Genomic DNA, 114,923 nt, shown 5'->3' on the forward strand with positions numbered 1-114,923 from the left:
ATCGTTTGCATTGCTGCAGCGTTTTCTAGCGCAAGGGAAGTTGCCGCAGGAGCGATCAGCATCTCCTTGCCATTGTCCGACATGGTTGATAAAGACTTCTACACCGGAAAAATTTTGGAGTATTCCACAAAAATTTCACAGTTGCTCGGTCACTTTTGATCCGTTCCGATCTGAGGCCGACACGGCAGTAACTCCCCACGAACCGCATGATACATGCGTTTGTGGGGAGTTTTTTGTATATTCTGTTGTTTTTTTATGGAGCCATTCAAGGGTACGCCACAAATTTTTCACAATTGGCCGCTCATTTTTATATTTCTGATGGAATTTCGTTGACATAAAAGATGGTAAATTCTATAATGAACTCGAGTTATGATACTGAGTTCCACAATGCGAAACCATGAATGGAGGATGACAAATGAGCGTCAAGAGAGATACCCTGGCTCAATTACAAGAGAATTACCTGTTTGCAGTCGTGCGCGGAGCTTCCGAAGAGGCAGGTTATGAAATTTCAAAAGCAGCTTATCAAGGAGGCATCAAGAACATCGAGGTGACATTTTCGACACCGGGTGCTGAAAATGTTATGCGCAAGCTGTCTGATGAATTCGCAGGAACGGATATGGTTGTAGGTGCAGGTACGGTATTGGATGAAGTCGCTGCGAGAATTTCAATCATGAACGGAGCGAAATTTATCGTAAGCCCTTCCTTTAATGAAAAGATTTCAAGAATGTGCAACCTATACACTGTTCCATATTTGCCTGGATGCGGTTCTGTTACAGAAATTCAAATGGCTTTGGAAACTGGCTGCGAAGTGGTCAAGCTTTTCCCGGGTGGTTTGTTGGGTCCGGGATTCATCAAAGACGTTCATGGTCCTATTCCTTGGGTTGACGTGATGCCATCAGGTGGCGTAAGTATTGAGAACATGGACAAATGGATCGCAAACGGAGCTTGGTCGGTCGGTGTCGGCAGTGCCTTGACACGGAACCTTAAAGAAGGCGGCTACGCGAGTGTAGCGGCTGCAGCTAAAGAATTTGCCGATCGATTGGCAGAAATCAAAGCACAATAATCAGTAGTATTTCAAAATAAAGCTCGGAAGGGGATTTCTTCACATGTCATTTATTCATGACGACTTTATGTTACAGTCCGAAACTGCCAAAAAACTCTACCACGAATATGCGGAAAACATGCCTATCTTCGATTACCACTGCCATTTGGTCCCACAACAAATTGCTGAAGACTATGAATTCGAAAACATCACGGAATTATGGCTGGGCGGAGATCATTACAAATGGCGCGCGATGCGTGCGATGGGAATTCCGGAAGAAAAAATCACCGGCAATGCTTCTCCTGAAGAAAAATTTGAAGCTTGGGCCTACACTGCTGAAAATGCAGTAGGGAATCCTTTGTTCCATTGGACAGCCTTGGAATTGAAAAAGTATTTCCATATAGAAGAAACACTTACCAGTGCCAACTGGAGGGAAATCTATGCGGAATGCAACCGCGTGTTGAAAGAAGAAAAGCTGACAGCGCGTACGTTGATCAAGAATTCCAACGTCACCTTCATTTGCACGACAGACAACCCTACGGATACTTTGGAATGGCACAAAGCAATCGCTGAAGACGAGACATTTGATGTGGCAGTCGTTCCTGGTTTCCGTCCGGATGAAGCTTTCGCTATCCAAGACGCAGCTAAATTTGCTGGTTTCATCGGAAAAATGCAAGAAACGACAGGCAAGAGAATGGCGACATTCGCTGAGTTGCTGGAAGGAATGGAAGAGCGGATCCAATATTTTGCGGATCATGGTTCGAACGTTTCCGACCACGGCTTATCCCAAATCTACTATACTGAAGCCACGGATGAAGAGATTGAAGCCATCTACGCCAAAGCGATCGCAGGAGACAGCATTTCGGAAGCGGAATATGCAAAATACCAAACACGCTTGTTGGTGGAACTAGGCAAAATCTATGCTGCCAAAGACTTCGTGATGCAATTGCACTTCGGCGCCATCCGCAACAACAACAAGCGCATGTTTGCTGAATTAGGCGCGGATGCGGGCTTCGATTCCATCCAGGATCAACCGAACGTGTCCTACGCTTTGAACAATCTTCTTGGTGCAATGGACCTGACGAATGAACTGCCTAAATTCATCGCCTATAACCTTGACCCTACTTATTTCGACTTAGTGGGAACGGCAATCACGAACTTCCAAGTGAACGATAAAGGCATCAAGAGCAAAGTCCAGATGGGTTCCGGTTGGTGGTTCAACGACACCAAGTACGGCATGCTGAAACAATTGAAATCCTTATCCGAAGCAGGGTTGTTGATGAATTTTGTCGGCATGCTGACGGATTCAAGAAGCTTCATCTCTTATACGCGTCATGAGTATTTCCGCCGCATCCTTTGTGATTTCATCGGTGATCTCGTGGAACGTGGAGAAATACCGAATGATGCCAAGTTACTTGAAAAGCTGATCACGAACATATGCTACAACAACGCTGTAGCATACTTTGATTTTAAAAAATAAAAAAAATAAAAAAAGAAGAGGAAGTGTATTGCAATGGAAATGTCATTCAGATGGTACGGTCATGAGGACCCTGTTACACTGAAAAATATCCGTCAAATCCCTGGTATGAAAGGAATCGTTACTGCAGTTTACGATATCCCGGTTGGTCAATCTTGGCCATTGGAAAGAATCGAAAAATTGAAAGCGGACGTTGAAGCTGAAGGCCTATACATCTCTGTTATTGAATCTGTTCCGGTTCACGAATCCATCAAATTGGGTCGTCCAGACCGTGATCAATACATCGATGCATACAAAGAAACCTTACGTAACTTAGGCAAAGCGGGAATTCCTGTTGTATGTTATAACTTTATGCCAATCTTTGACTGGACTCGTTCCAACTTGGCATACGAGTTACCGGATGGTTCAAATGCGTTGATCTTCGATGAAGAAGAAGTAAACAAAATGGACCCACGTACGCTTTCTCTTCCAGGTTGGGACGAAAGCTACACTTCTGAAGAATTGAACGCTTTAATGGATGAATACAAAGAAGTTGACGAAGAAAAACTATGGGAAAACCTAGAATACTTCATCAAAGCAATCATGCCTACAGCTGAGGCAGCCGGCGTGAAGATGGCTATTCACCCTGATGATCCTCCATACAGCATCTTCGGATTGCCGCGTATCATCACTGGCGGAGAAGCATTGAACCGTTTCATCAAATTGTACGACAGCGAATACAACGGCGTTACCCTTTGCGTAGGTTCATTCGCTTCAGATCCTAAAAACGATGCAGTGGCTATCCTGAAAGATATGCTTGCTAAAAAACGTGTGAACTTCGTGCATGCACGTAACGTGAAATTGGTCGGCGGACGTTCATTCCAAGAATCTGCTCACTTGTCCGAAATGGGATCCATTGATATGTATGAAGTAGTAAAAGCTTGTGTGGAAGGCGGCTTTGAAGGTGCAATCCGTCCTGACCATGGCCGTATGATCTGGGGAGAAACTGGTAAACCAGGTTATGGTTTGTATGACCGTGCGCTAGGTGCAACTTACCTGAATGGTTTGGAAGAAGCAGTGAAGAAAAACTTAAAAGCTCAAAAACAACAATAAGAAAGAAGGAACATCACCATGACAAGCCCATTCGTACATGATTTTACCGATAAAGTAGTAGTAGTAACAGGTGCAGGCGGCGTTTTATGCTCTTACTTCGCGAAAGAATTCGCCAGAGCAGGCGCTAAAGTAGCCCTTTTGGACTTAAACTTGGATAACGCACAAGCATACGCTGACGAAATCGTAGCTGCAGGCGGCATCGCTAAAGCATTCAAAGCCAACGTATTGGAATTGCCAAGTCTGCAAGCAGCTAAAGAAGCTGTCGTAGCCGAATTAGGCGAAGTGGATATCTTGGTCAACGGAGCAGGCGGCAACAACGCGCGCGCAACAACCGACAACGAGTACCATGAAACTGATCTGCCTGAAGGAACAAAAACATTCTTCGACTTGGAACAAAGCGGCATCGAATTCGTCTTCAACTTGAACTTCTTGGGTACTGTATTGCCTACACAAGTTTTTGCTAAAGACATGGTTGGCCGTCCAGGCGCTAACATCATCAACATCTCAAGCATGAACGGTTTCACACCATTGACCAAAATCGTTGCTTATTCAGGCGCTAAAGCTGCTATCTCCAACTTGACTGAATGGTTGGCTGTCCACTTTGCGCACGTAGGTATCCGCGTCAATGCGATTGCTCCTGGTTTCTTGGTTTCAAAACAAAACCAAGCGCTACTGTTCAATGAAGATGGCACACCGACTCCTCGTACAGGCAAAATCCTGAACGGCACACCAATGGGCCGTTTTGGCGAACCGCATGAATTGATCGGCGGCTTGCTGTTCTTGGCTGACGATAAAGCTGCAAGCTTTGTGAACGGCGTTGTATTGCCAATCGATGGCGGCTTCAACGCATATTCAGGCGTATAATTTTAGGTAATTGAATAGGGCAGATAGAACGAAATGTGTTGCACAGTTCTTCTCTATCTGTCTTTTTTTCACGTTGATATCAAGTTAGGAGAGAAAAATATGTCTACACACCCAACACAATTCACGAAACAAAAAAAATTCCTAGTCTGCGTCGACTCCGACGGTTGCGCGATGGATACGATGAATGTGAAGCATGAACGTTTCTTCGGTCCATTGGCAGCAGATGAGTATGGCATCAAAGATCGCGAAACTTTCTTGGCTGACTGGAACCGCATCAACCTGTTTTCCAGCACACGCGGTATCAATCGCTTCAAAGCATTGGTATTGACGTTGATTGAAGCGCAGGAAAAAGGCGAAGACATCGGCGATATTACGGCACTGACCGATTGGGCAAACAATGCGCCATCCTTATCGAATGCTTCCCTTGAAGCGGAGATCGCGAAAGCGACTTCTGCTGATTTGGAAAAAGCTTTGGTATGGAGCAAGAAAGTCAATGAAGGCATCGAAACCGAATTGGCGGGCGAAGACAAGCCTTTCCCTGGCGTTCTCGAAGGATTGACAAAAATCCATGGCCTGACGGATGTCGCAATCGTGAGCTCAGCCAACAGCGAAGCTTTGAACAGCGAATGGAATAGACACAATCTGATGCCGCAAGTTGACGTAGTCTACGGACAGGAAGTCGGCAGCAAAGCGGACGCAATCGCTGATCTGTTGACGAAAGGTTATGCAGCGGACGAAATTTTGATGGTCGGCGACGCACCTGGAGATGAACAAGCGGCAGCGGTGAATGGCGTATTCTATTATCCGATTCTTTTCGGAAAAGAAGAATTCTCTTGGGAACGCCTGAGCAATGAAGCGATCGAGAAATTCCTGAACAAAGAGTATGCAGGAGCATACCAGGGAAAAGTTCTTGGGGAATTCCATGCCTTATTGGCTCAATTCGATTAACAGCCATTCCAAGATTTGCAAGTTAGGAACATTACGTTAACAGGAGGAAAAAAAGTGCCAAAATTAGTTGATTTAAAAGCAAAACCGTACAATCTGAACGACAAACAGGTCGGTTGGGTAAACGAAACGATCGCTGGTATGACGGATGAGGAAAAAGTGGGACAACTGTTCACGAATCTTTTCTTCTTCGGTAACGATGCCTTCTCAGGGAACGACTTCACAAACAAAGAAATCATCGAAAAATTCCATATCGGAGCTGCACGCTATCACGGCAATTCAAAAGAAGATATCCAAGATTTATTGAATGATTTGCAATCCATGTCCAAAATCCCTCTATTGGTGGCTGCCAACTGCGATGCAGGCGGAAACGGTGCTTGTGGTGAGGGTACGTACATCGCTTCTGGCGCACAGTGTGAAGCTGCAGGCGACCCGCAAGTTTCTTATCATGCAGGCTTGGTTTCTGCCCGTGAAGAAAAAGCTTTAGGCGTCAACGTCAACTTCGACCCATGTGTGGACATCCTTTACAACTGGAGAAACACAATTGTCAATACACGTGCTTATGGTACGGATGCAGAAACAGTCATCAAATACACAAATGCGTATTTGGATGGATTGACTGCTGAGAATGGCGAAAACATGGAAGACGGCGTTATCCAATGCATCAAGCACTTCCCAGGAGACGGAACAGAAGAACGCGACCAACATCTGGTATTGGGAATCAATGAATTGAGCCCTGAAGAATGGCGCGCTTCATTCGGTAAAGTTTACCAAAACCACATCGATCGCGGTGTTGAAATGATCATGGCTGGACACATTGCAGTCCCTGCTTTGCAAAAAGAATTGAACCCTGCTTTGGAAGACAAAGACATTATGCCGGCAACGTTAGCGGAAGAATTGATCCAAGATGAATTGAAGGGCGAACTGAACTTCAATGGCCTTGTCATCACCGATGCAACGCACATGCTGGGCATGACATCGGCTATGCGCCGCGAAGACTACGTTCCAAAAGCAATCGCTGCTGGTTGCGATATGTTCCTGTTCTTCAACAACATCGAAGAGGACTTCGGTTTCATGTTGAAAGGCTACCAAAACGGCGTCATCACGGAAGAACGTTTGACTGATGCTTTGCGTCGTATCTTGGGCTTGAAAGCTAAATTGCATTTGCCTGAAAAACAAGCAAACGGCACATTGTTGCGTACGCGCGAAGACTTGAACGTCATCGGCTGTGAAGAACATCTGCAATGGAGAGCGGAAGCGGCTGATAAAGGGATTTCTTTGATCAAAGATACCCAAAACAACTTGCCGATCAACCCTGTTGATCACAAACGCATCCGCTTGTACATTTTGGAAGGCGAAAAGGGCGGAATCAACGATGCCGGTTCAGCAACGCAACAACTTTTCGTTGATGAATTGACAAACCGAGGCTATGAAGTGACCGTCAACGAACGCGGCTCCCGCGTAAAAGGCGCCACTTTGAAATACCGTGATGAAGTGGATTTCGCTTTGGAAGTTTCTGACATCGTCGGCTACGGCGCTCAAAACAACTACCGTATCCAATGGAGCACGGCCATGGCCAACGAAGTTCCTTGGTTTGTTTGGGAAGTTCCGCATGCATTCGTATCATTGAATTTCACGACACATCTGCATGATGCGACAATGGTGAAAACATTCATCAATGCTTATCACAATAACCAAGAAACAATCAAACAAGTCGTGGACAAACTAGAAGGCAAATCCGAATTCAAAGGCGCCCACAACGACCTGGTTTGGACAGATAAATGGCAAGCAAAATTATAGGAGGATACGATGAATCCCGGGTAGAAACCGAGCACTAAGAGGACAACCACAAAGCGGACGTTTTTTGTCCGTGTGTGGTTGTCAGCTTAGGCGCAGGTTTCTGGGATTCAGAGTTCAACTAAAACAGAGTGTGATGATTCGCGTTTAGATACCCGGAAGTTGGAGTGAACAGTGGATGTCCACCTCTCTTGTGGACATCCACTGTTTGCGAAACGGGAGCGGTATCTGCGAATCAGAACCGTTCTACAGGATACGATGATTCGCATTCAGTGACTATCCAACCAATGTGCCATTTTGTTCACAAATCACCCAAAACACTGCTGCACCAAGTGAAGTCGAGAAAATTTTTTCTCGACTTTGTTTTTTCGAACAACAATAAGCACTCGCAGTCAATTATTTTAAAAATGTAAGCATTTCAGGACATTGAATTGTAACCGCTATTATTTTATACTCTAAAGTGTCAAAGAGAGGGAGGTGACACGTATCATTGAAAAATTGTTGATCGGATATCACGTCAAAGGACAAGCCTATGCCCTTGACTTCCATACACATCCGCAATATGAAATTTTCCTGTTCCACGGCGGAAATTGCCGATTCCTGGTCGGTAATAAAATCTATTACCTTCAGCCCGGCGACTTGCTGATGATGGATGGGATGACGGTTCACCGTGCCTACGTAATCGGCGACAAGGATGCCTATGAACGCAGCATTGTCCATTTCGATGCCGATTGGATTGCACCTTTACTGAATGACCTGAACATTGACTATCTTTTGCGATTCTTTACTGAAAATCGCAATGGTCTCATTCGGACTTTCCGAAAGAAGGATGAACTCCTATTGGAAAATGCTATCCGGGAAATGAATCATTTGCAGCAGTTGGACCAATCCTATGCAAATGAAGCGAAACGCAAACTGGCTTTAATCCAGTTGCTTCTGATGATAGATTCTTCAACGGATAAGATTGTAGAAAAAGGACAAGCCTATGTCGATGAAAAGACACAGATAGCGGAAAAGGTTTCGGAATACATTTTCAGGCATTACCGTGATTCGTTCAATATCGATGATATCGCCCAAGCCCTTAATTTGAGCAAATCCTATTTGTCCCATGCTTTCAAAGAAATCACAGGAAACACAATCATGGCTTATGCGATGGGATATCGGCTATCACAAGCGTGCACGGCATTATTGATGGAGCCATCCAAATCCATCAAAACGATTTCCGGCGAATGCGGTTTTGAAAGCGATGCCCATTTCAGCAGATATTTCAAACAGAACATCGGCAGTACACCCAGTAATTACAGAAAAAACAATAGAATCAGCATACAAAAAGGAGAATGATGAGAATGACAGAAAAAGTGAAATTAGGAATTATTGGTTATGGTGCAGAAGGTGGCATGTACGCAGGGTTCTTCAAGAACAACGATGAGCGACTGAACGACAACATCGAGTTGGCAGCAATCTGCGACAACGATCCGGCTAAAAAAGCGAAAATCGCCGAAGATTTCCCTGGACTGCCTTTCTTCGACAACTACCTGGATCTTTTGGAATCGGGTATTGTAAACGCAATCGTAACGACAGTCCCGCACTATGACCACTGCATGATGGGCATCGCGGCACTTGAACGCGGCATCCACTTGTTGGGCGAAAAGCCGGCAGGTGTTTATACGAAAGATGTGGAACGATTGATCGAAACATCGAAGCAATACCCAGAAACAACTTTTGCGATCTTCTTCAACCAACGCACAAACCCGCTTTACCGCAGAGTGAAACAATTGATGGATGAAAAAGCGATCGGCGAGTTGCAGCGCGCCACTTGGATCATCACAACTTGGTGGAGACCGCAAGGTTACTACAATCAGAGCGCATGGCGTGCAACTTGGGGCGGAGAAGGCGGTGGCGTTCTGGTGAACCAAGCTCCTCACCAATTGGACCTGCTGCAATGGATCTGCGGAAAGCCTGAAAAAGTATACGCGAAACTGCAATATGGCGCAGGCCGTAACATCGTCGTCGAAAATGAAGTGAACGCACTCTTGGACTTCGGCAACGGCGCTACCGGTTCATTCATCACCTGCACAAACGACATTGTCGGGACGGACCGCTTCGAAATCTTTGGAACGAAAGGGAAAATCATCGTCGAAGATTCGAAAAAACTGATCGTGAAACAATTGACTGCTCCTGAAGCTGAACTATCCGAAAACATGGATATGCAGGATGTCATGAGACTCTTCATGGGACAGATCAATATGGAAGATTACGTTAAGGTCACCGAAGAAGAGTTTGTTACTCCACAAGGTCTGCAGCACATTTCTGTGTTGAATAATTTTGCCGATCATATCGTAAAAGGGGAGCCTTTATTGGCCAACGGCGAAGAAGGTATCAATGGTGTTACTCTGGCGAATGCGATGCACCTGTCCTCTTGGTTGGATAAAGAAGTGGACTACAATGTGGACGGCGACCTGTATTTGGCAGAGCTGAACAAACGCATCGCTGAAGAAGGAAAATTCGAAACAAGAAAATAAGAAAGTGACGTGATCAGATATGTTAAGAGCGGCAATAATCGGATTAGGGGATGTATCGCCTGTCCACAAATATGCTATCGATGCCAGCGACAACGGTGAATTGGTTGCGGTCTGCGACGTAAATGAAGCCTTGAAGAGCAAATATCCTGATGTGCCTTTTTACACAGACGTAGAAACGATGTTGGAAAAAGAGGGATTGGATGTTGTACATATCTGCCTGCCGCACTATCTGCATTATCCGATCACGAAACTCTGTATTGAAAAAGACGTGCACGTTTTCCAGGAAAAGCCCTTAGCCTTGGATTATGAAGAAGGCTTGAAGACGCTCGCCTTGGCAGATGGAAGCAACAAGAAAATCGGCGTGTGTTTCCAGAATCGCTACAACGAAACGTTTTTGGAACTGGGGAAATTGCTCGCGGACGAGAACGTCGGGGCAGTGACAGCGGTGAAAGGACTGGTGGCATGGCATCGGCCTGAAACCTATTACACCACCAAACCATGGCGCGGTCAGATGGAATTTGCCGGCGGTGGATCGATCATCAATCAGGCCATCCACACGCTTGATCTGATGCAGGTCCTGGGCGGGGAAATCGACCGCTGCAAAGCCAGCCTGTCGAACATCACGGACTATGACATCGAAGTTGAGGACACTGCCGTCGCGAATTTCACATTCAAAAACGGCGCCCGCGGTTTCTATATGTCGACCAATGCCTATGTCGAGAATTCCAGCGTAGAATTGCAGGTCATCACCGAAAAGGCAAAATTCACGATCAAGGACAACTGTTTGTATCGTTCGAACAGTTCCGGAGAAAAAGAACTGCACCTGCAGGACACGCCGTTGCAAGGGACGAAATTTTACTACGGTCCGAGCCATTCTGCCCTGATCCAGCGTTTCTACAACGCGATCGAAGCGGACACGGATGATTATGTGACGGTCCGGGATGCCTTGCCGGCCATGCTGATGATCGATGCGATGAAATTATCATCAAAAGAAAAGCGTACAATCGAAATGGAGGAAATCATACATGTCTAAAGTTAAGATAGGTGTACAAGCGTCAACAATCAAGAAAAGTTTTGAAGAAGTAGGGCCTTACGAAACGTTGAAGAAATTGCATGAAATCGGATACAACTCGATCGAAATCTCTCAGGTGGCGACAACGCCCGAGAATATCGCCCAAATCCAAAAAGCGACGGCCGATTTTGGAATGGAAATAGCATCGATGACTGCTGCTTTGAAGCCGCAGATGCCGGGCGGCGAATCTTTGACGACCGACTACGACAAAATTGTGGCTGACTGCAAAGCGGTCGGTACGGATCTGTTGCGCATCGGCATCTTGCCTTTCGATGCGATGGCCAGCTTGGACAAAGTGCTGGAATTCTGCAAGGATGCGAACGAAGTGACCCACAAGCTGAAAGAAGATGGCATCACTTTGTACTACCATAATCATCACATCGAATTCCGCAAATACGACGGCAAATTCCTGTTGGACATCATCCGCGAAAAAGCGCCGTTGTTAGGCTTTGAATTGGATGTCCACTGGGTGCAGCGCGGCGGAGCCAATCCGCTTGAAGTCATTAAGGACTACAAAGGCAAAGTGGAACTGATCCATCTGAAGGACTACCGCATTGCAGCGATTCCGGATGAAGCTTTTGATGCGCTATACAAAGGCGAGCATGCGAAATTCATGGCTGCTTTCACGGATGTCATCCAATTCGCTGAATTGGGGACAGGCAGTCTGCCTTTGAAGGACATCATCGAAGAAAGCATCGCTTCCGGCGTGCGCTACCTTTTGGTCGAACAGGATGACACGTACGGTGTGGATCCGTTCGAAAGCCTGAAAATATCCCGTGATTATCTGTTGGAATTGGGTTACGGAAACCTGTTCTGATCAATCGGATGAAGAAGTTCGGAGGAAATTCTCTTCGGACTTCTTCCTATATAAATGAAAACTATGGAGGTCTTGCGAGTGGGAAATAAAGATGGAATGAATTATGCCCCGAAAGGGAAAGTCAATCGGGTAGTGGAACCGGGAGCATTCAATGTCGGCGTAACGGCATTGGACCACGGGCACATCAATGGCATGACGAACGGCCTGATCGAAGCCGGCGCCACAATCAAATATGTGTACGATTCGGATGCGGGAAAGGTAGCGAATTACTTGGAATCTTTCCCGGATGTTGCGGTCGCCGATTCATTGGAGCAGATCCTGGAAGATCCGGAAATCCAATTGGTCGCGGCGGCGGCAGTGCCTAATTTGCGTAGTGCTTTAGGAAACCGCGTCATGCGGGCAGGAAAAGACTACTTCACGGACAAGACAGGCTTCACGACACTTGAACAACTGGAAGAGACCAAAAAAGTCGTAGCAGAGACCGGGAAAAAATATTGGGTCTACTTCAGCGAACGCCTGCACGTGGAAGGAGCTGTATTTGCCGGCCAACTGATCGAAGAGGGCAGGATCGGCCGCGTCATCCAAGTGACCGGATTCGGACCGCACCGCTTGGACAAGGAAAAGCGTCCGGATTGGTTCTTCAAAAAAGAACAATACGGCGGCATTTTGGCCGACATCGGTAGCCATCAGATCGAACAGTTCCTTCACTATACGGGTAATACCGATGCGAAAGTGCTCCACAGCAAAGTCGGGAACTACAACAATCCGGCTACGCCTGAATTGGAGGACTACGGTGATGCTACGCTCATCGGCGATAATGGCGCAACCTTCATCTTCAAAGTCGATTGGTTCACGCCGGATGGCCTCGGGACATGGGGAGATGGCCGCACATTCATCACCGGGACGGAAGGGACGATTGAAATCCGCAAATATATCAACGTGGCGACCGAACAGACTGGTGATCACCTCTTCCTGGTGACGAAGGATGGCGAGGAGCATTACTCATTGGCGGGCGAAGTCGGGTTCCCGTTCTTCGGCGAAATGATCTTGGACTGCATCAACCGCACCGAAAATGCGATGACGCAGGAACATATCTTCAAGGCGCAGGAATTATGCCTGAAGGCGCAGGACCAAGCACTGATCATTACCGCAAACCTATAATACAATATCCCTTCCTTTGCATCCGGATTAAGCGGATGGTGAGGGAAGGGATTTTTGTTGGTTTTGGACAGGATGAGCGTGCAACTTGAACTCTGGCCGGCAGCTTGTTATGATTCGGATGAAGAACTATTGAGTGAATGAGGTGAAAGGATGCAAACAGTGATCATAGTCAGCCACCCGACGCTGGCTGATTCCAACGCGCAAAGGTTTCTGTGGGAAAGTCTTCCGGCTGAAGGGGTGACTTGGCACCATCTCGAATCGGTTTATCCGGATGGACAGATCGATCGGGAGGCCGAGCAACAGCAATTGCTCCAGTATGACCGTATCATCTTCCAATTCCCGTTCTATTGGTATAGCTCGCCTGCTTTGTTGAAGCAATGGCAGGATGTCGTCCTGACTGAAGGTTTCGCCTACGGAGCTGACGGAAGCAGGCTGTCGGGGAAAGAATTCGGCCTCGTTCTGGCCCTTGGTGTGAATGAACGCGAATACCAAGCGGGGGGCAGGGAAGGCTTCACGATTTCGGAACTGACCCGGCCGTTTCAGGCGATGGCAAGGAAATGCGGCATGGTGTACTTGCCGACGCTCGTCGTTTCGAAGTTCGATTATCTGAGCGACAGCAAGAAGAAAGAATTGCTGATCGCTTATCAGCAATACCTGACCAAAGACAATGACGCTAGTCTCAAGACTTCAGAAAATTGGTTCAAACTCCAACTGCAGTCGCTCGGGAAAGCGGGACTTTCCGAAGCGGATCAGCAACTGGTGGAGCATCTGCTTACCGTTTTGGAGGACAACCGCGGGCACTTGGATGATCTGGCGTGGACGTTGGCGCAGATGGAAGGCAATCAGCTGGGATAAAGGCAAAGGCAAAGCGAGGGGCGACAATGGAGACTGAAAATTGGGTGCAGAAACAACTGGACCATTTAGTGGAAGCAAGCAAGGATTACCGGCAAAAAGCGCTTTTTCAGGAAACGAAGAAGCTTTTCCAGGAGCAGCATCAACGGATGGAACAGATGGAAGGCGAACTGGACGGGCGGATGTGGAGCCCGAAAGAGTGGTCGAATTAGGAAGCGCAAAAAAATAGAGGACAGCTGAGGAAATGTTCAGCTGTCCTCTATTTGTGTTGTCTATCGTTTTGGTGCGAGGGGATATTGGTAGACGTAGTCATCCATCACGAAGCCGCCTCCGATGGGGGCAACGATGGATTCCGTGCGCACAAAACCGTATTTTTCATAGAAAGCGATCGAACCTTCATTGTATTTGTTGACGGTAAGCTCCAGGACTTTTTTCTGTTCCCTGATGGCCAGATCGACCATTTTCTGCAGGATCTGATAGGCGTAGCCTTGTCCGCGGGCTTCCTGTAGCAGGTAGAGCTTGCTGATGAACAGCTTGTCGTCCTGTAATTGGATAGCCAAGTAACCGGCGGATTGGCCCTCGCTTTTGATGAGGAAATAATCCAATTTGCCTGTTTCGATATCCTCTTCCAGGTTTGCTCTGGATTGGATGTTCTCCAACATATAGGTTACCTGCGCTGGTCCCAGGATCGGCAGATAGTACTCATGCCAGATGATGTCAGCCAAGCGGGACAGTTCGTTGATTTGCTCCATGTTCTCGACCGGTTCCAACCGGAGTGCGACTTCGCGCGAAAAGAGTTGTGGGGTTGTCATATCAAGCCACCAATTTAACCAGGAAATATTTCTTTTTGCCGCGGCGTACTAAGATGAAGCGGCCTTCGAAAGAATTTTCGGCAGTGATGACGAATGCCAGATCCGTGACTTTGTCGCCGTTGATGGAGATGGCGCCGTTTTGGATGTCTTCGCGTGATTGACGGCGTGATGGTTCGATGCCGAGGTCGACCAGCCAAGTGACCAATTCCTGTTCCTTCAGGTCGGATTCGAAAGTCGGCATATTTTTGAAGCCTTCAGCGATTTCATCGGCAGTCAATTCCTTCACTTCGCCGGTAAACAGGGCTTCGGTGATTTTGAGAGCGTCCGCCAAGGCTTGTTCGCTGTGGACGAAGCGCGTCATTTCCGATGCCAATACTTTTTGGGCTTCGCGTTTGTGCGGCTCTGTTTCCACTTTTTCAGTCAGGGCATCGATTTCTTCCTTCAAAAGGAAAGTGAAGTATTTTAAGTATTTGATGACATCGCGATCGTCCTGGTTCACCCAGAATTGGTAGAATTCGTAAGGTGTTGTTTTCTTCGGGTCCAACCAGACAGCACCGCCGGCAGTCTTGCCGAATTTCGTTCCGTCCGCCTTCAGCATCAACGGAATCGTCAAACCGAAAGCTTTTGCTTCCGCGCCTTCTTTTTTGCGGATCAGATCCAAACCGGCAGTGATGTTGCCCCATTGATCCTGGCCGCCGATCTGAAGGTTGACGCCTTCATTCTGGAAAAGGTGCAGGAAGTCCATGGATTGCAGAATTTGGTATGTGAATTCCGTGAAGGAAATGCCGGTGTCCAGACGGCTCGCTACGATATCTTTGGCCAACATCGTATTGATGTTGAAGTTCTTGCCGAAATCGCGCAGGAAATCCAGCAGAGTCAAATCTTTGGTCCAATCGTAGTTATTGACTAGACGGATGTCAGCTGAACTGTCGGACAAGAATAGTTTCTTCATTTGAGAGGTCAAAGCATTTGCATTCTCGACGACCTGATCCATCGATTGCAGGACACGCTCTTCGCTCTTTCCGCTTGGGTCTCCGATCGATCCGGTCGCTCCGCCGATCAGGATGACTGGCCTGTGTCCGGCCAATTGGAATCTCTTCAATACGATGAAGGGAATCAGATGTCCGATATGCAGGCTATCACCGGTAGGGTCAACGCCGCAATAGAGGCCAATCTGCTCATCCTCCGTTAATTTACGTAGACCTGCTGCATCCGTTTGTTGGTTGATGGCGCCGCGCCATTCTAATTCATCGATGATATTCATGTGCTTCATTCCTTTTCTCATAAATTTATATGCAAAAAAATCCCTGTCCAGACAAGAAAATACTTGTTTGAACAGGGACGATAGTTACCGTGTTACCACCCAGCTTGCAGAATCATCCCGAAATCGGAAAGACTTTGCCACTCTGACATGTATCGTATGCCGACCGCTTATGCGCATAAGAAAGCTCCAAAGTGTAATTCGAATCCAGGCTTGCATCAGCTTCCACCAACCGCTGACTCTCTGAAGGACAAAATCCCGATTCTACTGTCTTTTTCATCGCTTTTTATTGTATTGGTTAATTGCCGTAAGTATAGCGCAGTAAAACTTTAAATGTCAACAGTGACAATGAAAAAAGTAATGTTGCTGAAATGTTACAAAAGGGGGAGGTGCATGAAATATTACTGATGGCGCTGATTTGGACACATTAGGGGAATCGTTTTACAGAATTGTTACAGTTAGGATACAACTTGACGAAACCGAGTTAAACGAAAAAAAACTATGTTATGATTCATTATGTTGATGAATCTTAAGGGAAACTATAAAAAGTTAAAAGATATATAAGAATTATAACTAACTACAATCGAATGTAAGTGGAGGAATTAGACTTGAAGAAGAAATTAGTGGCTATCGCATTAGCAGGTACGATCCTTGCAACAAGTATAGTAACGCCTTTTACAGCGCAAGCAGATGAAATCTTAACAAAAATCCAACAGCAAGAAACTAAAATTTCTGAATTGGACAGCAAACAAAGTACGGTAGAAGAAAACTTGTCTGCAATCACTGCAGAAGTTGATGCAGCCGAAAAAAGAGCAGAGACTTTATTGGCAAACCGCGTAAAGACACAAGATGAGATTGTTACTTTACAAGAAGATATTGCCGAATTGCAAGTTGTCATCGCGCAACGCGAAGAGCAATTGGATGAACAAGCAAGATCTGTTCAAGTGAACGGTTCAAACGAAAACTACTTGAACTTCATCGTATCATCAGAATCCTTCACTGATTTAGTATCCCGCATCGATGTTGTATCAAAAATGGTTTCTGCCAATAAAGAATTGGTAGAACAGCAAGTTGCGGATCAAAAAGCTGTTGAAGACAAGAAAAATAAAACAGAAGATAACTTAAACGAAATCAATGCAATGGCCATGGAGTTGGAACAACTTAAAGGCGATCTGCAAGTGAAGAGAATCGAACAAGAAAGCGCAGTTGCCGCTTTGGCTGCTGAAAAAGCAACAGCTGAATCCGACCGTGAAATGTTCTTGGCACAAAAAGAAGAAGCTGATCAACGTGCTGCCGCAGAGGCTGCTTCCATTGCCGCCGCTGAAGCTGCCGCAGCTACTGTAGCTGCAACAGTCGCACAAGCAAGTTCAGAAGAATCTTCTGCTGCTGCTTCATCCGTCGACATTGCATCAAGCACGGTTGCAAGTTCCGAGTCAGCAACAACTGCTAGCTCAGCTCCTGCTCAAACAGTTGCCGCTGCACCAGTTGTTGAGAGTGCACCAGTTGTGTCTGCTCCTGCAGCAGCTGCACCAGTCGTCAGCGCACCCGTTGTGGCTGCGCCAGTCGTGACTGCACCGGCATTATCAGCACCAACAGGCGATGTTGTTTCCATTGCTGCACAATACATCGGGGTTCCTTATGTATGGGGTGGAAAAACACCATCAGGCTTTGACTGCTCAGGCTTCACTTCTTATGTTTTCAGACAGGCATACGGCATCGAAATCGGTGGCTACACAGTTCCTCAAGAAAACTCAGGTACGCAGATCGCTGTATCAGCCGCACAAGCGGGAGATTTGATTTTCTGGGGTTCAAGAGGCGCGACTTATCACGTAGCTATCTACGTAGGCGGCGGACAATACATCCACGCTCCAGCACCAGGCCAAACCGTTACTTATTCTTCTTACAACCTTTCCGGCGCATCATTTGCCGTACGTGTTGCAAGATAATCCGAAATTCACGACAGTCCTCCGGGGCTGTCTTTTTTTGCATAATGTAGGAAAGAATAAAATTTCTGTACTCAAAAGTGCATCACCATAGGTATTTCACAGGATTGCAAAATGTTTCATGCGTCCCAAATTGTTGGCTAGCTTCACGGGTTAGCCCTTCGGAAAGGGTAAAGGAACCTCTTGTCTCTGCGAGCCAAGACATACTGTTCGACTAACCTGCTGACGCAGGAAGTCTCTCAGCAATTGCGCTCTGCGATGCTCATTTGCATGGGACTCTTAGGGGTTCATCCCTTAGAGTCCCAGTATAAGGTGACCGTAGGGAACGTTGCGCGGCCAAATTTCCTAAATTTCTTTCAGGGCTGAACGGACCCGTTCAGCTTTTCTTGTACAGGAATCTGTTGACCTTGACGCAACGTCAAGGTGTATGATGAAATCATCGGAGGGGATAGGTATGGAATACACGATCCAAAAATTGAGCCGGCTGGCCGGCGTAAGCACGCGGACGCTGCGCTTCTATGATGAAATCGGCCTGCTGAAGCCCAAACGCACCAGTTCCTCGGGCTACCGTATCTACGGTGAAGTGGAGGTAGACAGACTCCAGCAAATTTTGTTTTTCAAACAACTATCCTTTTCGCTTGATGAGATCAAAGCAGCGATGGATGACCCAGCCTATGACGCGGAACGATCGTTGGTCGCGCATAAACAGGCGTTGTTGGAGAAAAAGGCAGAAATCGAATTGCTGATCAAAACGGTCGAGGCTACGCTGGATGAAAAAAGAGGAGGCAAAAAGATGAGCGACAAAGAAAAATTTGAAGGCTTGAAAAGGGAACTGCTCGACGAGAACGAAAGCCGCTATGGGCAGGAGATCCGCGAAAAATACGGTGAAAAGACCATTAAGGCTTCAAACAAAAAATTTGCGGGAATGAGCGAAGCGGATTTTGACGCGATGCAGGAGCTGGCCGTGCGCTTGCAGGAGCTGCTGATCGAAGCGATGGCTACGGGGGATGCCGGCGGAGAGGCTGCCCTTGCGGTTGCTGCGCTGCATAAACAGTGGCTGAGCTACACTTGGCCGACGTACTCCACGGAAGCGCACCGCGGGCTGGCCCAGATGTATGTCGATGACGAACGGTTCACGGCATACTACGACAAAGCATCGGGCGAAGGGGCCGCCGCCTTTTTGCGGGATGCGATCCACAACTATACTGAAAAAGCTGAATGACGCTGGAAAGGCCGGGAGCGGAACGTTGCTTTCGGCTTTTTTGTGCGTGGATCCGGAGTTGTAGGCGATGGCGGGAGGTTGCCGCTTGTTTCGAATTTCGCGCCCCAACCCTTGACTTTTGTGGTAGAATGGTACGGTAAGTTGCGTACATTCGCAAATAACTTAGAATTCAGGGAGGCGCACTCATTCGTGGCTAAAGAAAAAAATACATTTTATATCACTACTCCAATCTATTATCCGAGCGGTAAGCTCCACATCGGAAATGCGTATTCTACTATCGCATGCGATGTAATGGCGCGCTATAAAAAATTGATGGGATTCGATGTGTTCTACCTGACCGGTTCAGATGAGCATGGGCAAAAAATCGAGAACAAAGCTGCAGAATTGGGCATCACACCGAAAGAATATGTCGACGGCATGGCCCAAGATATGCAGGATCTGTGGAAACGTCTGGACATTTCCAACAACAAGTTCATCCGCACGACTGATGATGATCATGTGCAGGCCGTTCAGCAGATCTTCGAACAATTATTGGCACAAGGTGACATCTATCTTGGCGAATACGAAGGCTGGTATTCCGTTTCCGACGAAGAGTTCTTCACGGAAACCCAATTGGCTGAAGTTTACCGCGATGCCGACGGAAAAATCATCGGCGGGGTTGCTCCGAGCGGCCATGAAGTCGAATTGGTGAAAGAGGAGTCCTACTTCTTCCGCATGAGCAAATACGCGGATCGCCTGTTGGCTTATTACGATGCGCATCCTGATTTCATCCAACCGGAATCACGCAAAAACGAGATGGTCAACAATTTCATCAAACCAGGCCTTGAGGATCTGGCTGTATCACGGACGACCTTTACCTGGGGGATTCCCGTAAAGAGCAATCCGAAGCACGTGGTCTATGTTTGGATTGATGCATTGGCGAACTACATCACTGCCTTGGGTTATGGTTCGGCTGATGACTCGCTTTACCAAAAATATTGGCCGGCTGATGTGCACATGGTCGGAAAAGAAATCGTCCGCTTCCACACCATCTATTGGCCGATTATGCTGATGGCACTGGATCTACCGCTTCCGAAGAAAATTTTCGGACACGGTTGGTTGTTGATGAAGGAAGGCAAAATGTCCAAATCCAAAGGCAATGTTGTGTATCCGGATATGTTGGTGGACCGCTTCGGGTTGGATGCTTTGCGCTACTATCTGATGCGCGAAGTGACCTTCGGCAGCGACGGCATCTTCACGCCGGAAGACTACGTGAACCGGATCAACTATGATCTGGCGAACGACCTGGGCAACTTGCTGAACAGAACAATCGCCATGATCAATAAATATTTCGGAGGGAACATCCCAGCGGCGCTTGCAGCGGAAACGGCATTTGATGCGGAGCTCAAAGCGATGGCGGCGGAAGTGACCGAGAATTACCAGAAGGAAATGGACAACATGCAGTTCAGTTCTGCCTTGTCCGAAACATGGCGCCTCATTTCACGCGCGAACAAATACATCGATGAGACGGCTCCGTGGGTCTTGGCGAAGGACGAGTCCAAGCAAGCGGAGTTGGGAAGCGTCATGTCGCATTTGGCGGAAACGTTGCGCGTCGTCGGCATTCTCCTGTCTCCTTTCATGACGCAAGCACCTTTCAGGATGTATGAACAACTTGGATTGGACTTCGAAAAACAAGGCGCTTGGGAAAATGTAGCCTTCGGAACATTCCCGGCGGACGTGAAGGTAGTCGAAAAAGGCACACCGATCTTCCCTCGTCTCGTTACGGAAGAAGAAGTCGCCTACATCAAGGAACAAATGGGCGGAACAACCCCAGTGGAAGAGGAAACAGTCGCGGCCGAGTGGGATCCGACGACTACCGTACTGACTTCTGAAAAAGAAAAACAGATCAAATATGAAGACTTCGATAAAGTCGAGCTGAAGGTTGCTGAAGTCATCGATTGCCAGAAGGTCGAAGGCGCGGACAAATTGCTGAAATTCCGTCTGGATGCGGGTGACGAAGGTCATCGCCAAATCCTGTCCGGTATTGCACAATGGTATCCGGATCCTGCGTATTTCATCGGCAAAAAAGTCATCATCGTCGCTAACCTGAAAGCGCGCAAGATGAAGGGTGAAATCAGCCAAGGAATGATCCTTTCTGCTGAAAAGGATGGCGTGCTTCAAGTCATACTTGCACCAGAATCGGCAGCGAATGGTTCGACAGTGGCATAAAGGTTTTTGTGATTCAAGGAGCCTGGGACAGTTGTCCTGGACTCCTTTGTCCATTTTAGATGCAGAAGAATCAGGGCAGGCAACGGCCTTCCCGCAGGAACCGGAAAGGAATCTATGGATAAACTATTATTTGATACACACACGCATCTGAATGTGGACGCTTTTGCGGATGATGCGGACGCGGCCATCGAAAGGGCCCATGAAGCCGGTGTCGGAAGATTTGCGGTCGTGGGATTCGATGCGGACACAATAAAAAAATCGCTCGAATTGAGCGCAAAATATCCCGAAATCTACAGCATCATCGGCTGGCACCCCACTGAAGCAGCGACCTATACTGCGGCAGTGGAAGACAGCCTGATGGTCTTGCTTGAAGAGAAAAAAGTTGTTGCCATGGGCGAAATGGGCCTGGACTATCACTGGGACACTGCGCCGCACGATGTCCAAGCGAAAGTGTTCAGAAGGCAAATCGCGATCGCGAAAGAATTGGAACTGCCGATCAGCATCCATATGCGTGATGCCATCGAAGACACGTACCGCATTTTGAAGGAAGAGGATGTGCGCGACATAGGCGGCATCATGCACAGCTTCAGCGGTGACGTGGACTACATGAAGAAGTTTTTGGATTTGGGCATGCACATTTCAATCAGCGGCGTCGTCACCTTCAAAAAGGCGACGGAAGTCCATGAAGTGGCCAAAGCTGTGCCAATCGAGAGACTTTTGGTCGAAACCGATGCGCCTTACCTGGCTCCCGTTCCTTTCCGCGGAAAGCGAAATGAGCCGGCCTATGTACGCTATGTAGCCGAAAAGATTGCTGAAATACGCGGCCAGACATTCGAACAGATCGCGCTGCAGACAACCAAGAACGCAAATACATTGTTTGGGTTGGATGACAGATGAAAATAGAAGAGATCATAGTGGTTGAGGGGAAAGACGATACGAGACGGATCAAGCTGGCGGTTGAGGCTGATACGATCGAAACGAACGGATCGGCAATCAACGAAGAAACCTTGCAGCTGATTGCCCACGCGCAAGCGACACGCGGCGTCATCGTCTTCACCGATCCGGATTATCCGGGTGGGAAGATCCGGGCAACAATTGTGGAACGGATCCCTGGTGTCAAGCATGCGTTCTTGCGCAAGGATGATGCGCAATCCCCGAAAGGCGGAAGCCTTGGAATCGAGCATGCTTCTCCGGAAATCATCAGGGAAGCGCTGAAGAACATCTACACGCAAAGGCAAGCAGAAACGAGCGACATCGACAGGAAATTCCTGGATGAATGGCACCTGGTCGGACACGCTGACTCAGGCCGTTACCGGGAGTTGCTGGGGGATGCGCTTGGGATTGGCCATACGAACGGGAAACAGTTGTTGAAACGCCTGCGTATGTTCCAATTGGAAAAAGAAGCTGTTAACGCAGCGATGACGACCATTTTGAAAGAACTGGATGAAAAGGATAGCCTGACCGCTTTGCGGCAGGAGGAGGAAAATAAATGAGCGGATTAGAATACCATAAGGATATAGCAACACCGAGCAGAACGAACGCCATCTTAAAAAAATACCATTTGACCATGAAGAAAAGCTTGGGCCAAAACTTTTTGGTGGACCCGAATATATTGACGAAGATGGTTGCTGCAGCGGGCATAGATGAAAACACCAATGTCATCGAGATCGGGCCCGGTATCGGAGCCTTGACGGAACGACTTGCCAGAGAAGCCAAAAAAGTAGTGGCGTTTGAGGTGGACAGACGCTTGGCGCCGATCCTGAAGACGGAACTTGCGGAATACGATAATATCGAAATTATTTTTCAGGATATTCTGGAAGCAAATGTTCCGCAAGTCATCGAAGAGCATTTTGAACCGGCCGAACGATTAGTGGTGGCAGCGAATCTGCCTTACTATATCACGACGCCGATCATCATGAATTTCATAGAGACTGATTTGCCGATCGACACGTTTGTGATGATGATGCAAAAAGAGGTCGCGCAGCGTATGACAGCCAAACCTGGAACGAAAGCATTTGGTTCATTGACGATTGCGATCGACTACTATACCGAAGCCGAGATTGCCTTCATCGTTCCGAAAACCGTTTTTGTGCCGCAACCGAATGTCGATTCGGCAATTCTGAAGCTGCAGCGCAGAGCGGAACCTAAAGTCAAGGTTACGGATGAGGCGTTCTTCTTTGATTTGGTGCGCGCCGGGTTCAATCAACGCAGAAAAACACTCTGGAACAATCTGCAATCCCGCTACGGCAAAACGGATGAGGTCAAGGCAGCTTTGACAGCCGGACTTGAAGAAGCCGGCATCGAGCCTTCAAAACGGGGAGAAGCCCTGAGCATCGAACAATTTGCGGACTTGGCGAATGCCTTGGTCAAATATTTGGACGTTCAATAAACTATCAAAAGATGACCTGATATTTTCGCATCTTGAGGCACGATCGGTACGGAGGCATCACCTTCCGGATCCCGTTGCGATGGGAAGGTGATGCCTTCAAGCTGCAATTTTCCGATCAGCAGTTTTACTAAAAATAGGTAAAAAAAGTTGATAAGATTTCTTTAAAAATTTAATCGTTTCATAGTTGCGTGCATACGTCCTCTGTGATATACTTGTAAATTAAATTTATCTGTGTTATACTGTGACTCAGTGAGGTGAAACAGAATGCCGGATAATTTGAGTCAGATTAAGGAACAACTGGAATGTCACTTAGGGCAGAAAGTTATGCTGACTGCGCAAGCAGGACGCAAACGCAAGACAGAACGAAAAGGTATTTTACGGGAAACGTATCATGCTGTATTTGTGGTTGATCTAGACCAAAACGAAAATGCATTTGAACGTGTATCATACAGTTATGCAGATGTTTTAACCGAAGCTGTAGAGATCTTATTTTACGATGAAGAAAAATGCCTGTACGCTTAAATTATGTAAGAACTTATTCCAAATAAATCAAACAGACATCGAAATGTCTGTTTTTTTTTATGGAAAAATCGCTGATGCAGGCGAGAATGCTCATTCGGAAACTAATTCTTGTTTATTGACATATATTTCTTTTAAAAACAGCACGCTTAAGCTAGTATTGTAAGTATAAGAACAGTGGAGAGGAGCGTGGAGCGATGGAATGGATTGAACGTGCACCGGCAAAAATAAATTTGGCGTTAGATGTATTGTATAAGCGGGATGACCTTTATCATGAACTCGAAATGGTGATGGCTTCAGTCGACCTCGCGGACCATCTTACGTTTACTCCTCTCGAAAAAGATGAAATCAGAATCTACACGAACAAAGTGTTTTTGCCAGTGGATACGCGGAATCATGTCTATCAAGCAGTGAAGCTCCTCAAAGACCGTTGTGGGATAAAGAAGGGAATCAAAATCGAAATCGACAAGAAAATCCCTGTAGCTGCCGGATTGGGTGGCGGCAGCACAGATGCCGCTGCAGCTTTGCGTGCGCTGAACAAGATCTGGGACCTGCAACTTTCAGTTGAGGAGCTGATTGTGATCGGCAACCAAGTTGGCTCGGATGTTCCCTATAGCATAGTGGGCGGCACAGCCTTCGTATCAGGCCGAGGGGAAATCGTCCGCAAACTGCGGCCGATGCCATCCTGTTGGGTGATTTTGGCGAAACCGCGCCTGAGCGTCTCGACGAAAACCATTTTCCGACTGCTGGATGTCGAGCAACTACAGCACAAGCCGACTTCCCGCATCGTAGCGCAAGCCATCGAGGAGGGTGACTACGAGCGGATGTGCCAGAACGTAGGCAATGCTTTGGAACAAGTGACCTTCAATAAGCATCCGGAACTGCGCCAATTGAAGGACCGGATGGAGAAGTACGGCCTTGACGGCGTGACGATGAGCGGCAGCGGCCCCACCATCATCGGGTTCAGCAGAAACACCTCGCGCATCAAAAGAGCCTACAACAGTCTGCGCGGATTCTGCGAAGAAGTATACATGGTCCGGCTGCTGAATGAAGATTGAACAGAAAACCGTGAACCCCTCTGAAGGGTTTGCGGTTTTTGCTTGTGAAATGGAAGCGGAATGGTTGACGCGTTGCATCCAATTGTGATAAAGTGTCTATCGGGACTTAAACAGTAATCATTACGTTTTGGAGGAATAATAAATTATGCTAAATAGATTGAAACTGACAGGCATTTTGTCTGCAGCAGCAGCCCTTGTTCTGGTTGGTTGCGGAACGAGCGGAAGCAATGAATCGGCCGTTTCCGAGGATGGGATAAAGGTTGTCACAACCTTCTATCCGATGTACGACTTTGCGAAAAATGTGGTGGGCGACAATGGTGAAGTTTCCGTTTTGTTGGATGCCGGACAAGAATCGCATGGCTATGAGCCGACCCCGCAGGATATCGCGGCCATCGCTGACGCTGATGTGTTCGTCTACAACAGCGATGAAATGGAAACGTGGGTACCCAGTGTGCTGAAATCCATTGAATCGAGCGATGTGATCGTCGTCGAAGCTGCCGAGAATATCGCGCTTTTTGAATTGGAAGAGGCTGCGGCTGCCGAAGAAGAGCACAGTGATGAAGAAGGCGAAGCTGCCCACAGCGTCGATCCACATGTCTGGTTGGACCCGGTGTATGCACAAGAGGAAGTCAACACCATTTTGACCGGAGTCCTTGAAGCCGATGAAGCCAATAAAGAGAGTTACGAAGCAAATGCAACTGCCTTTAACGAAAAATTGGCGGAACTGGATGCGGCTTATCAGACTGCCTTTGAGGCTGCCGAAAACCGCACATTCGTCGTCCAGCACGCTGCGTTTGGCTATATCGCCCGTCGCTACGAACTGACTGAAGTGGCGGTCTCCGACGTGTCATCCGATGCGGAACCGAATCCTGCCAAACTGGCTGAACTACAGCAATTTATGATCGATAATCAAATCACTACCGTTTATTACTCGGACAGTGCATCCTCAAAAACAGCGCAGACCTTGGCTGAAGCAACAGGTGCCTCTCTGGAAGTGTTGAGCCCGCTTGAAGGGATAACCGATGAAGACCAGGCAGCGGGTAAAGATTACCTGAGTGTGATGGAAGAAAATTTGACAGCTTTGAAAAAAGTGATCCAATAAGAGAAGAGGGGAATTCAAGTGGACTATATCGATGTACAGCATCTGTCGTTCTATTACGATGATGAACCTGTCCTTCAGGATATCACATTCCAAGTGCACGAAGGGGAATTCGTCATCCTTACAGGCGAAAACGGCGCGGCGAAATCCACTTTATTGAAGAGCATCCTGGGACTATTGAATCCCCGTGAGGGCAGCGCGACGATTTCGAAGGTGAACCATCGTGGGGAAAAGCTTACGATCGGTTATGCACCGCAGCAAATTTCGTCGTTCAATATCGGCTTTCCGAGTAGGGTACTTGAGTTTGTGGAGTCGGGCAGGTACCAAAAAGGCAAATGGTTCAAAAAATTGGATGAAGAAGATAATACCCATGTAAAAAAAGCCTTAGAATCAGTGGGCATGTGGGAAATGCGCAACAAAAAAATCGGTGAACTTTCCGGTGGCCAAAAACAACGCATCGCTTTGGCCCGCATTTTTGCAACCGATCCGGACTTGTTTGTGCTCGATGAGCCGACAACCGGAATGGACAAGGAATCACGCGAGCGATTCTATCGCTTGCTGAAACACAATTCACAAGTCCACAACAAAGCAATCATCATGGTTACGCATGAGCACGAAGATATCAAAGAGTTCATGGATACCCATATTCAGTTGGTCAGAAAGGAGGATTCGCCGTGGAGATGTTTCTCTATGGATTTATGCAAAGAGCCTTCCAAGCATCAACATTAATCGCAATCATGGCACCCATTTTGGGGCTGCTGCTGATTTTGCGCCGGCAATCATTGATGGCGGACACGCTGTCGCATGTTTCCCTGGCCGGAGTTGCTTTAGGTATGCTTCTTAACATTAATCCGACGCTCACCACATTAGCAATCGTCATTTTGGCAGCAATCGGAATCGAATATTTGCGCGTCATCTTCAAAGGCTATTCGGAAATATCCATCGCGATTCTGATGGCTACGGGGATGGCGGTAGCATTGGTGCTGATGAGCTTCGTTTCCGGGAAGCAGAACGCCAGTGTTGAACAGTATCTGTTCGGATCGATCATCACGATAAATGACGAGCAGATCCTTATTTTGTTGGCTTTGGCAGTCATTGTTGTGCTGTTGTATCTTATTTTCCGTAAACCGTTATATGTGTTGACCTTTGATGAGGACACGGCTCATACAGCAGGCTTGCCGGTCCGAATGATGTCGCTGTTGGTTTCTGTCATCACAGGGGTCGCCATCAGTGTGGTGATGCCGATTACCGGGTCGCTGTTGGTTTCTTCGATCATGATTCTGCCGGCAGCTATCTCGATGAGGTTGGTGCATACCTTCAACGGTGTCATCCTGCTTGGGATAGGCATCGGTTTGACGGGAATGTACGGTGGACTGTTCGCATCCTATCAGTACGGGACGCCTCCCGGAGCCACTATCACATTGGTTTTCGTGGCCATGTTCATTTTGACGAGCATCTATAAGGTCATCGCCGAAAAGAAGTAGAATCTTAACAATAAGATATATGGACAAGAGCGGAACATTGCTCTTGTTTTTTTTGCTGAAATTCGATTAAAAACGAACGATCAGCAATTAAAAGCTTCCATTTTTCAGAAATCAACTATATAATAGGGAAAAGAACGCAATATGAGGAGAGATTTGGATTGAAAATAAAGCGCAGTGAACGGTTGGTCGATATGACCCGTTACTTACTAGAAAGACCACATCGGTTGATTTCATTGACCTATTTCGCTAAACGTTATGAATCAGCGAAATCATCCATCAGTGAAGACTTATCCATCATCAAGAAAACATTTGAAGATCGGGGAACAGGGATTGTCGAAACGCTTCCGGGTGCAGCAGGCGGCGTCAAATATATTCCGACAATCACCAAAGAAAATGCCCGCGAAATTATAGAAGAAATGTGCGAAATCATGAACAGTAAAGATCGTCTGCTGCCAGGGGGATACGTTTATCTTTCCGACATGCTTGGCAATCCGGAAATCCTGCAGAAAATCGGCCGTGTTATCGCGGCTCAATACGTCGACAAAAAAGTCGATGCAGTCATGACTGTCGCCACTAAGGGAGTTCCGATCGCGCAAGCAGTCGCCACTTATCTAAACGTGCCGTTCGTCATCGTGCGCCGTGATTCGAAAATTACCGAAGGCTCCACAGTGAGTATCAATTACGTTTCTGGTTCATCCGATCGTGTTGAAAAAATGGAACTGTCCAAGCGCAGTTTGCCGCGCGGTTCAAAAGTTCTCATCGTCGATGATTTCCTGAAAGGCGGCGGCACCATCAACGGTATGCGCAGCATGATTTCCGAATTCGAATCGGAGACAGTCGGCGTGACGGTATTCGCTGAAGCTGGCTACAATTCCAAGCGTGAAGTGTTCGATTATACGTCACTGATCCGCGTAAACAATATCGACCTGAAAGATCATTCCATCAGCGTGGGCTTGGGCAATTATTTCGATTCACGCACCGATTGATCCTAAGCATGAAAAAAGAGTTGGCCCCTAAACGCAAGTTTAGGGGCCGGCTCTTTGGTGTGTTGGCAAGAAAAAAGTACGAATCCCTAAGAGGGGTTGGGGTAGTTCAGACTTGTTCATTCCTGAAAGAATCCGCTGGAAGTTTTTTGTAGGCCAGTTTTTCCAGAATGTTGCTGCAAGCCGGATAGACTTTCAGCAACGCATCATGAGGCAGCAGTTCAAAATCACGGTAATCGAATCCTGGGGAAACCATGCAGCTCACGAGCGCGTAGTCTCCTGATGGTCCTTCGATACTGCTCCCGAAGATGACCCCTTTCGGAACCGTAAATTGGAAAAGTTCGCCTTTTTCGGGATGGCGACCCATTTTCACCGCCTCGTAGCGGCCGTCGGGATGCAACAGGTGGATCGTCAACGGGCTGCCTTCATGGAAATACCAAGCCTCATCGGATTTCAATCGGTGAAAATGGGAAGGGTTGTCTGCAGTCAGCAAGAAGAGGATATTGCTGTAGAGATAGCGTTCCCTCCGATCCTCGGTAACGATCAGTTCGGGGGAATGGCCGGTTTCACGAAAATAGCCGCCTTCCGCATGTGGCTGAAGCAACAGTTCGTGTATCCAAAATGATGCGGTCGGTTTTATCATTGAAATCAATCCTTTCGATGTGTCTTTCTGTCTACAAGTATATCCAAAATACCGGTCAATAAGAAAAAATGTATCCGTATTCTTCGTATTTCCATTAGAAAATGAAAAGAAGTCTGTATTTATGCACGACATCATATTGAAAAATGCACGTTTTTAGGCTAAGATAATTTAGTTGAAGGAATAAAATGAAAAGATAGGAGTTGCTTATGGCTAATCGTTTTGCAATCATACTTGCCGCTGGTCAAGGAACGCGCATGAAAAGTAAGCTTTATAAAGTACTACATGCAGTTTGCGGAAAACCAATGGTAGAGCACGTCGTGGATCAAGTAGAGGCTGCTGGAATTGAGAAGGTAGTGACAATTGTAGGGCACGGTGCGGATACTGTTAAAGGATGCTTGGGTAATCGTTCGGAATATGTATTGCAGGCGCAACAATTGGGAACAGGTCACGCTGTCCTGCAAGCGCAAGCTGTGCTGGAGAACGAAGAGGGCACTACGTTGGTCATCTGCGGAGATACGCCGCTCCTGACTGCAGACACGTTGGAATCCTTGCTGCAATACCATGAAGAGAAAAAAGCGAAAGCAACTATCCTGACAGCGCATGCTGCTGATCCAACAGGCTATGGCCGTATCATCAGAAATGCGTCAGATAATGTAGAAAAAATTGTGGAACAAAAAGACGCTTCTCCGGAAGAAGTGCAGGTGCAGGAAATCAATACCGGTACGTATGCTTTCGATAACAAGTTCTTGTTTGCCGCGCTGCAATCAGTAGGCAACAACAACGCGCAAGGTGAGTACTACTTACCGGATGTCATCGAAATCCTGAAGAACCAAGGCGAAATCGTGACGGCTTATCAGATGAGCGACATGGGAGAAGCTTTGGGTGTGAATGATCGTGTGGCGTTGTCGGAAGCTTCCGTATACATGAAGAGACGCATCAATGAAAAGCACATGCGCAATGGCGTTACCTTGATCGACCCGGATAGTACTTACATCGAATCTGATGTGATCATCGGAAGCGATACAGTCATTGAACCAAACGTGTTCCTGAAAGGGAAAACAATCATCGGTGAAGATTGTTTCATTGGATCAGGCTCAGAACTGAGCAATACAACAATTGGTGACCGTGTCCAGATCAGAAGTTCAAATCTTGAGGACTCTGTGATGGAATCGGACAGCAACATCGGCCCGTTCAGCCACTTGAGACCGAACAGCCACATCGGAAAACGCGTCCACATCGGAAATTTTGTGGAAGTGAAGAATGCGGTATTGAATGAGGACACAAAAGTCGGACACTTGACTTATGTGGGAGATGCGGATCTCGGTAAAAACATCAACGTCGGTTGTGGTACTGTATTCGTGAATTATGATGGCAAACACAAACACCGTTCCAGCATTGGTGACAATACGTTCATCGGCTGCAACGTGAACATTGTGGCGCCTGTCAACGTCGAGGCCAATACATTCCTGGCTGCAGGTTCGACCATCACAAAAGATGTACCTGAAGGCGCGATGGGCATCGCCCGCAGCCGCCAGGAGAACAAACCCGGCTATTGGGAAAAATTACCGCCAGCCAAAAAATAAAGCAAAACCTTATACATGTATGGTAGAATGATTTTGAAAATATAATATCAGTATGTGTTTAATTTGGTAAAAACAAAAGATTAACGGAGGATTATCATGACAGAACATTACAAAGATCCAAAACTTAAGATTTTTTCCTTAAGTTCAAATCGCCCTTTGGCTGAGAAAATTGCGGCTGACGTTGGTGTGGAGTTAGGGACCCTTTCTTCATCTCAATTCAGCGACGGTGAAATCAAAATCAACATCGACGAAAGTATCCGCGGTTGCCACGTTTACGTCATCCAATCGACAAGTTCTCCGGTAAACGACCACTTGATGGAACTTTTGATCATGATCGATGCTTTGAAGCGCGCAAGTGCCAAAACGATCAATATCGTATTGCCTTATTATGGCTATGCACGCCAAGACCGCAAAGCACAATCACGTGAGCCGATCACAGCGAAATTGGTGGCGAACATGATTACTAATGCCGGTGCTGACAGACTGTTGACACTTGATATGCATGCTCCTCAAATCCAAGGTTTCTTCGATATCCCGGTTGATCATTTGTTGGGAGCTCCGTTATTGGCAAGCTACTTCTTGGATCATGAAGTCTTGCGTGATGACGTGGTAGTTGTTTCGCCTGATCACGGTGGCGTGACAAGAGCCCGCAAACTGGCTGAATTCATCAAAGCGCCAATTGCCATCATCGACAAGAGAAGACCGAAAGCGAATGTTGCCGAAGTCATGAACATCATCGGTAATGTCGAAGGCAAAAAATGTATCTTGATTGACGACATGATCGATACTGCAGGCACAATCACATTGGCTGCCCAAGCATTGCAAGATGCCGGCGCATTGGATGTCTATGCTTGCTGCACACATGCTGTATTGTCAGGTCCAGCCATGGACCGCATTAACAACTCCGTAATCAAAGAATTGATCGTTACTGATTCGATCAATATCCCTGCTGACAAAGTCAGCGATAAGATTGTAGTGGTATCCGTATCACAATTGATTGCCGAAGCAATCAAACGTATCCACGAAAATCGCTCAGTAAGCCCATTGTTCCAAGAAAAATTTGTAATCATCGAATAAGAATCCTGAAACAAAAAAGTCCTCCTTTGGAGGGCTTTTTTGTTTTAGGATGAGGACTGGTATGACATGAAGAGGCATGATGCGGCCGGAAAAGATGAATAACTCAAAAGAATTCATGTTTTCGAGCCCCCAAACCCCCAAACCACAATACCGAAACCCGCAACAAACCAAAATAAAAAAAACACCCGTCAGCCCAAAAAGGGGCTGACGGGTGTTTGAAATCGGGTACGATTATTTTGCGTCTGCTTCCAGGCTGGCGAATCCTTCTTTCAACACTTTTTTCAATGTGTTAGCGGACAGATCCATTTTTTCCTGTTCTGCATCAGATAAAGGAATTTCTATGATGTTGCGGATACCGGTACGGTTGATGACTGCCGGCACGCCGATAAAGATATCTTTGTGGTTGTATTCTCCATCCAGATAGACGGATAAAGGCATGATCGCATTTTCGTCATTCAGAATCGCTTTTGTGATACGGGCTAAAGCTACAGCGATACCGTAGAAAGTCGCTCCTTTTTTCTCGATGATTTCATATGCAGCATCGCGCACTTTGAAGAAGACATCGACTAAAGCTTTTTCATCGACAGCGGAAGTTTGTTTCACCCATTCATAAATCTGCAGGCCACCAACGTTAGCGTGGGACCAGACAGGGAATTCGGTGTCGCCGTGTTCCCCTAAGATATAGGCATGAACATTACGTGTATCAACACCTACAAGCGCAGCGATGCTTTGGCGGAAGCGAGCGCTGTCCAGAGAAGTACCGGAACCGATGACGCGGTTAGCAGGAAGTCCTGAGAATTTCCAAGTTGCATAAGTGAGGACATCCACTGGATTGGATGCTACCAAGAAAATGCCGTCGAAACCGCTAGCCATGATTTCTCCGATGATTGACTTGAAGATACGCAAGTTCTTGCTTACTAGATCGAGACGTGTTTCACCAGGTTTTTGAGCAGCTCCTGCAGTTAATACAACGATATCAGCGTCGTGGCAATCTGCGTATGATGCTGCATAGATTTTTTTGGGTGAGGTATAAGCTAGAGCATGGGAAAGATCGATGGCGTCTCCCTCTGTTTTCGCTTTGTTGATATCAATGATACCCAACTCATGACCAATATTTTGTGTAACCAATGCAAACGCATAACTTGACCCTACAGCGCCGTCACCGACTAAAATAATTTTTTGTCCTGTATTTCCACTCAATTCTGCCATTATAATGCTCCTCTCGCTATTTGCTGATTCTATTATAACACTAAACAGAGGTGATTACTCTTTGGGCCTATCCCACTCGGCAAAGATTTTCAGAACCAGCGATGATTGCGCGAAAGTGATAGACAGTGAACAACCTGTGAAATATTATATAAATATATTATAAAATAAAACACTGCTGTTTTCAATGGGCAATTGCGATTTTGTTCACAATAATTTTAGCGGGCCCCAATTCGATTTCTTACGATTATCCGATGAATGTGGTATACTATTCAAAAGCAAACTGTGCGGATGACATCCGTGCGGCCTTTTTTGGCGTAAAAGAGAAGGAAAGCATGCGCTTCTCCTCTTGCGAACATAACTATGACTGGAAACAATAGGGGAATATAAATGAAAATGATCGTTGGATTAGGAAACCCAGGTCCTAAGTATACCGACACGAAGCACAATGTCGGCTTTATTGCATTGGATGAATGGGCTTTTCAGAATAAAGAGAAATACAATAAAAATAAATTTGAAGCGTTGTATATAGAAACGACCATAAATGGTGAAAAAGTTTTATTCGTCAAACCGCTGACTTTCATGAATGATTCGGGAAGAGCGGTAAGACCATTGATGGACTACTACAGCATCCCGATCGAAGATCTGGTTGTCGTGTACGATGACATGGATATGCCGGTAGGCAAAATAAGGCTTCGCCAAAAAGGTGGAGCTGGCGGACATAATGGCATCAAAAGTTTGATACAGCACTTAGGGACACAGGATTTCAACCGGATCCGCATCGGAGTCGGAAGGCCCCAACATAGTATGACGGTCATTCAGCATGTGCTGAGCCCTTTTCCGAAGGATGACCACGCCGAAATGTTGCATTCCGTAAAAGAAAGTGTGGATGCTATCGACCATTTCATCAAAGGGAACAATTTTTTGGAGACAATGAATCAATTCAATAAAAAAGGTTAGGTTCAGCTTTAGCTGGACCTCTTTTGTGTCTGCCGCACAGCCTGCATAGGTGAATCAAGATGAAAGCGATAACCGTTTTTCTGCAGAACATACCATGAACGAGGAGAATATTCATGAAAGAAATAGAAAAATATTTGAAAAATACGAAAAATATACAGACAGTGTTATCTGAAGTCAATTCAGAATTACCGCAATTGGTGGCTGGGCTTTCCGGATCAGGCCGCAACCTGTTGACGAATATCCTGTTCGAAGAATTGCAGAAGCCGGTCATCGTCTTGACCCCCAATCTGCTCCAAGCGACGCAAGTATATGAGGACATCAGTCAAATGGCGCCTGATGTCCCCATCCATATCTTCCCTGTGGAGGAATCGGTCGCGGCGGAACTGGCTTTTTCATCACCTGAATACCGCAGTCAAAGGGTCGAAACATTGGATTTTCTGAAGAACGGCAAAAAAGGGATCGTCGTGATCCCGGCTGCCGGATTTAAAAAAATCCTCTCTCCGGCTTCAATTTGGGAAGCGCATTGCCTTGATTTTACCATCGGCATGGAGTTGGATCTGGACAGCCTGCCTGAAAAATTGGTCGCAATGGGCTATACCCGTGAACGGATGGTTGCCAGCCCGGGCGAGTTCAGCATCCGCGGAGGCATCATCGACATCTATGCCCTGAACGAGGAGAACCCCTTGCGAATGGAACTGTTTGATACCGAAATCGATACATTGCGCTACTTTGATGCCTATACTCAAAAGTCCAGCGCATCCATCGAAACCGTCCGAATTTTGCCGGCGCATGACACGATCTTCACGAAAGAGGAGATAGCCAAGCAGGCCAGCGCGGTAGAGAAAAAGGCTGAAAAGGCCATCAAAGCCATAAAAAATCAAGAAGTAAAAGAAAGCCTGGAACGCGTATTCTCCGAGCTGACGGACAATATGAAGCGCGGCGAACTATCCAGGGATCCGCAACTGTACACGAGTTTGGTCTATCCGGAACAGCCTACGGTTTTGGACTATATCGCCGAAGACGCGCTGCTGATCGTGGACGATTACAGCCGCATCCTTGAGGTGGAAAGGACAATCGAAAGTGAATCTTCGGAATGGAAAATGGCCAAAGTGTCGGAAGGCGTGTGCCTGCCTTCGCAGGATTTCAGCGCCGATATCCGCGAAGTGATCAAAAAATCCAAACAGCACCGCATCTATTATGCGCTGTTCCACAGAGGCTTCGGAAATATGCGGTTCCACGGAGTTTATCCTTTCCAATACCGCACGCTGAACAACTTCTTCAGTCAGATGCCGCAAGTCAAGTTGGAAATGGAGCGTTGGCTCAAGCAGCATATGACGGTATTCGTCATGGTCCCTTCCCTGGAACGTGCTGAAAAGGTGCAGCGGATATTCGCGGATTTCGGCATCCATAGCTACATCAAAGGCAAGGAACCTTTTATCGAGAATAAGGTGAACATCCTTGTCGGCGGAATGGCGAACGGTTTTGAATTGCCGCAGGAAAAAGTCGTGTTCGTCACTGAAAAAGAACTTTTCAACAAAGTCACGAAGAAGCAACCACGCCGCCAGAAAATGACAAATGCGGAGAGATTAAAGAGCTATACAGAACTGAATCCTGGTGACTATGTTGTCCATGTGAATCACGGGATAGGCCTCTACACAGGCATGGAAACCATCGAAGTTGGCGGCGTCCACCAAGATTACATGTCGATCGCATACCAGGAAGGCGCTAAATTATTCATTCCTGTAACACAAATCCATTTGATTCAAAAATATGTGTCTTCCGATGCCAAAACGCCTAAAATGCACAAGTTGGGCGGAACGGAATGGGCGAAAACGAAAAAGAAAGTCGCCTCGAAAATCGAAGATATCGCCGATGAATTGATCGAACTGTACGCCAACAGGGAATCTGAAAAGGGATATGCCTATCAACCTGATACGCCGGAGCAGCTCGAATTCGAAAATGCCTTCCCTTATACCGAAACCGACGATCAGCTGCGCAGTGCCGCTGAAATCAAGGCGGACATGGAGAACATCAAACCGATGGATCGCTTGCTGGTCGGCGATGTCGGATACGGCAAAACGGAAGTGGCAATGCGTGCCATCTTCAAGGCGGTGCAGGAAGGAAAGCAAGCAGCATTCCTTGTCCCTACGACCATCTTGGCGCAACAGCATTATGAATCGTTGACGCAACGGTTTGAAGAGTACCCATTTGAGATCGGTTTGTTGAGCCGTTTCCGCACGAAAAAACAGCAAGAGGAAACATTGGCGGGCATCCGGAAAGGCACGGTCGATATCGTCATCGGCACGCATCGGATCTTATCGAAGGACGTTACGTTTGCTGACTTGGGATTGTTGGTGGTCGATGAAGAGCAACGTTTCGGTGTGAAGCACAAAGAACGTTTAAAACAGATGAAAGCCTCGGTGGATGTCTTGACGTTGACCGCAACGCCGATTCCGCGTACCCTGCATATGTCGATGCTGGGGGTCAGGGATCTCTCTGTCATCGAAACACCGCCGGCAAACCGCTATCCTGTTCAGACGTATGTCATGGAACAAAATAACGGGGCCGTACGGGATGCGATCGAAAGGGAAATGGCCCGCGGAGGTCAAGCCTTCTATCTCTATAATCGGGTGGAAACAATCGAGAAGAAAGCCGAAGAGATCCGCGAGCTCGTCCCTGATGTCCGTGTCGCAGTGGCGCATGGCCAGATGACCGAAGTCCAGCTCGAGAATGTCATCATGGATTTTATCGAAGGTCGCTACGATGTGCTTGTCACCACTACCATCATCGAGACGGGTGTGGATATCCCGAACGTCAACACTCTCTTCATAGAAAATGCCGATCAGATGGGATTATCGCAGCTCTACCAACTGCGCGGACGTGTCGGTAGGACGAATCGGATTGCCTACGCTTATTTGATGTATCAGCCGAATAAAATGCTGACCGAAGTCAGCGAGAAAAGACTGCAGTCCATCAAGGAATTTACGGAACTGGGTGCAGGATTCAAAATCGCCATGCGCGACTTGTCGATCCGTGGAGCGGGGAACCTTCTGGGTGCGCAGCAACACGGCTTCATCGACTCGGTCGGATTCGATCTGTACTCCGAGATGCTGGGAGAGGCAGTTGCGGCCAAACGAGGCCTGAAAGCGAAAACGAAGCGTTCCATCGTTGAAATCGACTTGAGCATCGACGCGTACATACCTGCCGATTATATAGAGGATGAGCGCCAGAAAATCGACTTCTACAAACGTATCCAACGCATCGACGGTGTGGAAGATCATGATGAAATCAATGGGGATCTGATCGACCGCTTCGGCGATTATCCGCAAGAAGTGTCCGATCTGTTGGAGGTCGGCCTGATCAAAAATTATGCCGAGAAGAGCCAGATTGAAACGATCAAACGCCAAGGCGAGACGGTCGTCATCACCTTCTCGCAGGAGGCGACAGTCCGCTTGCAAGGGCCGGCAGTGTTTGAAGCCCTCAGCAAAATACCGTTGAAGGCGCAGGTCAATCTGAATAATGCCAAATTGGTCGTCAGCCTGGTCATCGGGAACTTACCGAACCGCCAATGGCTGAACCATCTCAATGCATTCGTCAAAGCCTGCGTTGCCGAAACAGAAGAAACAGAAGAAACAGAAGAAACAGAAGAAACAGCGGGAGCGACAGATGGAAAATAATCGCTTGAAGCAGATGATGAAGGGTGCGTTGTTGCTGTCTCTGGCCGCTTTCATCAGCAAAGTTCTCAGCGCGGTGTACCGCGTTCCCTTTCAGAACATGGTGGGAAATACTGGCTTCTATGTCTATCAGCAAGTTTATCCTATCTATGGCATCGGCATGACGTTCGCGTTGTCAGGCTTTCCGGTATTCCTTTCCAAGATGATTGCGGAAACGCCGGACAGCGGGACCCGCAGGATGATGATGAAGCGCAGCCTGGTCATACTTGGCATTTTCGGCTTCATCCTCTTCCTGGGCATCTATGGCTTTTCCGGTCAACTGGCGAGGCTGATGGGGGATCCTGACTTGCAACCTATTTTGCAGTCGGTATCTTGGATGTTTTTGTGGATGCCGATACTGGCGACGTTGCGGGGGTACTTCCAAGGCAACTACCGCATGGAGCCGACTGCGATTTCGCAGGTGGCGGAGCAACTGGTGCGGGTTGGGGCAATCCTTTTCGCTGCTTATCTGTACACGAAAACAAAAGGGGACCTTTATGCGATGGGTGCAAATGCCATGAGCGGCGCGACTGTTGGTGCAGTGCTGGCCAGCCTGATTCTGTTGGTTGCTTATTACAAAGAAAGGCGGAATCATGATTCGCCAATCTTTGATGATCAGCAGGAAAACCAGGAGGCGCCCGCTGCACGATGGGGACGTCTGATTCGTCGCTATGCGACTGAAGGGGCGACGATTTGCCTGCTCAGCGCTATCCTGGTCCTGTTCCAGCTCATCGATTCGTTTACGCTTTACAACGGCTTGCTGGATGGCGGTACAACCAGCGAATTGGCAAAAAATGTCAAGGGGATCTATGACCGTGGTCAACCGCTTGTGCAACTGGGCATGGTTGTGGGGACCGGGTTTTCTGCCAGCTTCATTCCGATGATGAGCCAAGCGCATTCCCAAGGTCGCCAAGGCGAATTCACCCGATCCGCCGTGTCTTTGCTGCGGATGACAAGTGTCTTCTCCGCAGCATCGGTGACGGGTTTGCTGGCGATTCTGCCGAACGTCAACAACATGCTCTTCGGGGACCGGGAAGGCATCACGGTGTTGTCCGTGTATATTTTGGCCATTTTTGCGGCTTCTATCATGACCGCCTATCATTCCATCCTGCAAAGTCTGGGTCAATACAAGATTTCCTTGGTTGCCCTGGCAGCGGGTCTTGCGGTCAAGTTCTTCGGCAATCTGCTGTTGGTGGAACAGTTGGGGACGATGGGGGCAAGCATCGCCTTGATAGCCGGTCTGGCTGCTATGCTGTTGGTGCTTTGGCTGAACAGTGAGCGCGCCTTGCGGGAAGTGTGGTTCAGGGATCGCTTCTTCCTCAAACTTATGGCTGGCTGCGTTGTCCTCTTTGTTACGGTAGGGGCGTTGCGGGTCGGTCTGGAAAGGCATCTCTTCACGGATGGAGGCCGGCTGACGGATTCTGTGATAGCTGCAGTGACGGTTTGTGCTGGTGTGGGCGTATTCTTATGGTATATTCTAAAAGTGAGGCTCTTTACTTTGCGGGAGTGGCTAAGTATTCCGTTCGGAAAAAAACTGCTGCGCAAATTGCCGGATAAAACGAGCGACTTAAAATAGGAAAGATTTCCAGAAGGAGAAATATATGGGTAAAATTGAAATAATGGGGCTTGGAGCCGGTGATTTGGAACAACTGCCGTATGGCGTATACAGTCGCTTGCTGGCAGCTGAATTCGTTTATCTGCGGACCAAGGAGCACCCGGTCGTTGAGAATCTGAAGTCTGCAGGCGTGCAGTTTGAAAGTTTTGATAACATATATGAATCGAAGGAAAATTTTGATGACGTATACCGTCAAATCGCAGATCAGTTATTGGAAAAAGCAAAAACGCAAAATCTGATTTATGCCGTGCCGGGACATCCATTGGTTGCGGAGGATTCCGTCAAGCACCTGCTGCAGAACGAGGCGGGGATCGAAGTCGAAATCGTCGGCGGGAAGAGTTTTATCGACGATTTCTTTCAGGCGGTGGCCATCGATCCGATCGAGGGCTTCCAATTGTTGGATGGATTGACCTTCCACCAGGACCAGCTGAGCTTAGGCAATCACCTGATCATCATGCAGGTTTTCAATGAATTTGTCGCCAGCGATGTGAAATTGAAGCTGATGGAAAAATATCCGGATGAGCACCAAGTGGCATTGGTCGATGCGGCAGGAACCAAGATGCAGAAAGTGACTTGGTGCCCGTTGTACGAGATGGACAGGCTTGAGGGTGTGCATAACTTGCTTTCTTTGTATGTTCCACCGCTTGATACAGATGAACGTACGAAAAGCTTTGAATTGACCCAGGCCTACATGGATGCCATCGTAGAAAAAGATGTTTGGGTGCAATCACAGACGCACGAAAGCCTGTTGCCCTATCTGAAGGAAGAATGCGAAGAAGTGGCGGAAGCGATCCAGAACGATGATATCGATAATCTGATCGAAGAGTTGGGCGATGTTCTGCTCCAAGTTTTCTATCACGCCTCTTTTGGCGAACGGGAAGGCTTTTTCACGATGGAAGATATCCTGGAAACATTGAACAAAAAATTGCGCAGACGCCATCCGCATGTTTTTGATGGGGTGAAGGCTGATACGATTGAAGAAATCGATAAGATGTGGCAAGCAATAAAAGCAAAAGAAAAGGGGAATTCCGATGAGACTAGATAAATTTTTGAAAGTATCCCGCTTGATCAAACGCAGATCAGTAGCCAAAGAAGTGGCGGACAAGGGGCGCATCCTGATCAACGGCAAGCAAGCAAAATCGAGTTCGACTGTCAAAGCCGGAGATGAAATGACGCTGCAATTCGGGAACAAAACCGTCGTTGTGCGCGTCGACAAAATTGTGGAAACGACCAAAAAGGATGAAGCGCAGGAAATGTATACCCTCATCAGCGAAACAGTTGCACCCAGAACGGAAGAAAATCGCTTCTGATGATGCGAAAGGCCATGGACAATCCGCGCTGTTTCTTCTATACTTTTATATGAGTAAAACTATTCGGAGATAATGTGGATGTGGAAGTTTTCAAGGAGGCGATCGGGGTGAAGGAAAAGACGAAGAAAACGACAGCTGACAACGTTACCGTGATGCAAAATGATTTTACCAAGGCGCAGCACAGTCAGAAACGTATATTTCAGAGGGAAAAGAAAGCCCATATGAGAAGATTGTCCCTGATTTTTTTCTTCGGCGCTGCCCTGATTTTGCCTTGCCTGTGGAAAACAGTCGGAAACTGGCTGGAAATCCGTAATCTCGATGCTGCCATTGCTGCGGCCCAAACAGAGAAAAAGCAGGCTAAGGACGAAAATACGCAATTGACCTATGAAGTCAAATTGTTGCAGGATGATGAATACATCGCCAAATTGGCGCGCGGTAAATATTATTTGAGTAAAGATGGTGAAATCATCTTCAGTTTGCCTGAAGATAATCAGACAAAAATGGCCGAGAAACAAGAGAATGCGGCAGATTCGGATTCATGAATCCATTGATGAGTAAAGATTCTATTTTTTTCTGCAAAATCCGTGTTATAATTAGCTGAGCAAAAATGAAGGAGGAACTTTTTTTTTATGTCAATTGAAGTTGGGAATAAAGTATCAGGAAAAGTTACAGGGATTACAAATTTTGGTGCATTCATTGATTTAGGTAGCGGTAAGACAGGATTAGTTCATATTAGTGAAATTTCTGATACTTTTGTAAAGGAAATAAAGGATGTTTTGAAGGTTGGCGATGAAGTGATCGTAAAGGTTATGTCCATTGCCGATGATGGGAAGATTGGCCTATCCATCCGTAAAGCTGTGGACAAGCCAGCAGGGGAAGTTACCAGACCCCAACGAGAAAGTAGACCTTATCAAAAAAGTACAACTCCTCGTCCAGAAGGTTCTTTTTCCAAAGGCAGAAAAGATTTCTCAGCCCATCAGGATAAAGGTCTTAAAAACGACTTTGACTCGTTGATGAGCAGCTTCTTGAAGGACAGCGAAGACCGTCTGACTTCCATCAAGCGCAATACGGAAGGCAAACGTGGCGGCCGTGGCGGCAGACGTGGATAGAAAATAGTGATTTCTAGAGGATGGGCAAAAGGGAAACCGATTGTCGCACCCTCTTTTTTGCTTTACTAGGAAAGAGAGCAGGGATGTTATGCAGGAATATATTCTGCGTCTATGCAAAGAGCTGGAACGCCAGCAACTTTGGGATAAAGAAAGCCGTTTGCTTTTGGCTGTATCAGGCGGTGCGGATTCCATGGCATTGCTGGGGCTTGTCCAGCAACTGCCGTCGGAATGGCAACCGCAGTTCGCGGTCGTGCATGTCCATCATCATCTCAGGGAAGAGTCAGATGAGGAATTCCGGATGGTCCAAGACTATTGTCAAAATAAAGGGATACCATTTTTTTCGGAACACTGGTCCGAAAAAAGCCACCCGAGTTCGAACCTGGAAATGGCAGCAAGAGAATTCCGCTATGCCTTCTTTACTGATATGATGGAAAAATGGTCAGCGACTCACTTGGCGACAGCTCACCATGCCGATGATCAGTTGGAGACGATTCTGATGCGTCTGGTGAGGGGGAGTACGCTGCAGGGTATCTCCGGAATCTCAATGACGCGCACTTTTGGCCCTGGGCAACTCGTCCGCCCGCTGCTGGCGTTTCAAAAAGACGAACTCTATCAGATTTGCGGAATGGCTGGAATTCCTTATCGGGAAGATAGCACCAATTCAGAGCTGACTTTCACGCGGAACAGATACCGGAACAGCATCATTCCGCTGCTGAAGGCGGAAAACAACCAAGCACCCAAGCATTTCGGCGATTTTTCGGAAGATCTGCAGGATGTATTGACTGTCGTTCAACCTCTTGTAGTCCAGTCGTTTCGTTCATTGTTCACCAAGGTTGAAGCGGACTGGGTATTGGATCTGGTCGCATGGAAAATGTGTGACGTTTCCTTGCAACGGCTCGTGCTTAGTCATTTTGTGACGGAGCAGATGATACCGGCAGGATATGACTTCCGGAGGAGCCAACTGACTGCCATCATGGATCTTATCGAAAACCAATCTCCCCAAAAGCAAATATCTTTGGCAGGAGGGTGGCAGGCCAGAAAAAGGTATGATAAACTTACTTTCTTATCCCCTGATTCCGTCAGGATCGCTTTTTCCGATTTTTCTGAAGTATTGGAGCTAAATAAATGGGTAACCTTGCCTTCTCATGGTAGAATAGGATTATTTCATGGCGATAATGCGTTTTCAAAAGAAATGCCGAAGGATGCTCAGGTCGTTGGAATCAAGGACGATTTGGCACGGATGCCTTTTACGGTGCGTTCCCGGCATACGGGCGACAAGATAGTTTTGAACAAAAATCAGCCATTCACAAAAAAAGTGAGCCGGCTTTTTGTGGATAAGAAAATTCCGGATGAAGAAAGACGAAAAGCCTGTATCGTCACTGATGGCGAGGGACGTATTCTATGGGTGCCGGGCTATGCCCAGTCCGTCTGGTTGTCCGAGAATGACAAGGAACAAACGTGTTATAGATTGATTTACATTAAATAAAATTTTGAGGTGAAAGAAATGTTACATCCTGATATCAAGGAAGTATTATATAGTGAAGAAGAAATCAGCGCAGTAGTCAAAGACTTGGGCGCGCAATTGACGAAAGAATATGAAGGGAAAAATCCGTTGGTGATTGGCGTTCTGAAAGGTGCCGTCATGTTCATGACCGACTTATCTCGTGCGATGGCATGCGATCTGGAGTTGGATTTCATGGACGTTTCCAGTTACGGAGCCGGAATGGAATCAAGCGGAGACGTGAAGATTCTGAAAGATTTAGATACGACAGTGGACGGACGCGACCTGTTGATCGTGGAAGATATCATCGACACCGGACGGACGTTAAGTTACCTGATCGAAATCTTCAAATACCGTAAAGCGAAATCCATCAAAGTGGTCACTTTGATGGACAAAAAAGAACGCCGCGTCGTGGACTTGGAAGCGGATTACATTGGGATCAATGTCCCGAACGAGTTCGTAGTCGGATACGGATTGGACTTCAATGAAAAGTACCGGAACCTCCCTTATATCGGGATTTTAAAAACCGAAGTTTATGAGTAAAATCATTCGTTAAAATTGGTCAGATATGATATGATTAGTGAGATACCAGTATATTGAACAAACAAAAAAGATGAGACGTAAGATAAAGTCTGCGAAGAACGATATCTGACGAGGAGGTTCTAATGAAAAAAAATAATTTTCTTAAAAGCAGCGGCTTTTATGTGTTGATCTTCCTTGCGATCATTGCCGTGGTTTCAATGATTACAGGCGGTATGGAGACAGAAACGAGCCAAGAAATTTCAGCAAGCGAATTTATGGATGCCTTGAACTCGGAAGAGGTGGATAGTTTTACGATCCAACCGGGTGCAGGCGTTTATGAAATCAGCGGTGAATACCGCACCGAACAAGAACTGGAAGTTGCTGATTCATCCAGCGATCTACTGTTGTTTGATGATACGACCAGTACAACAACGAAGAATTTCACAACCAGGGTCTTACCGAATGATGAAACTCTGAAACAGATTACAGACATCGCCGAAACGACGGATACACAGATGGTGCCGTTGGAGGAAGATCAGTCCGGCGCATGGATCAGCATCCTGTTCAGTGTATTGCCGATCGTCATCTTCATCTTCTTCATGTACATGATGATGGGACAAGCTGGAGGAGGACAGGGCGGTAACCGCAATGTCATGAACTTCGGCAAAACGAAGTCAGAGGATGCCACCAAAAAACCCATGAAAGTGCGTTTTTCTGACGTCGCTGGTGCAGAGGAAGAAAAACAAGAGCTTGTTGAAGTTGTGGAATTCCTGAAGGATCCACGTCGTTTCACTGCACTTGGCGCAAGAATTCCGGCCGGTGTTTTGCTGGAAGGACCTCCAGGTACAGGTAAGACCTTATTGGCTAAAGCTGTTGCTGGTGAGGCCGGTGTGCCTTTCTTCTCGATTTCCGGTTCGGAATTCGTGGAAATGTTCGTCGGTGTCGGTGCCAGCCGTGTGCGTGATTTGTTCGAGCAAGCCAAAAAAGCCGCTCCTGCAATCATCTTCATTGATGAAATCGATGCTGTCGGACGTCAACGTGGCGCCGGTATGGGTGGCGGGCATGATGAACGCGAACAGACACTGAACCAATTGTTGGTTGAGATGGATGGTTTTTCCGGTAATGAAGGCATCATCGTAATTGCTGCTACCAACCGTTCGGACGTACTCGATCCGGCGTTGCTTCGTCCAGGCCGTTTTGACCGTCAAATTTTGGTGGGTAGACCGGATGTAAAAGGTCGTGAAGCCATACTGAAAGTACATTCCCGCAATAAACCGTTGGCAAGCAACGTCGATCTGAAAGTTGTCGCGCAACAGACACCTGGCTTCTCTGGAGCAGATCTGGAAAACCTGTTGAACGAAGCAGCCTTGGTCGCGGCAAGACGGAATAAAACAAAAATCGATGCACTTGATGTTGACGAAGCCCATGACCGTGTCATTGCCGGTCCAGCCAAGAGAGATCGTGTCATCAGCAAGCGTGAACGTGAAATGGTTGCTTTCCATGAAGCCGGTCATACAATAGTCGGTATGGTCCTGAGCGATGCGCGCATTGTCCACAAAGTTACGATCGTTCCACGCGGTCGCGCTGGAGGATACGCAATCATGCTTCCGAAAGAGGATCGATTCCTTATGACGAAGGATGAATTGTTGGAACAAGTGGTTGGCTTGCTTGGTGGACGTGTTGCGGAGGAAGTTGTCTTCAACGTCCAAACTACAGGCGCCAGCAACGACTTCGAACAAGCGACTGGCTTGATCAGAAGCATGGTTACCGAGTACGGTATGAGTGAGAAGTTGGGCACTGTGCAGTATGAGGGGAATCATCAAGTATTCGTCGGACGTGACTATGGCCAAACCAAAGCTTACTCTGAAGATATTGCTTACCAAATCGACTCGGAAGTCCGTCGTATGATGAGCGAAGCGCATGTCAGAGCGCGTCAGATCATCGAAGAACACCGTGAACAACTGAATTTAATCGCTGCAAAATTGTTGGAATTGGAAACATTAGACGAGAAAACAATCCGAAGCTTGTTCGAAACCGGCCAAATGCCTGCGGACTCGAGTTCAGAAGAATATCCAAGCGAAAAAGCGCAGTCTTTTGAAGAAGCCAAACGGGCCCTCGAAAAGAAAGAGGCTGAAAAAGTTCGTGAAGAAGAGCAGGCCCTTGCTGCTGACGAACCCGAAGATTCATCTGAAGTTTCATTGCCGTCTGCAGATACTGAAGCGGACAAAAATTCAGAAAAAGAATCGGAAAATGAAGCCACCGATACAGAAGAAAAATAAAAAAAATAGCGTTTAACAAAAAGTCTGGGATGAAAATCCCGGACTTTTTGTCATCAATCAACAACTTTGTAAAAGTAAGTAAGCAAAGTATGGTTGCTTTCGTTCCGACCTATAGTAGAATGATAGAGAAACAATTTAAGAATGTGATGGAGGATTATACATGAGTGACTATTTAATTAAAGCATTAGCTTATGAAGGACAATTCCGTGCGTATGCAATCGACGCAACAGCAGCGGTTGCGGAGGCCCAAAGAAGGCATGATACATGGAGCGCTTCTTCTGCAGCATTAGGCCGCACGATGGTAGGAACGTTATTGCTGGCTGCTGCTGGCTTGAAGAATGAGGAAAAAATGACTGTCATCGTGAATGGTGATGGCTTGGGAGGCCGCATACTCGCAGATGCGAACGGCAAGGGTGATATCAAAGCCTATATTGCAAACCCGAACGTCAATCTTGCATTGAACGACGCTGGGAAACTGGATGTGCGTGCAGTTGTGGGGACGGAAGGCAGCTTAACCGTCATAAAAGATTTAGGGATGAAAGAACCGTTTACAGGCCAAGTTTCTCTTGTCAGCGGTGAATTGGGCGAGGATTTCACCTACTACATGGCAAATTCTGAGCAAATACCTTCAGCCATCGGTTTGAGCGTGCTGGTGGACACCGATGATTCGATCAAAGCTGCTGGTGGCTTCATGATCCAAGTAATGCCTGACGCCAGCGATGAAGCCATCACAAAAGTGGAAAAGAACATCGCAGCCATTCCGTTGGTTTCCAGATTGATGGAAAACGGTGAAACGCCTGAACAGATTTTGACGCGCATATTGGGCGAAGAAAATGTGGAAGTGTTGGAGAAGATGCCTGTGCGTTTCCACTGCGATTGTTCCAGAGATCGGTTCAGCGAAGGGTTGAGTTCGATCGGCAAGACCGAGTTGCAGGAAATGATCGAAGAGGATCATGGCGCTGAGGTTGTCTGCCATTTCTGTGGCGAAAAATACCACTATTCGGAAGCGGATCTTCAGGAACTGGTAATGGCCATTGATGAAAAGCGCGCTGCCAACATCTGATGTCGCCGGCGTTTCGCTTGTAATGCGGTTTCACGTAACCTACAATGAAAGTAATCTATCCGTTTGACGGAACTGATCAGTAAAATTTATCTGAGCTGGAGGAATCGACATGGTAAAAGTAGTCTCTTCAATTGCGAGTTTGATCGGGGAAACTCCGATAATCAAACTGAATAAAGTGGTACCCGCGGGTGTAGCTGATGTTTACGTTAAGCTGGAAGCGTTCAACGCGGGCGGAAGTGTGAAAGACCGCATCGCGCTGAATATGATCGAAGTGGCGGAGGAAGAAGGCCTACTGAAACCCGGGTACACAATCGTTGAACCGACCAGTGGGAATACAGGCGTCGGCTTAGCTATGCTGGCTGCCGCAAAAGGCTACAAATCAATTTTTGTCATGCCCGATACGATGAGCATGGAAAGACGCTTATTGTTGGCAGCTTATGGCGCTGAACTGGTTTTGACTCCGGGAGCTGAAGGCATGAACGGTTCGATTGCGAAAGCAAGGGAAATCGCAGCGCAACCGGATCATTTTATGCCGATGCAATTCGATAATCCAGCCAATCCGGCTGTGCATGAAGCCATCACCGGTCCGGAAATCATTGAAGCGTTTGAAGGCAAGACGCCGGACGCCTTTATTGCCGGAGTCGGAACGGGCGGAACCGTGACGGGAGTCGGCAAAGCTTTGCGCAAAGTCAATCCCAATGTTGAAATATATGCACTGGAGCCGACCGATTCGGCTGTATTGAGCGGAAAACCGAAAGGACCGCACAAAATCCAGGGTATCGGGGCGGGCTTTATCCCGTCAGTCTTGGACACGACACTTTACAACGGTATCGTCCAAGTCTCCAATGAACAAGCCTTCGAAATGGCTCGCCGTGTCGCACAGGAAGAAGGCATTCTGGTGGGGATTTCAGGCGGGGCTGCCATCGCCGGTGCGATCGAAGTGGCCATCCGTTTAGGCAAAGGCAAGTCCGTCTTGACTGTGGCGCCGGATAACGGAGAACGCTACCTGTCCACGCCTCTGTTCAGCGTACAATAATAAATGGATAAGAAGGACAGGCCGATTGGATGGCTTGTCCTTTTTCTTATTTGTGATGCGTCATCTGCAATCAGGCAAGATATTTTTCTTTTCTTACTGATTGTAAGATGATAGAATGGTCCAAGAGTTTTTCGAGCATCCAGAAAATGGATGAGATCACCATAAATAAATAACAAAGGAAGTAAAAAATGTATAAAATTGGCAATATTGAAATCAATAATCCGGTCGCAGTCGCACCTATGGCCGGAATCAGCAACGCTGCCTTCCGTGTCACCGTCAAAGAGATGGGTGCAGGCTTGGTCGTCTGCGAGATGATCAGCGATAAGGGCATCCAATTCCGCAATGAGAAGACTTTGCGGATGCTGCACATCGAGCCGAATGAGTATCCGTTGAGCGTGCAGATCATGGGCGGCAACAAGGATACGCTGGTTGAAGCAGCAAAATATGTGGCGGAAAACACGGAAGCAGCCATCATCGACATCAACATGGGTTGCCCCGTCAGCAAAGTCATCAAGGCGGAAGCGGGAGCCAAGTGGTTGTTGGATCCGGGCAAAGTCTATGAAATGGTATCCGCTGTCGTGGATGCCGTTGATAAGCCTGTAACCGTGAAAATGCGGACCGGTTGGGATTCCGATCATCTGTTTGCCGTGGAGAATGCCTTGGCTGCAGAACGCGCTGGTGCAGCCGCTGTTGCGATGCACGGCCGCACACGCGTACAGATGTATGAAGGCAAAGCCGACTGGAACATTTTCAAGGAAGTCAAGCAAGCTTTGACGCGCATCCCATTGTTGGGGAACGGGGATGTGAAGACGCCTGAAGATGCGAAGCGGATGATGGACGAAACAGGCGTGGATGGTGTCATGATCGGGCGGGCTGCCTTGAGCAACCCTTGGATGATAAAACAAACAGTCCACTATCTGGAAACGGGAGAGATGTTGCCGCATTCCACCCCGCGTGAGAAGTTGGAAATCGCAAAACTGCACTTGGACCGATTGACCGATCTTAAGGGCGAAACAGTTGCTGTCAAAGAGTTCCGCAGCATCGCGGGTTATTACCTGAAAGGCATTCCGCGGGCTTCAAAAACAAAAGCTGCAGTCACATCTGCATCCAGACAACAAGAAGTTGTCGACTTGTTGGATCGGTTCATTTTTGAAATAGAAGAACGCGAAGCCACAAAAGAAGCGCCTACATCCGAAAAAATCGAAATAAATAGCTAAGACGGCTTGATTTTTCACTCTTTTATTGGCAATATTAAGAAGATTATGAAACAAGTAGATTTAAGAACGGAGTGACCTCATTGAGTCAAGAAAAACATTCAGAAGAAATGAATGACCAATTACTGATTCGCCGTGAAAAAATGCAGACTTTACGCGAAGAAGGAATTGAACCCTTTCAAAATGGTTTTGTAAGAACACATTTATCCGCAACTATCCATCAAGATTTCGATGCTTTTACGAAAGAGGAAATCGAAGCAAAAGATGAGACCATCGTTTCCGTAGCTGGCAGAATCATGACAAAACGCGGCAAAGGCAAGGTTGGCTTTGCGCATTTACAGGACAGCAAAGGCCAAATCCAGATTTACGTGCGCAAAGATGCTGTCGGGGAAGAGAATTATGCGATCTTTAAACAGGCCGATCTAGGGGACATCATTGGCGTTACTGGACCGATCATGAAAACCGATGCCGGTGAAGTTACCATAAAACCGACGCAGCTTGTGCATTTGACGAAAGCGTTGCGTCCGTTGCCTGACAAATATCATGGGTTGACGAACGTTGAACAAAAATATCGTCAACGCTATCTTGACTTGATCAGCAACAAAGAGAGCTTCAATAAGTTCGTGCAACGCAGCCAGATCATCAGCGAAATCAGAACGTACCTGAACGGCCTCGGCTACCTGGAAGTAGAAACGCCGACTTTGCACAACATGGCAGGCGGGGCTACCGCAAGACCTTTCATCACGCACCACAATGCATTGGATATGGAATTGTACATGCGCATCGCCTTGGAGTTGCACCTGAAACGCCTTGTGATCGGCGGTATGGAAAAGGTTTATGAAATCGGTCGCGTATTCCGTAATGAAGGAATCGATACCACCCACAATCCAGAATTCACGATGTTGGAAATGTATACAGCTTATACCGACTTCCACGATGTGATGGAAGTGGTCGAAGGCATCTTCGAAACGGTTACAACGAAGGTCAAAGGCTCCTCAACAGTGGTCTATGACGGTACCGAAATCAATTTGGCCGGACCATACCCGCGCATCCACATGGTTGACGCAGTCAAAGCCGTTACGGATGTCGATTTCTGGGCACCGATGACGGACGCAGAAGCACAAGCTTTGGCGGAAAAACATAATGTGCCGTTCACGAAGAACATGACGGTAGGACACATCATCAATGAATTTTTCGAGGCATTTGTGGAAGACACGCTGGTTCAGCCGACATTCATCTACGGTCATCCGCTGGCGATTTCGCCATTGGCACGTAAAAATGAAGAAGATCCGCGCTTTACGGACCGTTTTGAAATCTTTATCATGGGTAAGGAATACGGTAACGCCTTTACCGAGCTAACGGATCCAATCGATCAAAGAGAACGTTTCGAAGCGCAAGCTACGGAAAAAGAGCAAGGCAATGACGAAGCGCATGGCGTTGATGAAGACTTCATCGAAGCTTTGGAATACGGTATGCCTCCGACAGGCGGATTGGGCATCGGCATCGACAGATTCGTGATGATGTTGACCGACAGTCAATCCATCAGGGACGTCCTGCTGTTCCCGACGATGAGAAATCTAGAGATTTAACTTAAATGTGAGGGGTTGCCGCGATTTCGCGGTAACCTTTTTATATATTTAGGAAATAGTGTGCTCCAGGCGCTTCCGGAATCGGATGAATGAAATGAAAAAAAATAAAAAAACTTCCAAATAAAACAAGACAAACGGTTGACGGTCAGAAATATACATGTTATGATTCATAAGGTGATTTTATACACAGATTCCTGAACAATATCTTTCAGTCGTGCTGACTGGTGTATGATTGTCACAGAAAGAATAGTAAGTCGAAATATTCGATTTATTTATTTTTTTAACTAAAAAGGAACCACCTGGATGTGTGGACCTAGTTATCCCATCGAGGAAGGAGGAAAATCAATGCCTACAATCAATCAATTAGTGCGTAAACCTCGCAAATCTGCTATTGAAAAATCAACTGCTCCTGCTTTAGGAAAAGGTTACAATAGCTTCAAGAAATCTCAAACAAATACAAACTCACCTCAAAAACGTGGTGTTTGTACTCGTGTGGGTACAATGACTCCGAAAAAACCTAACTCAGCGTTACGTAAGTACGCTCGTGTACGTTTGTCTAACTTATTAGAAGTTACAGCTTACATTCCTGGTATCGGACATAACCTACAAGAACATAGCGTGGTGCTAATCCGTGGCGGACGAGTAAAAGACTTGCCAGGGGTACGTTATCATGTCATTCGTGGCGCTCTTGATACAGCTGGTGTAACCAACCGTATGCAAAGCCGTTCTAAATACGGAGCTAAGAGACCTAAGAAAAAATAATTAAACAATAAACGAAAAAACAAAAGTTAAGGAAGGAGGAATTTGAATGCCTCGTAAAGGTCCAGTAACAAAACGTGAAGTAATGCCAGATCCGATTTACAATTCAAAATTGGTGACTCGTTTAATCAACCGTATCATGGTTGATGGAAAACGTGGTAAAGCTGCTACAATTTTATATAACGCATTTGAAATGATCAAAGAATCTACAGGAAACGACCCGTTGGAAGTTTTCGAACAAGCTATGAAAAACATCATGCCTGTTTTAGAAGTAAAAGCACGTCGTGTAGGGGGTTCTAACTACCAAGTTCCTATCGAAGTACGTCCAGATCGTCGTATGGCTTTAGGATTACGTTGGTTGGTAAGCTACTCTCGTCTACGCGGTGAAGATACTATGGAAGAGCGTCTAGCTAAAGAAATTATGGATGCTGCTAACAACTCTGGTGCTTCAGTTAAGAAACGTGAAGATACACATAAAATGGCAGAAGCTAACAAAGCTTTCGCTCATTACCGTTGGTAAAATTTTCTTGCAAGAATTTTTTCTTGCAAGAAATTTGCTTTATGGTTGTATAAGTCACCATTTTTCCAATAAAATGGACTTGCAATTACTTTTACAAGAGAGAGGTGTTTGAAGAAGATGGCACAAAGAGAATTTTCTCTACATAATACGAGAAATATCGGTATCATGGCTCATATTGACGCTGGTAAAACAACGGCAACTGAACGTATTTTGTACTATACCGGTAAAATCCATAAGATCGGTGAAACCCATGAGGGTGCTTCACAAATGGACTGGATGGAACAAGAACAAGAACGTGGTATTACCATCACTTCAGCTGCTACTACTGCACAATGGAAAGGGTATCGCGTAAACATCATCGATACTCCTGGACACGTGGACTTCACTATTGAAGTTGAACGTTCCCTACGTGTATTGGATGGCGCTGTCGCTTTACTTGATGCACAATCAGGCGTAGAACCTCAAACTGAAACAGTTTGGCGTCAAGCTACAACTTATGGTGTTCCTCGTATTATATTCGCTAACAAAATGGATAAAATGGGTGCAGATTTCCTGTACTCTTTAGACACTCTCCATGACCGTCTGAATGCTAATGCGCATCCGATTCAATTGCCGATTGGTTCTGAAGATACATTCAAAGGTATCATCGATTTAGTCGAAATGAAGGCTGAAATCTATGACAACGACGAAGGTACTGAATACCATGAAGAAGATATCCCTGCGGAATATCTTGAAGCAGCTGAAGAATGGCATACTAAATTAGTTGAAGCTGTTGCTGAAACTGATGAAGCTTTGATGGAAAAATATCTTGATGGTGAAGAAATTACGAAAGAAGAATTGAAACAAGGTATCCGTACTGCTACATGTAATGTAGAATTTTTCCCGATGCTTTGCGGTTCTGCTTTCAAAAATAAAGGCGTTCAATTGTTGCTTGATGCAGTTATTGACTACCTTCCATCACCATTGGATGTTGCTGCCATCACAGGTACTGACGTAGATACTGAAGAACAAGTTGCTGTTCCTGCAAGCGACGAAGCGCCATTTGCAGCCTTAGCATTTAAAGTTATGACTGACCCGTTTGTAGGTCGTCTTACATTCTTCCGCGTATATGCTGGTACTCTTCAAAGCGGTTCTTACGTTCAGAATGCCACTAAAGGCAAACGTGAACGTGTAGGCCGTATCCTACAGATGCATGCTAACCACCGTAACGAAATCCCAGAAGTATTTGCTGGAGATATCGCTGCTGCAGTTGGTTTGAAAGATACGACTACAGGAGACACTTTGTGTGATGAAAAGAAACAAGTAATCCTTGAATCTATGAATTTCCCGGAACCAGTTATCGAAGTTGCTATTGAACCTAAATCAAAAGCTGACCAAGATAAAATGGGTATCGCGCTGCAGAAACTTTCTGAAGAAGATCCTACTTTCCGTGCTTCCACTAACCCAGAGACTGGTCAAACGATCATTGCTGGTATGGGTGAGTTGCATTTGGACATCATCGTTGACCGTATGAGACGTGAGTTCAAAGTTGAAGCTACAGTAGGTGCTCCTCAAGTATCTTACCGTGAAACATTCCGTCAATCAGTTCAATCTGAAGGTAAATTCGTTCGTCAATCAGGTGGTAAAGGTCAATTCGGTCACGTATGGGTTGAGTTTACTCCTAATGAAGAAGGAAAAGGCTTTGAGTTCGAAAATGCTATCGTCGGTGGGGTTGTTCCTCGTGAATATATCCCTGCAGTTGAAGCAGGTTTGAGAGACGCTATGGAAAACGGTGTGTTGGCTGGTTATCCTTTAGTTGACGTTAAAGCTAAATTGTATGATGGTTCTTACCATGATGTCGATTCATCTGAAACAGCATTTAAAGTTGCTGCTTCACTTGCTTTGCGTAACGCAGCTAAAAAAGCTGACCCTGCAATCCTTGAACCAATGATGGCTGTAGAAATTACAGTTCCTGATGACTATTTGGGAGATGTAATGGGTCATGTAAGTTCTCGTCGTGGACGTATCGAAGGTACTGAAGCACGCGGTAACGCACAAATCGTTAAGAGCAGCATTCCATTATCAGAAATGTTTGGATATGCTACAACTTTACGTTCTTCTACACAAGGCCGCGGAACTTTCTCAATGACATTCGATCATTACGAAGCTGTTCCTAAATCTGTTCAAGAAGAAATCATCAAGAAGAGCGGAAAAAACAGCGAAGAGTAATCTCGCTGTTGCTTAGCTTGTATATTGCTTTTTCGAGCACAAATCGGTATACTTTATACGATAGACGATTAAAGTCTAGACAAATTATAAGCACTCAATATGAGGAGGAAATGATTTAAAATGGCAAAAGTAAAATTCGACCGTTCAAAGCCCCATGTAAACGTTGGTACAATCGGACACGTTGACCATGGTAAAACAACATTAACTGCAGCTATCACAACAGTTTTAGCTAAAAAAGGGTTCGCTGAGGCATCTAACTATGCTGCAATCGACAACGCTCCAGAAGAAAGAGAACGTGGTATCACAATCAACACTTCTCACGTTGAATACTCAACTGAAACTCGTCACTACGCTCACGTAGACTGCCCAGGCCATGCTGACTATGTTAAAAACATGATCACTGGTGCTGCACAAATGGACGGAGCTATCTTAGTAGTTTCTGCTGCTGATGGCCCAATGCCACAAACTCGCGAGCACATCTTGTTGTCTCGTCAAGTTGGTGTTCCTTACATCGTAGTATTCTTGAACAAAGTCGACATGGTTGACGATGAAGAATTATTGGAATTAGTTGAAATGGAAGTTCGTGACCTGTTAACAGACTACGATTTCCCTGGCGACGATGTTCCTGTAATCGCTGGTTCAGCTTTGAGAGCTCTTGAAGGCGACCCTGCTTACGAAGAAAAAATCTTGGAATTGATGGCTGCTGTTGACGAATATATCCCAACTCCAGTTCGTCAAACTGACAAGCCATTCATGATGCCTATCGAGGACGTATTCTCAATCACTGGACGTGGTACTGTTGCTACAGGCCGTGTTGAACGTGGACAAGTCCGCGTTGGTGACGAAGTTGAAATCGTCGGTATTGCTGAAGAAACTAAGAAAACAGTTGTTACCGGTGTTGAAATGTTCCGTAAATTATTGGATTACGCTGAAGCTGGCGATAACGTAGGAGCTTTGTTACGTGGTGTTACACGTGAGCAAATCCAACGTGGTCAAGTATTGGCTAAACCAGGTTCAATCACTCCACATACAACTTTCACTGCTGAAGTTTATGTACTTTCAAAAGAAGAAGGCGGACGTCACACTCCATTCTTCACAAACTACCGTCCACAATTCTATTTCCGTACAACTGACGTTACAGGCGTATGTAACTTACCAGAAGGCGTTGAAATGGTAATGCCTGGCGACAACGTTACTATGACTATCGAATTGATCCACCCAATCGCTATCGAAGACGGAACTAAGTTCTCTATTCGTGAAGGTGGACGTACAGTAGGCGCTGGCGTTGTAGCTTCAATCACTAAATAATTTTATTTCAAAATAAAATTCGAAAAACGGGAGCCTCGGCTTCCGTTTTTTTTTTCGGAAAATTTCAATCCAGGAAGGCGTTCTTCAATAGAGCGTCTTTTTGTGTGGGGTGAGAGCAGTGGGGGCCCGGAGAGGAAAGCCCGGAATTTTTACCATTTCAGTTCTGTCTTTGTTGGAGTTCACATTATATAGAAGAAACAGGAATTTCGACTGGGCTTGCTGGGGTGATCCATTCATTGAACGCAGCTATTTTACAGATATATTGCCCCATTTTTTATTTTTTTTATTGCGACCTCAGTTCATGTCAGGTTATATAACGCATTTTTAGTGATTGAACCGTTTTCATGACACGGTTACAGCACTTATCGAGGGCGGGATAGCCTTTTATTTCTTACTAGGGCAAGTTGCGCAGCCTTGAGCCTCCGTAACGACTTGTTCATGTCACTTTATATCACACAAGTCGTCATCATTTTGATGCTTTTATATTTTATGGGGTGTAAAGTAAGAAACATCACAAAGCAGTAATACACCAAAAAAATTATCAGCAGAAGGAGAATCTATATGGAGAACATTAATTATGCAGACACAACTTTCGTCTTCCTCGCAACGATCTTAGTCATGATGATGACGCCCGCTTTATCCCTATTCTACGGAGGGATGGTCCGGAAGAAAAATGTCCTTAGCACGACAATGCATAGTTACGCTGCCATCGCAGTCGTCTCTATCCAATGGCTATTATTCGGCTACTCTTTTGTATTCGGAGGCGACTCGAAATTTTTCGGCGATTTGTCTTTCACATTACTCAACGGTGTGGGCTTCGCGCCAATCGATTATGCACCGACCATTCCGCATCAACTATTCATGATGTTTCAGATGGCTTTCGCAATCATCACCCCAGCTTTGATTTCAGGAAGCATCGCGGAACGCATGAAGTTTCCTGCATTCCTTGCCTTCATCCTTTTATGGACGACTTTCGTCTATGATCCGATTGCCCATTGGATTTGGGGGAATGGCGGTTGGATCCGCGAACTGGGTGCACTCGACTTCGCAGGCGGGAGCGTCATCCATATCAGTTCCGGTATATCGGCTCTGGTAGCAGCCATTTATCTCGGCAAAAGGAAAAACCACGATTCCGTCAAACCGCATAATATTCCGATGACAATGATCGGTGCCGGCCTTCTGTTGTTCGGCTGGTTCGGTTTCAACGCCGGAAGCGCTCTGGCGATCAATGATATTGCGCTGGATGCCTTCATCACGACAAACACTGCCGCTGCAACTGCCGGCATAAGTTGGATGATCTGCGAATGGATCATCCACAAGAAACCGACTGCTCTTGGATTCGTCAGCGGTATCGTTGCCGGTCTGGTTTCGATCACTCCTGGTGCCGGATTTGTCAGCCCGATTTCAGCTTTAGCCATCGGTTTCATCGGCGGGATCGTCTGCTTCTATGGCGTATCCGTCCTTAAGAAGAAATTTGATTATGATGATGCGCTTGATGCATTCGGATGCCATGGCATCGGCGGTATCTGGGGCGGCATCGCAACAGGTATCTTTGCAACAAGCAGCATCAATCCTGCCATCGAAGGCGGTTTGGTTGACGGCAGTGCCTCACTTTTGATTGCAGAAATTGTCAGCATTTTGGCTGTACTTGCATACGCTGGTATCATGTCCTATCTACTGTTGAAATTGATCAGTAAATTTATGCCAGTGCGAGTCTCTGAAGAAGAAGAAGAAATTGGATTGGATTATGCTCTCCATGGCGAAACGGCATACGGCAGTCTGGCTGTAGCTTTTAGTGAAGCCAATTATTCAAATACAGCTGCATCGGTTGTACCGGGTGAATTAAGAACGGCTTTCCAAAAATTCCAGGAGCGCACTTTCGGAGGCAACGATCAGGAATTGGCCTTCGCGAATGCATCTCTGGAAGACCTAGATAAATCAGTGGTTGTTGAATACCAAGCCTCCGGAGGTACAACAGGCGGTCAAGATGCACAAACTAAAATCACTAAAATTGAAATCATCACGAACGAAAGTAAATTTGAAGGCCTGAAAAAAGCACTGAACAGCATCGGAATCACAGGCATGACCGTTTTCGATGTATTCGGCTACGGCATGCAAAAAGGGCATAGCACCTATTACCGAGGCGTAGAGACTGAAGCGGATCTGCTGCCGAAGATCCGTGTCGAAGTTGTCGTCAGCACGGTTCCTGTCCAAGAAGTCGTGGACGCTGCCAGAAAAGCTTTGTACTCAGGCAATATCGGTGACGGAAAGATATTCATCTATAATGTAGAAAATGTCATCCGTGTCAGCACGGGGGATGAAGGTAAGAAAGCTTTGGAATATCCGAACGAATAAGCAATAAGGGGTTGTCTCATACGAGATGGCCCCTTATTTAATTTTGTTGCATTTCTTGAGTCTAACTATTCGACAGTATCATTGGACTTGCTTTCTTCTTGCGGATCAGTATAATAGTGAAGGGACAAAAGGTTTCACAGTGCTCAGGCAATACAAGTCATTTGGACAATAGCAGAAACTGAATATTATTTTCAGAAAAGACTTGCTTTAACTAATGCGATTATGTATAATATATTGGTACGGCATTCATGGTTATGAATAATGTATTGGGGACCGTTCATTCGGGAACTGCAGCTAAGAGACGAGAGGTTGCGACACACCCGGTCGCTTTGTCACGGCGGGTGTGCCGGGGAATTTTCGTGGAGCTAGTCTTATGAATTACATCTGACGAAGGAGGGAACAACATGGCAAAACAAAAAATACGTATTCGTTTAAAAGCATATGAACACCGTGCTCTTGATCAATCAGCGGATAAAATCGTGGAAACAGCAAAAAGAACGGGAGCTACCGTTTCTGGTCCGATTCCATTGCCGACTGAAAGATCACTATACACAGTGATCCGTGCTACTCACAAGTACAAAGATTCTCGTGAGCAGTTCGAAATGCTTACACACAAACGTCTAATCGACATCATCAACCCAACAACAAAAACTGTTGACGCTTTGATGAAGCTTGACTTACCAAGCGGCGTAGACATCGAAATCAAATTATAATCAAACCTATCATATAAAAAACAAACGGAGGTGTTACCATGACCAAAGGAATCTTAGGCAAAAAAGTAGGAATGACTCAATTCTTTACTGCAAACGGTGAGTTAGTACCAGTTACAGTTATCGAAGCTACTCCAAACGTTGTTTTACAAGTTAAAACCAACGAAACAGACGGCTACGAAGCGGTACAACTAGGCTACCAAGAAATGCGTGAAGTATTGTCAAACAAACCTGCTAAGGGTCATGCAGCAAAAGCAAAAACTGCTCCTAAGCGCTTCATTCGTGAATTTAACAATGTTGAGCTAGGAGAATACGAAGTAGGAAAAGAAATCAAAGTTGATATCTTTGAAGCAGGCGACATTGTTGATGTCACTGGTACCACTAAAGGACATGGCTTCCAAGGCGTAATCAAACGTCACGGACAAAGCCGCGGACCAATGGCCCACGGATCTCGTTACCATCGTCGTCCGGGTTCAATGGGTGCTGCTTCATTCCCATCCCGCGTATTCAAAGGTAAAAAATTAGCAGGACGTATGGGTAACGATCGCGTTACTATCCAAAACCTTGAAATCGTTATGGTTGACGTTGAGAAAAACGTTATCCTGGTTAAAGGTAACGTACCTGGTTCTAAAAAATCATTAATCGAAATCAAAGCAGCTCGCAAAGCTGTCAACAAATAATAAAAAAGAGAGGAGGAACGAGAATAATGCCAAACGTAGCCTTATTTAAACAAGATGGAACACAAAACGGTGAAGTGACTTTGAATGAAGAAATCTTTGGGATCGAGCCTAACGAAAACGTTGTTTACGATGCAATCATCATGCAACGCGCTTCTTTGAGACAAGGAACTCACGCAGTAAAAAACCGCAGCGCTGTCAGCGGTGGTGGTCGTAAACCATGGAAACAAAAAGGAACAGGCCGTGCACGCCAAGGTTCAATCCGTTCACCACAATGGGTTGGCGGTGGAGTTGTCTTTGGACCAACACCTCGTTCTTACAGCTATAAATTAAACAAGAAAGTTCGTCGTTTAGCTATCAAATCAGTTCTTTCAACGAAAGTTGCTGAAGGAGACTTGATCGTAGTTGAAACATTGAACTTCGATGCACCAAAAACAAAAGAATTTGCAAATGTGTTGAAAAACCTTAACGTTGATACGAAAGTATTGGTTGTTGTAGAAAACGACAACGATTTTGCAGCATTATCTGCACGTAACCTTCCTGGTGTAACAGTCGTTAACGAAACAGGAATCAACGTATTGGATGTTGTTTCAAACAACAAATTAGTCTTGACACAAGCTGCTCTTTCTAAGGTAGAGGAGGCTCTTATATAATGGAAGCAACAGACGTTATCAAACGCCCAATCATCACGGAAGCTTCTATGCTTGCAATGGATGAAAAGAAATATACCTTTGAAGTGGATGTACGTGCTAACAAAACATTGGTTAAACAATCTATCGAATCATTGTTCGGTGTAGATGTTAAAAACGTAAACATCATGAATGTACGCGGCAAACTTAAACGTATGGGTAAATACAAAGGCTATACAAAAAAACGCCGTAAAGCAATCATAACTTTGACTGAAAATTCTAAAACAATCGAATTATTCGAAAATTAATTTACTTAAATAATCAAATAGGAGGGGAAAAAACGTGGCGATTAAGAAATACAAACCTACCACAAACGGCCGTCGTAATATGACTGGTTCTGATTTCGCAGAAATTACAAAAACAACACCTGAGAAATCTTTGGTCGAACCAATCAAAAGAAAAGCCGGTCGCAACAACCAAGGTAAAATTACCGTTCGTCATCAAGCTGGTGGACACAAACGTGCTTACCGTGTGATCGACTTCAAACGTAATAAAGATGGAGTCATTGGTATCGTCAAAGCTGTCGAGTACGATCCAAACCGCACTGCAAACATCGCGTTGATCCAATATGTTGATGGAATCAAAACTTACATTATTGCCCCTAAAGGCATCGAAGTAGGCCAACAAATCGAATCTGGAGTAGGATCTGATATCAAAATCGGAAACGCTATGCCATTGGCAAACATCCCAGTCGGTACTGTTATCCACAACATCGAAACAAAACCAGGCAAAGGCGGTCAATTGATCCGTTCAGCTGGTACAAGTGCTCAAGTACTTGGACAAGAAGGTAAATATACACTAGTTCGTTTGAACTCAAGCGAAGTACGTTTAATCCTTTCAACTTGCCGTGCAACAATCGGTTCAGTAGGTAACGAACAACACGAATTGATCAACATCGGTAAAGCTGGACGTAACCGTTGGTTGGGTAAACGCCCTACTGTCCGCGGATCTGTAATGAACCCGAACGATCACCCACACGGTGGTGGTGAAGGTAAATCTCCAATCGGACGCAAAGCGCCAGTTACTCCTTGGGGTAAACCTGCTCTTGGTTACAAAACTCGTAGCAAGAAAGCTAAATCTAGCAAGCTAATCGTTCGTGGACGTAAAAAATAATTATCACAACAATAAGTAACTGAAGCAACACATAATCGAAAGGAGGCTTCACCATGGGTCGTAGTTTGAAAAAAGGACCTTTTGTCGATGAACATTTAATTAAGAAAGTTGAAGCTGCTCTAGCTAGCGAAAAGAAACAAGTAATTAAAACTTGGTCTCGCCGCTCAACAATTTTCCCACAATTCATCGGACAAACGATTGCAGTTTATGATGGAAGAAAACACGTTCCAGTTTACATTCAAGAAGACATGGTAGGACACAAATTAGGAGAATTCGCTCCAACAAGAACATACCGTGGCCATGCCGCAGACGACAAGAAAACAGGTCGCCGTTAATTACGAGGGGAGGAAATAACATGCCAGAACAAATCACAGCTGCAAAAGCATCTGCACAAACTGTTCGCATTGCCGCTCGTAAGGTTCGTTTAGTAGTGGATCTTATCAGAGGCAAGAGCATCGGAGACGCAATCTCCATTCTGAAATTCACACCACGTGGCGCTTCGCCCGTTGTAGAAAAAGTGTTGATGTCAGCAATTGCTAATGCAGAACATAATTATGACTTAGATATCGAAAGCTTGGTAGTAAGCGAGGCTTATGTTAACGAAGGACCAACGATGAAACGTTTCCGTCCACGTGCAAAAGGATCAGCTTCACCAATCATGAAACGTACTAGCCACATCACAATCGTGGTATCAGAAAAGAAGGAGGGATAATCTGTGGGTCAAAAAATTCATCCATTAGGATTACGTGTCGGCATCATTCGTGACTGGGATGCTAAATGGTACGCTGAAAAAGATTACGCAGCTTTCTTACATGAAGATTTACGTATCCGTAAATACATCGCAAAGAACTTAAGCGAAGCTTCTGTTTCTAAAATTGAAATTGAACGTGCAGCTAACCGCGTGAACGTTTCTATTCATACTGCCAAACCTGGAATGGTAATCGGTAAAGGCGGTTCTGAAGTTGAAAAAACTCGTAAAGAGTTAAATGAACTTACTGGTAAAAAAGTACACATCAACATCGTGGAAATCAAAAGACCAGACTTGGATGCTAAATTAGTTGCTGAAGGTATCGCTAAACAGTTGGAAAACCGTGTAGCTTTCCGTCGTGCGCAAAAACAAGCAATCCAACGTACAATGAGATCTGGCGCTAAAGGGATCAAAACGCAAGTTTCTGGTCGTTTGAATGGTGCAGATATCGCTCGTGCTGAAACTCATGCTGAAGGAACTGTTCCATTGCATACATTGCGTGCGGACATCGACTACGCTTGGGAAGAAGCAGACACAACTTATGGTAAATTAGGCGTTAAAGTTTGGATTTACCGTGGTGAAGTTTTACCAGCAAAAAAAACAACTGAGAAAGGAGGGAAATAACCAATGTTAGTACCTAAACGTGTAAAACACCGTCGTGAGTTCCGTGGAAAAATGCGCGGAGAAGCTAAAGGCGGAAAAGAAGTAGTTTTCGGTGAATACGGTTTGCAAGCTGTTGACTCTCATTGGATCACAAACCGTCAGATCGAAGCTGCTCGTATCGCTATGACTCGTTACATGAAACGTGGCGGGAAAGTTTGGATCAAAATATTCCCTCACAAATCATATACATCCAAAGCTATCGGAGTCCGTATGGGTTCTGGTAAAGGGGCACCTGAAGGTTGGGTATCTCCAGTTAAACGCGGCAAGATCATGTTCGAAGTAGCAGGCGTCCCTGAAGAAGTGGCACGCGAAGCTCTACGTCTTGCATCTCACAAATTGCCAGTTAAAACAAAAATTGTAAAACGTAAAGAAATTGGTGGTGAATCGAATGAAGGCTAATGAACTTAAAGAGTTATCCACTGCTGAAATGATTGAAAAAGAAAAACAATTCAAAGATGAATTATTCAATCTACGATTCCAACTTGCAACCGGACAGTTAGAAAATACTGCCCGCTTGAAAGAAGTACGCAAATCAATTGCACGTATTAAAACTGTATTGCGACAACAAGAATTGCAAAAATAGTAGATCAGCAAAGGAGGTCACAACGAAATGACTGAAGAACGTAACCAACGTAAAGTCTACCAAGGTGTTGTTGTTTCCGACAAGATGGATAAAACAATCGTTGTAGAAGTATCTACAACAAAAACACATCCAACTTACGGTAAACGCGTTAAGTACTCTAAAAAGTACAAGGCACATGATGAAAACAACCAAGCTAAAATGGGAGATGTAGTTAGAATTATGGAGACTCGTCCTCTATCTGCTACTAAAAACTTCCGCTTGCTTGAAGTTGTTGAAGAATCAGTAATCATCTAATCAGACAAATAAATATTTTATATCCGGAAGGAGGATACTGACGTGATACAAACAGAATCCCGCTTAAGAGTTGCTGATAATTCAGGAGCTAAAGAAGTGTTAACTATCAAAGTTTTAGGTGGTTCAAACCGCAAATTTGCAGGAATTGGTGATACAATCGTCTGCACAGTAAAACAAGCTACACCCGGTGGTGTTGTCAAAAAGGGTGATGTAGTTAAAGCTGTTATCGTTCGTACAAAACACGGCGCACACCGTAAAGATGGTTCTTACATCAAATTTGACGAAAATGCTTGTGTAATCATTCGTGACGACAAGAGCCCTCGTGGAACACGTATCTTTGGCCCAGTTGCACGTGAATTGCGTGACAACAACTACATGAAGATCGTTTCCCTTGCTCCAGAAGTATTGTAATCAACTGTCATAAATGAAGGAGGTGCAACAAAGCATGCACGTAAAAACTGGTGATAAAGTTAAAGTCATTACTGGAAAAGATAAAGGTAAAGAAGGAGTCATCCTTAAAACTTTCCCTAAAAAAGATCGTGTTATTGTCGAAGGCATTAATATTGTCAAGAAACATCGCAAAGCTTCTCAAACAAACCCAACAGGTGGAATTCTTGAAGAAGCAGCACCTATCCATGTTTCTAACATTATGTTAATTGATGCTAAAACTGGCGAACCTACTCGCGTAGGATCTAAAGTCGTAGATGGCAAAAAAGTCCGCGTTTCCAAAAAAACCGGCGAAATCATTGATTAATTATTAGAGGAAGGAGGATATTCTAAATGAACCGTTTAAAAGAAAGATACACAAAAGAAATCGTTCCATCATTGATGGAAAAATTTGAATACAGCTCAATCATGCAAGCACCTAAAATTGACAAAATTGTAATCAACATGGGTGTGGGTGATGCAGTTTCAAACACAAAAAACCTAGATAAAGCAGTTGAAGAACTAACTTTGATCTCTGGTCAAAAACCAGTCATCACTTTAGCTAAAAAATCAATCGCTGCATTCCGTTTACGTGAAGGTATGCCTATCGGCACTAAAGTTACTTTACGTGGCGAAAGAATGTACGACTTCTTAGATAAACTAGTAACAGTTTCATTACCACGTGTACGTGATTTCCGTGGGATCAGCAAAAAATCTTTTGATGGTCGTGGAAACTATACTTTAGGTATCAAAGAACAATTGATTTTCCCAGAAGTTGACTATGATAGAGTCGACAAAGTACGTGGTATGGATATCGTTATCGTAACTACTGCTAACACTGACGAAGAATCAAGAGAATTATTGACACAACTTGGAATGCCATTCCAAAAATAAGCTAAGGAGGCGAATAATAATTGGCTAAAAAATCCATGATTGCTAAAAACAAACGTCCCGCAAAACATTCTACTCAAGCTTACTCTCGTTGTGAACGTTGCGGACGTCCACATTCAGTTTATCGCAAATTCAAACTTTGCCGTATTTGCTTCCGTGAACTTGCCTATAAAGGACAAATTCCCGGCGTGAAAAAGGCTAGCTGGTAATTTAACCATACTCGCAAAAGGAGGTATAATGTAAATGGTCATGACAGATCCAATCGCAGATTTCTTAACTCGTATTCGTAATGCCAACATGGTACGTCACGAATCTTTAGAAGTGCCTGCATCAAAGACAAAATTAGAGATCGCTAACATTCTTAAGGCTGAAGGTTTCATCAAAAACTTTGATTACACTTCAGACGACAAACAAGGTGTTATCCGTGTATTCTTAAAATATGGTCCAAACAACGAACGCGTCATCACTGGTTTGAAACGTATTTCAAAACCAGGCTTGCGTGTATACGCTAAAACTGGCGACATCCCTAAAGTATTGAATGGTTTAGGAATCGCAATCGTGTCTACTTCTGAAGGTGTTATCACCGACAAAGAAGCAAGAGCGAAAAACATCGGCGGCGAAGTATTAGCTTACATTTGGTAATTTTAAAAAAAATAAGAGAAAATAAAGGAGGTGCAGCCCTGTGAGTCGTATTGGAAATAAAGCAATCGAAATCCCAGCTGGCGTAACCGTTACTCAACAAGGTAACACTGTTACAGTTAAAGGCCCGAAAGGCGAATTAACTAGCACATTTAATGAAATGATCGGCATCAAGATCGATGGAAACACTGTTACTTTCACTCGTCCTAACGAAGAGAAATTCACTAAATCCATTCATGGTACTACACGCGCGTTGGTAAACAACATGGTTGTAGGTGTATCTGAAGGATTTATGAAAGAATTGGACTTAGTAGGGGTTGGGTACCGTGCTCAATTGCAAGGCAAAAAACTTGTATTGAACGTCGGTTATTCTCATCCAGTTGAATTCACACCTGAAGACGGTATCGAAGTGGAAGTACCAACTAACACTAAAATCATCGTTAAAGGTTACGATAAAGCTAAAGTTGGCGCTTTGGCAGCCAACATCCGCGGCGTACGCCCACCAGAGCCTTACAAAGGTAAAGGTATCAAATACGTTAACGAAATCATCCGTCGTAAAGAAGGTAAAACAGGTAAATAATAGTCCGCTATTATTACTTGCTTCCTGAACGACCCAACAAAATAAATTTAAAGAGGTGACAATTGTGATTACTAAACCAGATAAAAACAAAGTGCGCCAAGCTAGACACGCACGCGTAAGAAGAAAAATCTCTGGTACTGCAGAGTGCCCACGCTTGAACGTTTTCCGTTCCAACAAAAACATCTACGCTCAATTAATTGATGACGTAGCGGGTGTGACGCTAGCAAGTGCCTCTACAAAAGAAACAGAAATCGCAACCGGTACTAAAACTGATGCTGCTACTGCAGTTGGAAAACTGATTGCTGAACGTTCTGTTGCTAAAGGTATCAAAAAAGTAGTCTTTGACCGTGGTGGCTATCTGTACCATGGCCGTGTACAGGCTTTAGCTGAAGCTGCTCGCGAAAATGGACTAGATTTCTAAGAAAAGGAGGATAACCACACATGGTTTATGTTGACCCAAATCATATTGAATTAGAAGACCGCGTTGTTGCGATCAATCGTGTAACAAAAGTTGTTAAAGGTGGACGTCGTCTGCGTTTTGCTGCTTTAGTTGTTGTAGGAGACAGAAACGGACATGTAGGATTCGGTACTGGTAAAGCAGCTGAGGTTCCTGAAGCTATTCGTAAAGCTATCGAATCTGCTAAAAAGAGCCTTATTGAAGTTCCAATGTCTGAATCAACAATCCCTCACAAAGTTATCGGAACTTTCTGTGGCGGTAACGTAATGTTGAAACCTGCTAAATCCGGTTCCGGAGTTTCTGCAGGCGGAGCAGTCCGTGCCGTTGTCGAATTAGCTGGTATCGCTGATATCACAAGCAAATCCCTTGGTTCTAACACACCTATCAACATGGTACGTGCTACAATCGATGGCTTGAAACAGTTGAAAAATGCTGAAGATGTTGCGAAATTACGCGGCAAAACAGTTGAAGAATTACTAGGATAAGGAGGACTACATAATGGCAGAAGTAAAGATCACTTTAAAACGCAGCTTGATTGGACGTCCTCAAAACCAAAAAGATACTTGCAAAGCTTTGGGATTGTCCAAAATCGGCAAATCTGTTGTTAAACCAGCTAACCCAGCTATCTTGGGCATGGTCAACACAGTAAGCCACTTAGTTATATCAGAAGAAGTTAAATAATAAACATCAGATTAAAGGAGGTGCCAAGTTACTATGAAACTTCATGAATTAAAACCTGCTGTAGGATCACGTAAAGAACGTAACCGTGTCGGTCGCGGATCTTCATCCGGTAATGGTAAAACATCCGGTCGTGGACATAAAGGCCAAAAAGCCCGTTCAGGCGGCGGTGTGAGACTTGGATTCGAGGGTGGACAAACTCCATTGTTCCGTCGTCTTCCAAAACGTGGATTCACGAACATCAACCGTAAGGAATATGCTGTCATCAACTTAGAAATCTTAAACCGTTTCGAAGATGGTACAGAAGTTACTCCAGCTTTATTAGTTGAAACTGGTATTGTCAAAGATGAAAAATCAGGCATCAAAGTTTTAGGCAACGGAAGCGTTGAGAAAAAACTGACAGTTAAAGCTAATAAATTCTCCGAAGCAGCACAAAAAGCTATCGAAGCTGCAGGTGGGACTGTTGAGGTGATCTAATGTTTGCTCTTCTGAAAAATGCATTTCAGGCGAAGGACATTAGAAATAGAATCTTTTTTACTCTAGGTATGTTGATTGTGTTCCGTCTCGGAACACATATTACTGTACCGGGTGTTGATGCGGGTGCCATCACAAACTTGGCATCGACAGGCTTGTTCAGTCTGTTGAACACATTCGGAGGTGGAGCGCTTAGTCAGTATTCCATTTTCGCTATGGGTGTTTCGCCATACATCACTTCTTCTATTGTCGTTCAATTGTTACAAATGGACATTGTTCCGAAATTTGTGGAATGGTCCAAACAGGGTGAAGTAGGTAGAAGAAAGTTAAATCAAGTTACAAGATATTTGACAGTCATTTTAGCATTTGTACAATCTGTCGGTGTTTCGATCGGTTTCAACCAACTCTCAAACTTGGGTTTGGTCAACGATCCGGGTATGACAACTTATATGATCATCGCGTTAGTGATGACGGCAGGTTCGATGCTTGTTGTTTTTCTCGGAGAATCGATTTCAATGCATGGTATCGGAAACGGAACGTCATTGATCATCTTCTCGGGTATCATCGCAAGAATCCCTACAGATCTTTACACTTATTACAATGATCGTTTTGTGGATGCAGGATCCGATTTAATGAACAACATATTGTTCTCGGTTGCGCTTTTGACAGCAATATTATTGGTGGTCATACTCGTTGTGTACGTTCAACAAGCTGAACGTAAAATCCCCATTCAATATTCCAAGCGTGCTTCCGGATCAAATCAATCCGCGCATTTGCCTTTAAAAATTAATTCCGCTGGAGTCATTCCAGTAATCTTTGCCAGTTCTTTCATGATGACCCCGCAAACGATCCTCGGATTTTTCGCGGCAACTCAAAGTGAAGCTAGCTGGTATCAAATTTTGTCAACCATCTTTAATTACCGTGAACCCATCGGCGCAACAATCTATACGGTACTGATCGTTGTCTTCACTTACTTCTATGCCTTCATTCAGATCAATCCTGAAAAGATGGCAGAGAACTTGCAAAAGCAAGGCGGCTATATTCCAAGTGTACGTCCGGGTAAAGGGACAGAAGATTATATTTCCGGCATGATTATGCGATTAAGTACGGTCGGCGCGCTATTTCTTGGACTGATTGCGTTATTGCCAATCATTGCCTCAGGTTTGTGGGATTTGCCGGACTCGCTCGCCCTTGGCGGCACAAGTCTTCTGATTGTAGTAGGTACTGCATTGGAAACGGCAAGACAAATTGAAGGTCGAATGGTTAAACGTAATTACCAAGGATTTATTCAATAGTAAGTTTGTGGGGGGGAAAGTGATTTCCTCGTCACATATTCTTACATATTTAGGAGGCAGTAAAATGATGAACCTAATTATTATGGGTCTTCCCGGTGCTGGAAAAGGAACACAGGCTGAAAAGATCATCGCGAAATACAACATTCCGCATATCTCTACAGGAGACATGTTCCGAGCTGCCATGAAAAATGAGACAGCGTTGGGCCTGGAAGCAAAATCATATATGGATAAAGGCGAACTTGTTCCAGATGAAGTTACAAACGGGATCGTTAAAGAGAGATTAGCAGAATCTGATACTGAAAAAGGCTTTTTATTGGATGGTTTTCCAAGAACCCTCGTACAAGCAAAAGCACTTGAAGCTATCATGAATGAACTCGACAAAAAAATCGATGCTGTTATTAACATTGATGTGAACCCTGAAGTTTTGATGCAACGTCTAACGGGTAGAATCATTTGCCGCTCTTGCGGAGCGACTTACCACAAAGAAAACAATCCTCCTAAAACAGAAGGAACATGCGATCGCTGTGGCGGACACGAATTCTATCAACGTGAAGATGACAAGCCTGAAACTGTAGAAAATCGCATTCAGATTAATCTAGAACAGTCTAAACCAATCATTGCATTTTACAGCGAAAAAGGATTGGTACATAATGTGGATGGCGAAATCGGCATCGACAACTTGTTTACTGAAATCCAAAAGATTATAGAATAGTTGCAAATGTCATTTGAAATTAATCGAAAATTTCTTTTCAATCGATACTTGCTATGATATAATCTAGCAGTTAGAGTAAAAATTGCCAAGACATAAGATTAATCAGCTCAACAGAATGTTAGGAGGTTAGCAGGCGTGGCGAAAGACGATGTAATTGAGATCGAAGGAGTTGTCGTTGAAACTTTGCCCAATGCAATGTTTAAAGTCGAACTTGAAAATGGTCACATAGTATTAGCTCACGTATCTGGTAAAATTAGAATGCATTACATCCGCATTTTGCCAGGCGATAAAGTTACGGTAGAATTATCACCGTACGATCTTACTCGTGGACGCATTACTTACCGCTTTAAATAATTGCACTCCATCACTAAATAGGAGGGAATTTAAATGAAAGTTAGAGCATCAGTAAAACCCATTTGCGAAAAATGCAAAGTCATTCGTCGCAATGGTCGTGTTATGGTGATTTGCGAAAATCCCAAACACAAACAACGCCAAGGATAATAACAAGGAGGTGCCTATAAATGGCTCGTATCGCAGGAGTAGATGTTCCGCGTGACAAACGTGTAGTTATTTCATTAACTTATATTTTTGGTATCGGATTGAACACAGCTCAAAAAGTTTTAGCAGCAGCTGAGGTTTCAGAAGATACTCGCGTTCGTGATTTAACGAATGATGAATTAGACCGTATCCGTATTGAAGTGGATAAATTAAAGGTTGAAGGCGATCTTCGTCGTGAAGTTAACCTAAATATTAAACGATTGATTGAAATTGGTTCTTACAGAGGAATGCGTCACCGTCGTGGTTTGCCTGTTCGCGGACAAAACACTAAGAACAACGCACGCACTCGTAAAGGCCCATCTAAAGCAGTCACTGGTAAGAAAAAATAATAATTAAGTGAAGGAGGTCAAAACTTCATGGCTAAAAAAGTAGCTCGCAAACGCCGCGTAAAAAAGAATGTTGAAGCTGGTGTAGCACATATCCGCTCAACTTTTAATAATACTATTGTTATGATTACAGATGTTCATGGAAATGCTATTTCATGGTCATCAGCAGGTTCATTAGGATTCAGAGGTTCTCGTAAATCTACTCCTTATGCTGCACAAATGGCTGCAGAAGCAGCAGCTAAAGTTTCTATGGAACATGGCATGAAAACAGTTGAAGTAGCTGTTAAAGGTCCTGGTTCTGGACGTGAAGCTGCCATTCGTTCATTGCAAGCAGCAGGTTTGGAAGTTACCGCAATCCGCGACGTAACGCCTATTCCTCATAATGGATGCCGTCCACCAAAACGTCGTCGTGTTTAATTGAGAATTGTACTTGTATGTAACGAAACGCAATGGACTCACTAACATGAACTTCACGTTTTGAAAGGGGTAAATTGATAAATGATCGAAATTGAAAAACCAAGAATTGAAACGATTGAGATCAGCGAAGATGCCAAATTTGGCAAATTCGTTGTAGAACCACTAGAACGCGGTTATGGAACAACACTTGGGAACTCATTACGTCGAATTCTATTATCTTCACTTCCTGGTACAGCTGTAACAACTATCCAAATCGATGGTGTTCTGCACGAATTTTCAACGATTGATGGTGTTGTCGAGGATGTTACCCAAATCATTCTGAACATCAAAAAATTAGCTTTGAAATTGTATACGGACGAAGACAAAACAATCGAGATTGACGTAAAAGGTCCAGCAGTAGTAACTGCAGCGGATATTACCCATGACAGCGATGTGGAAATCTTAAACCCTGATTTATATATATGTACAGTTTCAGAGGGAGCACATTTTCATGTTCGCTTGGATGTAAAAAATGGCCGTGGTTATGTTCGTTCCGAATATAACAAAACGGAAGATATGCCGATCGGTGTTTTGCCAGTCGACTCCATCTATACTCCAATCAGCAAAGTGAATTATCAGGTTGAAAACACTCGTATCGGACAAAAGAATATTTATGATAAATTAACGTTGGATGTCTGGACAGATGGTTCCATCAGCCCGGAAGAAGCAGTCAGCTTGGCTGCCAAAATTTTAACGGAACATTTGAATATTTTTGTTAATCTGACCGATGAAGCCCGTAAGGCTGAGATAATGGTTGAAAAAGAAGAAACACATAAAGAGAAAATGCTGGAAATGACTATCGAAGAATTGGATTTATCCGTACGTTCTTATAACTGTTTGAAACGCGCAGGCATCAACACAGTCCAAGAATTGACAGACAAATCTGAAGCAGAGATGATCAAAGTACGTAATCTGGGACGCAAATCACTTGAAGAAGTGAAAAACAAGCTGAATGACCTTAATCTAGGCTTGCGTCAAGACGACTAGTACTGTACAAAGGAGGAAAACCTAGGATGGCTTACCGTAAATTAGGACGCACAAGCGCTCAAAGAAAAGCAATGCTTCGCGATTTGACTACTGACTTACTTATCAACGAACGCATCGTTACAACTGAAGCTCGTGCTAAAGAAATTCGTTCAACTACTGAAAAGATGATTACTTTAGGCAAACGTGGAGATTTATCTGCTCGTCGTTTAGCTGCAGCATACGTTCGTAACGAAGTTGCAGATGTACGTGAGGAAGATGACAAAATCGTTGTTCAATCAGCTTTACAAAAATTGTTCAGTGATATCGCACCTCGCTATGCAGAACGTCAAGGCGGATACACACGTATCTTGAAGACAGAACCTCGTCGTGGCGATGCTGCACCAATGGTTATCATTGAATTAGTATAATTCAATCGCATAAAGATGAAACGTTCACTTTTAGATGAAATAGAGTGTTATGATGATGGGCTTGCTTCTGGCTTCCCTAGTCTAGCTCAAGGTTCTTCCGAAGATCGCATGATCTTCGGAAGGGCATTTTTTCATCAAAAAAAGTGCTTTTTTTATCAAAAGAAACTAGAAAATGCAAATATATTTTCTAGTTTCTTTTGATATATAAAATAAAAGCGTTTTATTTCCGCGCTGTGTCAAGACAGTGGATGAAAAATATGGAGGAGTAGTTTATACTTACAAAGTAGACATTCCTTTTCCGTATTTTTCATCTTTTTTTTATACCCGCTTGGCTGTGGGGGGGATGAACGGTCACGGGCAGTAAGATTCAACTATAGAGAAAGTAGGACTGCAATCATGAATGAAATTATCGAGTTGCGCAATGTGACTTTTTCCTATTCAGAGGAAGATGCAAGACCGGCATTGAACAACGTTTCCTTAACGATCCGGCAGGGTGAATGGATCGCCATCATCGGGCCCAATGGTTCAGGCAAGTCGACCTTGGCCAAAACGATCAACGGCTTGATAGAAGCGAACTCCGGAGAAGTGATCATTGAAGGGATTCCTTTGAATGCAGAAACGGTTTGGGACGTCCGCAAAAAAATCGGGATGGTTTTCCAGAATCCGGACAATCAGTTCGTCGGTTCGACCGTTCAGGACGATGTTGCGTTCGGTTTGGAGAATGTCGGCATTCCCCGCGAAGAAATGGTGAAGCGCGTTGCTGATGCAGTAGCGGCTGTGAACATGGCCGACTTCATGGACAAGGAGCCGGCACGACTTTCGGGCGGCCAGAAACAACGGGTGGCGATCGCTGGGATCGTGGCTTTGTCCCCTGACATCATCATCCTAGATGAGGCGACGACCATGTTGGATCCGGAAGGCCGTCACGAAGTCATCGAGACCATCCAAGAAATCAAGGAAAAAGAAAATTTGACGGTGATTTCGATCACCCATGACATCGACGAGGCCGCGAAGGCGAACCGCATCTTTGTGATGGAAGCCGGGCAATTGAAACGGATCGGCACACCGGAAGAGATATTCAGCTTGGGCAAGGAAATCATCGATATCGGTTTGGATATCCCATTCCCAGAGAAGCTGAAATACCAATTGAAGAGACAGGGACTGGAAGTTCCTGAAGAATATTTGACTGAGGAAGGGATGGTGAGTTGGTTATGGACATTACTTTCGAAAAAGTAGGCTATTCCTACTCTGCCGGAACGCCTTTCGAAAACCGGGCCCTCTATGATGTGAACCTGAACATACCGGACGGCAGCTATACAGCGTTGATCGGACATACCGGCAGCGGGAAATCGACGGTCACGCAGCATCTGAATGCTTTATTGAAACCAACAGAAGGCAGCGTAACGATCGGTGACCGCATCATAACGAACAAATCCAACAACAAAAACCTGAAGGGCCTGCGCAAAAAAGTCGGGATCGTGTTCCAGTTTCCGGAGTCGCAGCTATTCGAGGAGACGATCGCGAAGGATATCGCCTTCGGTCCGATGAACTTCGGCGTCAGCGAAGCGGACGCAATGGCGATCGTGAGGCGCGTCTTGCCTTTGGTCGGCTTGGATGAGTCCTTCATGGAACGCTCGCCCTTCGACCTTTCAGGGGGGCAAATGAGACGCGTAGCGATTGCCGGAGTTTTGGCGATGGAACCGGAAGTGCTGGTCCTGGATGAACCGACGGCCGGATTGGATCCTGCGGGCAGACGGGAAATCATGAATATGTTCAATCAACTGCATATCGACAACGGACTGACCATCGTATTGGTTACGCATCAGATGAATGATGTCGCAACCTATGCGGATCATGTGGTCATCCTTGAGAAGGGGACAGTTGTCCGGATGGGCCCGCCTGCAGAAATTTTCAAGGATGCCGCTTGGCTCCAGGAGAAACAATTGGGCTTGCCTTCCGCACTGGCTTTCCTCGATACGTTGAGCAAAAAGACAGGCATCGATTTCGGAAGCGAAAGGCCGCTGCGCACGGAACAACTGGCGGCTGTGCTGATCGCCAAAATCAAAGAGAACCAAGGAACCAAAAATGTCGCTAAGGAAGAGGGTGGCATAGATGTTGGATAAATTACTTTTCGGGCGCTACATCCAAGGCAACTCGCTGGTCCATAGACTGGATCCGCGCGCGAAGCTGATCGGTGCTTTCTATTTCATCATCGTCATCTTCCTGGCCAACAACTGGCAGACTTATTTGATCATGACGTTGTTCACTTTCCTGTGCGTCATCCTTTCCGACATCAAACTGTCGGTCTTCTTGAACGGTGTGAAGCCGCTGATTTGGTTGATCATGTTCACGGTATTGCTGCAGATCCTCTTCACACGGGGCGGGGAAACATATTTTGAACTGGGACCGATCAGCGTCACTTCGTTCGGGGTGATCAACGGCGCCTTCATCTTCATGCGCTTCGTCCTGATCATCTTCATTTCGACGCTGCTGACGCTCACGACGATGCCGTTGTCGTTGACCGATGCAATCGAAAAACTGTTGGGGCCGCTGAAACGCTTCAAGGTTCCTGTCCACGAAATCGCACTGATGCTTTCCATTGCGTTGCGTTTCGTGCCGACGTTGATGGATGAAGCTTCAAAAATCATGAATGCGCAACGGGCTCGCGGCGTCGAGTTCGGTGAAGGCAATATCGTGAAGCAGATGAAGGCAGTCACACCGATCTTGGTGCCGCTGTTCGTCAGCTCGTTCAATCGTGCCGATGAATTGGCGAACGCCATGGAAGCGCGTGGGTATCAGGGCGGTGAAGGCCGAACGAAATACCGCGTCCTCGATTGGCAGAGGCTGGATACGCTGAGTATGCTGGCGTTTGTCGTGCTGACAGGGCTGTTGCTGTTCTTCCGATCTTGAGCGCATACAGAGGCAATCTGCCGTTATAGAACGAGTCTGGGGACCGGGTAGTACTTCCGGTCCCTTTTAAAATAGAAAAAAACATAACCATACATATCGGAAAGATAAGAAAGACAAGAAAGGGGCATACGCCACCAATGAGTGCACAACGATTCAAATGCATCGTGCAATATGACGGAACGGGTTATGTGGGTTATCAGGTCCAACCCAACGGCAACAGTGTCCAAACGGAAATCGAAAAGGCTTTGAAGAAAATGTCGAATGGGCAGATCATTCCGATCCATGCATCCGGCCGGACCGATTCGGGTGTCCATGCACTCGGGCAAGTCATCCACTTCGATTACCCGGCTGCGATCAAGCCGGATCATCTGCTGCGGGCGTTGAACAGCTTGCTGCCTGATGACATTTTGGTTACATCCGTGGAGTTCGCTCCAGAGGAATTCCATTCGCGTTACCATGCGATGGGTAAAAAATACATTTACCGGGTCGATCTCGATCGCTTCCCGAACCCCTTCAAACGACTCTATACAACGCACCATCCTTACCGCTTCAATATGGCGAATCTGGAGCAGGCCATCAAAAAACTGGAAGGCGAGCATGACTTCACCAGCTTCTGTTCGACAAAAACCGACAAGACCGATCTGGTCCGGACCGTTTATGAAGCGAGTGTCAGGAAGGACGAGGAAAACAATGAACTGGTCTTCACCTTCAGGGGCAATGGTTTCCTCTACAATATGATCCGCATTTTCGTGGGGACGCTGCTGCAGATTGCTGACGGTCTGAAAAAGGTCGAGGAAATCGACCGCCTTTTGGAAGTGAAGGACAGGCGCCAAGCCGGACCGACAGCCCCATCGCAAGGGTTGTATCTCGTGGAAGTGTATTATGACGAAGAAAAATTAAGGAACGGATAGGGGGAAGAGGCATGTTTAAAAAGGAAAGAGCGGAAATCGATGCCATCGACCAGGAGTTGGTGAAGCTATTCGAACGCCGGATGGATGCAGTTACGGAGATTGCGCGGATCAAGAAAGAGAACGAGCTGCCGATCCTGGACCAATCAAGGGAAGACAAGGTGTTGGATAAAGTGCGCGGGCTGACCGATAACAAAGCCTACGAAGACAGCGTGGAAGACCTCTTCCGTTGCCTGATGACGATCACGAAAGCATTCGAAACCAAACAGAACGAAGAATAAATCAAGAATGCTGAAAAAGCGGCTGTGGAAAAGACGAGATCTTTTCCACAGCTGCTTTTTTGCGTGCTTGAGCAATGGCGAGCGGCGCCAGCTCCGGTGAAGCAGCCGTCGCCGGAGGACAGCTCCTGCAATCTCCGTCAGCTCCGGCGAAGCACCCCCCACAGGAGCTGACGCTCCCGCAAAAAGTCTGAACTCCGGCGAGGCCTCCGTTCACCGGAGGAAACCACCGGACAGCGCTGAAAAACAAAAACCCCCGCAAGCGCCACAAGCCCTTCGGAGGTTTTCAACATACTATATCTTTTGCGGTCTACCTTATCAGACTTTGGCAACAACCGCAGCCTTCGCGAAGGCCTGACGCAGATCGGCGATCAGATCATCCGCATCCTCGATTCCTGTCGAGATGCGCAGCAGATCGTCCGTCAAACCGTATGATTCGCGGATTTCAACCGGAATATCGGCATGTGTCTGGGTAGTGGGGTAAGTGATCAGACTCTCCACGCCGCCCAAGCTTTCAGCGAAAGTGAAGATATTCAGGGCATCCAACACGGCAGGGATACAGGCTTTATCATGCAGCGTGAAGCTCAGCATGCCGCCTTTACCCGGGTAATAGACCGATTTGATAAGATTTTCCGTTTCCAGATAAGCAACGACTGCCTGTGCATTCGTCTGGTGCTGTTTCATGCGCAGCGGCAACGTCTTCAGTCCGCGGACCAAGAGCCAACAGTCGAAGGCGTCCAAAGTGCCGCCTGCCGTATTCAGTTGGAAAGCCAGCTGTTCGCCGAGCGCCTTGTCGTTCGTCACGACCGCACCCGCCAACAGATCGTTATGGCCACCAAGGTATTTGGTGGCGCTGTGGACGACGATATCGGCGCCCAGATCCAAAGGACGCTGCAACAGAGGTGTGTAGAAGGTATTGTCCACAATCACCAGTAAACCGTGTTTTTTTGCGATCTCAGCCACCGCCGAGATATCTGTTTCCTTCATGAGCGGATTCGTCGGCGTTTCGATGTAGACAGCGGCGGTATTATCCTGGATGGCCGATGCGATATCGATCGGATCATCGACATAAGTGAAGGAATAGAAGCCTTTTTTCTCCATATCCTGGAAATAACGGAAGCTGCCGCCGTAAAGGTCCCTGGATGCGACGAAATGGCTGTTGACCGGGAAAATGCTGAAGGCGAGCTGGATGGCACTCATACCTGAGCTGGTAGCGAAGCCTTGGACGCCATTTTCAAGAACAGCCAAACCTTCCTGAAGGATATCCCTAGTCGGATTGGCGGTGCGAGTGTAGTCATAGCCGGTCGATTGGCCCAAGCCAGGATGTCCATAAGCTGTGGACAAATAAATCGGGGCACTGACGGCGCCTGTTTTCGGATCTTTTCTGTTTCCCAATTGCGCAAGATAACTTTGAATGCTGATATTGTCCATCATCGATTCTCCTTTATGCGAAATGACATACATAAGTGCATTATCATCTTTTTATCATTTAAAATTAATGTTAGTGCAATGGTAGCACGAGTGCTTAAAGTGGTCAATATTTTTATGTATTTAAAGTCAGTGAAGTTGCGAGAAATAACCGATCACGCTTGAACGGTTATTTCTCTGGAATGATGTTAAAATTCCGAAACTCGCGTATAATGGAAATATAAGAATGAATGAAGGAGAGTGGAATAATGGTAACGTTCATCAAAGAACTCAAACGCATCCCACGCGGCGATGTGCCGGATTTTGTGGCTGCTGCAATGCCTCAGTTTTATGAAGCGATCGGTCTGCCGAATGATGTGGTCCTTTCCGTGCAAGCCAGCATGGCGCATTACTCGACCCCGAAAAAGAACGTGGCAGTTGAAGAATATGAAGCTTTTGAACTAACAATCACGAAAAAAGGGGAGTTCGTCTCGGTGGAAGACATCGTGAAGGACAACAGCATCATCGAAGCATTCAAGCCGCACAAGACATCCGGCAAAGGTGCCTATCCATTTGTACCAGCCGAGGTCATCGAGCAATTATATTTATATTTGAAAAAATAAATAAAAGGTTCCACAAACGCTGTTTCTGCGGGCGGGTGGGGCCTTTTTTGCGCTGCAAAGGATAAAATATTTCTTGTGAACCGATTGACAACTCTCTAGGAATGTCGTATCATATAAGACGGTATTGTTTGCCCCACGATGAGCCCCGGAAACTCAATTGGATCAAACAGACAGAGAAGAATATGGAGGAAACAAACGTGCGTACAACATACATGGCTAAAGCAAACGAAATCGACCGCAAATGGTTCGTAATCGACGCGACTGACATCCCATTGGGACGTTTATCAACACAAGTTGCAACTATTTTACGCGGTAAAAACAAACCAACTTTCACACCACACGTAGACACTGGTGATTATGTGATTGTTATCAATGCAGACAAAGTTACATTAACAGGTAAAAAAGCATCTGACAAAATTTATTCCCGTCATTCAGGTTATCCAGGTGGGCTAAAACAAATTTCAGCTGGTGAATTACGTGCTAAGAATTCAAGAAAATTAGTTGAATTGTCTGTTAAAGGCATGCTACCTAAGAACTCTTTAGGTGCTAAACAATTCACTAAGTTACACGTATACGGTGAAGCAGTTCACCCACACGAAGCTCAATTACCAGAAGTTTTAGATATCACTAACCTAATTTAAGGAGGGAATTTCATTGGCACAAGCACAATATATCGCAACTGGTCGTCGTAAGAATTCGACTGCACGCGTACGTTTATTACCTGGCACAGGTAAAATCATCTTCAACAAAAAAGACATGGAAGAATACATCCCATTCGCTTACTTATATGAAGTAATCAAACAACCTTTAAACCTTACAGGTACTTTAGGTAGCTACGATATCTTCGTTAACGTAAACGGCGGCGGATTCACTGGACAAGCTGGAGCAGCTCGTCACGGTATCTCTCGTGCATTATTAGAAGTAGATCCTGACTTCCGCGGACCATTGAAAGCAGCTGGTCTGTTAACACGTGACCCACGTATGGTTGAACGTAAGAAACCAGGTTTGAAAAAAGCGCGTAAAGCATCACAATTCTCAAAACGTTAATATTTATTGTATCAACGTTTTCAAAAAAGTTTTTTGCTTCAATTTGGTTCAAAAGACCGATTTGACAAATCAATTAACAGCCCTAAAGCATCGGCATTTTGCTGATGCTTTTTTTATGGCATCAATTCAATAGAATGAAAGTATGGAGTGTTCCATCAAAAAAGGCGGTGTAAACAGTGAATCCAAAAGAAAAAATGTTAGAAATAATCAAGAATAAACAAGGCGGCGGAAGGTCCAAACAAATCGACACGCCGAAAAATGATATTAAGAACATGCGCAAAGGCCCGAAGATTTATAATAAGTAAGCCGATTTGCTATACTGTGAAGATCCCATTCAAAAGAGCGGGGTCTTTTTTTTATTGAAATGAAGGGCTGTCCTAAATTCAAGGGGGAAAATGGACAGTTGTCAGCGTCAATCGTTAACTCAATAGCGGAATATCTCCGTTCTTAGAACACTGTTTACAATAATTATTAACTTTCGTGAGCAAATTGTAAACGGTGTTATTAAATTAACAATTTGACGGATTAACAAGAGGACTCATGTTATATTTGTTGCATTAGGGGGTGTTATCTTTGAACTATATCAGAACATTGTTAGCCTATTGTTTAGCTGGTTTTTTGGTCCCTTACTTGTGGAGTTATGTTTCCATTTTGGGAATTTATGCTGGTTTTGCAGCGGCAATATTAATAATTGGACCCGTTTGGTATATTGTTCACTACAATGGTCTGATCCATCAAGACAGTGAGGCAGCGACAGTCGATATGGGAGCTAGCATCGCGATTGCAGTTTTTACCAGTGATGTTTTATCTAAAGGGGTTATTAATAGCTTTTCATCATTACCAACAATTATTCTTTTATCAATTGGCGCAGTGTTTGCAGCATTAGTTTCACACTACTTTGAAAGAAGGAAGGGGAATCCCGATGTATAGAGAAATGTTAACAATTCTAGGAGGATTTATCTTGCCTTTCGCTATCATACAAGTATGGGGAAGGTTGGTAAACCGCTGGAAAGTAGCTGGAGGTTTTTTGTCGGCTTTTCTAATTGTTGGTCCAATATGGTTAATGAACCATGGAATGACTTTTTCTCTGATACACCAAACTGGAGGAGCTTTTGTTGATATGGGATTAGCAACTGGCGTAGGTATATTTGTGTATGGATTGTTAGGAGGAAAAAGTTTTCAAAAATCACTATACTTATTATCGGCTGCACTCCGTGGTGGGCTAATTGCAGGTATTTTACTCTATTTAGTCAGTAAGTAACGATCCTTATATGAGTTTTATGACTTCCAAAAAATATTTTATGGGCGGTGCACTTGCTGCGCATCAATTTGAAAATAGTTGATTGTAAACCAAAGAATAAGAAAAATAAGGTCTCAAGAAAGCTTGCAAAGCTTCCCGATTCTCAAACCGCAAATAGCGCGCATATTACAAATTGGGTGATCCTATTCGGAAGAGTGGGATCTTTTTTTATAGGTTCAAAAAAAAGCAGCATGTCCGATTGCTTTCCAGGCAAATAGCTTTACAAAAGTTAGTTGCTGGTTTATGATTGACTAATCAACAGTTGACTAGTCAATTGTTCGGTCGTTCAGGAAAATCCGCATAATCGAGGTGAAATTTTATGAACTTGAGAGATGTAAGCAGGTTGCTTTATCAGATCAAACTCACAAATCAGGAAATCAACACGCTGTTCGAAAAAGAAACAGGCTTCAGTTTGACGCGGTATGAGATGCTGATGTTCCTGAAAGAAAAAGGGACATGTTCCCAAAATCAGATCCAGACTGAAATGAAGATAGACAGTGCCGCAATCACGCGCCATCTGAAAATATTGGAACAAAAGGGCTACGTCATCCGTAATAGGAACGCAGACAACAACAGAGAGATCTTTGTCCAATTATCCGAGCAGGCGATCCAAGATTTGGCAGCTTGCGGAAAAGAACATGATGAGGGGAAATCTTCCTTGTCGCTGTCATTAAGCGATGAGGAAGCAGAGCAATTATCCAAGTTGCTGAACAAACTATACTTGAAAAGATAAAAAGAAAGAGGCTGCAAACATGACAAACAAACTTATCAACAACGATTTTTCGGATATCGCATTCGGAAGAAAATCGATCCGTCTTTATGATGAAAATTTTAAAATCAGTCAAGAAGAAATGCTGGAAATGATCCAGAAAGCCACGACGACGCCTTCATCCGTAAACATGCAACCTTGGCGTTTTGTGGTAGTCGAGAGCGAGGAAGCAAAAGCCAATCTGAAACCGCTGATCCGTTTCAACACAAGACAAAATGACACTTCATCAGCGATGGTCCTGATATTTGGGGATATGCAATGCTACGAGCATGGGTAAGAAATCTACGATGCAGCTGTCGAACAAGGCAAAATGTCCGCCGAAGTCCGGGACCAACAATTAGCCGCCATCATTCCTTACTACAAGAACTTTTCAAAAGAACAGATGAATGATGTTGTCAAAATCGATTCCAGTTTGGCAGCGATGCAATTCATGCTGGTTGCCCGTGCCCATGGCTATGACACGAACCCTATCGGAGGATTTGAGGCGGATCAATTAGCAGAGGCAGTCGATTTGGACAAAGAAAGATACGTGCCGGTAATGATCCTGTCCATCGGCAAGGCAATGGAAGAAGGCTACGAATCCGTACGGTTTGCGCCAGAAAAAATAACTAATTTTAAGTAGGTGGAGAAATGATAGTAATCAATGCAGAATTTTATATTAAACCCGAGCAAAAACAAAAATTCTTAAATGAAATTGCAGAACTAATTAAGGAATCTAGGAAAGAAGAAGGCTGCGTGTCTTATCAACTTTACCAAGCTGTTACAGATGAAAATAGTTTTGTAATGGTTGAAAAATGGGAAAACCGACAAGCGATTGAGTTACATAATAAAATGTCTCACTTACAAAATTTCGCTGAGAAAGTTCCTAATTATAGCCGTAACGCGCCTCAAATTACGGTTAGTCTTGTAAAAGACTAATTGAAATCTTCTCAATACCCAAATTCCAAAAGATGCTTGATAAAATTGCGTTCCTTTAAAATATATATACTCAGCTTTGGCCCAAAAGACCTCATTTCCTGAAAGAGTGAGGTCTTTTTGATATATAGATATCCATCTCTTAAAGAACTCATAAAACGCGGATGAAGAGAAGGTTGCGAGGCTACATTTTTCTATTCTATTCAAGTCTAAACGAATCTGTTCAGATTTTCTAAGGCTTATCATTTCAAAATTGTAAGTAAGTGTATTAGACTATTCTTACAAAGACAAAGGAGTGAATTAGATGGTTGAACCTATTTTGAAGGATCCAAGAGAGTTGTATCACACTGGGAAATTTGCAGATCAGGATCAAGACACACCTGCTTTGCAAGATAAGATGCTTCCGAAACCCGATTGCGGGGAGGAAAGCTACTTAGGCAATCACTTGCTGGAGAATCGCCGTGTATTGATCACTGGTGGGGATTCCGGAATCGGACGGGCTGCAGCGATAGCTTATGCCAGAGAAGGCGCCGATGTAGCGATCCAATTTTTCCCTGGCGAAGAACGCGATGCGGAAGAAGTTGCCAAATATATAAAGAAGGCCGGGAGGAAGGCTGTATTGCTTCCATATGATCTTAGGGATGAAAGTAAATACCAAGAAATAATCGATAAAACAGTCGAAGCATTAGGCGGTTTGGACACACTTGTATTGAATGCCGCACAGCAGATTGCGCGGGAGTCCATTTCGGAGTTGCCGTTGGAACAAGTCAAAGATACCTTCACGGTCAACATCATTTCGATGTTTGGTTTGGTGAAAGCTGCTGAGCCGCATCTGCCGGCGGGAGGCGCGATCATCACGACAACATCGATTCAGGCATACGATCCAAGTGCCCATTTGATGGATTATGCCGCAACCAAATCCGCAATCGCCAGTTTCACGATCAGTTTGGCGAAACAGTTCGCCAAAAAAGGCATCCGCGTGAACGGGGTGGCGCCGGGGCCAATCTGGACGCCGTTGCAATTGGATCATGGGCAACCGAGAGGTGCTTTGCCGGAATTCGGACAGAAAACCTTGTTGGGAAGAGCAGGGCAGCCAATCGAACTGGCGCATGTCTACGTTTTCTTGGCATCCAACAACGCCAGCTATGTTACCGCCCAAATCTATGGCGTTACCGGCGGCGACGTCATCGATTTGTGATTTCTGAATCATCGATCGGAAATTGTTGAAGACACTGTACAGAAAAAATAATTTCAAAACAAGAAGAAGGAAGGACGAGAGCATCCATGTGTTCTTGTCCTTTTTTACGCATTGCAGCTAGTTTGTTTTACAAACTAGCTGCAATGCTGTATAATAAAAACAAGTCATCTAGTATGCAATACAAACTAGAGGGGAGAGGCTGTGGAATGAAGGAAACGCAACTGTTGAAAGGCGTGTTGGATGGATGTGTGCTGGCAATCATTTCCGAACAAGAAATATACGGGTATGAGCTGGTGCAACGATTGAAGGATGCCGGCTTTACAACGATTGTAGGGGGAACTATATATCCGCTTTTGCAAAAGCTTGAAAAACAAAAACTGATCAAAGGCACAATGAAAAAATCTGCGGAGGGGCCGGATCGCAAATACTTTACCATCACATCGGATGGCAAAGAGTACTTGGACAGTTTCCAGTCACAATGGCAAAATCTGGTGACAAAAGTGAGTATTCTGATGGAGGGGATTGGTGAAAATGAAAGAGAATAGGGCAAAATATTACCGTGAACAGATGCATCGGCTGGAGGAGCAATTGTTGTCGGAGAATCGGCAGTATTTTGATGACCTTCGTTCTTACATGCTATTTTCAAGTCTGCTTTATGACGAAGGGGACATCAATGAGCAGATCTACGTACTGGCCAATGATTTATTGGCTGCACAAGCGGATGGAATCACTGCCGTCGAATTTTTCGGAAACGAGCCGAAACAAATGGCGGATGAACTCATCAGTAATATGCCAAAAAGTACTTGGAAAGAAAGAGGCCAACTGGTCCTCCTAGTTTTCGGCATTCTTTGGGGAATCAAGTTGATCAGCAACTTCGGAAGAACCGGAACGGTAATCATCAATCCGCTGAGCTATCTGTTTGATGTCTTGTTGGCGGGTATCGCAGTGACTCTGATGTTTCTGATAGCGCAAAAAAGTGTCTATGCTGGTAACGCTTGGATCAGCAAAAACAGTTCCCAGATTATTCTGATGATTACCGTGTTCATCATCTTTATGATGGGAAGCGTATCGGGGAGTTTTCTTATTCCGGATTTGTGGCCGATCGTCATACCTTATCCATTTGATCTGGCAGCCATCTTGTTGCTCTGTATTTTTGCCGGAGGATTGATTCTGTTCCGTAAAATGACTGAGTTTTATCCAGTGCTTTTCGTTCTCTTTACTTTTGCGCTCATCGGCGGTATCCAGCGGTATGCTGTAGCCCATCATCAAGAAAGCACGCCGCTAGTTGTAGCTTTGCCGATTGTGGTCGTCTTGGGCGCATTCATCCTGTACTTGTTTTGGAACCGAAGTGCCCTTAAAAAATAAGCTTATTCTTCTACAGTAGGTCAATTAGGAATTTTTTTTCCAATCGAATTTTAGAAATGAAACAATTGTGACGAAGGTCAAAATTCAGCATTAATTTTCAGACCGACTATCCATGTTAACATGCGGATAGCCGGTCTTTTTGGCATCGTTTTCATCATTGACAGAACAAGAACATGACATATATCATGAAAAACGTTCACAAATTGTTAATAATAAATCCGTTGTATGCGCTAAAAATGCGTGGTATATTCTGTGTGTAAATGTTACGTCGTTTCATTTGAAAACGTTTATTATTTTTTAAACGAAACCAAGTATCACATGGTGATATTGTTTCTATCCGTCTAATCAACTGGGTCGGCGTCGATTTATCAATATAAGAAAAGGGGTCATGAAATGCAACACGCAAGCGCAAATAAAGTACAAAATGTAACCGATGACAAGAAGAATGTAAGGGAATTCGGTCTGATCGATAAATTAGCCTATATGGCGGGGGACATCGCAAATGACTTGTTCTTCATCTTTTCAAGTTCTTTCTTGATGTTGTTCTATACCAAAGTATTGGGGATCAGCGGAGCAGTTGTAGGTACGTTATTCTTGTCAGCTAGGATTGTCGATGCTTTTACGGATATGGGGATGGGACGTCTGGTTGATACGCTGAAACCTTCAAAAGATGGCCGCTTCCGAGTTTGGATTAAACGCGTAGCGCCATTCGCTGTTATCGCCGGCTTCCTGATGTTCTTGTCAGTCGTTCAAAACTGGTCCATGACTGCAAAAATCGTCTATATCTTCGTGACATACCTGTTCTGGGGTAGCATCTGCTACACAGCAATCAACATCCCTTATGGATCGATGGCATCCGTAATCAGCGAGAAACCTGAAGATCGCGCTTCCCTATCTGTATTCCGCAGCATGGGAGCCAGCCTTGCCAGCATCTTCATCTCATTCTTTGTTCCCTTGTTCGTCTACACGACTGATGCAAACGGTGCACAGATTGTTATTCCTGAACGCTTCACGCTCCTGGCCGGTGTTTTTGCTGTTCTTGCTTTCGCCCTGTATCAATTCTGCTATCACTTCACGATCGAACGTGTACAGATTCCGCAAAAACCGGAAACTGAAAAACAATCTTTCGGTAAAGAAATGGCCGTTCTAGTTAAAGGCTTATCAACAAACCGCGCACTGGGCGGTATCATTGCTGCTGCAATCTTCCTATTGTTGTCCATGTTATTGGTGAACACAATGAACGCCTATCTGTATGCTGATTATTTCAAGAGCTCCAAAACATTGGCTGTAGCCGGTATCCTAGGAACTGTCGGAACATTGATGCTTGCACCTTTCGCACAAAAAATCGCTTCCCGTTTTGGTAAAAAAGAATCAGCGACAGTAGCGTTGTTCTTCTCGGCAATTGTATACGCTGTCCTTTACTTTATGCATACGGATAATGTTATGGTATTCCTTCCGATGGCATTCCTTGCAAGTCTGGGAATGAACTACTTCAACGTAGTTATCTGGGCTTTCATCACGGACATCATTGACTACCAAGAAGTGAAAACTGGAACTGCGGACAGCGGTACAGTATACGCCGTCTACTCCTTCTCAAGAAAACTTGGACAAGCCTTGGCGGGCGGTTTGGGCGGATTCGCTCTGGCTGCTATCGGTTACGCATCAGCGGCAGCAACACAAGAAGCAGCCGTCCTTGACAGCATCTACGATGTGGCTACGCTTGTACCAGCTATCGGGTACACAGGCGTTGCGTTATGTCTATGGTTCATCTATCCGTTGACTAAAGAAAAAGTTGCAGAAAACGTGGCGATCTTGTCAGAACGTCGTAAACAAGCAGCAAAATAAAAAAATAAATTAGCTCGTAAAAAGGGGCACTATCCTATTGATTAGGCTGGTGCCTCTTTTTGTGTGCTGTTTTTTCTGAATGTCTGAACGTCATCTCCGGCCGAGAGAACCTTCGCCGGAGAAGGCGATCCACTATAGCAACATCCAAGTCCGTTTGATGGCACTAAACTACAATCGTACAAAAAAATATTTTGTTTACAAAGACGCTACAAACTTCGTGTATATTTCATTTTATTTTGACGGGATTTTTACATTGTCTTGCTATAGTAGATTAATAAGTAAATAAAGGGAGGAGTCCTGAAAATTGTCCTATCTAACAGCGCAATCCGGCAGTGATGGATTGGCGGACAACAGCATGGAGTTTGTTATGTTCTTCTGCGACAAACAGGAAGTTTCCGCCATCAAAGTCGATGTTCGGATGAACAAGGAACACCAACTTGTTCTGCATCACGATACATTGGAAGATGGAAAGTGTTATGTAGCCTTGGAAGATGTTTTTGCATATATCGCCGGGGGGAAAAGTCCAATCCGCATCAATTGCGACCTGAAGGAAACCGGTCTCGAAGAGGCGGTGTACGGATTGGCCGACAAATATGATCTTTGGCCGCAAGTGGAACTGAGCGGAACGGTGGCCTGTAGATATCTATCAAAGTGGCGCGATCAGATTTTGATGAACATCGAGAATGGCATGGATGATTCGTTTCATGGCGAGCATATCGGACGATGGGGAGAAAATGTGTTACTCGAAGCGTTGGCCAAATTGTCCCGCAGCCAAGCGAAAGTCATCAACATCAATCATCAGTTGTTCACCGATGCCGTTCGGGAAAAAGGTAAGCAGTTGGCGTTGGAGTTTTCCTTGTGGACTGTGAACGACTTGAACGCAATCGGAAATTACGAAAAGGAAAATATCTACAACATCACGACCAGAAAAGCCTGGACCTACATCCAACAGAAAAGGGTGCAGACAGAATGATTGTACGGCGAAGGTATTTTTTGTCTGATCTCCGGCCAGGCGGGGCTGGCCGGAGCAGGGGAACAGAATATGGACTCAGCTCCGGTTGGCTGGTGCTCACCGGAGCTCACGGTCAGCTTGCGGTCTGCAACGTCGGCGGCCTGTCCGCCGCACATTATATGGCCTCATCATTTTCAATTATTCTTAAGCTTTCTCCGTTCCGCACTGTGATATAATAAAGGAACAGTGCATGGAATTCCTGTCGCCGATGCTTCAGCATCAGGAACATTCCAGCGAAGCGATAAGGGGATAGTTAATTGGAAAAGTTGAAAAGAAAAATGATACAATTTATGCGCGGGAGATACGGCGCGGATCAGCTATACAACGCGTTGATCATTTCGGGCATGGTGCTTTATTTCTTGGGGGCAATCACAGACTTTGGTGTGTTAGTTTTCGCCGCGCAAATATTGATTTTCTGGGCCCTGTTCCGGGTCTACTCGAAAAAAATCAATAAACGCGCCGAGGAAAACCGCAAATTCCTCAAGTGGTGGCAGCCGAACCAGAAAAAGCTGAAGTTGCTTTTCAGAAGGTTCAAGGAGATCAGAGTGGCCCGTTTCCGCAAGTGTCCTAACTGCAGGACGACTTTGCGTTTGCCCGTCAAACGCGGCAAAAAGACAGTGAAATGTCCGACCTGTCATCAAAAATTCGAATCACGCATCATTTTATAAACAAAAAGAAGCCTCCGCTCAAATTAAACTGAGCGGAGGCTTCTTTTGTTTAGCATATATAAAGTGTTTCATGCATCCCAAAACATTGGCTAGCTTCAAGGGTTAGCCCTTTGGAAATTAGATAAATCGTACCCCATTGCGCTCTACGATGATCAGGCGGCACGATTTCCTAAATTTCTTTCAGGGCTGAACGAACCCGTTCCGCTTTTCCTAGGCTTCGTGGATAAGTACTTCTTCCTGTGTTCCCAAAAGGATCGTCTTTTCGGAAGGGCGCAGGCTGCCTTTGTTTTCGTCGCGTCCCTGCAGAACGATGCGCGGGCTCGCGTCCTCGATTGTGCAGAAAGCTTCGCGCGCCAATTTTTGGGTGTCGTCGTTCATGTAGCGGTTGAAGAGGACGCAGAGTTTGGCGTCCTGCAGTTCCACCATCATATCGTAGTCGCCGGTGCTGTCCCCGAAGAGCATCAGCGGCTGTTTTTCGTTATGCTTCGGCATCAGCTGCTCAGTGATGACTGCAGTTTTACCGGGACCTTTGGTGATGTTCTTGCCGGGTTGCATGCACGGTTGGATCAGGCCGTTTTCATCCTTATTGTAATACATGCCGATGACGTGCTCATTGTCCAACCCGTAACCGAAGTCCGGATGCGTTGCGGCGACCTGGACGACATCCGCCGGTGAAGCCGAAATGACATAGACGACGATGCCGTTCGCCTTCAGGACGTGGTAGAGTTCCTTCAATTCGGTTGGGAACGCCAAGCCTGTATCGTAATGGGACACGATGACGCCTGCTTTGCTAGGCAATTCACCGGGGCTTGTCAAAGTCACGCGTTCAAATTTGCCGTACTGCAACCAATAAGAAATGGATTGGTAAGCCAGTTGGCGCAAATCTTCGCTGGTGCGTTGCGCGAAAAGATAAGTCATCCAAGGATATCCGGCTTTTCTTTTGAAGTCGCCGTTGATGACCGTGTAGAACAGACGGATTTTTGCGGCGAACTCTTCATAATAAGAAGTTTTTTTTGCTTCTTCCAATGAAAGTGTACCGCCTTGCATAAAACCTTCATATTGTTTGTACAACCAAGCATAGGCTGTGCGGATATCGTCAGCGATATTGCCGATTGTAGCAAGCGGATTGGTCTTATCAAGGAGTGTCGTCTCTGATGCGCCGACATTCTCGAGGCCATCCGTCAGAATCGCATGGAACTGATCGGGCGTCAAACGGTAATCCAGATGCAGCAACATGTAAAGCATCAAGGTATCTTCGATATCCATGATGGCGGAAGTATTGTCGAAATCAAATACAACGTAAGGAGGATCCGCTGGGTCGAAGGAGCTGCTTTGGTTCCCGTGAGCTGCGAGGACAGCATTCAGCGCTTGGTGCGTATGTGGTGCCCAGTTTTTGGAAGAAAGGATTTTATTATGTTTTTCTGGCAAAGTAAGTACCCCTTTATCATGGAATTTTCATATCAAGTCATTCTATCAAAAAACGATTGAAAGATATACTGAAATGTGCCCGTTTCGGCTGATCCGAGTAATAATCGTGAAATGAAATGAGAAATGAAAATAAATTGTCCGTAAGACAATTTATTGCAAATGGCACTGTTTTTCTCGATAAGCTTCATTTAAGCGGATTTGTCTTAACGAAAAGTAATTTTCGTGGAAGGGTTTCTCATATAACGGGTGTAAAATAGGCTGTTTTTTACGATTGAGTAGTAAACCTGGAAATACGTGTTAGAAAGTCTGACATTTCCGCGGAACAATTTAATTGATTTTTAATCATGCTTTCATTATAATTTTGCTTTATGGTATAATAATAAGAAGCGGTCCTTTCTTGATAAGGATCCAATCCATGCTCTTGAAAAAATAGTAGTATGATGACGAGCACAAAAGGGGTTGAGGCAAAATTGATTAAGTTAGAGCACGTAAATAAGTATTTCGGGGCCAACCATGTGTTGAAGGATATCAACCTGGAAGTTGCCGAAGGAGAAAAAGTGGTCATTATCGGGCCTTCCGGTTCCGGTAAGAGTACAACGGTCCGTTGTATGAATTTCCTAGAAGAACCTACAGACGGAAAAGTTTTTATAGACGGAACAGAAGTCACAACTAAAAACAAGTTGGACATTGTACGCCATTCATCTGCAATGGTTTTTCAACAATTTAATCTGTATCCACATATGACAGTGTTAGGGAACCTGATAATCGGCCCTATGAAGCTGCAAGGCAAATCCAAAAAAGAAGCGGAGGAAATGGCTTACGAATATTTAGATATCGTTGGCTTGCGCGAAAAGGCGAATGTCTATCCTTCAACGCTTTCAGGCGGTCAACAGCAAAGGGTGGCAATCGCAAGAGCGCTTTGCTCACAGCGGAAAATCATTCTTTTTGATGAACCTACTTCGGCGTTGGACCCTGAGACGGTTCAGGAAGTATTGGATGTCATGATCAAGCTTTCTAGCATGAACATCACGATGGTTGTCGTGACGCATGAAATGGGCTTTGCGAGACAAGTTGCCGATCGGGTCATCTTTATGGCTGATGGCATGATTGTAGAAGAAGGCACTCCGGAGCACTTCTTCGATAATCCGACACATGAGCGAACTAAGGCATTCCTGGGTAAAATTTTAAGATAACCGAACTTTTCGGAATACAACATTATAGGAGGAATTTGGTATGAAAAAGAAAAATCTATGGGTTTCATTATGTTTATCAGCTGCATTGTTCTTGGGTGCATGCGGCAGTGACGCTACGGATACAGCAGATTCTGCAGCTGGATCAGCAACAGATGCTTCCGGTCAAGTGACTGTAGAGTCAATCAAAGAAGCTGGCGTTTTGAAAGTCGGCGTTAAAGAAGATGTACCGAATTTTGGATTAAGAAACACTGAAACAAACGAGATTGAAGGTTTTGAAATCGACATCGCTAAGAAACTCGCTGAAGAAATTTTAGGCGACGCGGAAGCAATCGAATTGGTGCCAGTAACGGCCAAAACGCGTGGTCCATTATTGGATAACGGAGAAGTGGATATGATCATCGCAACTTTCACTGTAACAGAAGAACGTAAAGAAACATACAACTTCTCTGATGCTTACTACGTGGATGCAGTCGGCCTTTTGGTTAAGAAAGACAAAGGCTACACAGGATTGGCTGACATGGACGGCGCTACAGTCGGGGTTGCCCAAAGCTCGACAACAGCCGATGCAATTGCTGCTGAAGCTGAACAATACGGCATCACTTTGAGCTATTCAGAATTCGCGACTTACCCAGAAATCAAAGCTGCTTTGGATTCCGGCCGTGTGGACGCATTCAGCGTGGACAGATCCATCTTGGCTGGCTACTTGGATGATTCTACTGAAATTCTTAAAGATCGTTTCGCTACACAAGATTACGGTGTTGCGACCAAAAAATCAAACACAGAATTGGCAACGTCTGTTAATGACTTAATCACTGCATGGGGAGAAGACGGCACTCTTGATGCATTGACTACAGAGTGGGGATTGGGCGAATAATGAGAAGTACCAATCCATTCGCTCTCTGGCGTTGGGAAAGCCTTCTTGAAAACAGCAGCGACTTTGGAGCCGGATTTATCCGGACGCTCCTAGTCGCTGTGTTGGCGTTGTTGCTGGCTTTGGTCATCGGGATTGTCGTGGGAACCATGTCCACGGCAAAAGGCCGATTGCCTCGTGCTGTTGCCAGAATATACGTAGAAATGTTTCAGAATATCCCGTTGCTCATCCAAATCTTCTTCATGTATAACGGGCTTGCCATGGCAGGCTTAGTGTTGAGTGAATTTACAATCGGGGTAGTCGGTGTAGGGATGTATCACGGTGCCTACATCGCTGAAGTCGTTCGTGCAGGTATCCTTGCTGTTCCGAAAGGCCAAGAAGAGGCAGCTTACTCAGAGGGCTTCAACTACATCCAAACAATGCGTTACGTCATCTTGCCGCAGATGGTCAAAATCATTTTGCCGCCATTGACCAATCAAGCCGTCAACTTAATTAAGAATACTTCCGTATTGGCGATCATTGCCGGAGCGGACCTGATGTATGTAGCCGATTCTTATGCTTCCTCAAGTCTGAACTACGGTCCTGCTTACGCAGTAGCCGGTTTGCTTTACTTCCTGCTTTGTTTCCCGCTTGCAACATTTGCGCGGAAATACGAGCAAAAACTCAAAGACAATGATTCGGTTGTCGTCAACATTGGCGTAGATATTCCGGAGGTGATGGAATGATAGAATCGATCAGAACAGTCTTCACACCATCGAATGTGTCGTTCATGATGGAAGGATTGAAACTGGCATTGCTGATTTCGGTCGGTGTCGTCATCCTTTCGATCATCTTCGGTACGGTATTGGGCTTGTTGCGTAATTATGATAAAAAAGTCTTCGGAAAGTTGGCCGGTGCCTACATCGAGCTCTTCCGAAATACACCGTTATTATTGTGGATGCTTTCGTGTTCATTCTTGATACCGGGCAGCACAATCACCTTGAAAGGTTCTTTCGCCTTGTTTCTGTATACATCGGCTGTTGTAGCGGAAATTGTGCGCGGTGGATTGAATTCGATACCGAAAGGGCAATTTGAAGCTGCCCACTCGCAAGGTTTTTCATTCATGCAGTCTTTGTGGTACATCATTTTGCCGCAAGCCTTCAAGAAAATTATCCCTTCGCTATTGTCGCAAGTGATTACTACGATCAAGGATACTTCTTTCTTGGCCGGTCTGGGAATCATGGAATTCACAAGAAGTGGACAAGTCATCCTCGGAAAAGTGACGAAAACATCAGAAGTGTTTATGGTCTATGCCTTCCTGGCGTTGGTGTATTTCATCATTTGCTTCACGCTTTCGGCAGTCGTCAGAAGCTGGCACAAGCGCAATGCGCAGAATGCTTAATAATAATAATAATAATAATAATAATAATAATAATATGAAAAGCCCCCGACCTGCAGCGTTGTAACGCTGCAGGTCGGGGGCTTTTTGCGCGTGCATCAAACGATGGAGGCGTCATAGATGGATTGGATCGATTCGGCCAATGTGGTCTGGAATTCATTATCGGTCAGGCCAGCACTCAGACCTTCGGACAATGCCCGCGAGAAGCTGGCGATCAATCCGGGGTTGTGGGTCAATTTTTCGTTGGCTTCATCCCGCGAATAGCCGCCTGATAGTGCAACAACACGCACCACTTGCGGATGGGCAATGAGTTCCTTGTAGAAATCATCAATAGTCGGAATCGAAAGTTTCAGCATCACAAACTGATCCGGACGCAACGCATCCAGCGCCAACAAAAATTCTTCCTTGAGGATCGCTTCCGATTCAGTTTTGTCCGCGCTGTGGATGTCGACTTCCGGTTCGATGATTGGGATCAATCCAGCCGCAATGATCTGCTTGCCGACTTCGAACTGCTGGGCGACGACTTTTTTGATGCCTTCACGGTTGGCGGATTTGATGACGGAACGCATTTTGGTGCCGAAGATGTGGCGCTCGTTTGCGCGCGCAAGGAGGGCGTCCAGATCCGGATTCGGTTTCATCAACTGTACGCCTTCCGCTTCTGCTTCGAGCCCTTTATCGACTTTCAGGAAAGGCAAGACGCCTTTTTTCTCCCACAGATAGTCTGCGGTATAGAGGCCTTCGACTTTGCGGTCCATCGTCTGCTCGAACAGGATGGCCCCCAAAATGTGTTCCGAGCTGAAAGCAGGCGAGGTGATGATGCGTGAGCGCATCTCATGGACGAGTGTGAACATCTCTTCTTCTCCATGGTAGCTGTCTTCCGAAATGCCGTACAACGCCAGTGCCTTGGGCGTGCTGCCGCCGCTTTGGTCCAACGCTGCAATGAAACCTTTACGATTTTTCATGATATCAAATTGTTCTTTGTTCATGATTCAAACCCCTTCGATTTTCAGATTTCCGAAACCCGGATCCGGCTCTGCTTTTTAGTGGAATCTGGATTTCTAAGGTCAGTATAGCACTAATGTAATACATTTCTGAGCGAAATGCCCTGTCCATTATGGTGGCACCTAGCTTCAAAGCTGAGATGGGAAATTTTTTTGTTGAAACCTTTTTGAATTAGGAGTAGAGTTGCGGTATGGGAATTTTTCAAGCAATCATTCATACGGATAGCAATAAAATCGAACGAGAGAAGGCGTGCAGATGATTTTTTGGCTGAAATCGGACAAAACAAATGCGGAATATACGGAACTAAATGTCTACAAGCGGGGCATCCTGATGGGCGGAATTTCTCATCACAAGGACGACGATTTCTGGCAATGGTGGGTGGAAGGCGTCGGCAAGAAGAAAACCCGCAAAATGTACAAAGAAGCAACTGAGGACGAAGCCAGACGGGCTGTCGAGTACGAAATCTGATATCGAAATAGTTGCGCAGGGCAGGGATCATTCTTGGGATGAGACTTGGCCTGCGTTTTTATTTTGGGGTGTCGACTGTTGTTGGATGAATAAATGCGTAACAGCCGACGAAAGTTACATTAAAAGCAAAAAGCAGCCGATGGGGCGTCCCGTCGGCTGCTTTTTGCTTTTCAACATACATCTATAGACTGTACTGTTTGTTTTTCTCAATGAAGGCTTCGTTGTGCGAGGACACCATCGCGTGCTTTTCAGCGGTGGGGTTCAGGTATTGTTTGACGCTGTTCACTGCGTTCACGGCATCCTGGAAAGTGCCGACCAGCAGATTGACTTTGCCCTTGTAGGCGATCGCATCGCCTGCCGCGAAGATGCCGGGATGTCCGATTGTGCTGTCTGGACTGCCTTCGATGAAATGATTGCCGTTGAATCGGAGCTCCAACGCATCGCCAAAAGCGATCGCCTGTTTGCTGGCGAAGCCGTGGTTGACGATGACCGCATCGGCAGCCACCGTCTTATGCTCACCGCCGACCGAAAGGGAAACGGCTTCGATCTCTCCATGGCAGTTGGAACGGAACGAGCGGATCTGCGTTTCCAGAAGCAGCGTGCCGCCGTTGTTGCGGAACGTCTCGACGCTGTGTTCATGGGCACGCAGTTCATTGCTGCGGCAAGCCAGTGTCACTCCGTTTGCGATGGCCAACAATTCGTTCGCCTGCTCGATCGCTGTGTTTCCGCCTCCCGAAAGGAAAACTTTCTTGTTGCGGAACGCGTGCAGGTTGTTCGGGATGTAATGCAGATTGGTCCTTTCGAACTGCTCCGCTCCGTCGACCGACAGCTTGTTCGGCGTGATGATGCCGCTGCCGTATGCAAGGATCACCGCTTTCGTGTAATGATGTTCGCCGTTGCTGGCCCTGATATCGAAAATGCCGGCGACTTTGGTGATCTGGCTGACTTCCGTATTCAGACAGACGGTCGGGTGGAACGTCAGCCCTTGCGTGATGCAATTGGAAAGCAACTGTTTGCCGGTGATTGGCGTCAGACCGCCTACATCCCACAAGATTTTGTCCGGGTACAGGTTGACTTTGCCGCCGAGGACGGACTGGGATTCGATCAGTTTCGTCCTGAGATTGCGCAAACCGCTGTAGAAAGCACTGTACAGACCCGAAGGCCCGCCACCGATTATCGTAACGTCAAATACTTCGTTCAAAAGACCACCTCATTTTCTGTTGACTAATTGTATGTTATGAATGATAATAGAATAAATTATAAATGAGAATGATTCTCATTATCAATTAAATAATTTTTACTCGGAAATGTCAAGAAGGATCCGGAAATGGATCGCTTCTGCAAGGATAAAGAAAGGGGAATGAAGGCATGTGCAGCCTGAAAGTTGAGGAGGTGCAAATTAAATACGACAAGCAGATTATTGTGAAAAATATCTCAGTCACCATCGCGCCGCAGAAAATCACGACCATCATCGGGCCGAACGGTTGCGGCAAGTCGACCTTGTTGAAGGCGATGTCGCGCATCCTGACTTGTTCAAGCGGCGACATTCTGCTTGATGGTGTTTCGATCTTTACGATGGATACGAAACGGCTGGCGAAACGGATCGCCATCCTGCTGCAGCGTCAGGAAAATCTCTCCGGCATCACGGTCGAAGAAATCGTCTCGTACGGAAGGTTCCCGCACCGCAGAGGCTTGAGGGGATTGGGCAGCGAGGACAAGGAAATCATCGACTGGGCCATCAAGAAGACGCAAATCGACGAACTGCGCCACCGCTGCATCGATGAACTGTCTGGTGGGCAGCGGCAACGGGTCTGGTTGGCGATGGCATTGGCGCAAAAGACCGACATCATCTTTTTGGATGAACCGACGACCTATCTGGACATCAGCTACCAGTTGGAGATTTTGGAACTGCTGAAGAAACTGAATGAAGAGGAAGGCTATACTATCGTGATGGTGCTGCATGACATCAATCAGGCATCGCTCTATTCCGACCACATCGTTGCGCTTGCGGATGGGGAAGTCGTTTGCCAGGGCTCGGCGGAGGAAGTAGTCACCGCAGCAAACATCGCGTCCATCTTCAACATCCGCCCGACCATCCAGCCGGACGAAAAGACTAATAAACCCGTCATCATCGGGTATGAATTGATAAAAAGAGGAGAATGAACATGAAAAAAATGAACAAACTATCGTTGACAATGCTTTTGGGTGCCGGATTGATCCTGGGGGCCTGCTCCGCAACGGATACAGCCGATGAGACGAGCGAAAGCGCAGCTGCCGAAACGGTGACGTACACAACAGGCGACGGCGAAGAAATCGCGGTTCCGGCCAATCCGGAACGGGTAGTGGTGCTGTCATCCTATGCTGGGGACCTCATCAACTTCGACGTCAACATCGTCGGCGTGGACGCTTGGTCTGCCGGCAACCCGAATTTCAGTGAAGGGCTCAGCGGAGTCGCAGTCGTATCGAATGCCGACGTGGAAAAAATCCTCGAATTGGATCCGGATCTGATCATCGGATTGGACAACATCGAAAATGCCGACCAACTCTCGGAAATCGCGCCTACAGTATTGTTCACATACGGTGAACTTTCCTACCTGGAACAGATCGTGGAAATCGGTAAAGTAGTCAACAAGGAAGAGGAAGCTGTCGCATGGGTGGAGGAATTCCAGACAGAGGCACAGGCAGTCGGTGAGGAAATCAAGGCAGCCATCGGCGAGGAAGCGACGGTCACGGTTGCCGAGAACTTCGAGAAACAGATGTACATTTTCGGCGACAATTGGGCACGCGGAACGGAAATCCTTTACCAAGAAATGGGCCTGAATATGCCTGAAACGGTCAAAGAAAACGCCCTGGATGCAGGCTATTATGCCATTTCGGAAGAGGTGCTCGGTGATTACATCGGCGATTACTTGATCCTGAGTTTGGCCGCAACCGATCCGGAAGCAAGCTTCTTGGATGCCGAGTGGTTCCAGAACATTCCGGCTGTGCAGAACAACCAAGTGTTTGTGGCGGATGCCGAGACATTTTATTTCAATGATTCGCTATCGTTGGATTACCAACTGGACTTCTTTGAGGAATCCTTTTTAGCGGAATAAGAGGGGACGATTGCAGTGACTAAACGGAAACGAAATGCCTTCGGAATCCATCTGGCGGTCACGGTCTTGTTGCTGATTGCGGCAGCGGTGCTGGCGCTTTACACAGGAGCGGCCGATACGGATTGGTCTGACCTGATCGAGGCGCTCATCGGGGAAGGCGGCGGAGATTATTATCTTGTCCTGCGGGGCATCCGTTTCCCGCGCATTCTGGGTGCCTTCTTCGTGGGCAGTTCCTTGGCTGTAGCCGGAGCGATCATGCAGGCGCTGACGCGGAATCCGTTGGCCGATCCCGGACTTTTGGGGCTGACTTCCGGAGCCAACATCGCGGTGGCCTTGGTTTATGCTTTGGCTCCGCAGAGTTCATACCTGCTCGTTTCCATTGCTTGTTTCATTGGAGCCGGTTTGGCGATGCTGTTTGTCTATAGTCTCAGCAACGCGACGAGGAGCGGACAGTCGCCCTTGAACCTGATCCTGATTGGGGCAGCCGTCTCGTTCTTTTTCCAGGCCATCGCGGACGGGATCGCGATCTGGTTCCGCATCTCCAAGGACGTTTCGATGTGGACTTCCGGCGGCCTGATGGGCGTGGATTGGAATATTTTGAGCATCACGCCGGTCATCGGTTTGGCGCTGCTGCTGAGCTTGGTGTTCAGCGGGCAGTTGACTGTGCTGAGTTTGGGCGAGGAAACCGCGATCAGCATGGGGCAACGGACCAATCTGATCCGGACCATCCTGATTCTGTTGATCACCTTGCTTGCAGGCAGCGCGGTCGCCATCGCAGGCAATCTGGCCCTGATTGGCCTGATGATTCCGCATGTCGTGCGCAAACTGGTCGGGCAGGATTACCGCAAGATCATCCCGTTGTGCATCACGGTCGGCGGGACTTTCATGATCCTGGCTGACTACATCGGCCGCACGGTCGTCAGTCCTTTCGAAATCCCCGTGGTGGCAATCGTTTCCGTGATCGGCGTGCCTTTCTACGTGACCATCGCCAGAAAAGGGGGGATCAAAGCTGTTTAATGAATGGAATCCGACTTATCGGAAAAAATTGTGGCTATTCGTCTTTTTATTCGTGGCGGCTTTCATCGCGGCCTTGTCCATGGGTTATGCCTCGCTTCCGTTGGACCGCATCCTACAGGTGCTGTCCGGGAACGGGGCTTTTAAGGAAAACTACGTCTTTTACCAGATCCGCTTGCCCCGGGTTTTGGTATTGGCGATGGCCGGCGCCTGCCTGGCTGGTGCCGGCATCATTCTGCAGACATTGAGCAACAATGATTTGGCCGATTCGGGCCTTCTGGGCATCAATTCCGGGGCCGGTCTCGGCGTGACGATCTTCTATCTGTTCGCAGGCGACAGCATACTGAAGTTTTCGGCGGCATTGCCGCTTATCGCCTTCATCAGCGCGCTGGTGGCAGCCTCCGCTGTTTATCTGCTCAGTTACAGCCGCAGCCATAAGCAACATGCGATGCAATTGGTGGTCATCGGAGCGGGAATCTCCTCGGCCTTTTCGGGGTTGATCATCCTGCTGATGTCCTCCACCGACCGGACCGACGTCAGCTTCATCACGGCTTGGATGTCAGGAAACATCTGGGGTTCGACCTGGCCGTTCGTGTTCACAATCCTGCCCGGTTGGCTGTTGGCTCTGGGGATCCTCTTCCTGAAGGCCCCGACGCTGAACATTTTGGCTCTGGGGGAGGAGACCGCTGCTGCATTGGGTTTGAAGCTTCGGAATGAAAAACTGCTCCTGCTGCTCTGCGCGGTCGCCATCGCTTCAGCGGCCATCTCTTTGACCGGCAACATCGGCTTCATCGGTCTGATGTCCCCGCATATCGCCAGAAAACTGGTCGGCAAACGGCATGAACGCTACAGTTGGATTGCGCTGCTGATCGGCAGCATCATCCTGTTGAGCGCCGATGCGATCGGCCGCACGGTGATGGATACCGCTTTTCCGACCGGCATCGTCGTTTCGCTGATCGGGGCGCCTTATTTCCTCTATTTGTTGTTAGGGCGGATGCGCTGAGGCTCGGTGCTGCCCGAGCTGCGGCTGGAGCGGTTGCTCTTCTCCGGCGAAGCCGGTGTGGCCGGAGCTGCCGGCCCGAACAATTGCTCTCCTCCTGCCAAGCGGTCGCCGCGGGAGCAGACGGTCTGGATCCGGCGGCACCTCCCGGGAAGGCTCTCTTGACCGGAGCTGAAGAAAAACAGCAAAAATCGATATTACCGAAAACTTCAAAAAACGCGCCATCAGCCGGGAAGGAGAACTCTTTCCCGGCTGATGGCGCGCTTTTTTTTTGGTCATAATTCAGTTTTGTTGAATATTCTTACAGCCGCGACAAGAGCTGTAGCGATCATCAGTCCCGTCGTCAGCAGCGGATTCCAAAGTTCCTCCAGCAGCAGTGTCCCCTGTAGCATATCCATGTTACGCGAAGCCAGCACCAACGGATTCCACTCAGTCGCTTCCGGGAACAGGTTCCACAAAAACAGCACCATCAGGAACGCACCGGTCAACAGCAACGGCCCGTAGGCATTTTTGAACAAGACAGCTCCGAGCAGCAGGATGGCAATCAACAGCACTCCGAACAGATAGAGACTGATGACGGACAGGACCAAGTTTTCGGTCGTGCCTTCAGGGAAGTAGTAAAGCGTATACCCCAAAGTGATGAAAAAGCAGAGCCAATAGCTGATTGTCCAAAGCAGCAAGGCGCCTGTGAATTTTGAAAAAAGAATGGTCCGGCGCGGCAGGCCTTTCGTGATCATATTGATGAGCGTGCCTTTTTCGTATTCTTTTGCCATCATACCACTCAATAAGATGACGATGATGAACAGGCCAATCTGGGTGCCGTTCTTGAAGAATTGGGTCCAGGAATCGAGGTTCGTCGGTTCCGCAATCAGGATCGTGATCCCTTCCGGCATGAAATTCCCCAACAAATCGGGCATAAATTTGGCTGTCAACGGATTCATGATGCCCAACAGCGCAAACAAGGTAATCGCCAGGAACAACTTGAAGTTGCGGGTATATTCGGTCAGTTCTTTTTTTGTGAAGGCAAGATACGCTCTCATCGGACCACCTCCAGGAAGATATCTTCCAGTTTGGGTTCGGCAGTTTCCAAACGGAGCGGTACCAACCCAGTTTCGCCCAGAATCTGGATGATCTGTGCCATGGTCTGTTCGGGGTCAGCGGATTGGATGCTAATGGAATGGCCTTTTGCACCCACCGAGGTGTTCAACAACGTGACCCGCGTATCGGCCTGGAACACAGCAGCATCCGTCGGCGTCCGGAAGGTGACCGTACAGGAATGTCTGGCGTGCGTGTTTTTCAGTTCCGAGACCGATCCGCTCAGGACGATTTTTCCTCCGTCAAGGATGCCCACCCAATCACAGATGGCTTCCACATCGGTCAGGACATGCGTTGAAAAGAGCACGGTTGTCTTCTCCTTCACTTTCAGAAGGATATCCAGGATTTCCTTGCGGCCGATTGGATCCAAGGCGGAAGTCGGTTCGTCGCAGATCAGTAGTCGCGGTTCGTTCAGCAAAGCCTGAGCGATGCCCAGCCGCTGCTTCATGCCGCGGGAAAACGTTCCGATGCGCTTTTTCACATCGGCCAACCCAACCAGCTCCAGGAGCTCTTCGGATTTGGTTTGGATGAGCGCGGCAGGCATGCCGGTGATTTCGCCGCACAGCTGCAGATATTCCTTTGCGATCATGAAACCGTAGAATTCGGGGACATCCGGCAGATAGCCGATGAAGCGGTTCGTCCGGGTATCACCGTAATGCACTTTTTCGCCGCAGACGCTGATTTCGCCAAAGTCCTCCTGCAGCAAGCCCAAAACGATCTTCATTGTCGTCGTCTTTCCGGAGCCATTTTTGCCGATGAAACCATAAATTGAGCCTTCAGGGACGGAGAAGGACAATCCATCGAGTACGCCTTGGTTCCCAAAGGATTTCCCCAATCCGGCGATTGTGAGGATATCCATCACTCATCGCCCCTTCCAATCAGAAAATACAGGACCGGACCGACGATGTTCAGGAATATGATGATGAAGATCCAAAGATTTTTGCTGCCTATTTTTACTTGGGGATGCTTGTTCAGGTGGAGCAGGGCCGTGATCAACAGTATGATCTGGATCACGACCAAAGGGATCAGGATGGGTAAGTATGGCTGCAAATCAGCTATCATAAAAGCTCGCCTTCTTTCTTTTTTACACCTATTTTCTCATATCTTCATCTTACTTGTCCGATTGGTTTTCCACAACCCTAAACCTCCTGTTCGTTATATAACAAGTATAACACTGGTAGTGGAATTTGCAAGTCGGATGAGAGGCAAGACCCATCATGCAAGGAGGACTCGCAAAGGTTCACGTCTATATGGGACTGGTGCTGTCCTGTGCTATAATGAAGCAAAGATACCAGAACAGCCAACGCTGTCAGAGGAAGGACAGAAGGATGAATCCATTTTTTAAATTGATGCTTAAGTTGATGTCGTCACCAAAAATCAACATGCAGGAAGACTACGCCCGTGTCCGCAAAGTGCAGCAGATACTGGCTCCCAAGCCGAAAAAGGGCTATATCATCATGGACCACAAAATATATTCGGAAGACCGTTCCCATGATATTCCCGTGCGCGTCTTCCATCCGAGAGAGCGCCTGTATAAAGAACCGCTGCTGTTTTTCCATGGCGGCGGGTGGGTCATCGGTGACATCGAAACCTACACGAATGCCTGCATCCATATGGCGGATTTGACCGGCAGGACGGTCTATTCCGTCGATTATCGTTTGGCTCCGGAGCATCCGTATCCAGCCGGCCTCTATGATTGTTACCGGGTGGCGGAAGTATTGCTGAAGCATCTGGAAATGAGCGGCTTATCGGATGAAAAAGATTTGATTCTGATCGGCGATTCGGCGGGCGGAAACTTGGCTGCAGCCGTGTCTTTGCTGCTCCGCGATAGAGGCCAAGCGATTCCAATCAAACAGATTTTGCTGTATCCAGTCACTTATTGGGATCATTCGGAAGCATCTCCGTTTGAATCGATCCGCACGAATGGTCATGATTACGGCCTGACTGCAAAAAAAATGGAAGAATACATGGCGTTGTACCAACCCGATACCCAGCTGCGCAAGAATGGCTACGTCGCGCCTTTGATGGCGGAAGACCTGTCGAATCAACCGGAAACGTTGGTGATCACGGCCGAATTCGATCCATTGCGGGATGAAGGCGAAGCATACGCGGAAGCATTGCGGAATGCCGGCAACAAGGTACAAGCCCATCGCGTGAATGGCATCGTCCATGGCTTCATAACCTATCCGAAGACAGCTGAATCGGTTATCGAAGCTTACGAAGTAATCAATGCGTTTCTGAATGCATAAGCCGAAAGGGCTGTTCAATAGAATAATCGGAAAGGGGGAAAAGTAGTGAACCGAAAAAAGTGGGTACGTTTGGACAATGCCTCCAATATATTTTTGGCGGCCATGACGAGCAGCGATACGAAGGTCTTCCGTATGAGTGCGGAATTGACGGATGCGGTGGATCCGCACTTGCTGCAGCAGGCGCTTGATGAAGTCTACGAGAATTATGTGCTGTACCACAGTGTGCTCAGGCGTGGATTTTTCTGGTATTATCTGGAAGAAAGCGACCTGAAGCCGAAAGTGACGGCCGACGTGTTGCCGCCTTGTGCGCAGATCTATCATTTTGACCGGAGAGAACTCTTATTCCGGGTCTTTTATAATCAAAACCGGATTCACTTGGAACTCTTCCATGCCCTGTCCGATGGCACCGGTGCGTTGTGGTTTTTCGAGGATCTGCTGAAGGCGTATATCATGCTGCGTCATCCCGAAGCGTTTGAAGGCCTTGATGCCGCCGCGCACGATCGTTTGAACCACCAACTGGAAGACAGTTTCGCGCATTATTTCCGCAAGGACAAGAAACAGAACTTTACGGATGCGGCTCAATCCGCCATCCGCTCCGTCGCGAAAGTCAGTCAATTGACAGGGAAAAGCCATACGCAAAAGAGTGCCTTGCCTGAGGAAAATAAACAAAAGCGCAAACGCCGCGTGCACCAGTTCCGCGGTAAAAAGACGCCGGACAATCGGCCGCACGTCATCGAATTGGAGATGCCGGTCAAGGATGTGCTTGCCTTGGCTCGGGAGCAACAGACTTCTTTGACCTTGTATCTGACCGCTGTGTACATGCTGGCCGTGCGCAAGGCCAGTCCCGATTTTCAACTCGGATCGGCTATGGCGGTTTCTGTTCCGGTAAACTTGCGCCAGTTTTTCCCTTCCAATTCTGCCAGGAATTTTTTCAGCACGACCCGCCTGATCTATACTACAGAAGAGAATGGAGAAGGGGATGACATTGCCGCAATCGGTCGCACGCTGAAAGAGCAGTTCCAGCAGCAGATTACGCCGGAAAGTCTGGAGGAAAAGTTGCGGACGTTGATCGCCTTCGAATACAGCCCCTTCACGCGGATGGTTTTTCGGCCGATCAAAGACTTCATTCTGAAGCTGGTCAATTACATCAGTAACCGGAATTTGACGATTGCGATCTCGAATTTGGGCAAGGTCACCTTTCCTGATCCGATCGACGGCTACATCGAAAAAATGTATTTCCATACTTCGGCCGTCCGTCCGCAATTTTGCGCCATCAGCCATGGGGAACATCTGACGGTCAGTTTCACGTCCCCCTTTGTCGAATCATCGGTCGAGGAGCAGTTTGTCAGGATTTTGACCGATGCGGGCGTGGCCGTAACCGTCGCAGCGAACAAGGTTTCGAGTGAAGATTTGGAAGGTGAGTTATCATGAGACACTGCAATCATTGCAACGCGACCATCAAGGGAGAGTGGGAACAATGCCCCTTGTGCCAAACGACCTTGAATGAGGCCACCGATCCGATGCTGCCGGATCCCTATCCGAAGATTCCGTTGCGGTTCAACAAGGAGATCGTCACGAAATACTTGACCTTGATTTCCTTTGTGCTGATCATCGCCTTTCTGCTGATCGAACTGATCTGGATCGGAAGGATGGAGAATGTGCAACTCGCCCTCTTCGGGATCTTGAGCATGTGGCTTTCCGTTTTGATCCTGATCCGGAAACGACGGAACATCGCAAAGGGCATCGTTTATCTGATCGTCTCCCTGTCGCTCCTATGCATTTATTTGGATTATCTATCTGGGTGGAGCGGGTGGTCCACCACTTATGCTGTGCCGATCATCTGCAGTTTTGCAATCGTATCCTTATACATCGCGGTGCGCCTCGTCAACTTGGGCGTCAGGGACTACGTCTTGTACCTTTTGACGGCCGCCATGCTGGGTCTGCTGCCGGCGCTGTTCCTGACCTTGGATTGGGTCACGGCGTCTTTGCCTTCAAGCCTGTCGGTCATGATGAGCGCAGTCACCTTGGTCATCATCCTGCTCTATCATGGTGGAGAGATATGGCGCGAGTTGGAGAAACGGATGCATGTTTAAACCGGGGTACCTCAAAAATTTCGAAGGCAGTCAAAAAATTAGAAACCCGAAATAGCTGTATCTGGCTAAACAAAAAAGCTTTGAGAAATTTAAATTCTCAAAGCTTTTTATTTGTTTAATCGTTCAAAAGCATATGAAGTAAAACCTTAAACTGCTTTCTTCTTGAAGACAACGAGAAGGAGCAGGGTGCCTGTAACCAGGATGGAAACAAGGAGAAGGTTATTCCCTTCAACGCCTGTCTGAGCCACTTGGTCCGCCTCTAAGTCTGTTGCTTCCAACTTGAAGTTTGAAGGTACCATGACTGTATCGATGACATGGATGACCCCGTTGGTGGCTTCAATGTCGGTAGAGGTAATGTTGGATTTATTGACCATCGGCGCATCTGAAAGATCGAAAGTAAGATTTTCTCCGTTGAGGGTGTCTGCTTTCATTCCATCCGTGAGATCAGCCGCCAACACTTTCCCAGAAACGACATGGTAAGTAAGGACTTTCGCCAAGTCCGGCTGTGCAAGGAGCTCTTCCGCGGTAATGTCCAACTCGGCCAGCAACTTTTCAAAAGCGGCATTGGTAGGAGCGAACACTGTAAAAGGACCATCCCCTTGGAGATCATCCACAAGTTCTGCTTTTTGGAGTGCCGAAACAAGGATACTGAAATCTTCATTCCCGAGTGCAATGCCTACAATATCGTCGGAAGGTTCGCCGGTAGCAGCGGAAGCCAGAGGGGCGATAGTGAATGAGAGAAAAAGTAATGTAGCAAGTGAAAGTAAGCGGCGTATTAATTTTTTCATTTTACCCTACTCCTTTCAATAATGGAAAATCTTTTGTAATCTCTACTACAGGGTTTATAATAGCATCATAATGTAAGCGTTGTCAATTATGGGGATTCTTGTGGGAAAAAGAGGGGAGGAAGAATTCATGCGAAAAAATATATGGGTGCTGATCCTCTCCAGGGTACTCTTTCTGCAGATTATCCACTATGGAGTTCAAGAAATAGAGCAAAGAAAGGACGTGGTGGTACCCGAAAAGGCTTCTTCCGCGGACTTCCGTTCGGAAACCATCTCTGCAGCGGATGTAGCGGTTCCTTTGGAAGAACTAACTTTTACTATTAATCCATCCACGGAATATTATCAGATTAATCCGGATTATGTAGGCTGGCTTTCTGTTAATGGCACCGTTATTGATTACCCGGTCGTCCGGGGGCAGGATAATGAAACGTATCTCACTCAGAATTTCTATCGGGCACCGGATATTTTCGGAGCCATCTTCATGGATTATCGGAATATCGGCATGGGAGTGGACCGGCATACCATCATTTATGGCCACTATACCCAGAATGGCCAGATGTTTGGGGAATTGGATAAATTCCTGAACGAAGATTTCCTGAAAGAGAATTTGGAGTTTACATTCGGTGATGCCTATGCGGAAAGACGTTACAGGATCTTTTCTGCCCATGTGGCGCCAGCTGATACAATTTTTCTGGATATTGATTTTGAGGGGAATGAGTACACCGAATTTCTGACCATGCTCAAGGACCTTTCCGTTTTTCCATCAGAAATCGAGGTGACAGAGGGAGATAACATTCTCACATTGATGACGTGTAACGATTCTGCAGAAAATGGCCGGCTCTTTATTCATGCTGTTGAAGTGACAGAATAGCAACAGCAAATGCTCAGCCGCACATCCCTCAATAGTCGACTTCAAAAAGCGCTGAAGTATCCCGGTGACAGAATGCCGAGGTACTTCAGCGCTTTTTGAACGGATAGATTTTCATTCGGTTCCGTAATATTCATCCCAATACCCGTATACATATGTGTTTTTTATGCGCCACTGCTGGAAGCGGATCGGCACGACAAAAGAATACAGTCCCAAAGTCAGGATCGAAAAAAGGGTCCATTTCAGCAAGAAAAGCCATAGATCAATAGTCTTCCCGACAAAATGCAACTGGTGTCCTTCTATGTAAGTATGCTTGGCGACCCATCTTTCCCGGTAACAAAAAGCCCAAGGCGCAGCCAGCCCGAAAGTGAAAAAGCCCGCGAGACCGCAGATGAGAAGAATGCCGAAATATTCCAATAGCGTTCCGGTGAAATAAGAATCATTATGATGGCGCAAAATATCACTCCTTTATATTTGCTTAATGATATAATACGATATAAATTTGGAATCCATCTATAAATATACTGATATAATTTGGCAAATGCGCCTAAGGATTGCCCTTGAAGCGCAAATGCGATACGCTAAAGGCATCAATCATTTTAAGGAAACGCGAGGGACAGATAATGACAAACAAAATAGCGCTCATCACAGGCGCGAGTGCGGGCATAGGCAAAGAGTTCGCCAAAAAGCTCAGCGAACAAGGATACGATCTGATTCTGGTTGCGAGGCGTGAGGATCGGCTTGTTGAGCTCAGCAAACAACTACCTACCAAAAGCCAAATCATCACAGCGGACTTGGCGAAGACAGAGGAATGCTATCGTCTGTATGAAGAAACGAAGGACAAAAACATTTCCATGCTGATCAACTGTGCCGGTTTCGGTGATTTCGGCGCATTCACGACGACCAGTCTCGACAAGGAACTGGAGATGATCGACGTCAACATCAAGGCGGTCCATATCTTGACCAAGAAATTTCTGCCGGATATGATCGCAAGGAATAAAGGTTACATCCTGAATGTGGCTTCGGTTGCCGGACTGATGCCGGCGGGGCCTTATATGGCTACCTATTATGCGACAAAAGCCTACGTCACGAGCTTCACTTCCGCGATTGCTGAGGAGTTGGTAGAGAAGAAGAGCAACGTTTATGTCGGTTCGCTTTGCCCGGGACCGGTCGATACGGAGTTCAACAAAGTGGCGGATGTGAAATTCAATCTGAAGGGCATCACTTCTGAATACTGCGTCAAGTATGCGTTGGACAAGATGTATAAGCGCAAGAAAATCATCGTTCCGACGTTGTTACTGAAGGGCGCGCTCTTCTCGTCGAAATTGGCGCCACGCAACTTGGTTGTGCGCCTGACGAGCAGGCAGCAAAAGAAAAAACAAGGCTGATGAATGCGGGGGCCAGCTGTCGCAAGCGAAGCTAGCCGGAGAAACTGATCCAAATCCAGTTGAATCCGAGTTCTTCTCCGGTAAAAGGATTGCGACGGGAGTAGATGTTTAGATCAATTCCTGATCTCCGGTGAAGCGATCTTCATCGGAGGAGGCAATCCGAAACCGACACTCTCCTCCGGAGAAGCCCATCGTACCCGGAGAACGCGACCCGAAAATCGAAGCCGAATATCTGACCGACCCCTGTAATCCAAAAAAACGCATCCGGAAGCTGACAGGCAACGCTCTCCCGTTTGGTGCAAACTCGTTTTCTTGGTAAAATAGATACAAATGGGTAGTGGAACCAAAACAGCATAAAAAGTCGCTGCCTTAGCCCGGATGGATAGTGTGCCGGTGAAGAGAGGGGTTTTGATGATGAAAATCGACAGAATTGAAATTGGGGAAGTGGCCATCCCACTGCGGACGCCATTCCAAACAGCATCGCGCACGGTTGACGCCGTGCATAACATTCTGATCCGCATCGTGACCGATGACGGGACCGCCGGATATGGTGAGGCGCCACCGACAGCCTTAATCACCGGCGAAACAAAGGCTTCCATCCGCGAGGCTATCATGCAATACATCGCTCCGAGCATCATCGGAATGGAAATTTTCGACCTCGATACCATCATGAAAAGGATTCATGCCAGCATCGTCAACAACACATCGGCGAAAGCCGCCGTTGATATGGCGCTATACGACCTATATGCCAAAAAGCTCGGCCAACCTTTGTATAAAGTGTTGGGCGGGGCGAAACGGAAAATCGAGACTGCCCACACCATCAGCGACAAACCCATCGATGAGAGGATGCGCGACAGTCTGCAGGCTGTCCAGAACGGCTTCAGCATTCTTAATGTGAGTGTCGGGAGGAATGGGTTCAATGATGTGGAGAACTTGCTTGCCATCCGCAAGGCAGTCGGAACGGGCATCCGCATCCGGGTCGAGGCCAATCAAGGCTGGAGCCCCCAGCAGGCTGTCCGCATCATCAGCTTGCTGGAGGATAAGGGCATGCAGGCAGAGCTAGTGGAACAGCCGGTGAAGGCGCACGATCTGGCCGGCCTGAAATTTGTGACGCAACACGTCCAAACACCGATTGCGGCTGACGAAAGTGCCTTCTCTGTGAAGGATGCCCACCACATCATCCAGACACAATCAGCCGACCTCATCAATATCAAACTGATGAAGACCGGGGGGATCCACGAGGCCCTCAAGATCTGTGCCGTAGCGGAAACGAACGGGGTGGACTGCATGATCGGCTGCATGCTGGAAAGCAAGATTTCGATCAGCGCAGCGGCCCATCTGGCAGCCGCCAAAAACTGCATCACGATGGTCGACCTCATTGGACCGTCGTTCTACAAAATCGAAGCCTATGAGGGCGGTCCGCTGTTCACAGGAGGCACGATCAAGTTGGGGGATGCGAACGGCATCGGTATCAACGCTTTTCCGAAAGCCCATTTCAAAAAACTCGGAATCGTGAAATAAATGTCCCACTTAAGAAGCCAAGGAAGGAAAAGCCATGAAGTTGAGAGAGTTTTATGTGAAACGAGCCATCGGTTTTGTCATCGTTATGCTTCTTGTACTGATTATTTTATTGCTCAACAAGTATATGCTGCATCTTTTCTGAAAAACATAAAACCGCCACCGGAAATATAAAATTCCGATGGCGGTTTTTGGCACTGTGTCTAGATCAATCCAACTTTTTTCATGGCTGCGGCCAAACGGTCAATGACCGCTTGATCGGCATCCGTCAACGGCAAACGCATTGGTCCGACATTGAAGCCCAGCAGTTGCATGCCGGCTTTTACAGGAATCGGATTCGGCTCCACGAACAGGCAGTCGATCAGTTCTTTGTACTCGGCTTGCATCGCGGCAGCTTTCTTGATGTCGCCATCCAGGAAGGCATGCGTCATTTCCGATGTAGCTTTCGGTGCGATATTGGCAAGGACAGAGATGACGCCTTTTGCGCCCAAACTCATCAATGGGATGATGGTGTCATCATTTCCGGAGTAGATGTCCAGACGATCGCCCAAAAGACTCAAATTGTCCACGGCCTGACTGAAGTTTCCGGTAGCGTCCTTCAATGAAACGATGTTCTCGATTTTGGCAAGCTCCACAAGAGACTCAGGAGTAATGTTCTGGCCGGTGCGGCCCGGCACATTGTAAAGCACGATCGGAACTTTCACGCTGTTGGCGATGGCTTTGTAATGCTCAATCAAGCCTTTTTGCGATGTTTTGTTGTAATAAGGGGTGACGCTGAGGATCGCATCCACACCCGTTGCCTCTACCGCGCGCGTCAATCCGACTCCGTGGCGCGTGTCATTGCTGCCAGCACCACCGATGACCGGGATGCGGCCGTTGACTTTTTCGACAGTGAAACGAATGAGATGAAGTTGTTCTTCATCCGTCAGCGTCGAAGCTTCCCCCGTGGTACCTGCGATGATGATCGAATCTGTGCCGTTCGCGATATGGAACTCGATCAGCTCTTCCAATACCTCGTAGTTGATTTCTTGGTTCTCCGTGTCTTTAAACGGCGTAACAATCGCAACGCCTGATCCTTCAAAAATAGCCATGCTTATCTTCCTCCTGAATTTTTTTTATTTATGAATAGACAAAAAACGACTATGAGCAAATGGTCTCATAGTCGTTCAAAACAGGCTGCTTAAGCTGAAGCGTTGCATCCATATAGTGAATTCCACCAATTTGCCCCAACGTGAGAAGCTCACCGAACAAAGCTGGGCGGCTTTGTCCGACAGTGCCAGATTTGTTCAACCTTGGCCCCAATACAGAGTATTTCGGCAGCAACACCTTTCAGGGAATCCCTTACTGATTGTTAACCGCGACCTCTTCATCACATCGAATCGTATTTTGTTACTTCCACACTATCAAATACAAATCAGTCTGTCAATCATATTCTGAGTGGATGCTTAGAAATTCCTTTGAAAAAGATGGCAAAAAAGACACATACGTTTAAGGGAGTCAAGGCCGCAGCGGGCAGGCGGCCGACAACCACAATGACCTCCGGTGAAGGCAAGCCCCGCCGGAGAAGGGAATCGTAAGCGGCGCTGTCCTCCGGCCGGGTCAGTCTCTCCGGAGGACAGCAATAAAACGGAACAGCATCTCCGGCGAGGACCGCCTGGCCGGAGATGACGAACCCATACCGTTCCCGTAAACATCCGGATGCTTCAAGGAACGCATATGCGCCGGCAATGTGATAAAATCAAATTGAGGAAACGCTTTTAAGGCAAGTCCAGAAAGGGATTCCGGAATGTTTTTTTGCAGGCCATCCGCGCAGAGATTATCTCCAGCGCACCGGCAAGGATGATGAGAGGACGTGAATAGCGATGAAGATTGAACATGTTGCAGTGTGGGTGGACGATTTGGAGCTGATGCGCGATTTTTATGTTCGTTTTTTTGATGGAAAGGCCAATAAATTATACCGGAATCCTGAAAAAGACTTCCAATCTTATTTTATTACTTTCCGTGAAGGAGGGGCCCGTTTGGAGCTTATGAAAAGGATGGATGTCAATGAACGCTATCCCCTTGATATGCTAGGCTGGGCGCATCTGGCCATTTCTGTCGGCAACAAACAGAACGTCGATTATTTCACGGACAGGCTCATCAAAGCGGGGTACACATGCAAAAGCCAGCCGCGCATCACAGGAGATGGCTACTATGAAAGCATGTTCCTCGACCCGGAAAAAAACGTCATCGAAATCACCATCTGAAAGAACAGTTAGATCTAAAAAGCAGGGAGCGGACAGCCATGAAGAAAAGAATCCATCTAATTTCCAATCAAACGAAAGCGGGAAGGGATATGCGCAAAAAGAGAACGCGCTTCCTGATTGCTGGATTGATCGGGACAAGTATCGGTATTTGCGGTGGATTCTTATTGCGTTGGGAATTGGCCCCTTTGATCGGTTGGGATAGTGCCGCAATCATTTTGTTGTATTTGCTGTGGAAGGATTTTCATCCGCATGATGGGACGGAAACGGAGCGGATTGCGCAAGAAGAGGACATCCAATATTCGACAATCGATTTTTTTGTCCTGATGGCATGTCTGATCAGCATCGGGGCCGTCGCATTGATGTTGACGACTCATGTACGCAGCTTCGGGACGATCGGATTTGGTCTGTTCAGCATCGTGCTCTCCTGGACGACGGTGCACAGCCTCTATATGCTGCGGTACGCGGAACTCTATTACCGTGATGTGAACGGCGGCGTCATCTTCGAGGGTACCGAAAAGCCTAATTTTTGGGACTTTGCTTATCTGGCGTTCACGATCGGGATGACTTACCAAGTCTCCGATACGACCTTCACGACGCCTGAATTCCGGAAGGCTGCTCTGGGCCATGCGCTGTTGTCCTTTGTTTTCGGGACAGCCATCATCGCCACGACCATCAATTTTGTCGCAAGCTTGAGCAGATGAATCATATGAAATTTTTGCCAGGATAAAGGAGGAGTTCATGCATGTTTTTTAAATCATTTTTCGATCCGCAAGTAGCGCAATTTTCCTATCTGGTGGGTTGCCAAAAAACCGGAGAAGCCATCATAATCGATCCATTGCGCAAGCTGGATGACTATATCTTGGCAGCCGAAGACGAAGGGCTGGTCATCACAGCGGCAACGGAAACGCATATCCATGCCGATTATGCATCCGGCCTGCGGGAAACCGGAAGGCGTTTAGGCGCCAAACTGTACGTCTCGGACATGGGCGGGGATGACTGGCGTTACCAGGATCTGCCGGAAGGAAGCGTGCTGCTGCAGGATGGGGACATCATTTCCGTAGGCAAGGTCAAACTTGATGTGCTGCACACACCTGGGCATACGCCGGAGAGTGTGTCCTTTCTGCTAACGGACATCGGCGGGGGTTCAGATATTCCGATGGGGCTGTTTACCGGCGATTTTATCTTTGTGGGTGACGTCGGCCGGCCGGACTTGCTGGAAGAGGCTGCGCATATGCAAGGCACCACCGAAATCGGAGCAAAAGAGATGTTCCATTCTCTGAAGAAAATAGCTGACTATCCGGACCACCTGCAGATCTGGACCGGACACGGTGCCGGCAGCGCCTGCGGGAAGTCGCTGGGCGCCGTATCGATGACCACTTTGGGCTACGAGAAAGACAACAACTGGGCTTTCCAGCATGACGAGGAAGCGAGTTTCATCGAAGCCTTGACGGATGATCAGCCTGAGCCGCCGAGCTATTTTGCCCAGATGAAGAAGATCAATAAATTGGACAGCGGCGTCTATGTCCCTTATCCGGTCTTCCCGCTTCAGCAGGCCGGTCCAAGCGATAGGATGATTGATCTGCGCGCGAAAGAAATGTATCAAGCCGGACACATCGAAAGGACGCTCAATATTCCGCTGAACAAAAAGTTTTTGAGTTATGCCGGTTGGTTCTTGGATTACGAAGGGCAAGTGACGTTCATCGGAACAAAAAAAGATGCTGAACTAGCTGCCCGCCAGCTGCAGCTCATCGGGTTCGACCAAGTCAGAGGCTACCTGGATGCGGGCCAGATCAAGGACGAAAAGATGACCGAAACAATCACGGCAGCCGCCTTCATCGCTTTGCGCCAAGTAAAGGAGCTGCAGATATTGGACGTGCGTTCGAAGAGCGAATGGGATCAAGGTCATCTGTCCGATGCCCAGCGTGTGCTCCTCGGCAAGCTCTTGGAGGAACCTTTGCCTTTCAAACGGGATGAACCACTGTACGTCCATTGCCAATCAGGAGTCCGGTCCGCCGTCGCCATCGGTGCGTTGGAGGAGAGGGGATTCAAAAAGATCGTCAATATCCTGGGAGGATACACTGCGATAGAAAAAATCCTCAATGAATAGACACAAATGCACCAAAAACTGCAAAACGCAATCCGAATAACAAACTGAGCCGGAAGGAAGAGCTGTAACAGGCTTTTCCTTCCGGCTCTTTTTTGATTTGGAACGTTTTAATCCAGGTACAAGGAATAGCCAGAATCCCTGTACGATGGTATACTACTAATTGTCGCATTTAGTGAAGTAGACCGAATAGTCCAAGAGTTTTTTTAAGAGAGAGGTGTCATTTGGTTGCATAAAGATCTAATGAAAGAACAGGAACGTGTCCATCGCGTCATTAAGGTCATCAACAACGAAAGAACGCGATTGGCCGAGCAAGTAGAAGAAAAAAGTG

The 114,923-nt window shown here is 46.4% G+C and carries 127 protein-coding genes, 2 pseudogenes, 1 riboswitch and 1 other annotated feature (2 of these 131 only partly in view); of the genes and pseudogenes, 115 read left to right on the forward strand and 14 right to left on the reverse strand.

The window, feature by feature from the left end:
• The 14 genes from AC0J5I_RS07725 to AC0J5I_RS07790 all read left to right on the forward strand — a co-directional run.
• Positions 1-159, forward strand: the end of a protein-coding gene (locus tag AC0J5I_RS07725) for an IclR family transcriptional regulator (protein WP_107994880.1). 615 nt of this gene lie to the left of the window's left edge; 159 of the gene's 774 nt are visible here — the last part of the coding sequence; its start codon lies off the left edge, out of view; it ends in the stop codon at positions 157-159.
• Between the two features lie 256 nt (positions 160-415).
• On the forward strand, positions 416-1,063 hold the full coding sequence (locus AC0J5I_RS07730; protein ID WP_086626862.1) for a bifunctional 2-keto-4-hydroxyglutarate aldolase/2-keto-3-deoxy-6-phosphogluconate aldolase: 648 nt from the start codon (positions 416-418) through the stop codon (positions 1,061-1,063).
• A gap of 43 nt (positions 1,064-1,106) precedes the next feature.
• A complete protein-coding gene (uxaC, locus tag AC0J5I_RS07735) occupies positions 1,107-2,522 on the forward strand; it encodes a glucuronate isomerase (RefSeq protein ID WP_475299352.1) in 1,416 nt (471 codons plus the stop codon).
• Positions 2,523-2,555: 33 nt separating this feature from the next.
• Positions 2,556-3,611: a mannonate dehydratase gene (gene uxuA, locus AC0J5I_RS07740; protein ID WP_106448980.1), complete on the forward strand. Its 1,056-nt coding sequence runs from the start codon at positions 2,556-2,558 to the stop codon at positions 3,609-3,611.
• An 18-nt stretch (positions 3,612-3,629) separates the two neighbouring features.
• Positions 3,630-4,475 (forward strand): SDR family oxidoreductase, encoded by an 846-nt coding sequence (locus AC0J5I_RS07745; protein ID WP_106448979.1) that lies wholly within the window; start codon positions 3,630-3,632, stop codon positions 4,473-4,475.
• A gap of 99 nt (positions 4,476-4,574) precedes the next feature.
• The gene (locus AC0J5I_RS07750) at positions 4,575-5,423 is read left to right on the forward strand and encodes an HAD family hydrolase (RefSeq protein WP_475299353.1); all 849 of its coding nucleotides are present in this window, start codon (positions 4,575-4,577) and stop codon (positions 5,421-5,423) included.
• A gap of 54 nt (positions 5,424-5,477) precedes the next feature.
• The gene (locus AC0J5I_RS07755; RefSeq protein WP_475299354.1) at positions 5,478-7,220 is read left to right on the forward strand and encodes a glycoside hydrolase family 3 protein; all 1,743 of its coding nucleotides are present in this window, start codon (positions 5,478-5,480) and stop codon (positions 7,218-7,220) included.
• Positions 7,221-7,694: 474 nt separating this feature from the next.
• Positions 7,695-8,558 carry an AraC family transcriptional regulator gene (locus tag AC0J5I_RS07760; protein ID WP_107994885.1) on the forward strand — a complete coding sequence of 288 codons (864 nt, stop codon included), beginning with the start codon at positions 7,695-7,697 and terminating at the stop codon, positions 8,556-8,558.
• Positions 8,559-8,563: 5 nt separating this feature from the next.
• Positions 8,564-9,739: a Gfo/Idh/MocA family protein gene (locus AC0J5I_RS07765; RefSeq protein ID WP_475299355.1), complete on the forward strand. Its 1,176-nt coding sequence runs from the start codon at positions 8,564-8,566 to the stop codon at positions 9,737-9,739.
• A gap of 19 nt (positions 9,740-9,758) precedes the next feature.
• Positions 9,759-10,772, forward strand: a complete 1,014-nt coding sequence (locus AC0J5I_RS07770; RefSeq protein WP_107994887.1) for a Gfo/Idh/MocA family protein — start codon at positions 9,759-9,761, stop codon at positions 10,770-10,772.
• Positions 10,765-11,628 (forward strand): sugar phosphate isomerase/epimerase family protein, encoded by an 864-nt coding sequence (locus tag AC0J5I_RS07775; protein ID WP_107994888.1) that lies wholly within the window; start codon positions 10,765-10,767, stop codon positions 11,626-11,628. The genes AC0J5I_RS07770 and AC0J5I_RS07775 overlap by 8 nt, the downstream gene beginning before the upstream one ends.
• Before the next feature lie 78 nt (positions 11,629-11,706).
• Positions 11,707-12,789, forward strand: a complete 1,083-nt coding sequence (locus tag AC0J5I_RS07780; protein WP_475299356.1) for a Gfo/Idh/MocA family protein — start codon at positions 11,707-11,709, stop codon at positions 12,787-12,789.
• 150 nt (positions 12,790-12,939) lie between these two features.
• A complete protein-coding gene (locus AC0J5I_RS07785) occupies positions 12,940-13,644 on the forward strand; it encodes an NAD(P)H-dependent oxidoreductase (RefSeq protein WP_475299357.1) in 705 nt (234 codons plus the stop codon).
• Positions 13,645-13,670: 26 nt separating this feature from the next.
• Entirely contained in the window at positions 13,671-13,853 is a 183-nt protein-coding gene (locus AC0J5I_RS07790) for a hypothetical protein (protein ID WP_107994891.1), read from the forward strand.
• 60 nt (positions 13,854-13,913) lie between these two features.
• Here the strand turns inward: AC0J5I_RS07790 and AC0J5I_RS07795 are convergent, their stop codons facing one another.
• Together AC0J5I_RS07795 and tyrS are read right to left on the reverse strand one after the other, a co-directional pair.
• Positions 13,914-14,453, reverse strand: a complete 540-nt coding sequence (locus AC0J5I_RS07795) for a GNAT family N-acetyltransferase (RefSeq protein ID WP_475299358.1) — start codon at positions 14,451-14,453, stop codon at positions 13,914-13,916.
• Between the two features lies 1 nt (position 14,454).
• A complete protein-coding gene (tyrS, locus tag AC0J5I_RS07800; protein ID WP_475305616.1) occupies positions 14,455-15,717 on the reverse strand; it encodes a tyrosine--tRNA ligase in 1,263 nt (420 codons plus the stop codon).
• Positions 15,718-15,787: 70 nt separating this feature from the next.
• Positions 15,788-16,003 (reverse strand) — a binding site (T-box leader).
• 319 nt (positions 16,004-16,322) lie between these two features.
• Between tyrS and AC0J5I_RS07805 the strand changes: the two genes are divergently transcribed.
• From AC0J5I_RS07805 to purR, 12 genes are all read left to right on the forward strand, one after another.
• The gene (locus AC0J5I_RS07805) at positions 16,323-17,660 is read left to right on the forward strand and encodes a C40 family peptidase (RefSeq protein ID WP_475299359.1); all 1,338 of its coding nucleotides are present in this window, start codon (positions 16,323-16,325) and stop codon (positions 17,658-17,660) included.
• Between the two features lie 451 nt (positions 17,661-18,111).
• Positions 18,112-18,879, forward strand: a complete 768-nt coding sequence (locus AC0J5I_RS07810; RefSeq protein WP_475299360.1) for a MerR family transcriptional regulator — start codon at positions 18,112-18,114, stop codon at positions 18,877-18,879.
• A gap of 189 nt (positions 18,880-19,068) precedes the next feature.
• Positions 19,069-21,087, forward strand: a complete 2,019-nt coding sequence (gene metG / locus AC0J5I_RS07815) for a methionine--tRNA ligase (protein WP_107994896.1) — start codon at positions 19,069-19,071, stop codon at positions 21,085-21,087.
• Between the two features lie 114 nt (positions 21,088-21,201).
• Complete coding sequence (locus AC0J5I_RS07820) at positions 21,202-21,984, forward strand: TatD family hydrolase (RefSeq protein ID WP_107994897.1); 783 nt, start codon at positions 21,202-21,204, stop codon at positions 21,982-21,984.
• Positions 21,981-22,580: a ribonuclease M5 gene (gene rnmV / locus AC0J5I_RS07825; protein ID WP_107994898.1), complete on the forward strand. Its 600-nt coding sequence runs from the start codon at positions 21,981-21,983 to the stop codon at positions 22,578-22,580. The genes AC0J5I_RS07820 and rnmV overlap by 4 nt, the downstream gene beginning before the upstream one ends.
• Entirely contained in the window at positions 22,577-23,476 is a 900-nt protein-coding gene (rsmA, locus tag AC0J5I_RS07830; protein WP_107994899.1) for a 16S rRNA (adenine(1518)-N(6)/adenine(1519)-N(6))-dimethyltransferase RsmA, read from the forward strand. Before rnmV ends, rsmA begins: the two co-directional genes overlap by 4 nt.
• A gap of 264 nt (positions 23,477-23,740) precedes the next feature.
• Entirely contained in the window at positions 23,741-23,998 is a 258-nt protein-coding gene (locus tag AC0J5I_RS07835; RefSeq protein WP_086987295.1) for a Veg family protein, read from the forward strand.
• Positions 23,999-24,192: 194 nt separating this feature from the next.
• Positions 24,193-25,053: a 4-(cytidine 5'-diphospho)-2-C-methyl-D-erythritol kinase gene (gene ispE, locus AC0J5I_RS07840; RefSeq protein ID WP_107994900.1), complete on the forward strand. Its 861-nt coding sequence runs from the start codon at positions 24,193-24,195 to the stop codon at positions 25,051-25,053.
• A gap of 145 nt (positions 25,054-25,198) precedes the next feature.
• Positions 25,199-26,155, forward strand: coding sequence for a metal ABC transporter solute-binding protein, Zn/Mn family (locus tag AC0J5I_RS07845; protein WP_475299361.1), 957 nt, complete (start codon positions 25,199-25,201; stop codon positions 26,153-26,155).
• A gap of 18 nt (positions 26,156-26,173) precedes the next feature.
• The gene (locus AC0J5I_RS07850; RefSeq protein ID WP_107994902.1) at positions 26,174-26,881 is read left to right on the forward strand and encodes a metal ABC transporter ATP-binding protein; all 708 of its coding nucleotides are present in this window, start codon (positions 26,174-26,176) and stop codon (positions 26,879-26,881) included.
• Entirely contained in the window at positions 26,827-27,636 is an 810-nt protein-coding gene (locus tag AC0J5I_RS07855) for a metal ABC transporter permease (protein WP_107994903.1), read from the forward strand. Before AC0J5I_RS07850 ends, AC0J5I_RS07855 begins: the two co-directional genes overlap by 55 nt.
• A gap of 158 nt (positions 27,637-27,794) precedes the next feature.
• The gene (purR, locus tag AC0J5I_RS07860) at positions 27,795-28,622 is read left to right on the forward strand and encodes a pur operon repressor (protein ID WP_107994904.1); all 828 of its coding nucleotides are present in this window, start codon (positions 27,795-27,797) and stop codon (positions 28,620-28,622) included.
• A gap of 106 nt (positions 28,623-28,728) precedes the next feature.
• Here the strand turns inward: purR and AC0J5I_RS07865 are convergent, their stop codons facing one another.
• Complete coding sequence (locus AC0J5I_RS07865; RefSeq protein ID WP_107994905.1) at positions 28,729-29,262, reverse strand: cupin domain-containing protein; 534 nt, start codon at positions 29,260-29,262, stop codon at positions 28,729-28,731.
• Positions 29,263-29,468: 206 nt separating this feature from the next.
• Here AC0J5I_RS07865 and glmU point away from each other — a divergent pair, with 206 nt between their 5' ends.
• A complete protein-coding gene (glmU, locus tag AC0J5I_RS07870; protein WP_475299362.1) occupies positions 29,469-30,845 on the forward strand; it encodes a bifunctional UDP-N-acetylglucosamine diphosphorylase/glucosamine-1-phosphate N-acetyltransferase GlmU in 1,377 nt (458 codons plus the stop codon).
• A gap of 96 nt (positions 30,846-30,941) precedes the next feature.
• Positions 30,942-31,922, forward strand: a complete 981-nt coding sequence (locus tag AC0J5I_RS07875; protein WP_107994907.1) for a ribose-phosphate diphosphokinase — start codon at positions 30,942-30,944, stop codon at positions 31,920-31,922.
• Between the two features lie 231 nt (positions 31,923-32,153).
• Here AC0J5I_RS07875 and AC0J5I_RS07880 read toward each other — a convergent pair whose 3' ends face one another.
• Positions 32,154-33,131 carry an L-lactate dehydrogenase gene (locus AC0J5I_RS07880; protein ID WP_107994908.1) on the reverse strand — a complete coding sequence of 326 codons (978 nt, stop codon included), beginning with the start codon at positions 33,129-33,131 and terminating at the stop codon, positions 32,154-32,156.
• Positions 33,132-33,518: 387 nt separating this feature from the next.
• Between AC0J5I_RS07880 and pth the strand changes: the two genes are divergently transcribed.
• From pth to AC0J5I_RS08150, 54 genes and pseudogenes are all read left to right on the forward strand, one after another.
• Positions 33,519-34,088, forward strand: coding sequence for an aminoacyl-tRNA hydrolase (gene pth / locus AC0J5I_RS07885; protein WP_475299363.1), 570 nt, complete (start codon positions 33,519-33,521; stop codon positions 34,086-34,088).
• 113 nt (positions 34,089-34,201) lie between these two features.
• Positions 34,202-37,765, forward strand: a complete 3,564-nt coding sequence (gene mfd / locus AC0J5I_RS07890) for a transcription-repair coupling factor (RefSeq protein WP_475299364.1) — start codon at positions 34,202-34,204, stop codon at positions 37,763-37,765.
• A complete protein-coding gene (locus AC0J5I_RS07895; RefSeq protein ID WP_475299365.1) occupies positions 37,755-39,377 on the forward strand; it encodes a putative polysaccharide biosynthesis protein in 1,623 nt (540 codons plus the stop codon). Before mfd ends, AC0J5I_RS07895 begins: the two co-directional genes overlap by 11 nt.
• Positions 39,378-39,402: 25 nt before the next feature.
• Entirely contained in the window at positions 39,403-40,461 is a 1,059-nt protein-coding gene (locus AC0J5I_RS07900) for a MazG nucleotide pyrophosphohydrolase domain-containing protein (RefSeq protein WP_475299366.1), read from the forward strand.
• Positions 40,448-40,726 carry an RNA-binding S4 domain-containing protein gene (locus AC0J5I_RS07905; RefSeq protein ID WP_086942198.1) on the forward strand — a complete coding sequence of 93 codons (279 nt, stop codon included), beginning with the start codon at positions 40,448-40,450 and terminating at the stop codon, positions 40,724-40,726. The genes AC0J5I_RS07900 and AC0J5I_RS07905 overlap by 14 nt, the downstream gene beginning before the upstream one ends.
• Positions 40,727-40,833: 107 nt before the next feature.
• The gene (locus AC0J5I_RS07910; RefSeq protein WP_199902959.1) at positions 40,834-41,268 is read left to right on the forward strand and encodes an FtsB family cell division protein; all 435 of its coding nucleotides are present in this window, start codon (positions 40,834-40,836) and stop codon (positions 41,266-41,268) included.
• An 87-nt stretch (positions 41,269-41,355) separates the two neighbouring features.
• On the forward strand, positions 41,356-41,835 hold the full coding sequence (locus AC0J5I_RS07915) for a S1 domain-containing RNA-binding protein (protein WP_086987310.1): 480 nt from the start codon (positions 41,356-41,358) through the stop codon (positions 41,833-41,835).
• An 88-nt stretch (positions 41,836-41,923) separates the two neighbouring features.
• Positions 41,924-43,321: a tRNA lysidine(34) synthetase TilS gene (tilS, locus tag AC0J5I_RS07920; RefSeq protein WP_475299367.1), complete on the forward strand. Its 1,398-nt coding sequence runs from the start codon at positions 41,924-41,926 to the stop codon at positions 43,319-43,321.
• A gap of 18 nt (positions 43,322-43,339) precedes the next feature.
• Positions 43,340-43,879 carry a hypoxanthine phosphoribosyltransferase gene (gene hpt / locus AC0J5I_RS07925; RefSeq protein WP_107994914.1) on the forward strand — a complete coding sequence of 180 codons (540 nt, stop codon included), beginning with the start codon at positions 43,340-43,342 and terminating at the stop codon, positions 43,877-43,879.
• A 122-nt stretch (positions 43,880-44,001) separates the two neighbouring features.
• The gene (ftsH, locus tag AC0J5I_RS07930) at positions 44,002-46,137 is read left to right on the forward strand and encodes an ATP-dependent zinc metalloprotease FtsH (RefSeq protein ID WP_107994915.1); all 2,136 of its coding nucleotides are present in this window, start codon (positions 44,002-44,004) and stop codon (positions 46,135-46,137) included.
• A gap of 160 nt (positions 46,138-46,297) precedes the next feature.
• Positions 46,298-47,200 carry an Hsp33 family molecular chaperone HslO gene (gene hslO / locus AC0J5I_RS07935; RefSeq protein ID WP_107994916.1) on the forward strand — a complete coding sequence of 301 codons (903 nt, stop codon included), beginning with the start codon at positions 46,298-46,300 and terminating at the stop codon, positions 47,198-47,200.
• A gap of 109 nt (positions 47,201-47,309) precedes the next feature.
• Positions 47,310-48,236 carry a cysteine synthase A gene (cysK, locus tag AC0J5I_RS07940; RefSeq protein ID WP_107994917.1) on the forward strand — a complete coding sequence of 309 codons (927 nt, stop codon included), beginning with the start codon at positions 47,310-47,312 and terminating at the stop codon, positions 48,234-48,236.
• Between the two features lie 188 nt (positions 48,237-48,424).
• Positions 48,425-49,453, forward strand: coding sequence for a tRNA dihydrouridine synthase DusB (gene dusB, locus AC0J5I_RS07945; RefSeq protein ID WP_107994918.1), 1,029 nt, complete (start codon positions 48,425-48,427; stop codon positions 49,451-49,453).
• Between the two features lie 107 nt (positions 49,454-49,560).
• Positions 49,561-51,039, forward strand: coding sequence for a lysine--tRNA ligase (gene lysS, locus AC0J5I_RS07950; protein WP_107995077.1), 1,479 nt, complete (start codon positions 49,561-49,563; stop codon positions 51,037-51,039).
• Between the two features lie 345 nt (positions 51,040-51,384).
• A complete protein-coding gene (rpsL, locus tag AC0J5I_RS07955) occupies positions 51,385-51,801 on the forward strand; it encodes a 30S ribosomal protein S12 (protein ID WP_107994919.1) in 417 nt (138 codons plus the stop codon).
• A 46-nt stretch (positions 51,802-51,847) separates the two neighbouring features.
• A complete protein-coding gene (rpsG, locus tag AC0J5I_RS07960; RefSeq protein WP_086626904.1) occupies positions 51,848-52,318 on the forward strand; it encodes a 30S ribosomal protein S7 in 471 nt (156 codons plus the stop codon).
• 117 nt (positions 52,319-52,435) lie between these two features.
• Complete coding sequence (fusA, locus tag AC0J5I_RS07965) at positions 52,436-54,526, forward strand: elongation factor G (RefSeq protein ID WP_086987667.1); 2,091 nt, start codon at positions 52,436-52,438, stop codon at positions 54,524-54,526.
• A gap of 120 nt (positions 54,527-54,646) precedes the next feature.
• A complete protein-coding gene (tuf, locus tag AC0J5I_RS07970; RefSeq protein ID WP_086987318.1) occupies positions 54,647-55,834 on the forward strand; it encodes an elongation factor Tu in 1,188 nt (395 codons plus the stop codon).
• Positions 55,835-56,404: 570 nt separating this feature from the next.
• A pseudogene (locus AC0J5I_RS07975) lies at positions 56,405-57,607 on the forward strand (ammonium transporter); the annotation flags it as partial.
• Between the two features lie 168 nt (positions 57,608-57,775).
• Entirely contained in the window at positions 57,776-58,189 is a 414-nt protein-coding gene (locus tag AC0J5I_RS07980) for a P-II family nitrogen regulator (protein ID WP_268811284.1), read from the forward strand.
• Between the two features lie 404 nt (positions 58,190-58,593).
• Positions 58,594-58,902 (forward strand): 30S ribosomal protein S10, encoded by a 309-nt coding sequence (gene rpsJ / locus AC0J5I_RS07985; RefSeq protein WP_068558995.1) that lies wholly within the window; start codon positions 58,594-58,596, stop codon positions 58,900-58,902.
• 38 nt (positions 58,903-58,940) lie between these two features.
• A complete protein-coding gene (rplC, locus tag AC0J5I_RS07990; protein ID WP_475299368.1) occupies positions 58,941-59,579 on the forward strand; it encodes a 50S ribosomal protein L3 in 639 nt (212 codons plus the stop codon).
• A gap of 26 nt (positions 59,580-59,605) precedes the next feature.
• The gene (gene rplD / locus AC0J5I_RS07995; RefSeq protein WP_068558991.1) at positions 59,606-60,229 is read left to right on the forward strand and encodes a 50S ribosomal protein L4; all 624 of its coding nucleotides are present in this window, start codon (positions 59,606-59,608) and stop codon (positions 60,227-60,229) included.
• Positions 60,229-60,513 carry a 50S ribosomal protein L23 gene (gene rplW / locus AC0J5I_RS08000; RefSeq protein WP_068558989.1) on the forward strand — a complete coding sequence of 95 codons (285 nt, stop codon included), beginning with the start codon at positions 60,229-60,231 and terminating at the stop codon, positions 60,511-60,513. Before rplD ends, rplW begins: the two co-directional genes overlap by 1 nt.
• Positions 60,514-60,547: 34 nt before the next feature.
• Positions 60,548-61,378 carry a 50S ribosomal protein L2 gene (rplB, locus tag AC0J5I_RS08005; protein ID WP_106448940.1) on the forward strand — a complete coding sequence of 277 codons (831 nt, stop codon included), beginning with the start codon at positions 60,548-60,550 and terminating at the stop codon, positions 61,376-61,378.
• A gap of 53 nt (positions 61,379-61,431) precedes the next feature.
• Entirely contained in the window at positions 61,432-61,713 is a 282-nt protein-coding gene (gene rpsS, locus AC0J5I_RS08010; protein ID WP_068558985.1) for a 30S ribosomal protein S19, read from the forward strand.
• A gap of 20 nt (positions 61,714-61,733) precedes the next feature.
• The gene (gene rplV, locus AC0J5I_RS08015) at positions 61,734-62,090 is read left to right on the forward strand and encodes a 50S ribosomal protein L22 (RefSeq protein ID WP_107994920.1); all 357 of its coding nucleotides are present in this window, start codon (positions 61,734-61,736) and stop codon (positions 62,088-62,090) included.
• Positions 62,091-62,093: 3 nt separating this feature from the next.
• Complete coding sequence (gene rpsC, locus AC0J5I_RS08020) at positions 62,094-62,750, forward strand: 30S ribosomal protein S3 (protein ID WP_086987320.1); 657 nt, start codon at positions 62,094-62,096, stop codon at positions 62,748-62,750.
• A 3-nt stretch (positions 62,751-62,753) separates the two neighbouring features.
• Complete coding sequence (rplP, locus tag AC0J5I_RS08025; protein WP_068558979.1) at positions 62,754-63,188, forward strand: 50S ribosomal protein L16; 435 nt, start codon at positions 62,754-62,756, stop codon at positions 63,186-63,188.
• Positions 63,178-63,372, forward strand: coding sequence for a 50S ribosomal protein L29 (gene rpmC, locus AC0J5I_RS08030; RefSeq protein WP_068558977.1), 195 nt, complete (start codon positions 63,178-63,180; stop codon positions 63,370-63,372). Before rplP ends, rpmC begins: the two co-directional genes overlap by 11 nt.
• A 27-nt stretch (positions 63,373-63,399) precedes the next feature.
• On the forward strand, positions 63,400-63,666 hold the full coding sequence (rpsQ, locus tag AC0J5I_RS08035; protein ID WP_086987321.1) for a 30S ribosomal protein S17: 267 nt from the start codon (positions 63,400-63,402) through the stop codon (positions 63,664-63,666).
• Between the two features lie 42 nt (positions 63,667-63,708).
• Positions 63,709-64,077 (forward strand): 50S ribosomal protein L14, encoded by a 369-nt coding sequence (gene rplN / locus AC0J5I_RS08040; RefSeq protein WP_068558973.1) that lies wholly within the window; start codon positions 63,709-63,711, stop codon positions 64,075-64,077.
• A gap of 34 nt (positions 64,078-64,111) precedes the next feature.
• The gene (gene rplX, locus AC0J5I_RS08045) at positions 64,112-64,420 is read left to right on the forward strand and encodes a 50S ribosomal protein L24 (RefSeq protein ID WP_068558971.1); all 309 of its coding nucleotides are present in this window, start codon (positions 64,112-64,114) and stop codon (positions 64,418-64,420) included.
• 26 nt (positions 64,421-64,446) lie between these two features.
• A complete protein-coding gene (rplE, locus tag AC0J5I_RS08050; RefSeq protein WP_107994921.1) occupies positions 64,447-64,986 on the forward strand; it encodes a 50S ribosomal protein L5 in 540 nt (179 codons plus the stop codon).
• A 20-nt stretch (positions 64,987-65,006) separates the two neighbouring features.
• Positions 65,007-65,192 carry a type Z 30S ribosomal protein S14 gene (locus tag AC0J5I_RS08055; RefSeq protein WP_072763659.1) on the forward strand — a complete coding sequence of 62 codons (186 nt, stop codon included), beginning with the start codon at positions 65,007-65,009 and terminating at the stop codon, positions 65,190-65,192.
• 34 nt (positions 65,193-65,226) lie between these two features.
• Complete coding sequence (rpsH, locus tag AC0J5I_RS08060) at positions 65,227-65,625, forward strand: 30S ribosomal protein S8 (protein WP_086626913.1); 399 nt, start codon at positions 65,227-65,229, stop codon at positions 65,623-65,625.
• 40 nt (positions 65,626-65,665) lie between these two features.
• Positions 65,666-66,202 (forward strand): 50S ribosomal protein L6, encoded by a 537-nt coding sequence (gene rplF / locus AC0J5I_RS08065; protein ID WP_086987323.1) that lies wholly within the window; start codon positions 65,666-65,668, stop codon positions 66,200-66,202.
• Positions 66,203-66,266: 64 nt separating this feature from the next.
• Positions 66,267-66,623 (forward strand): 50S ribosomal protein L18, encoded by a 357-nt coding sequence (gene rplR / locus AC0J5I_RS08070; protein ID WP_107994922.1) that lies wholly within the window; start codon positions 66,267-66,269, stop codon positions 66,621-66,623.
• Between the two features lie 20 nt (positions 66,624-66,643).
• Positions 66,644-67,144: a 30S ribosomal protein S5 gene (gene rpsE / locus AC0J5I_RS08075; RefSeq protein ID WP_086987325.1), complete on the forward strand. Its 501-nt coding sequence runs from the start codon at positions 66,644-66,646 to the stop codon at positions 67,142-67,144.
• Between the two features lie 13 nt (positions 67,145-67,157).
• A complete protein-coding gene (gene rpmD, locus AC0J5I_RS08080; protein WP_086987326.1) occupies positions 67,158-67,340 on the forward strand; it encodes a 50S ribosomal protein L30 in 183 nt (60 codons plus the stop codon).
• A 33-nt stretch (positions 67,341-67,373) separates the two neighbouring features.
• The gene (gene rplO, locus AC0J5I_RS08085; RefSeq protein ID WP_086626918.1) at positions 67,374-67,814 is read left to right on the forward strand and encodes a 50S ribosomal protein L15; all 441 of its coding nucleotides are present in this window, start codon (positions 67,374-67,376) and stop codon (positions 67,812-67,814) included.
• Positions 67,814-69,106, forward strand: coding sequence for a preprotein translocase subunit SecY (secY, locus tag AC0J5I_RS08090; RefSeq protein ID WP_107994923.1), 1,293 nt, complete (start codon positions 67,814-67,816; stop codon positions 69,104-69,106). Before rplO ends, secY begins: the two co-directional genes overlap by 1 nt.
• 67 nt (positions 69,107-69,173) lie before the next feature.
• Positions 69,174-69,818 carry an adenylate kinase gene (locus tag AC0J5I_RS08095; RefSeq protein ID WP_086987668.1) on the forward strand — a complete coding sequence of 215 codons (645 nt, stop codon included), beginning with the start codon at positions 69,174-69,176 and terminating at the stop codon, positions 69,816-69,818.
• A 135-nt stretch (positions 69,819-69,953) separates the two neighbouring features.
• Positions 69,954-70,172, forward strand: coding sequence for a translation initiation factor IF-1 (gene infA / locus AC0J5I_RS08100; RefSeq protein WP_068558953.1), 219 nt, complete (start codon positions 69,954-69,956; stop codon positions 70,170-70,172).
• 33 nt (positions 70,173-70,205) lie between these two features.
• Positions 70,206-70,319, forward strand: a complete 114-nt coding sequence (rpmJ, locus tag AC0J5I_RS08105; RefSeq protein ID WP_062470716.1) for a 50S ribosomal protein L36 — start codon at positions 70,206-70,208, stop codon at positions 70,317-70,319.
• A 20-nt stretch (positions 70,320-70,339) separates the two neighbouring features.
• Positions 70,340-70,705 (forward strand): 30S ribosomal protein S13, encoded by a 366-nt coding sequence (gene rpsM / locus AC0J5I_RS08110; protein WP_086626920.1) that lies wholly within the window; start codon positions 70,340-70,342, stop codon positions 70,703-70,705.
• 27 nt (positions 70,706-70,732) lie between these two features.
• Complete coding sequence (rpsK, locus tag AC0J5I_RS08115) at positions 70,733-71,119, forward strand: 30S ribosomal protein S11 (protein WP_068623076.1); 387 nt, start codon at positions 70,733-70,735, stop codon at positions 71,117-71,119.
• Positions 71,120-71,200: 81 nt separating this feature from the next.
• Positions 71,201-72,145: a DNA-directed RNA polymerase subunit alpha gene (locus AC0J5I_RS08120; protein WP_068558946.1), complete on the forward strand. Its 945-nt coding sequence runs from the start codon at positions 71,201-71,203 to the stop codon at positions 72,143-72,145.
• Positions 72,146-72,171: 26 nt separating this feature from the next.
• Entirely contained in the window at positions 72,172-72,552 is a 381-nt protein-coding gene (gene rplQ, locus AC0J5I_RS08125) for a 50S ribosomal protein L17 (protein ID WP_086626921.1), read from the forward strand.
• Between the two features lie 396 nt (positions 72,553-72,948).
• Positions 72,949-73,788 carry an energy-coupling factor ABC transporter ATP-binding protein gene (locus AC0J5I_RS08130; protein WP_107994924.1) on the forward strand — a complete coding sequence of 280 codons (840 nt, stop codon included), beginning with the start codon at positions 72,949-72,951 and terminating at the stop codon, positions 73,786-73,788.
• Positions 73,764-74,675 carry an energy-coupling factor ABC transporter ATP-binding protein gene (locus tag AC0J5I_RS08135; protein WP_475299369.1) on the forward strand — a complete coding sequence of 304 codons (912 nt, stop codon included), beginning with the start codon at positions 73,764-73,766 and terminating at the stop codon, positions 74,673-74,675. Before AC0J5I_RS08130 ends, AC0J5I_RS08135 begins: the two co-directional genes overlap by 25 nt.
• The gene (locus AC0J5I_RS08140; protein WP_107994926.1) at positions 74,665-75,462 is read left to right on the forward strand and encodes an energy-coupling factor transporter transmembrane component T family protein; all 798 of its coding nucleotides are present in this window, start codon (positions 74,665-74,667) and stop codon (positions 75,460-75,462) included. Before AC0J5I_RS08135 ends, AC0J5I_RS08140 begins: the two co-directional genes overlap by 11 nt.
• Before the next feature lie 137 nt (positions 75,463-75,599).
• On the forward strand, positions 75,600-76,373 hold the full coding sequence (truA, locus tag AC0J5I_RS08145; RefSeq protein WP_107994927.1) for a tRNA pseudouridine(38-40) synthase TruA: 774 nt from the start codon (positions 75,600-75,602) through the stop codon (positions 76,371-76,373).
• A gap of 11 nt (positions 76,374-76,384) precedes the next feature.
• Positions 76,385-76,651, forward strand: a complete 267-nt coding sequence (locus tag AC0J5I_RS08150) for a chorismate mutase (RefSeq protein WP_107994928.1) — start codon at positions 76,385-76,387, stop codon at positions 76,649-76,651.
• Positions 76,652-76,966: 315 nt separating this feature from the next.
• Here AC0J5I_RS08150 and AC0J5I_RS08155 read toward each other — a convergent pair whose 3' ends face one another.
• Positions 76,967-78,082 carry a PLP-dependent transferase gene (locus AC0J5I_RS08155; RefSeq protein WP_475299370.1) on the reverse strand — a complete coding sequence of 372 codons (1,116 nt, stop codon included), beginning with the start codon at positions 78,080-78,082 and terminating at the stop codon, positions 76,967-76,969.
• Positions 78,083-78,324: 242 nt separating this feature from the next.
• On the opposite strand from AC0J5I_RS08155, the gene AC0J5I_RS08160 reads away from it, so the two are divergent.
• From AC0J5I_RS08160 to AC0J5I_RS08225, 14 genes and pseudogenes are all read left to right on the forward strand, one after another.
• Positions 78,325-78,678, forward strand: a complete 354-nt coding sequence (locus AC0J5I_RS08160) for a hypothetical protein (RefSeq protein WP_107994930.1) — start codon at positions 78,325-78,327, stop codon at positions 78,676-78,678.
• Positions 78,679-78,875: 197 nt separating this feature from the next.
• Positions 78,876-79,319 (forward strand): 50S ribosomal protein L13, encoded by a 444-nt coding sequence (gene rplM / locus AC0J5I_RS08165; RefSeq protein WP_086627527.1) that lies wholly within the window; start codon positions 78,876-78,878, stop codon positions 79,317-79,319.
• 13 nt (positions 79,320-79,332) lie between these two features.
• Positions 79,333-79,725 carry a 30S ribosomal protein S9 gene (rpsI, locus tag AC0J5I_RS08170; RefSeq protein WP_086626929.1) on the forward strand — a complete coding sequence of 131 codons (393 nt, stop codon included), beginning with the start codon at positions 79,333-79,335 and terminating at the stop codon, positions 79,723-79,725.
• Between the two features lie 573 nt (positions 79,726-80,298).
• The gene (locus tag AC0J5I_RS08175; protein WP_107994931.1) at positions 80,299-80,655 is read left to right on the forward strand and encodes a Lin0368 family putative glycerol transporter subunit; all 357 of its coding nucleotides are present in this window, start codon (positions 80,299-80,301) and stop codon (positions 80,653-80,655) included.
• A complete protein-coding gene (locus AC0J5I_RS08180; RefSeq protein ID WP_234402544.1) occupies positions 80,648-80,986 on the forward strand; it encodes a Lin0368 family putative glycerol transporter subunit in 339 nt (112 codons plus the stop codon). The genes AC0J5I_RS08175 and AC0J5I_RS08180 overlap by 8 nt, the downstream gene beginning before the upstream one ends.
• Before the next feature lie 358 nt (positions 80,987-81,344).
• Positions 81,345-81,758: a MarR family winged helix-turn-helix transcriptional regulator gene (locus AC0J5I_RS08185; protein ID WP_107994932.1), complete on the forward strand. Its 414-nt coding sequence runs from the start codon at positions 81,345-81,347 to the stop codon at positions 81,756-81,758.
• A gap of 19 nt (positions 81,759-81,777) precedes the next feature.
• Positions 81,778-82,416: pseudogene (locus AC0J5I_RS08190) on the forward strand (nitroreductase family protein).
• 8 nt (positions 82,417-82,424) lie between these two features.
• Positions 82,425-82,712 (forward strand): putative quinol monooxygenase, encoded by a 288-nt coding sequence (locus AC0J5I_RS08195; RefSeq protein ID WP_107994934.1) that lies wholly within the window; start codon positions 82,425-82,427, stop codon positions 82,710-82,712.
• A gap of 301 nt (positions 82,713-83,013) precedes the next feature.
• On the forward strand, positions 83,014-83,907 hold the full coding sequence (locus AC0J5I_RS08200) for an SDR family oxidoreductase (RefSeq protein ID WP_475299372.1): 894 nt from the start codon (positions 83,014-83,016) through the stop codon (positions 83,905-83,907).
• Positions 83,908-84,113: 206 nt separating this feature from the next.
• Positions 84,114-84,452, forward strand: coding sequence for a PadR family transcriptional regulator (locus AC0J5I_RS08205; RefSeq protein ID WP_475299373.1), 339 nt, complete (start codon positions 84,114-84,116; stop codon positions 84,450-84,452).
• Complete coding sequence (locus tag AC0J5I_RS08210) at positions 84,439-85,272, forward strand: DUF1129 domain-containing protein (RefSeq protein WP_475299374.1); 834 nt, start codon at positions 84,439-84,441, stop codon at positions 85,270-85,272. Before AC0J5I_RS08205 ends, AC0J5I_RS08210 begins: the two co-directional genes overlap by 14 nt.
• Positions 85,273-85,665: 393 nt before the next feature.
• Positions 85,666-87,117 (forward strand): MFS transporter, encoded by a 1,452-nt coding sequence (locus tag AC0J5I_RS08215; protein ID WP_199902961.1) that lies wholly within the window; start codon positions 85,666-85,668, stop codon positions 87,115-87,117.
• A 304-nt stretch (positions 87,118-87,421) separates the two neighbouring features.
• On the forward strand, positions 87,422-88,090 hold the full coding sequence (locus AC0J5I_RS08220; protein WP_475299375.1) for a PI-PLC domain-containing protein: 669 nt from the start codon (positions 87,422-87,424) through the stop codon (positions 88,088-88,090).
• 296 nt (positions 88,091-88,386) lie between these two features.
• A complete protein-coding gene (locus AC0J5I_RS08225; protein ID WP_107994937.1) occupies positions 88,387-88,797 on the forward strand; it encodes a zinc finger domain-containing protein in 411 nt (136 codons plus the stop codon).
• A 210-nt stretch (positions 88,798-89,007) separates the two neighbouring features.
• Here AC0J5I_RS08225 and AC0J5I_RS08230 read toward each other — a convergent pair whose 3' ends face one another.
• Positions 89,008-90,225 (reverse strand): HAD family hydrolase, encoded by a 1,218-nt coding sequence (locus AC0J5I_RS08230; protein WP_475299376.1) that lies wholly within the window; start codon positions 90,223-90,225, stop codon positions 89,008-89,010.
• A 470-nt stretch (positions 90,226-90,695) separates the two neighbouring features.
• Between AC0J5I_RS08230 and AC0J5I_RS08235 the strand changes: the two genes are divergently transcribed.
• Genes AC0J5I_RS08235 through AC0J5I_RS08250 form a run of 4 tightly spaced genes read left to right on the forward strand, consistent with a single transcriptional unit; the run spans position 90,696 to position 93,670 of the window.
• Positions 90,696-91,418 carry an amino acid ABC transporter ATP-binding protein gene (locus AC0J5I_RS08235; protein ID WP_107995081.1) on the forward strand — a complete coding sequence of 241 codons (723 nt, stop codon included), beginning with the start codon at positions 90,696-90,698 and terminating at the stop codon, positions 91,416-91,418.
• A gap of 40 nt (positions 91,419-91,458) precedes the next feature.
• Positions 91,459-92,292: a transporter substrate-binding domain-containing protein gene (locus AC0J5I_RS08240; RefSeq protein ID WP_475299377.1), complete on the forward strand. Its 834-nt coding sequence runs from the start codon at positions 91,459-91,461 to the stop codon at positions 92,290-92,292.
• Complete coding sequence (locus AC0J5I_RS08245; protein WP_475299378.1) at positions 92,292-93,014, forward strand: amino acid ABC transporter permease; 723 nt, start codon at positions 92,292-92,294, stop codon at positions 93,012-93,014. Before AC0J5I_RS08240 ends, AC0J5I_RS08245 begins: the two co-directional genes overlap by 1 nt.
• Positions 93,011-93,670: an amino acid ABC transporter permease gene (locus AC0J5I_RS08250; protein ID WP_475299379.1), complete on the forward strand. Its 660-nt coding sequence runs from the start codon at positions 93,011-93,013 to the stop codon at positions 93,668-93,670. Before AC0J5I_RS08245 ends, AC0J5I_RS08250 begins: the two co-directional genes overlap by 4 nt.
• 95 nt (positions 93,671-93,765) lie before the next feature.
• Here the strand turns inward: AC0J5I_RS08250 and AC0J5I_RS08255 are convergent, their stop codons facing one another.
• Positions 93,766-94,653 carry a fructose bisphosphate aldolase gene (locus tag AC0J5I_RS08255; RefSeq protein WP_475299380.1) on the reverse strand — a complete coding sequence of 296 codons (888 nt, stop codon included), beginning with the start codon at positions 94,651-94,653 and terminating at the stop codon, positions 93,766-93,768.
• 271 nt (positions 94,654-94,924) lie between these two features.
• Between AC0J5I_RS08255 and AC0J5I_RS08260 the strand changes: the two genes are divergently transcribed.
• Positions 94,925-95,137 carry a hypothetical protein gene (locus AC0J5I_RS08260; protein ID WP_086626957.1) on the forward strand — a complete coding sequence of 71 codons (213 nt, stop codon included), beginning with the start codon at positions 94,925-94,927 and terminating at the stop codon, positions 95,135-95,137.
• Between the two features lie 181 nt (positions 95,138-95,318).
• Here AC0J5I_RS08260 and AC0J5I_RS08265 read toward each other — a convergent pair whose 3' ends face one another.
• Positions 95,319-96,338 (reverse strand): NAD(P)/FAD-dependent oxidoreductase, encoded by a 1,020-nt coding sequence (locus tag AC0J5I_RS08265; RefSeq protein ID WP_475299381.1) that lies wholly within the window; start codon positions 96,336-96,338, stop codon positions 95,319-95,321.
• Between the two features lie 167 nt (positions 96,339-96,505).
• Between AC0J5I_RS08265 and AC0J5I_RS08270 the strand changes: the two genes are divergently transcribed.
• The 4 genes from AC0J5I_RS08270 to AC0J5I_RS08285 are packed head-to-tail and all read left to right on the forward strand — an operon-like array spanning position 96,506 to position 100,249.
• A complete protein-coding gene (locus AC0J5I_RS08270) occupies positions 96,506-97,300 on the forward strand; it encodes an ABC transporter ATP-binding protein (protein WP_475299382.1) in 795 nt (264 codons plus the stop codon).
• Positions 97,301-97,302: 2 nt separating this feature from the next.
• Positions 97,303-98,232: an ABC transporter substrate-binding protein gene (locus AC0J5I_RS08275; protein ID WP_475299383.1), complete on the forward strand. Its 930-nt coding sequence runs from the start codon at positions 97,303-97,305 to the stop codon at positions 98,230-98,232.
• A gap of 15 nt (positions 98,233-98,247) precedes the next feature.
• Positions 98,248-99,249, forward strand: a complete 1,002-nt coding sequence (locus AC0J5I_RS08280) for a FecCD family ABC transporter permease (RefSeq protein WP_475299384.1) — start codon at positions 98,248-98,250, stop codon at positions 99,247-99,249.
• 28 nt (positions 99,250-99,277) lie between these two features.
• The gene (locus AC0J5I_RS08285; protein WP_475299385.1) at positions 99,278-100,249 is read left to right on the forward strand and encodes a FecCD family ABC transporter permease; all 972 of its coding nucleotides are present in this window, start codon (positions 99,278-99,280) and stop codon (positions 100,247-100,249) included.
• A 272-nt stretch (positions 100,250-100,521) separates the two neighbouring features.
• Here AC0J5I_RS08285 and AC0J5I_RS08290 read toward each other — a convergent pair whose 3' ends face one another.
• Genes AC0J5I_RS08290 through AC0J5I_RS08300 form a run of 3 tightly spaced genes read right to left on the reverse strand, consistent with a single transcriptional unit; the run spans position 100,522 to position 102,403 of the window.
• Entirely contained in the window at positions 100,522-101,286 is a 765-nt protein-coding gene (locus AC0J5I_RS08290) for an ABC transporter permease (protein ID WP_475299386.1), read from the reverse strand.
• Entirely contained in the window at positions 101,283-102,200 is a 918-nt protein-coding gene (locus AC0J5I_RS08295) for an ABC transporter ATP-binding protein (RefSeq protein WP_475305627.1), read from the reverse strand. The genes AC0J5I_RS08290 and AC0J5I_RS08295 overlap by 4 nt, the downstream gene beginning before the upstream one ends.
• Positions 102,200-102,403, reverse strand: a complete 204-nt coding sequence (locus AC0J5I_RS08300) for a PLDc N-terminal domain-containing protein (protein WP_107994950.1) — start codon at positions 102,401-102,403, stop codon at positions 102,200-102,202. Before AC0J5I_RS08300 ends, AC0J5I_RS08295 begins: the two co-directional genes overlap by 1 nt.
• A 266-nt stretch (positions 102,404-102,669) precedes the next feature.
• On the opposite strand from AC0J5I_RS08300, the gene AC0J5I_RS08305 reads away from it, so the two are divergent.
• From AC0J5I_RS08305 to AC0J5I_RS08315, 3 genes are read left to right on the forward strand one after another with little or no spacing between them, the layout of a single operon-like run.
• Positions 102,670-103,590, forward strand: a complete 921-nt coding sequence (locus AC0J5I_RS08305) for an alpha/beta hydrolase (protein WP_475299387.1) — start codon at positions 102,670-102,672, stop codon at positions 103,588-103,590.
• Positions 103,591-103,635: 45 nt separating this feature from the next.
• Positions 103,636-105,021: a condensation domain-containing protein gene (locus AC0J5I_RS08310; protein WP_475299388.1), complete on the forward strand. Its 1,386-nt coding sequence runs from the start codon at positions 103,636-103,638 to the stop codon at positions 105,019-105,021.
• Positions 105,018-105,683 (forward strand): DUF6320 domain-containing protein, encoded by a 666-nt coding sequence (locus AC0J5I_RS08315; protein WP_475299389.1) that lies wholly within the window; start codon positions 105,018-105,020, stop codon positions 105,681-105,683. Before AC0J5I_RS08310 ends, AC0J5I_RS08315 begins: the two co-directional genes overlap by 4 nt.
• A 146-nt stretch (positions 105,684-105,829) precedes the next feature.
• On the opposite strand, the gene AC0J5I_RS08320 is transcribed toward AC0J5I_RS08315, so the two are convergent.
• On the reverse strand, positions 105,830-106,471 hold the full coding sequence (locus tag AC0J5I_RS08320; protein WP_475299390.1) for a fasciclin domain-containing protein: 642 nt from the start codon (positions 106,469-106,471) through the stop codon (positions 105,830-105,832).
• A gap of 127 nt (positions 106,472-106,598) precedes the next feature.
• Here AC0J5I_RS08320 and srtB point away from each other — a divergent pair, with 127 nt between their 5' ends.
• Entirely contained in the window at positions 106,599-107,339 is a 741-nt protein-coding gene (srtB, locus tag AC0J5I_RS08325; RefSeq protein WP_475299391.1) for a class B sortase, read from the forward strand.
• 111 nt (positions 107,340-107,450) lie between these two features.
• Here the strand turns inward: srtB and AC0J5I_RS08330 are convergent, their stop codons facing one another.
• On the reverse strand, positions 107,451-107,792 hold the full coding sequence (locus tag AC0J5I_RS08330) for a hypothetical protein (RefSeq protein ID WP_475299392.1): 342 nt from the start codon (positions 107,790-107,792) through the stop codon (positions 107,451-107,453).
• 167 nt (positions 107,793-107,959) lie between these two features.
• Here AC0J5I_RS08330 and AC0J5I_RS08335 point away from each other — a divergent pair, with 167 nt between their 5' ends.
• Both AC0J5I_RS08335 and AC0J5I_RS08340 read left to right on the forward strand, forming a co-directional pair.
• Entirely contained in the window at positions 107,960-108,724 is a 765-nt protein-coding gene (locus AC0J5I_RS08335) for an SDR family NAD(P)-dependent oxidoreductase (protein WP_475299393.1), read from the forward strand.
• Positions 108,725-109,135: 411 nt separating this feature from the next.
• Positions 109,136-110,245, forward strand: a complete 1,110-nt coding sequence (locus tag AC0J5I_RS08340; RefSeq protein ID WP_475299394.1) for a dipeptide epimerase — start codon at positions 109,136-109,138, stop codon at positions 110,243-110,245.
• A 200-nt stretch (positions 110,246-110,445) separates the two neighbouring features.
• On the opposite strand, the gene dapA is transcribed toward AC0J5I_RS08340, so the two are convergent.
• Complete coding sequence (gene dapA / locus AC0J5I_RS08345; protein ID WP_475299395.1) at positions 110,446-111,333, reverse strand: 4-hydroxy-tetrahydrodipicolinate synthase; 888 nt, start codon at positions 111,331-111,333, stop codon at positions 110,446-110,448.
• Between the two features lie 137 nt (positions 111,334-111,470).
• Positions 111,471-111,617: riboswitch (Lysine riboswitch) on the reverse strand.
• Between the two features lie 487 nt (positions 111,618-112,104).
• Between dapA and AC0J5I_RS08350 the strand changes: the two genes are divergently transcribed.
• The 4 genes from AC0J5I_RS08350 to helD all read left to right on the forward strand — a co-directional run.
• Positions 112,105-112,488, forward strand: coding sequence for a VOC family protein (locus AC0J5I_RS08350; RefSeq protein ID WP_107994959.1), 384 nt, complete (start codon positions 112,105-112,107; stop codon positions 112,486-112,488).
• 38 nt (positions 112,489-112,526) lie between these two features.
• Positions 112,527-113,189, forward strand: a complete 663-nt coding sequence (locus AC0J5I_RS08355; protein WP_234402546.1) for a DUF1345 domain-containing protein — start codon at positions 112,527-112,529, stop codon at positions 113,187-113,189.
• A gap of 41 nt (positions 113,190-113,230) precedes the next feature.
• Positions 113,231-114,595, forward strand: a complete 1,365-nt coding sequence (locus AC0J5I_RS08360) for an MBL fold metallo-hydrolase (protein WP_475299396.1) — start codon at positions 113,231-113,233, stop codon at positions 114,593-114,595.
• 225 nt (positions 114,596-114,820) lie between these two features.
• Positions 114,821-114,923, forward strand: the start of a protein-coding gene (helD, locus tag AC0J5I_RS08365) for an RNA polymerase recycling motor HelD (protein ID WP_475299397.1). Its footprint extends 2,141 nt past the window's final position; the window shows 103 of its 2,244 coding nt (coding positions 1-103); the start codon lies at positions 114,821-114,823; the stop codon falls past the right edge of the window.

The organism is Trichococcus sp. TS_SC_9, assembly GCF_056156325.1.

Bases quoted from the DNA above. Each gene is read 5' to 3' on its own strand.
- AC0J5I_RS07895 (WP_475299365.1), top strand. From the start codon at position 37,755: ATGGAAAATAATCGCTTGAAGCAGATGATGAAGGGTGCGTTGTTGCTG.
- AC0J5I_RS07745 (WP_106448979.1), top strand. From the start codon at position 3,630: ATGACAAGCCCATTCGTACATGATTTTACCGATAAAGTAGTAGTAGTA.
- AC0J5I_RS08270 (WP_475299382.1), top strand. From the start codon at position 96,506: ATGTGCAGCCTGAAAGTTGAGGAGGTGCAAATTAAATACGACAAGCAG.
- AC0J5I_RS07820 (WP_107994897.1), top strand. From the start codon at position 21,202: ATGGATAAACTATTATTTGATACACACACGCATCTGAATGTGGACGCT.
- AC0J5I_RS08195 (WP_107994934.1), top strand. From the start codon at position 82,425: ATGATAGTAATCAATGCAGAATTTTATATTAAACCCGAGCAAAAACAA.
- AC0J5I_RS08185 (WP_107994932.1), top strand. From the start codon at position 81,345: ATGAACTTGAGAGATGTAAGCAGGTTGCTTTATCAGATCAAACTCACA.
- AC0J5I_RS08355 (WP_234402546.1), top strand. From the start codon at position 112,527: ATGAAGAAAAGAATCCATCTAATTTCCAATCAAACGAAAGCGGGAAGG.
- AC0J5I_RS08295 (WP_475305627.1), bottom strand. From the start codon at position 102,200: ATGGATATCCTCACAATCGCCGGATTGGGGAAATCCTTTGGGAACCAA.
- uxaC (WP_475299352.1), top strand. From the start codon at position 1,107: ATGTCATTTATTCATGACGACTTTATGTTACAGTCCGAAACTGCCAAA.
- AC0J5I_RS07765 (WP_475299355.1), top strand. From the start codon at position 8,564: ATGACAGAAAAAGTGAAATTAGGAATTATTGGTTATGGTGCAGAAGGT.
- AC0J5I_RS08350 (WP_107994959.1), top strand. From the start codon at position 112,105: ATGAAGATTGAACATGTTGCAGTGTGGGTGGACGATTTGGAGCTGATG.
- rplP (WP_068558979.1), top strand. From the start codon at position 62,754: ATGTTAGTACCTAAACGTGTAAAACACCGTCGTGAGTTCCGTGGAAAA.
- hslO (WP_107994916.1), top strand. From the start codon at position 46,298: ATGAGTGACTATTTAATTAAAGCATTAGCTTATGAAGGACAATTCCGT.
- rplQ (WP_086626921.1), top strand. From the start codon at position 72,172: ATGGCTTACCGTAAATTAGGACGCACAAGCGCTCAAAGAAAAGCAATG.
- AC0J5I_RS08315 (WP_475299389.1), top strand. From the start codon at position 105,018: ATGAGACACTGCAATCATTGCAACGCGACCATCAAGGGAGAGTGGGAA.
- AC0J5I_RS07915 (WP_086987310.1), top strand. From the start codon at position 41,356: ATGTCAATTGAAGTTGGGAATAAAGTATCAGGAAAAGTTACAGGGATT.
- AC0J5I_RS08245 (WP_475299378.1), top strand. From the start codon at position 92,292: ATGAGAAGTACCAATCCATTCGCTCTCTGGCGTTGGGAAAGCCTTCTT.
- rplE (WP_107994921.1), top strand. From the start codon at position 64,447: ATGAACCGTTTAAAAGAAAGATACACAAAAGAAATCGTTCCATCATTG.
- AC0J5I_RS07750 (WP_475299353.1), top strand. From the start codon at position 4,575: ATGTCTACACACCCAACACAATTCACGAAACAAAAAAAATTCCTAGTC.
- AC0J5I_RS08300 (WP_107994950.1), bottom strand. From the start codon at position 102,403: ATGATAGCTGATTTGCAGCCATACTTACCCATCCTGATCCCTTTGGTC.
- tilS (WP_475299367.1), top strand. From the start codon at position 41,924: ATGCAGGAATATATTCTGCGTCTATGCAAAGAGCTGGAACGCCAGCAA.
- rplW (WP_068558989.1), top strand. From the start codon at position 60,229: ATGGAAGCAACAGACGTTATCAAACGCCCAATCATCACGGAAGCTTCT.
- AC0J5I_RS08140 (WP_107994926.1), top strand. From the start codon at position 74,665: ATGTTGGATAAATTACTTTTCGGGCGCTACATCCAAGGCAACTCGCTG.
- tuf (WP_086987318.1), top strand. From the start codon at position 54,647: ATGGCAAAAGTAAAATTCGACCGTTCAAAGCCCCATGTAAACGTTGGT.
- AC0J5I_RS08260 (WP_086626957.1), top strand. From the start codon at position 94,925: ATGATTTTTTGGCTGAAATCGGACAAAACAAATGCGGAATATACGGAA.
- AC0J5I_RS08305 (WP_475299387.1), top strand. From the start codon at position 102,670: ATGAATCCATTTTTTAAATTGATGCTTAAGTTGATGTCGTCACCAAAA.
- lysS (WP_107995077.1), top strand. From the start codon at position 49,561: ATGAATGACCAATTACTGATTCGCCGTGAAAAAATGCAGACTTTACGC.
- rplX (WP_068558971.1), top strand. From the start codon at position 64,112: ATGCACGTAAAAACTGGTGATAAAGTTAAAGTCATTACTGGAAAAGAT.
- rsmA (WP_107994899.1), top strand. From the start codon at position 22,577: ATGAGCGGATTAGAATACCATAAGGATATAGCAACACCGAGCAGAACG.
- AC0J5I_RS08120 (WP_068558946.1), top strand. From the start codon at position 71,201: ATGATCGAAATTGAAAAACCAAGAATTGAAACGATTGAGATCAGCGAA.
- truA (WP_107994927.1), top strand. From the start codon at position 75,600: ATGAGTGCACAACGATTCAAATGCATCGTGCAATATGACGGAACGGGT.
- secY (WP_107994923.1), top strand. From the start codon at position 67,814: ATGTTTGCTCTTCTGAAAAATGCATTTCAGGCGAAGGACATTAGAAAT.
- AC0J5I_RS07905 (WP_086942198.1), top strand. From the start codon at position 40,448: ATGAGACTAGATAAATTTTTGAAAGTATCCCGCTTGATCAAACGCAGA.
- rplC (WP_475299368.1), top strand. From the start codon at position 58,941: ATGACCAAAGGAATCTTAGGCAAAAAAGTAGGAATGACTCAATTCTTT.
- AC0J5I_RS07790 (WP_107994891.1), top strand. From the start codon at position 13,671: ATGGAGACTGAAAATTGGGTGCAGAAACAACTGGACCATTTAGTGGAA.
- AC0J5I_RS07795 (WP_475299358.1), bottom strand. From the start codon at position 14,453: ATGACAACCCCACAACTCTTTTCGCGCGAAGTCGCACTCCGGTTGGAA.
- AC0J5I_RS07775 (WP_107994888.1), top strand. From the start codon at position 10,765: ATGTCTAAAGTTAAGATAGGTGTACAAGCGTCAACAATCAAGAAAAGT.
- AC0J5I_RS07770 (WP_107994887.1), top strand. From the start codon at position 9,759: ATGTTAAGAGCGGCAATAATCGGATTAGGGGATGTATCGCCTGTCCAC.
- AC0J5I_RS07835 (WP_086987295.1), top strand. From the start codon at position 23,741: ATGCCGGATAATTTGAGTCAGATTAAGGAACAACTGGAATGTCACTTA.
- ftsH (WP_107994915.1), top strand. From the start codon at position 44,002: ATGAAAAAAAATAATTTTCTTAAAAGCAGCGGCTTTTATGTGTTGATC.
- AC0J5I_RS07810 (WP_475299360.1), top strand. From the start codon at position 18,112: ATGGAATACACGATCCAAAAATTGAGCCGGCTGGCCGGCGTAAGCACG.
- AC0J5I_RS07730 (WP_086626862.1), top strand. From the start codon at position 416: ATGAGCGTCAAGAGAGATACCCTGGCTCAATTACAAGAGAATTACCTG.
- rplV (WP_107994920.1), top strand. From the start codon at position 61,734: ATGCCAGAACAAATCACAGCTGCAAAAGCATCTGCACAAACTGTTCGC.
- glmU (WP_475299362.1), top strand. From the start codon at position 29,469: ATGGCTAATCGTTTTGCAATCATACTTGCCGCTGGTCAAGGAACGCGC.
- rpmC (WP_068558977.1), top strand. From the start codon at position 63,178: ATGAAGGCTAATGAACTTAAAGAGTTATCCACTGCTGAAATGATTGAA.
- AC0J5I_RS08180 (WP_234402544.1), top strand. From the start codon at position 80,648: ATGTATAGAGAAATGTTAACAATTCTAGGAGGATTTATCTTGCCTTTC.
- ispE (WP_107994900.1), top strand. From the start codon at position 24,193: ATGGAATGGATTGAACGTGCACCGGCAAAAATAAATTTGGCGTTAGAT.
- AC0J5I_RS08150 (WP_107994928.1), top strand. From the start codon at position 76,385: ATGTTTAAAAAGGAAAGAGCGGAAATCGATGCCATCGACCAGGAGTTG.
- AC0J5I_RS08240 (WP_475299377.1), top strand. From the start codon at position 91,459: ATGAAAAAGAAAAATCTATGGGTTTCATTATGTTTATCAGCTGCATTG.
- AC0J5I_RS08250 (WP_475299379.1), top strand. From the start codon at position 93,011: ATGATAGAATCGATCAGAACAGTCTTCACACCATCGAATGTGTCGTTC.
- rpsM (WP_086626920.1), top strand. From the start codon at position 70,340: ATGGCTCGTATCGCAGGAGTAGATGTTCCGCGTGACAAACGTGTAGTT.
- AC0J5I_RS08095 (WP_086987668.1), top strand. From the start codon at position 69,174: ATGAACCTAATTATTATGGGTCTTCCCGGTGCTGGAAAAGGAACACAG.
- rpmJ (WP_062470716.1), top strand. From the start codon at position 70,206: ATGAAAGTTAGAGCATCAGTAAAACCCATTTGCGAAAAATGCAAAGTC.
- rplD (WP_068558991.1), top strand. From the start codon at position 59,606: ATGCCAAACGTAGCCTTATTTAAACAAGATGGAACACAAAACGGTGAA.
- mfd (WP_475299364.1), top strand. From the start codon at position 34,202: ATGAAAGAAATAGAAAAATATTTGAAAAATACGAAAAATATACAGACA.
- tyrS (WP_475305616.1), bottom strand. From the start codon at position 15,717: ATGAATATCATCGATGAATTAGAATGGCGCGGCGCCATCAACCAACAA.
- rpsK (WP_068623076.1), top strand. From the start codon at position 70,733: ATGGCTAAAAAAGTAGCTCGCAAACGCCGCGTAAAAAAGAATGTTGAA.
- rpsQ (WP_086987321.1), top strand. From the start codon at position 63,400: ATGACTGAAGAACGTAACCAACGTAAAGTCTACCAAGGTGTTGTTGTT.
- AC0J5I_RS08155 (WP_475299370.1), bottom strand. From the start codon at position 78,082: ATGATGGACAATATCAGCATTCAAAGTTATCTTGCGCAATTGGGAAAC.
- rpsJ (WP_068558995.1), top strand. From the start codon at position 58,594: ATGGCAAAACAAAAAATACGTATTCGTTTAAAAGCATATGAACACCGT.
- AC0J5I_RS08335 (WP_475299393.1), top strand. From the start codon at position 107,960: ATGACAAACAAAATAGCGCTCATCACAGGCGCGAGTGCGGGCATAGGC.
- rpsL (WP_107994919.1), top strand. From the start codon at position 51,385: ATGCCTACAATCAATCAATTAGTGCGTAAACCTCGCAAATCTGCTATT.
- rpsS (WP_068558985.1), top strand. From the start codon at position 61,432: ATGGGTCGTAGTTTGAAAAAAGGACCTTTTGTCGATGAACATTTAATT.
- AC0J5I_RS07900 (WP_475299366.1), top strand. From the start codon at position 39,403: ATGGGTAAAATTGAAATAATGGGGCTTGGAGCCGGTGATTTGGAACAA.
- AC0J5I_RS08200 (WP_475299372.1), top strand. From the start codon at position 83,014: ATGGTTGAACCTATTTTGAAGGATCCAAGAGAGTTGTATCACACTGGG.
- AC0J5I_RS08340 (WP_475299394.1), top strand. From the start codon at position 109,136: ATGATGAAAATCGACAGAATTGAAATTGGGGAAGTGGCCATCCCACTG.
- uxuA (WP_106448980.1), top strand. From the start codon at position 2,556: ATGGAAATGTCATTCAGATGGTACGGTCATGAGGACCCTGTTACACTG.
- AC0J5I_RS08205 (WP_475299373.1), top strand. From the start codon at position 84,114: ATGAAGGAAACGCAACTGTTGAAAGGCGTGTTGGATGGATGTGTGCTG.
- dapA (WP_475299395.1), bottom strand. From the start codon at position 111,333: ATGGCTATTTTTGAAGGATCAGGCGTTGCGATTGTTACGCCGTTTAAA.
- srtB (WP_475299391.1), top strand. From the start codon at position 106,599: ATGCGAAAAAATATATGGGTGCTGATCCTCTCCAGGGTACTCTTTCTG.
- cysK (WP_107994917.1), top strand. From the start codon at position 47,310: ATGGTAAAAGTAGTCTCTTCAATTGCGAGTTTGATCGGGGAAACTCCG.
- AC0J5I_RS08210 (WP_475299374.1), top strand. From the start codon at position 84,439: ATGAAAGAGAATAGGGCAAAATATTACCGTGAACAGATGCATCGGCTG.
- AC0J5I_RS07785 (WP_475299357.1), top strand. From the start codon at position 12,940: ATGCAAACAGTGATCATAGTCAGCCACCCGACGCTGGCTGATTCCAAC.
- AC0J5I_RS08275 (WP_475299383.1), top strand. From the start codon at position 97,303: ATGAAAAAAATGAACAAACTATCGTTGACAATGCTTTTGGGTGCCGGA.
- AC0J5I_RS07865 (WP_107994905.1), bottom strand. From the start codon at position 29,262: ATGATAAAACCGACCGCATCATTTTGGATACACGAACTGTTGCTTCAG.
- rpsH (WP_086626913.1), top strand. From the start codon at position 65,227: ATGGTCATGACAGATCCAATCGCAGATTTCTTAACTCGTATTCGTAAT.
- AC0J5I_RS08255 (WP_475299380.1), bottom strand. From the start codon at position 94,653: ATGAACAAAGAACAATTTGATATCATGAAAAATCGTAAAGGTTTCATT.
- AC0J5I_RS07880 (WP_107994908.1), bottom strand. From the start codon at position 33,131: ATGGCAGAATTGAGTGGAAATACAGGACAAAAAATTATTTTAGTCGGT.
- rpsG (WP_086626904.1), top strand. From the start codon at position 51,848: ATGCCTCGTAAAGGTCCAGTAACAAAACGTGAAGTAATGCCAGATCCG.
- rpsE (WP_086987325.1), top strand. From the start codon at position 66,644: ATGGTTTATGTTGACCCAAATCATATTGAATTAGAAGACCGCGTTGTT.
- AC0J5I_RS08290 (WP_475299386.1), bottom strand. From the start codon at position 101,286: ATGAGAGCGTATCTTGCCTTCACAAAAAAAGAACTGACCGAATATACC.
- AC0J5I_RS08320 (WP_475299390.1), bottom strand. From the start codon at position 106,471: ATGAAAAAATTAATACGCCGCTTACTTTCACTTGCTACATTACTTTTT.
- hpt (WP_107994914.1), top strand. From the start codon at position 43,340: ATGTTACATCCTGATATCAAGGAAGTATTATATAGTGAAGAAGAAATC.
- pth (WP_475299363.1), top strand. From the start codon at position 33,519: ATGAAAATGATCGTTGGATTAGGAAACCCAGGTCCTAAGTATACCGAC.
- AC0J5I_RS08215 (WP_199902961.1), top strand. From the start codon at position 85,666: ATGCAACACGCAAGCGCAAATAAAGTACAAAATGTAACCGATGACAAG.
- AC0J5I_RS07845 (WP_475299361.1), top strand. From the start codon at position 25,199: ATGCTAAATAGATTGAAACTGACAGGCATTTTGTCTGCAGCAGCAGCC.
- rplO (WP_086626918.1), top strand. From the start codon at position 67,374: ATGAAACTTCATGAATTAAAACCTGCTGTAGGATCACGTAAAGAACGT.
- AC0J5I_RS08130 (WP_107994924.1), top strand. From the start codon at position 72,949: ATGAATGAAATTATCGAGTTGCGCAATGTGACTTTTTCCTATTCAGAG.
- rpmD (WP_086987326.1), top strand. From the start codon at position 67,158: ATGGCAGAAGTAAAGATCACTTTAAAACGCAGCTTGATTGGACGTCCT.
- dusB (WP_107994918.1), top strand. From the start codon at position 48,425: ATGTATAAAATTGGCAATATTGAAATCAATAATCCGGTCGCAGTCGCA.
- AC0J5I_RS08360 (WP_475299396.1), top strand. From the start codon at position 113,231: ATGTTTTTTAAATCATTTTTCGATCCGCAAGTAGCGCAATTTTCCTAT.
- fusA (WP_086987667.1), top strand. From the start codon at position 52,436: ATGGCACAAAGAGAATTTTCTCTACATAATACGAGAAATATCGGTATC.
- AC0J5I_RS08160 (WP_107994930.1), top strand. From the start codon at position 78,325: ATGGTAACGTTCATCAAAGAACTCAAACGCATCCCACGCGGCGATGTG.
- AC0J5I_RS07875 (WP_107994907.1), top strand. From the start codon at position 30,942: ATGACAGAACATTACAAAGATCCAAAACTTAAGATTTTTTCCTTAAGT.
- rnmV (WP_107994898.1), top strand. From the start codon at position 21,981: ATGAAAATAGAAGAGATCATAGTGGTTGAGGGGAAAGACGATACGAGA.
- AC0J5I_RS08135 (WP_475299369.1), top strand. From the start codon at position 73,764: ATGGACATTACTTTCGAAAAAGTAGGCTATTCCTACTCTGCCGGAACG.